Annotated in this window: 113 protein-coding genes (2 of these 113 only partly in view); 79 read left to right on the plus strand and 34 right to left on the minus strand. The window is 67.2% G+C overall.

The window, feature by feature from the left end; translation table 11 throughout:
- The 3 genes from carA to pyrF form a co-directional block, all read left to right on the plus strand.
- On the plus strand, positions 1 to 719 hold the 3' portion of the coding sequence (carA, locus tag C1A30_RS19635) for a glutamine-hydrolyzing carbamoyl-phosphate synthase small subunit (protein ID WP_101949807.1). Its footprint begins 403 nt before the window's first position; the window shows 719 of its 1,122 coding nt (coding positions 404–1,122); the start codon falls outside the window, past its left edge; it ends in the stop codon at positions 717 to 719.
- An 85-nt stretch (positions 720 to 804) separates the two neighbouring features.
- Positions 805 to 4,143, plus strand: coding sequence for a carbamoyl-phosphate synthase large subunit (carB, locus tag C1A30_RS19640; RefSeq protein WP_101949808.1), 3,339 nt, complete (start codon positions 805 to 807; stop codon positions 4,141 to 4,143).
- Positions 4,140 to 4,955, plus strand: a complete 816-nt coding sequence (gene pyrF / locus C1A30_RS19645) for an orotidine-5'-phosphate decarboxylase (protein WP_101949809.1) — start codon at positions 4,140 to 4,142, stop codon at positions 4,953 to 4,955. Before carB ends, pyrF begins: the two co-directional genes overlap by 4 nt.
- On the opposite strand, the gene C1A30_RS36525 is transcribed toward pyrF, so the two are convergent.
- On the minus strand, positions 4,925 to 5,143 hold the full coding sequence (locus C1A30_RS36525) for a DUF4345 family protein (protein WP_160112771.1): 219 nt from the start codon (positions 5,141 to 5,143) through the stop codon (positions 4,925 to 4,927). The two genes, pyrF and C1A30_RS36525, sit on opposite strands and share 31 nt — an antisense overlap.
- Between C1A30_RS36525 and C1A30_RS35810 the strand changes: the two genes are divergently transcribed.
- The 6 genes from C1A30_RS35810 to metK all read left to right on the plus strand — a co-directional run bounded on the left by C1A30_RS35810 (position 5,067) and on the right by metK (position 9,747).
- On the plus strand, positions 5,067 to 5,297 hold the full coding sequence (locus C1A30_RS35810) for a hypothetical protein (protein WP_200828389.1): 231 nt from the start codon (positions 5,067 to 5,069) through the stop codon (positions 5,295 to 5,297). The genes C1A30_RS36525 and C1A30_RS35810 overlap by 77 nt on opposite strands.
- Before the next feature lie 526 nt (positions 5,298 to 5,823).
- The gene (mihF, locus tag C1A30_RS19655) at positions 5,824 to 6,147 is read left to right on the plus strand and encodes an integration host factor, actinobacterial type (RefSeq protein ID WP_067811067.1); all 324 of its coding nucleotides are present in this window, start codon (positions 5,824 to 5,826) and stop codon (positions 6,145 to 6,147) included.
- 60 nt (positions 6,148 to 6,207) lie between these two features.
- Entirely contained in the window at positions 6,208 to 6,798 is a 591-nt protein-coding gene (gene gmk, locus C1A30_RS19660) for a guanylate kinase (RefSeq protein WP_101949811.1), read from the plus strand.
- A gap of 20 nt (positions 6,799 to 6,818) precedes the next feature.
- The gene (gene rpoZ / locus C1A30_RS19665; RefSeq protein ID WP_067811352.1) at positions 6,819 to 7,136 is read left to right on the plus strand and encodes a DNA-directed RNA polymerase subunit omega; all 318 of its coding nucleotides are present in this window, start codon (positions 6,819 to 6,821) and stop codon (positions 7,134 to 7,136) included.
- A 13-nt stretch (positions 7,137 to 7,149) separates the two neighbouring features.
- Positions 7,150 to 8,403 carry a bifunctional phosphopantothenoylcysteine decarboxylase/phosphopantothenate--cysteine ligase CoaBC gene (coaBC, locus tag C1A30_RS19670; RefSeq protein ID WP_101949812.1) on the plus strand — a complete coding sequence of 418 codons (1,254 nt, stop codon included), beginning with the start codon at positions 7,150 to 7,152 and terminating at the stop codon, positions 8,401 to 8,403.
- A 135-nt stretch (positions 8,404 to 8,538) separates the two neighbouring features.
- Positions 8,539 to 9,747, plus strand: coding sequence for a methionine adenosyltransferase (gene metK / locus C1A30_RS19675; RefSeq protein ID WP_101949813.1), 1,209 nt, complete (start codon positions 8,539 to 8,541; stop codon positions 9,745 to 9,747).
- Positions 9,748 to 9,798: 51 nt separating this feature from the next.
- Here the strand turns inward: metK and C1A30_RS19680 are convergent, their stop codons facing one another.
- Together C1A30_RS19680 and C1A30_RS19685 are read right to left on the minus strand one after the other, a co-directional pair.
- A complete protein-coding gene (locus tag C1A30_RS19680; RefSeq protein ID WP_101949814.1) occupies positions 9,799 to 11,283 on the minus strand; it encodes an NAD(P)/FAD-dependent oxidoreductase in 1,485 nt (494 codons plus the stop codon).
- A gap of 36 nt (positions 11,284 to 11,319) precedes the next feature.
- A complete protein-coding gene (locus C1A30_RS19685; protein ID WP_101949815.1) occupies positions 11,320 to 11,961 on the minus strand; it encodes an HD domain-containing protein in 642 nt (213 codons plus the stop codon).
- An 84-nt stretch (positions 11,962 to 12,045) separates the two neighbouring features.
- Between C1A30_RS19685 and C1A30_RS19690 the strand changes: the two genes are divergently transcribed.
- On the plus strand, positions 12,046 to 13,014 hold the full coding sequence (locus C1A30_RS19690; protein WP_101949816.1) for a GlxA family transcriptional regulator: 969 nt from the start codon (positions 12,046 to 12,048) through the stop codon (positions 13,012 to 13,014).
- On the opposite strand, the gene C1A30_RS19695 is transcribed toward C1A30_RS19690, so the two are convergent.
- Positions 13,009 to 13,950, minus strand: coding sequence for an alpha/beta hydrolase (locus tag C1A30_RS19695; RefSeq protein WP_235010002.1), 942 nt, complete (start codon positions 13,948 to 13,950; stop codon positions 13,009 to 13,011). The genes C1A30_RS19690 and C1A30_RS19695 overlap by 6 nt on opposite strands.
- Here C1A30_RS19695 and C1A30_RS19700 point away from each other — a divergent pair.
- The 8 genes from C1A30_RS19700 to ribD are packed head-to-tail and all read left to right on the plus strand — an operon-like array spanning position 13,919 to position 23,028.
- Entirely contained in the window at positions 13,919 to 14,653 is a 735-nt protein-coding gene (locus C1A30_RS19700) for a lysoplasmalogenase (protein WP_101950330.1), read from the plus strand. The two genes, C1A30_RS19695 and C1A30_RS19700, sit on opposite strands and share 32 nt — an antisense overlap.
- Complete coding sequence (locus C1A30_RS19705) at positions 14,650 to 16,650, plus strand: primosomal protein N' (protein ID WP_101949818.1); 2,001 nt, start codon at positions 14,650 to 14,652, stop codon at positions 16,648 to 16,650. The genes C1A30_RS19700 and C1A30_RS19705 overlap by 4 nt, the downstream gene beginning before the upstream one ends.
- 37 nt (positions 16,651 to 16,687) lie before the next feature.
- Positions 16,688 to 18,490 (plus strand): DUF2207 domain-containing protein, encoded by a 1,803-nt coding sequence (locus C1A30_RS19710; protein ID WP_101949819.1) that lies wholly within the window; start codon positions 16,688 to 16,690, stop codon positions 18,488 to 18,490.
- On the plus strand, positions 18,484 to 19,020 hold the full coding sequence (locus C1A30_RS19715) for a LemA family protein (protein ID WP_101949820.1): 537 nt from the start codon (positions 18,484 to 18,486) through the stop codon (positions 19,018 to 19,020). Before C1A30_RS19710 ends, C1A30_RS19715 begins: the two co-directional genes overlap by 7 nt.
- 30 nt (positions 19,021 to 19,050) lie before the next feature.
- Positions 19,051 to 19,980, plus strand: a complete 930-nt coding sequence (fmt, locus tag C1A30_RS19720; protein ID WP_101949821.1) for a methionyl-tRNA formyltransferase — start codon at positions 19,051 to 19,053, stop codon at positions 19,978 to 19,980.
- On the plus strand, positions 19,977 to 21,347 hold the full coding sequence (locus C1A30_RS19725; RefSeq protein ID WP_101949822.1) for an RsmB/NOP family class I SAM-dependent RNA methyltransferase: 1,371 nt from the start codon (positions 19,977 to 19,979) through the stop codon (positions 21,345 to 21,347). Before fmt ends, C1A30_RS19725 begins: the two co-directional genes overlap by 4 nt.
- 5 nt (positions 21,348 to 21,352) lie before the next feature.
- Positions 21,353 to 22,027 carry a ribulose-phosphate 3-epimerase gene (gene rpe / locus C1A30_RS19730; RefSeq protein ID WP_101950331.1) on the plus strand — a complete coding sequence of 225 codons (675 nt, stop codon included), beginning with the start codon at positions 21,353 to 21,355 and terminating at the stop codon, positions 22,025 to 22,027.
- Positions 22,027 to 23,028 (plus strand): bifunctional diaminohydroxyphosphoribosylaminopyrimidine deaminase/5-amino-6-(5-phosphoribosylamino)uracil reductase RibD, encoded by a 1,002-nt coding sequence (ribD, locus tag C1A30_RS19735; RefSeq protein ID WP_101949823.1) that lies wholly within the window; start codon positions 22,027 to 22,029, stop codon positions 23,026 to 23,028. The genes rpe and ribD overlap by 1 nt, the downstream gene beginning before the upstream one ends.
- Here ribD and C1A30_RS19740 read toward each other — a convergent pair.
- From C1A30_RS19740 to C1A30_RS19750, 3 genes are read right to left on the minus strand one after another with little or no spacing between them, the layout of a single operon-like run.
- Positions 23,009 to 24,031 (minus strand): ATP-binding cassette domain-containing protein, encoded by a 1,023-nt coding sequence (locus C1A30_RS19740; protein WP_101950332.1) that lies wholly within the window; start codon positions 24,029 to 24,031, stop codon positions 23,009 to 23,011. The genes ribD and C1A30_RS19740 overlap by 20 nt on opposite strands.
- Before the next feature lie 2 nt (positions 24,032 to 24,033).
- The gene (locus C1A30_RS19745; RefSeq protein ID WP_101949824.1) at positions 24,034 to 25,083 is read right to left on the minus strand and encodes an ABC transporter permease; all 1,050 of its coding nucleotides are present in this window, start codon (positions 25,081 to 25,083) and stop codon (positions 24,034 to 24,036) included.
- 48 nt (positions 25,084 to 25,131) lie between these two features.
- Positions 25,132 to 25,695, minus strand: a complete 564-nt coding sequence (locus tag C1A30_RS19750; protein ID WP_200828311.1) for a type 1 glutamine amidotransferase domain-containing protein — start codon at positions 25,693 to 25,695, stop codon at positions 25,132 to 25,134.
- Positions 25,696 to 25,843: 148 nt separating this feature from the next.
- Here C1A30_RS19750 and C1A30_RS35815 point away from each other — a divergent pair, with 148 nt between their 5' ends.
- Positions 25,844 to 26,011, plus strand: a complete 168-nt coding sequence (locus tag C1A30_RS35815) for a hypothetical protein (RefSeq protein ID WP_200828312.1) — start codon at positions 25,844 to 25,846, stop codon at positions 26,009 to 26,011.
- Positions 26,012 to 26,015: 4 nt separating this feature from the next.
- Here the strand turns inward: C1A30_RS35815 and C1A30_RS19755 are convergent, their stop codons facing one another.
- Together C1A30_RS19755 and C1A30_RS19760 are read right to left on the minus strand one after the other, a co-directional pair.
- Positions 26,016 to 27,584: an MFS transporter gene (locus C1A30_RS19755; RefSeq protein WP_101949825.1), complete on the minus strand. Its 1,569-nt coding sequence runs from the start codon at positions 27,582 to 27,584 to the stop codon at positions 26,016 to 26,018.
- Entirely contained in the window at positions 27,584 to 28,282 is a 699-nt protein-coding gene (locus tag C1A30_RS19760) for an LppX_LprAFG lipoprotein (RefSeq protein ID WP_101949826.1), read from the minus strand. The genes C1A30_RS19755 and C1A30_RS19760 overlap by 1 nt, the downstream gene beginning before the upstream one ends.
- A gap of 118 nt (positions 28,283 to 28,400) precedes the next feature.
- Here C1A30_RS19760 and C1A30_RS19765 point away from each other — a divergent pair, with 118 nt between their 5' ends.
- Entirely contained in the window at positions 28,401 to 29,021 is a 621-nt protein-coding gene (locus C1A30_RS19765) for a riboflavin synthase (RefSeq protein WP_101949827.1), read from the plus strand.
- Positions 29,022 to 29,457: 436 nt separating this feature from the next.
- Here the strand turns inward: C1A30_RS19765 and C1A30_RS19770 are convergent, their stop codons facing one another.
- Entirely contained in the window at positions 29,458 to 29,811 is a 354-nt protein-coding gene (locus tag C1A30_RS19770) for a hypothetical protein (RefSeq protein WP_101949828.1), read from the minus strand.
- 64 nt (positions 29,812 to 29,875) lie between these two features.
- Here C1A30_RS19770 and C1A30_RS19775 point away from each other — a divergent pair, with 64 nt between their 5' ends.
- The 4 genes from C1A30_RS19775 to C1A30_RS19790 all read left to right on the plus strand — a co-directional run bounded on the left by C1A30_RS19775 (position 29,876) and on the right by C1A30_RS19790 (position 34,046).
- Positions 29,876 to 31,789, plus strand: a complete 1,914-nt coding sequence (locus C1A30_RS19775; protein ID WP_101949829.1) for an Ig-like domain-containing protein — start codon at positions 29,876 to 29,878, stop codon at positions 31,787 to 31,789.
- Between the two features lie 63 nt (positions 31,790 to 31,852).
- Positions 31,853 to 33,124 (plus strand): bifunctional 3,4-dihydroxy-2-butanone-4-phosphate synthase/GTP cyclohydrolase II, encoded by a 1,272-nt coding sequence (locus tag C1A30_RS19780; RefSeq protein WP_067810322.1) that lies wholly within the window; start codon positions 31,853 to 31,855, stop codon positions 33,122 to 33,124.
- The gene (ribH, locus tag C1A30_RS19785) at positions 33,121 to 33,594 is read left to right on the plus strand and encodes a 6,7-dimethyl-8-ribityllumazine synthase (protein ID WP_101949830.1); all 474 of its coding nucleotides are present in this window, start codon (positions 33,121 to 33,123) and stop codon (positions 33,592 to 33,594) included. Before C1A30_RS19780 ends, ribH begins: the two co-directional genes overlap by 4 nt.
- Positions 33,591 to 34,046: a PH domain-containing protein gene (locus tag C1A30_RS19790; RefSeq protein WP_101949831.1), complete on the plus strand. Its 456-nt coding sequence runs from the start codon at positions 33,591 to 33,593 to the stop codon at positions 34,044 to 34,046. The genes ribH and C1A30_RS19790 overlap by 4 nt, the downstream gene beginning before the upstream one ends.
- Here the strand turns inward: C1A30_RS19790 and C1A30_RS19795 are convergent.
- On the minus strand, positions 34,033 to 34,500 hold the full coding sequence (locus C1A30_RS19795; RefSeq protein ID WP_101950334.1) for a GNAT family N-acetyltransferase: 468 nt from the start codon (positions 34,498 to 34,500) through the stop codon (positions 34,033 to 34,035). The genes C1A30_RS19790 and C1A30_RS19795 overlap by 14 nt on opposite strands.
- A gap of 5 nt (positions 34,501 to 34,505) precedes the next feature.
- Positions 34,506 to 36,395 carry a gamma-glutamyltransferase family protein gene (locus tag C1A30_RS19800; RefSeq protein WP_101949832.1) on the minus strand — a complete coding sequence of 630 codons (1,890 nt, stop codon included), beginning with the start codon at positions 36,393 to 36,395 and terminating at the stop codon, positions 34,506 to 34,508.
- Between the two features lie 35 nt (positions 36,396 to 36,430).
- Between C1A30_RS19800 and uvrC the strand changes: the two genes are divergently transcribed.
- The 8 genes from uvrC (at position 36,431) to secG (ending at position 44,771) form a co-directional block, all read left to right on the plus strand.
- The gene (gene uvrC, locus C1A30_RS19805; protein ID WP_101949833.1) at positions 36,431 to 38,413 is read left to right on the plus strand and encodes an excinuclease ABC subunit UvrC; all 1,983 of its coding nucleotides are present in this window, start codon (positions 36,431 to 36,433) and stop codon (positions 38,411 to 38,413) included.
- A gap of 8 nt (positions 38,414 to 38,421) precedes the next feature.
- A complete protein-coding gene (rapZ, locus tag C1A30_RS19810; protein ID WP_369974164.1) occupies positions 38,422 to 39,327 on the plus strand; it encodes an RNase adapter RapZ in 906 nt (301 codons plus the stop codon).
- A 25-nt stretch (positions 39,328 to 39,352) separates the two neighbouring features.
- Entirely contained in the window at positions 39,353 to 40,378 is a 1,026-nt protein-coding gene (gene yvcK / locus C1A30_RS19815) for a uridine diphosphate-N-acetylglucosamine-binding protein YvcK (RefSeq protein ID WP_101949835.1), read from the plus strand.
- Positions 40,375 to 41,352 carry a DNA-binding protein WhiA gene (gene whiA, locus C1A30_RS19820; RefSeq protein ID WP_082965347.1) on the plus strand — a complete coding sequence of 326 codons (978 nt, stop codon included), beginning with the start codon at positions 40,375 to 40,377 and terminating at the stop codon, positions 41,350 to 41,352. The genes yvcK and whiA overlap by 4 nt, the downstream gene beginning before the upstream one ends.
- 118 nt (positions 41,353 to 41,470) lie before the next feature.
- The gene (gene gap, locus C1A30_RS19825) at positions 41,471 to 42,493 is read left to right on the plus strand and encodes a type I glyceraldehyde-3-phosphate dehydrogenase (RefSeq protein ID WP_101949836.1); all 1,023 of its coding nucleotides are present in this window, start codon (positions 41,471 to 41,473) and stop codon (positions 42,491 to 42,493) included.
- Between the two features lie 4 nt (positions 42,494 to 42,497).
- Positions 42,498 to 43,712, plus strand: coding sequence for a phosphoglycerate kinase (pgk, locus tag C1A30_RS19830; protein WP_101949837.1), 1,215 nt, complete (start codon positions 42,498 to 42,500; stop codon positions 43,710 to 43,712).
- Positions 43,713 to 43,720: 8 nt separating this feature from the next.
- Positions 43,721 to 44,506 (plus strand): triose-phosphate isomerase, encoded by a 786-nt coding sequence (tpiA, locus tag C1A30_RS19835; RefSeq protein ID WP_101949838.1) that lies wholly within the window; start codon positions 43,721 to 43,723, stop codon positions 44,504 to 44,506.
- Positions 44,507 to 44,537: 31 nt separating this feature from the next.
- A complete protein-coding gene (gene secG, locus C1A30_RS19840; RefSeq protein WP_067810341.1) occupies positions 44,538 to 44,771 on the plus strand; it encodes a preprotein translocase subunit SecG in 234 nt (77 codons plus the stop codon).
- Positions 44,772 to 44,786: 15 nt separating this feature from the next.
- On the opposite strand, the gene C1A30_RS19845 is transcribed toward secG, so the two are convergent.
- Entirely contained in the window at positions 44,787 to 45,035 is a 249-nt protein-coding gene (locus C1A30_RS19845) for a hypothetical protein (RefSeq protein ID WP_101949839.1), read from the minus strand.
- A gap of 120 nt (positions 45,036 to 45,155) precedes the next feature.
- Here C1A30_RS19845 and C1A30_RS19850 point away from each other — a divergent pair, with 120 nt between their 5' ends.
- The 4 genes from C1A30_RS19850 to C1A30_RS19865 are packed head-to-tail and all read left to right on the plus strand — an operon-like array spanning position 45,156 to position 50,225.
- A complete protein-coding gene (locus C1A30_RS19850; protein WP_235010104.1) occupies positions 45,156 to 45,752 on the plus strand; it encodes an MspA family porin in 597 nt (198 codons plus the stop codon).
- Positions 45,749 to 46,096 (plus strand): hypothetical protein, encoded by a 348-nt coding sequence (locus C1A30_RS35405; protein ID WP_142392632.1) that lies wholly within the window; start codon positions 45,749 to 45,751, stop codon positions 46,094 to 46,096. The genes C1A30_RS19850 and C1A30_RS35405 overlap by 4 nt, the downstream gene beginning before the upstream one ends.
- 44 nt (positions 46,097 to 46,140) lie before the next feature.
- A complete protein-coding gene (gene ppc / locus C1A30_RS19860) occupies positions 46,141 to 48,936 on the plus strand; it encodes a phosphoenolpyruvate carboxylase (RefSeq protein ID WP_101949842.1) in 2,796 nt (931 codons plus the stop codon).
- Positions 48,937 to 48,947: 11 nt separating this feature from the next.
- Positions 48,948 to 50,225, plus strand: coding sequence for an amidohydrolase family protein (locus tag C1A30_RS19865; protein ID WP_101949843.1), 1,278 nt, complete (start codon positions 48,948 to 48,950; stop codon positions 50,223 to 50,225).
- On the opposite strand, the gene C1A30_RS19870 is transcribed toward C1A30_RS19865, so the two are convergent.
- The 6 genes from C1A30_RS19870 to tkt form a co-directional block, all read right to left on the minus strand.
- On the minus strand, positions 50,194 to 50,565 hold the full coding sequence (locus tag C1A30_RS19870; RefSeq protein WP_101949844.1) for an ATPase: 372 nt from the start codon (positions 50,563 to 50,565) through the stop codon (positions 50,194 to 50,196). The genes C1A30_RS19865 and C1A30_RS19870 overlap by 32 nt on opposite strands.
- Positions 50,566 to 50,660: 95 nt before the next feature.
- Positions 50,661 to 51,401, minus strand: coding sequence for a 6-phosphogluconolactonase (pgl, locus tag C1A30_RS19875; protein WP_101949845.1), 741 nt, complete (start codon positions 51,399 to 51,401; stop codon positions 50,661 to 50,663).
- Positions 51,398 to 52,309, minus strand: a complete 912-nt coding sequence (gene opcA / locus C1A30_RS19880) for a glucose-6-phosphate dehydrogenase assembly protein OpcA (RefSeq protein ID WP_101949846.1) — start codon at positions 52,307 to 52,309, stop codon at positions 51,398 to 51,400. The genes pgl and opcA overlap by 4 nt, the downstream gene beginning before the upstream one ends.
- On the minus strand, positions 52,310 to 53,836 hold the full coding sequence (gene zwf / locus C1A30_RS19885) for a glucose-6-phosphate dehydrogenase (RefSeq protein WP_101949847.1): 1,527 nt from the start codon (positions 53,834 to 53,836) through the stop codon (positions 52,310 to 52,312).
- Entirely contained in the window at positions 53,833 to 54,954 is a 1,122-nt protein-coding gene (gene tal / locus C1A30_RS19890) for a transaldolase (RefSeq protein WP_200828379.1), read from the minus strand. The genes zwf and tal overlap by 4 nt, the downstream gene beginning before the upstream one ends.
- A 12-nt stretch (positions 54,955 to 54,966) precedes the next feature.
- Positions 54,967 to 57,057, minus strand: coding sequence for a transketolase (gene tkt / locus C1A30_RS19895; RefSeq protein WP_101949849.1), 2,091 nt, complete (start codon positions 57,055 to 57,057; stop codon positions 54,967 to 54,969).
- Between the two features lie 176 nt (positions 57,058 to 57,233).
- Between tkt and C1A30_RS19900 the strand changes: the two genes are divergently transcribed.
- On the plus strand, positions 57,234 to 58,166 hold the full coding sequence (locus C1A30_RS19900; protein ID WP_101949850.1) for a heme o synthase: 933 nt from the start codon (positions 57,234 to 57,236) through the stop codon (positions 58,164 to 58,166).
- Here the strand turns inward: C1A30_RS19900 and C1A30_RS19905 are convergent.
- Positions 58,155 to 59,126 carry a quinone oxidoreductase gene (locus C1A30_RS19905; RefSeq protein ID WP_101949851.1) on the minus strand — a complete coding sequence of 324 codons (972 nt, stop codon included), beginning with the start codon at positions 59,124 to 59,126 and terminating at the stop codon, positions 58,155 to 58,157. The genes C1A30_RS19900 and C1A30_RS19905 overlap by 12 nt on opposite strands.
- 18 nt (positions 59,127 to 59,144) lie before the next feature.
- Between C1A30_RS19905 and C1A30_RS19910 the strand changes: the two genes are divergently transcribed.
- Positions 59,145 to 60,083 (plus strand): RimK family alpha-L-glutamate ligase, encoded by a 939-nt coding sequence (locus tag C1A30_RS19910; protein WP_101950336.1) that lies wholly within the window; start codon positions 59,145 to 59,147, stop codon positions 60,081 to 60,083.
- On the opposite strand, the gene C1A30_RS19915 is transcribed toward C1A30_RS19910, so the two are convergent.
- From C1A30_RS19915 to mptB, 4 genes are all read right to left on the minus strand, one after another.
- On the minus strand, positions 60,033 to 60,944 hold the full coding sequence (locus C1A30_RS19915; protein ID WP_101950335.1) for a heme A synthase: 912 nt from the start codon (positions 60,942 to 60,944) through the stop codon (positions 60,033 to 60,035). The genes C1A30_RS19910 and C1A30_RS19915 overlap by 51 nt on opposite strands.
- A gap of 173 nt (positions 60,945 to 61,117) precedes the next feature.
- Entirely contained in the window at positions 61,118 to 61,891 is a 774-nt protein-coding gene (locus C1A30_RS19920) for an ABC transporter permease (protein WP_101949852.1), read from the minus strand.
- A complete protein-coding gene (locus tag C1A30_RS19925; RefSeq protein WP_200828380.1) occupies positions 61,888 to 62,802 on the minus strand; it encodes an ABC transporter ATP-binding protein in 915 nt (304 codons plus the stop codon). Before C1A30_RS19925 ends, C1A30_RS19920 begins: the two co-directional genes overlap by 4 nt.
- A gap of 47 nt (positions 62,803 to 62,849) precedes the next feature.
- Positions 62,850 to 64,562, minus strand: a complete 1,713-nt coding sequence (gene mptB / locus C1A30_RS19930) for a polyprenol phosphomannose-dependent alpha 1,6 mannosyltransferase MptB (RefSeq protein ID WP_101949854.1) — start codon at positions 64,560 to 64,562, stop codon at positions 62,850 to 62,852.
- A gap of 24 nt (positions 64,563 to 64,586) precedes the next feature.
- Between mptB and C1A30_RS19935 the strand changes: the two genes are divergently transcribed.
- From C1A30_RS19935 to C1A30_RS19970, 8 genes are read left to right on the plus strand one after another with little or no spacing between them, the layout of a single operon-like run.
- Positions 64,587 to 65,402 (plus strand): metalloregulator ArsR/SmtB family transcription factor, encoded by an 816-nt coding sequence (locus C1A30_RS19935; protein ID WP_101949855.1) that lies wholly within the window; start codon positions 64,587 to 64,589, stop codon positions 65,400 to 65,402.
- A complete protein-coding gene (sufB, locus tag C1A30_RS19940) occupies positions 65,399 to 66,844 on the plus strand; it encodes a Fe-S cluster assembly protein SufB (RefSeq protein ID WP_101949856.1) in 1,446 nt (481 codons plus the stop codon). Before C1A30_RS19935 ends, sufB begins: the two co-directional genes overlap by 4 nt.
- A 57-nt stretch (positions 66,845 to 66,901) precedes the next feature.
- Positions 66,902 to 68,074 (plus strand): Fe-S cluster assembly protein SufD, encoded by a 1,173-nt coding sequence (gene sufD, locus C1A30_RS19945; RefSeq protein WP_369974140.1) that lies wholly within the window; start codon positions 66,902 to 66,904, stop codon positions 68,072 to 68,074.
- Complete coding sequence (gene sufC, locus C1A30_RS19950) at positions 68,071 to 68,838, plus strand: Fe-S cluster assembly ATPase SufC (RefSeq protein WP_101949857.1); 768 nt, start codon at positions 68,071 to 68,073, stop codon at positions 68,836 to 68,838. Before sufD ends, sufC begins: the two co-directional genes overlap by 4 nt.
- A 2-nt stretch (positions 68,839 to 68,840) precedes the next feature.
- A complete protein-coding gene (locus C1A30_RS19955) occupies positions 68,841 to 70,076 on the plus strand; it encodes a cysteine desulfurase (RefSeq protein WP_101949858.1) in 1,236 nt (411 codons plus the stop codon).
- A complete protein-coding gene (gene sufU, locus C1A30_RS19960) occupies positions 70,073 to 70,531 on the plus strand; it encodes a Fe-S cluster assembly sulfur transfer protein SufU (RefSeq protein ID WP_101949859.1) in 459 nt (152 codons plus the stop codon). Before C1A30_RS19955 ends, sufU begins: the two co-directional genes overlap by 4 nt.
- Positions 70,528 to 70,875, plus strand: coding sequence for a metal-sulfur cluster assembly factor (locus C1A30_RS19965; protein ID WP_067810395.1), 348 nt, complete (start codon positions 70,528 to 70,530; stop codon positions 70,873 to 70,875). Before sufU ends, C1A30_RS19965 begins: the two co-directional genes overlap by 4 nt.
- Before the next feature lie 28 nt (positions 70,876 to 70,903).
- Positions 70,904 to 71,482 (plus strand): hypothetical protein, encoded by a 579-nt coding sequence (locus C1A30_RS19970; RefSeq protein WP_101949860.1) that lies wholly within the window; start codon positions 70,904 to 70,906, stop codon positions 71,480 to 71,482.
- Here the strand turns inward: C1A30_RS19970 and C1A30_RS19975 are convergent.
- Positions 71,439 to 72,101 (minus strand): DUF5666 domain-containing protein, encoded by a 663-nt coding sequence (locus C1A30_RS19975; RefSeq protein WP_142392633.1) that lies wholly within the window; start codon positions 72,099 to 72,101, stop codon positions 71,439 to 71,441. The two genes, C1A30_RS19970 and C1A30_RS19975, sit on opposite strands and share 44 nt — an antisense overlap.
- Before the next feature lie 119 nt (positions 72,102 to 72,220).
- Between C1A30_RS19975 and C1A30_RS19985 the strand changes: the two genes are divergently transcribed.
- The 8 genes from C1A30_RS19985 to C1A30_RS20020 all read left to right on the plus strand — a co-directional run bounded on the left by C1A30_RS19985 (position 72,221) and on the right by C1A30_RS20020 (position 77,975).
- Entirely contained in the window at positions 72,221 to 73,099 is an 879-nt protein-coding gene (locus tag C1A30_RS19985) for a bifunctional helix-turn-helix transcriptional regulator/GNAT family N-acetyltransferase (RefSeq protein ID WP_200828313.1), read from the plus strand.
- 30 nt (positions 73,100 to 73,129) lie between these two features.
- On the plus strand, positions 73,130 to 73,756 hold the full coding sequence (locus C1A30_RS19990) for a hypothetical protein (protein ID WP_101949863.1): 627 nt from the start codon (positions 73,130 to 73,132) through the stop codon (positions 73,754 to 73,756).
- 7 nt (positions 73,757 to 73,763) lie between these two features.
- Positions 73,764 to 74,396 (plus strand): RNA polymerase sigma factor, encoded by a 633-nt coding sequence (locus tag C1A30_RS19995; protein ID WP_101949864.1) that lies wholly within the window; start codon positions 73,764 to 73,766, stop codon positions 74,394 to 74,396.
- Complete coding sequence (locus tag C1A30_RS20000; RefSeq protein WP_235010005.1) at positions 74,393 to 74,635, plus strand: anti-sigma factor; 243 nt, start codon at positions 74,393 to 74,395, stop codon at positions 74,633 to 74,635. Before C1A30_RS19995 ends, C1A30_RS20000 begins: the two co-directional genes overlap by 4 nt.
- Before the next feature lie 69 nt (positions 74,636 to 74,704).
- Complete coding sequence (trxA, locus tag C1A30_RS20005) at positions 74,705 to 75,070, plus strand: thioredoxin (protein ID WP_101949866.1); 366 nt, start codon at positions 74,705 to 74,707, stop codon at positions 75,068 to 75,070.
- Positions 75,071 to 75,096: 26 nt separating this feature from the next.
- Complete coding sequence (locus C1A30_RS20010) at positions 75,097 to 75,906, plus strand: enoyl-CoA hydratase (RefSeq protein ID WP_101949867.1); 810 nt, start codon at positions 75,097 to 75,099, stop codon at positions 75,904 to 75,906.
- 139 nt (positions 75,907 to 76,045) lie between these two features.
- The gene (locus C1A30_RS20015; protein ID WP_101949868.1) at positions 76,046 to 77,674 is read left to right on the plus strand and encodes an ABC-F family ATP-binding cassette domain-containing protein; all 1,629 of its coding nucleotides are present in this window, start codon (positions 76,046 to 76,048) and stop codon (positions 77,672 to 77,674) included.
- Positions 77,675 to 77,780: 106 nt separating this feature from the next.
- A complete protein-coding gene (locus tag C1A30_RS20020) occupies positions 77,781 to 77,975 on the plus strand; it encodes a helix-turn-helix domain-containing protein (protein ID WP_067810781.1) in 195 nt (64 codons plus the stop codon).
- Here the strand turns inward: C1A30_RS20020 and C1A30_RS20025 are convergent.
- Positions 77,972 to 78,538 carry a TetR/AcrR family transcriptional regulator gene (locus C1A30_RS20025; protein WP_101949869.1) on the minus strand — a complete coding sequence of 189 codons (567 nt, stop codon included), beginning with the start codon at positions 78,536 to 78,538 and terminating at the stop codon, positions 77,972 to 77,974. The two genes, C1A30_RS20020 and C1A30_RS20025, sit on opposite strands and share 4 nt — an antisense overlap.
- Before the next feature lie 8 nt (positions 78,539 to 78,546).
- Positions 78,547 to 81,366: an aconitate hydratase AcnA gene (gene acnA / locus C1A30_RS20030; RefSeq protein ID WP_101949870.1), complete on the minus strand. Its 2,820-nt coding sequence runs from the start codon at positions 81,364 to 81,366 to the stop codon at positions 78,547 to 78,549.
- 160 nt (positions 81,367 to 81,526) lie between these two features.
- Here acnA and C1A30_RS20035 point away from each other — a divergent pair, with 160 nt between their 5' ends.
- The 11 genes from C1A30_RS20035 (at position 81,527) to C1A30_RS20085 (ending at position 93,014) form a co-directional block, all read left to right on the plus strand.
- Entirely contained in the window at positions 81,527 to 82,087 is a 561-nt protein-coding gene (locus tag C1A30_RS20035) for a DUF6676 family protein (protein ID WP_200828314.1), read from the plus strand.
- Positions 82,088 to 82,320: 233 nt separating this feature from the next.
- Positions 82,321 to 83,706 (plus strand): NlpC/P60 family peptidoglycan endopeptidase RipA, encoded by a 1,386-nt coding sequence (gene ripA, locus C1A30_RS20040; RefSeq protein WP_101949871.1) that lies wholly within the window; start codon positions 82,321 to 82,323, stop codon positions 83,704 to 83,706.
- On the plus strand, positions 83,700 to 84,398 hold the full coding sequence (gene ripB, locus C1A30_RS20045; protein WP_142392634.1) for an NlpC/P60 family peptidoglycan endopeptidase RipB: 699 nt from the start codon (positions 83,700 to 83,702) through the stop codon (positions 84,396 to 84,398). The genes ripA and ripB overlap by 7 nt, the downstream gene beginning before the upstream one ends.
- 174 nt (positions 84,399 to 84,572) lie before the next feature.
- Complete coding sequence (locus tag C1A30_RS20050; protein ID WP_101950341.1) at positions 84,573 to 85,721, plus strand: MoxR family ATPase; 1,149 nt, start codon at positions 84,573 to 84,575, stop codon at positions 85,719 to 85,721.
- Positions 85,718 to 86,665: a DUF58 domain-containing protein gene (locus tag C1A30_RS20055; RefSeq protein WP_101949872.1), complete on the plus strand. Its 948-nt coding sequence runs from the start codon at positions 85,718 to 85,720 to the stop codon at positions 86,663 to 86,665. Before C1A30_RS20050 ends, C1A30_RS20055 begins: the two co-directional genes overlap by 4 nt.
- 23 nt (positions 86,666 to 86,688) lie before the next feature.
- On the plus strand, positions 86,689 to 87,696 hold the full coding sequence (locus C1A30_RS20060; RefSeq protein WP_101949873.1) for a VWA domain-containing protein: 1,008 nt from the start codon (positions 86,689 to 86,691) through the stop codon (positions 87,694 to 87,696).
- Positions 87,697 to 87,701: 5 nt separating this feature from the next.
- Positions 87,702 to 88,709 (plus strand): VWA domain-containing protein, encoded by a 1,008-nt coding sequence (locus tag C1A30_RS20065; RefSeq protein WP_101949874.1) that lies wholly within the window; start codon positions 87,702 to 87,704, stop codon positions 88,707 to 88,709.
- A 47-nt stretch (positions 88,710 to 88,756) separates the two neighbouring features.
- Positions 88,757 to 89,473: a 3-oxoacyl-ACP reductase FabG1 gene (gene fabG1, locus C1A30_RS20070; protein ID WP_101949875.1), complete on the plus strand. Its 717-nt coding sequence runs from the start codon at positions 88,757 to 88,759 to the stop codon at positions 89,471 to 89,473.
- Positions 89,474 to 89,488: 15 nt separating this feature from the next.
- On the plus strand, positions 89,489 to 90,298 hold the full coding sequence (inhA, locus tag C1A30_RS20075; RefSeq protein ID WP_101949876.1) for an NADH-dependent enoyl-ACP reductase InhA: 810 nt from the start codon (positions 89,489 to 89,491) through the stop codon (positions 90,296 to 90,298).
- Positions 90,299 to 91,291 carry a ferrochelatase gene (locus tag C1A30_RS20080; protein ID WP_101949877.1) on the plus strand — a complete coding sequence of 331 codons (993 nt, stop codon included), beginning with the start codon at positions 90,299 to 90,301 and terminating at the stop codon, positions 91,289 to 91,291.
- Between the two features lie 361 nt (positions 91,292 to 91,652).
- The gene (locus C1A30_RS20085; RefSeq protein WP_101949878.1) at positions 91,653 to 93,014 is read left to right on the plus strand and encodes a hypothetical protein; all 1,362 of its coding nucleotides are present in this window, start codon (positions 91,653 to 91,655) and stop codon (positions 93,012 to 93,014) included.
- 2 nt (positions 93,015 to 93,016) lie between these two features.
- Here the strand turns inward: C1A30_RS20085 and C1A30_RS20090 are convergent, their stop codons facing one another.
- A complete protein-coding gene (locus C1A30_RS20090) occupies positions 93,017 to 93,859 on the minus strand; it encodes a hypothetical protein (protein WP_101949879.1) in 843 nt (280 codons plus the stop codon).
- A 59-nt stretch (positions 93,860 to 93,918) separates the two neighbouring features.
- Between C1A30_RS20090 and C1A30_RS20095 the strand changes: the two genes are divergently transcribed.
- Both C1A30_RS20095 and C1A30_RS20100 read left to right on the plus strand, forming a co-directional pair.
- A complete protein-coding gene (locus tag C1A30_RS20095; RefSeq protein WP_101949880.1) occupies positions 93,919 to 94,350 on the plus strand; it encodes an NfeD family protein in 432 nt (143 codons plus the stop codon).
- A 33-nt stretch (positions 94,351 to 94,383) separates the two neighbouring features.
- A complete protein-coding gene (locus C1A30_RS20100) occupies positions 94,384 to 95,589 on the plus strand; it encodes an SPFH domain-containing protein (protein WP_101949881.1) in 1,206 nt (401 codons plus the stop codon).
- On the opposite strand, the gene C1A30_RS20105 is transcribed toward C1A30_RS20100, so the two are convergent.
- Positions 95,499 to 96,299 (minus strand): TVP38/TMEM64 family protein, encoded by an 801-nt coding sequence (locus C1A30_RS20105; protein WP_235010007.1) that lies wholly within the window; start codon positions 96,297 to 96,299, stop codon positions 95,499 to 95,501. The two genes, C1A30_RS20100 and C1A30_RS20105, sit on opposite strands and share 91 nt — an antisense overlap.
- A 100-nt stretch (positions 96,300 to 96,399) precedes the next feature.
- Between C1A30_RS20105 and mutA the strand changes: the two genes are divergently transcribed.
- The 4 genes from mutA to C1A30_RS20125 are packed head-to-tail and all read left to right on the plus strand — an operon-like array spanning position 96,400 to position 102,774.
- Positions 96,400 to 98,196 (plus strand): methylmalonyl-CoA mutase small subunit, encoded by a 1,797-nt coding sequence (gene mutA, locus C1A30_RS20110; RefSeq protein WP_101949882.1) that lies wholly within the window; start codon positions 96,400 to 96,402, stop codon positions 98,194 to 98,196.
- A 1-nt stretch (position 98,197) separates the two neighbouring features.
- Complete coding sequence (scpA, locus tag C1A30_RS20115) at positions 98,198 to 100,456, plus strand: methylmalonyl-CoA mutase (RefSeq protein ID WP_101949883.1); 2,259 nt, start codon at positions 98,198 to 98,200, stop codon at positions 100,454 to 100,456.
- A complete protein-coding gene (gene meaB, locus C1A30_RS20120) occupies positions 100,457 to 101,452 on the plus strand; it encodes a methylmalonyl Co-A mutase-associated GTPase MeaB (RefSeq protein WP_101949884.1) in 996 nt (331 codons plus the stop codon).
- A 50-nt stretch (positions 101,453 to 101,502) separates the two neighbouring features.
- The gene (locus C1A30_RS20125) at positions 101,503 to 102,774 is read left to right on the plus strand and encodes a serine hydrolase domain-containing protein (RefSeq protein ID WP_101949885.1); all 1,272 of its coding nucleotides are present in this window, start codon (positions 101,503 to 101,505) and stop codon (positions 102,772 to 102,774) included.
- Here C1A30_RS20125 and C1A30_RS20130 read toward each other — a convergent pair.
- Entirely contained in the window at positions 102,771 to 103,505 is a 735-nt protein-coding gene (locus C1A30_RS20130; protein WP_101949886.1) for a hypothetical protein, read from the minus strand. The two genes, C1A30_RS20125 and C1A30_RS20130, sit on opposite strands and share 4 nt — an antisense overlap.
- 51 nt (positions 103,506 to 103,556) lie before the next feature.
- On the minus strand, positions 103,557 to 103,922 hold the full coding sequence (locus C1A30_RS20135; protein ID WP_067810446.1) for a DNA-binding protein: 366 nt from the start codon (positions 103,920 to 103,922) through the stop codon (positions 103,557 to 103,559).
- Positions 103,923 to 104,058: 136 nt separating this feature from the next.
- On the opposite strand from C1A30_RS20135, the gene C1A30_RS20140 reads away from it, so the two are divergent.
- The gene (locus C1A30_RS20140) at positions 104,059 to 104,703 is read left to right on the plus strand and encodes a hypothetical protein (protein WP_101949887.1); all 645 of its coding nucleotides are present in this window, start codon (positions 104,059 to 104,061) and stop codon (positions 104,701 to 104,703) included.
- A 5-nt stretch (positions 104,704 to 104,708) separates the two neighbouring features.
- Here C1A30_RS20140 and C1A30_RS20145 read toward each other — a convergent pair whose 3' ends face one another.
- On the minus strand, positions 104,709 to 104,921 hold the full coding sequence (locus C1A30_RS20145) for a dodecin (RefSeq protein ID WP_101949888.1): 213 nt from the start codon (positions 104,919 to 104,921) through the stop codon (positions 104,709 to 104,711).
- Between the two features lie 31 nt (positions 104,922 to 104,952).
- On the opposite strand from C1A30_RS20145, the gene C1A30_RS20150 reads away from it, so the two are divergent.
- Positions 104,953 to 106,056 carry a zinc-binding dehydrogenase gene (locus tag C1A30_RS20150; RefSeq protein WP_101949889.1) on the plus strand — a complete coding sequence of 368 codons (1,104 nt, stop codon included), beginning with the start codon at positions 104,953 to 104,955 and terminating at the stop codon, positions 106,054 to 106,056.
- The gene (locus C1A30_RS20155) at positions 106,053 to 106,622 is read left to right on the plus strand and encodes a carboxymuconolactone decarboxylase family protein (RefSeq protein ID WP_101949890.1); all 570 of its coding nucleotides are present in this window, start codon (positions 106,053 to 106,055) and stop codon (positions 106,620 to 106,622) included. Before C1A30_RS20150 ends, C1A30_RS20155 begins: the two co-directional genes overlap by 4 nt.
- Here C1A30_RS20155 and C1A30_RS20160 read toward each other — a convergent pair.
- Positions 106,604 to 107,041, minus strand: a complete 438-nt coding sequence (locus C1A30_RS20160) for a PaaI family thioesterase (RefSeq protein WP_101949891.1) — start codon at positions 107,039 to 107,041, stop codon at positions 106,604 to 106,606. The two genes, C1A30_RS20155 and C1A30_RS20160, sit on opposite strands and share 19 nt — an antisense overlap.
- 64 nt (positions 107,042 to 107,105) lie before the next feature.
- Here C1A30_RS20160 and C1A30_RS20165 point away from each other — a divergent pair, with 64 nt between their 5' ends.
- The 4 genes from C1A30_RS20165 to ileS all read left to right on the plus strand — a co-directional run bounded on the left by C1A30_RS20165 (position 107,106) and on the right by ileS (position 112,590).
- Positions 107,106 to 107,570 carry a DUF4334 domain-containing protein gene (locus tag C1A30_RS20165; protein WP_101949892.1) on the plus strand — a complete coding sequence of 155 codons (465 nt, stop codon included), beginning with the start codon at positions 107,106 to 107,108 and terminating at the stop codon, positions 107,568 to 107,570.
- Positions 107,570 to 108,637 (plus strand): NAD(P)-dependent alcohol dehydrogenase, encoded by a 1,068-nt coding sequence (locus C1A30_RS20170; protein WP_101949893.1) that lies wholly within the window; start codon positions 107,570 to 107,572, stop codon positions 108,635 to 108,637. Before C1A30_RS20165 ends, C1A30_RS20170 begins: the two co-directional genes overlap by 1 nt.
- A 5-nt stretch (positions 108,638 to 108,642) precedes the next feature.
- Complete coding sequence (locus tag C1A30_RS20175) at positions 108,643 to 109,248, plus strand: TetR family transcriptional regulator (protein ID WP_101949894.1); 606 nt, start codon at positions 108,643 to 108,645, stop codon at positions 109,246 to 109,248.
- A 231-nt stretch (positions 109,249 to 109,479) separates the two neighbouring features.
- The gene (gene ileS, locus C1A30_RS20180; protein WP_101949895.1) at positions 109,480 to 112,590 is read left to right on the plus strand and encodes an isoleucine--tRNA ligase; all 3,111 of its coding nucleotides are present in this window, start codon (positions 109,480 to 109,482) and stop codon (positions 112,588 to 112,590) included.
- Between the two features lie 76 nt (positions 112,591 to 112,666).
- On the opposite strand, the gene C1A30_RS20185 is transcribed toward ileS, so the two are convergent.
- Entirely contained in the window at positions 112,667 to 112,873 is a 207-nt protein-coding gene (locus tag C1A30_RS20185) for an RNA-binding S4 domain-containing protein (protein WP_067810464.1), read from the minus strand.
- Positions 112,874 to 112,918: 45 nt separating this feature from the next.
- On the opposite strand from C1A30_RS20185, the gene C1A30_RS20190 reads away from it, so the two are divergent.
- A protein-coding gene (locus tag C1A30_RS20190; protein WP_200828381.1) for a DNA polymerase IV crosses the window boundary here: on the plus strand, positions 112,919 to 113,627 show its 5' portion. It continues 644 nt past the right edge of the window; only the first 709 of its 1,353 coding nucleotides appear in the window; its start codon is at positions 112,919 to 112,921; the stop codon falls past the right edge of the window.

Genomic DNA, 113,627 nt, shown 5'->3' on the forward strand with positions numbered 1-113,627 from the left:
TCTCCGGCGATGCCCTCGCCGACCCCGACGAACTGCTGACCAGGGTCCGCAGCCAGCCGTCGATGCTCGGCGCCAACCTCGCGGGCGAGGTGAGCACCGACTCGATGTACACGGTGGAACCCCAAGGGCCACACCGGTTCACCGTCGCCGCGATCGACCTGGGCATCAAGACCAACACACCGCGCAACTTCGCCATGCGGGGCATCCGCAGCCATGTGCTGTCGTCGACGGTGGACTTCGAGCAGATCGCCGACCTCAAGCCCGACGGTGTGTTCCTGTCCAACGGCCCCGGTGACCCGGCGACCGCCGACCACATCGTGGGTGTCACGCGCGAGGTGCTCGGCGCAGGCATCCCGCTGTTCGGCATCTGCTTCGGCAACCAGATCCTTGGCAGGGCACTGGGCCGGTCGACCTACAAGATGGTGTTCGGCCACCGCGGCATCAACGTGCCGGTCATCGACCACGCCACCGGTCGGGTCGCGGTGACGGCGCAGAACCACGGATTCGCGCTCGAAGGCGAGGCGGGGGAGCGGTTCGACACCCCGTTCGGGGCCGCCGAGGTCAGCCACACGTGCGCCAACGACGGCGTCGTCGAAGGGATCAAACTCGTTGACGGACACGCCTTTTCGGTGCAGTACCACCCCGAGGCGGCCGCTGGCCCGCACGATGCGAACTACCTGTTCGACCAATTCGTCGACCTGATGGCGGAAGGCAAGTGATGTTCGTGGCGAGCGACCGCTGTTGTACAGAAATCCGCGGCGTGTCGCGTGCACACACGGTCGCTCGCGGGGACGGGGGCCACTAGTGCCGAGGCGGACAGACCTCAACCACGTGCTGGTGATCGGCTCTGGGCCGATCGTCATCGGGCAGGCCTGCGAGTTCGACTACTCCGGCACCCAGGCGTGCCGGGTGCTGCGTGCCGAGGGCCTGCAGGTCAGCTTGGTCAACTCCAACCCGGCGACCATCATGACCGACCCGGAGTTCGCCGACCACACCTACGTCGAACCGATCACGCCCGCATTCGTCGAACGTGTGATCGCGCAACAGGCCGAGCGCGGCAACAAGATCGACGCGCTGCTGGCCACGCTCGGCGGGCAGACCGCGCTGAACACCGCCGTCGCGCTGTACGAGAACGGGGTGCTGGAGCGCTACAACGTCGAGTTGATCGGCGCGGACTTCGAAGCCATCCAGCGCGGCGAGGACCGGCAGCGGTTCAAAGACATCGTCGCCAAGGTCGGCGGCGAATCCGCCCGCTCGCGGGTGTGCTTCACCATGGACGAGGTCCGCGAGACGGTCGCCGAACTCGGGTTGCCGGTCGTCGTCCGCCCGTCGTTCACGATGGGTGGCCTGGGGTCGGGCATGGCGTACTCCGCCGACGACGTCGACCGGATGGCCGGTGACGGACTGGCCGCCTCACCGAGCGCCAACGTTCTGATCGAGGAATCGATCTACGGCTGGAAGGAATTCGAGCTCGAGCTGATGCGCGACGGCCACGACAACGTGGTCGTCGTGTGCTCGATCGAGAACGTCGACCCGATGGGGGTGCACACCGGCGACTCGGTGACGGTGGCGCCCGCGATGACGCTGACCGACCGGGAATACCAGACGATGCGCGACCTGGGCATCGCGATCCTGCGCGAGGTCGGCGTCGACACCGGCGGCTGCAACATCCAGTTCGCGGTCAATCCCGCCGACGGTCGACTGATCGTCATCGAGATGAACCCGCGGGTGTCGCGGTCCAGCGCGCTGGCGTCCAAGGCCACCGGCTTCCCGATCGCCAAGATCGCCGCCAAACTCGCGATCGGATACACCCTCGACGAGATCCTCAACGACATCACCAAGGAGACCCCGGCCTGCTTCGAGCCCACGCTGGACTACGTCGTGGTCAAGGCGCCGCGGTTCGCCTTCGAGAAGTTCCCCGGCGCCGACCCGACGTTGACCACCACGATGAAGTCGGTCGGTGAGGCGATGTCGTTGGGACGCAACTTCATCGAGGCGCTGGGCAAGGTGATGCGCTCGCTGGAGACCAGTCGCGCCGGGTTCTGGACCGCACCCGACCCCGACCTGTCCGTCGACGACCTGCTGAAGCGTCTCAAGACGCCCACCGACGGTCGGCTGTACGACATCGAGCAGGCGCTGCGCTTGGGCGCGACGGTGGAACAGGTGGCCTCGGCGTCCGGTGTCGACCCCTGGTTCGTCGAGCAGATCGCCGGGCTGGTGGCGCTGCGCGCCGAGTTGTCGGACGCGCCGGTACTCGACGAGGCACTGGTGCGGCGCGCCAAGCACTACGGACTGTCCGACCGCCAGATCGCCGCGCTGCGACCGGAATTGGCGGGCGAGGTCGGCGTGCGGGCGTTGCGTCAGCGGCTGGGCATCCACCCCGTCTTCAAGACCGTCGACACGTGTGCGGCCGAATTCGAGGCCAAGACGCCCTACCACTACAGCAGCTACGAACTCGACCCCGCCGCCGAAACCGAGGTCGCCCCGCAGGCCGAGAAGCCGAAGGTGCTCATCCTCGGCTCCGGGCCGAACCGGATCGGCCAGGGCATCGAGTTCGACTACAGCTGTGTGCACGCGGCGACGACGTTGAGCCAGGCCGGTTTCGAGACCGTGATGATCAACTGCAACCCCGAGACGGTGTCCACCGACTACGACACCGCCGACCGGCTGTACTTCGAACCGCTCACCTTCGAGGACGTGCTGGAGATCTACTACGCCGAATCCGCCTCGGGCGAGGGTGGTCCCGGCGTCGTCGGCGTGATAGTGCAACTCGGCGGGCAGACCCCACTCGGGCTGGCCGAACGCCTCGAGCAGGCGGGTGTGCCGATCGTCGGCACCAGCCCCAAGGCCATCGACCTGGCCGAGGACCGCGGTGCGTTCGGCGAAGTGCTGACCAACGCGGGACTGCCCGCGCCGCGGTTCGGCACGGCGATCAGCTTCGAACAGGCGCGGCGCATCGCGGCCGACATCGGCTACCCGGTGCTGGTGCGGCCGTCCTACGTGCTGGGCGGGCGGGGCATGGAGATCGTCTACGACGAGGAAACCCTGCAGCGCTACATCACCCGCGCCACCCAGTTGTCGCCCGAGCATCCGGTGCTCGTCGACCGGTTCCTCGAAGACGCCATCGAGATCGACGTCGACGCGCTCTGCGACGGCACCGAGGTGTACATCGGCGGCATCATGGAGCACATCGAGGAAGCCGGCATCCACTCCGGCGACTCGGCGTGTGCGCTGCCGCCGGTCACCCTTGGCCGCAGCGACATCGAGCAGGTGCGGCGCGCCACCGAGGCGATCGCGCACGGCATCGGCGTGGTCGGCCTGCTCAACGTGCAGTACGCGCTGAAGGACGACGTGCTCTACGTGCTGGAGGCGAATCCGCGCGCCAGTAGGACGGTGCCGTTCGTGTCCAAGGCCACCGCGGTGCCGCTGGCCAAGGCCTGCGCGCGCGTGATGCTGGGCACCAGCATCGCGCAGTTGCGCGACGAGGGCATCCTGGCCAAGACCGGCGACGGCGCCACCACCGCCCGCAACGCTCCGGTCGCGGTGAAGGAAGCGGTACTGCCGTTCAACAGGTTCCGCAAGACCGACGGTGCGCAGGTCGATTCGCTGCTCGGCCCGGAGATGAAGTCGACCGGCGAGGTGATGGGCATCGACCACGACTTCGGCAGCGCGTTCGCCAAGAGCCAGACCGCCGCCTACGGTTCGCTGCCCGCCAACGGCACCGTGTTCGTGTCGGTTGCCAACCGCGACAAACGCTCGCTGGTGTTCCCGGTGAAGCGCCTGGCCGATCTCGGGTTCCGCGTGCTGGCCACCGAGGGCACCGCAGAGATGTTGCGCCGCAACGGCATTCCCTGCGACGAGGTGCGCAAGCATTTCCAGGAGCCGGGTGAGGGCAGGCCCGCAAGCTCCGCGGTCGACCTGATCAGGGCCGGCGAGGTGGACATGGTGATCAACACGCCGTACGGCAACTCCGGACCGCGCATCGACGGCTACGAGATCCGCTCGGCGGCGGTGGCGATGAACATTCCGTGTGTCACCACGGTGCAGGGCGCGTCCGCGGCCGTGCAGGGTATCGAGGCGGGTATCCGCGGTGACATCGGCGTGATGTCGCTGCAGGAGTTGCACAGCGCGTTGGGGTCATGACCGGTTTCGGGGCGCGGTTGGCCGACGCGGTGTCGCGGCGCGGACCGCTGTGCCCCGGCATCGATCCGCACAAGGAACTGCTGCGCGCGTGGGGGTTGCCGGTCGACAGCGACGGCCTGGCCCGGTTCTGCGACATCTGCGTGGCGGCGTTCGCCGACTTCGCGATCGTCAAACCGCAGGTCGCGTTTTTCGAGGCGTTCGGCGCCAAGGGGTTCGCCGTGCTGGAGCGCACCATCGGCGCGCTGCAGTCGTCAGGCGTGCTGGTGCTGGCCGACGCCAAACGCGGCGACATCGGATCGACGATGGCGGCGTACGCCGACGCGTGGGCCGGCGACTCGCCGCTGGCCGCCGACGCGGTCACCGCATCGCCCTACCTCGGGTTCGGGTCGCTGCAACCGCTGCTCGACACCGCCGAGGCCCACGGTCGCGGGGTGTTCGTGCTCGCCGCGACGTCCAATCCCGAGGGTGCGGCCATTCAGCAGGCCAAGACCGACGACGGCACCGTCGCACAGTCGATCGTCGACTCCGCGGCCGCGGTCAACCGCGCGGCGTCGCAACCCGGTTCCGTCGGCGTCGTCGTGGGCGCCACGCTGGCCGAACCGCCCGACCTCAGCGCACTCGGCGGGCCCGTCCTGGTGCCCGGCGTCGGTGCCCAGGGAGGACGACCCGAAGCGCTCGGCGGCTTCGGCGGGACCGCACGCGGCCAGTTGCTCCCCGCAGTGTCACGCGACGTGCTGCGCGCAGGGCCGGAGGTCGCTGCGTTGCGGTCGGCCGCGGAACGTTACCGTGACGCGGTCGCATACCTGGCGTAACGCCCTCTGCGGCAACGTGTTTCAGCGCGCCGACCTGCCTGGCCGCGACCACCATAGAACGGATGCCTGGGACCGTCGACGGCCAACGCGATCAACCGTCCGATGCCCCCGATGAAGAATGCCGCCGCCACCAGGTTGATCAGCGCACGGTTGCGCGCGACGTCGCGCGCACCACAGCAGCGCGTCACCGAAACAGAAAAACAAGGCGGCGAAGAACCGGTCCTCACCCGCCATCGTCGGGTTCACCGCCACGCTGCCGAAGTTCGCGCGCGGGCCCACCGCGAAGTGGGCGAGCGAATGGGGGCCACGACGATGCCGAACAGCCTGCTCGTCGGTGAGTAGGTTGCCTAACGTCGTCTACTACGCACTGTAGTTGTGCTGTCGGCGGGCGCCAAGGGCCCGCGACGGCCCAATTCGGATAACTTCTGTCACATCCGGCGCAGGAGTCACAGCGATGTTATTTGCATCGCGAAAAGTTCGCGGTCGGTCACCTGTCAACCGACCGGCTGCGACACGCCCGACGCACCATGACCAGGGAAAATTTTATTTTTCTTGGCGGCCCGATCCCGCATCGCGCCCTCCCTCACACCGGGCCCTGATCTGTGATGGGCGACACAATTCGCGAAAACCATTGATATGCAGGCTTTTCCGCCGATTGTCCGGAAAACGCCGAGGCGCGGCCCTCGCGAATCGCCGAGGCCCGCGACACGCACGCGCGCTCTACACGCTGGGCTTTTAACCCGGTAACCAGGGGGTGGCGTTCGCTTTCGTCAGATTGCGTGGGTACGGTCGTGCTCGCTGGCTGGTTCTAGGAGGTTTCTAGGTCAGCCGAGACAAAACAGATGATGGTGACGAGACGGAGGAACCCGTGGCCCTTCCCCAGTTGACCGACGAACAGCGCGCGGCAGCGTTGGAGAAGGCTGCTGCCGCACGTCGAGCACGTGCCGAACTCAAGGATCGGCTCAAGCGCGGCGGCACCAACCTCAAGCAGGTGCTCAAGGACGCCGAGACCGACGAGGTCTTGGGCAAGATGAAGGTTTCTGCGCTCCTGGAGGCGTTGCCCAAGGTCGGCAAGGTCAAGGCGCAGGAAATCATGACCGAACTCGAGATCGCCCCGACCCGCCGTCTGCGCGGCCTGGGCGACCGTCAGCGCAAGGCGCTGCTGGAGAAGTTCGACTTCACCAGCGACTAGTGAACTCCGGCCGGGGGGTCGGACAGCGATGAGCGCTCGCGCGAAGAGCAGAATCCTGCGATGAGCCGAGTTGTGGTGCTGTCCGGCCCGTCTGCCGTCGGGAAGTCCACGGTTGTCCGCTGCCTGCGGAAACGGGTTCCCGACCTGCACTTCTCCGTGTCCGTGACTACCAGGGCGCCCCGCCCGGGTGAGGTCGACGGCGTCGACTACACGTTCGTTACCGCCGAACAGTTCCAGCATCTGATCGCCGACGGCGCGCTGTTGGAGTGGGCGGAGATCCACGGCGGCTTGCACAGATCCGGTACACCGGCCGCGCCCATCCGGGAGGCGACCAAGGCCGGACGGCCGGTGCTGATCGAAGTCGACCTCGCGGGCGCTCGCGCCGTGAAGAAAGCGATGCCCGAGGTCGTCACGGTGTTTCTGGCCCCGCCCAGCTGGGAGGAGCTGAAGAGCCGGTTGTCGGGACGGGGCACCGAATCCGCCGAGGTGATGGCGCGCAGGCTCGACACCGCGAGGGCCGAATTGGCCGCGCAGGGTGACTTCGACGAAGTCGTGGTGAACAGCGAATTGGAATCCGCCTGCGACGAATTGGTATCCTTGCTGGTGGGCAACAAGCCGGGTACGGCGCAGTCGAGCCCGAGAGCCACCTAAACCCCCAGGAGATTTTCTACGTGAGCACCCCGCACGCCGACACGCCGCTGGCCGCTGTGGACGACCTCGACCCGTCCGCCGCCAGCGCGTACGACACGCCGTTGGGCATCACCAACCCGCCCATCGACGAGCTGCTGTCCCGGGCGTCGAGCAAGTATGCGCTGGTCATCTACGCCGCGAAGCGTGCTCGCCAGATCAACGACTACTACAACCAACTCGGCGACGGCATCCTCGAGTACGTCGGTCCGCTGGTCGAGCCGGGCCTTCAGGAAAAGCCGCTGTCGATCGCGATGCGCGAGATCCACGAGGATCTGCTCGAGCACACCGAGGGCGAGTAGCTAAGGCTCTGCGGTGAGCGACCGCAAGCGGATCATCGTCGGCGTCGCCGGTGGCATCGCCGCTTACAAGGCGGCGACAGTCGTCCGTCAACTCACCGAAGCGGGCCATTCCGTCCGCGTCGTGCCGACCGAGTCTGCGCTGCGCTTCATCGGCGCCGCGACGTTCGAGGCCCTGTCCGGTAATCCTGTGCACACCGGCGTGTGGGACGACGTCCACGAGGTGCCGCATGTCCGGTACGGCCAGGAGGCCGACCTGGTGGTGGTCGCCCCCGCCACCGCTGATCTGCTGGCCCGCGCGGTCGCGGGCCGCGCCGACGACCTGCTGACCGCGACGCTGCTGACCGCGCGATGTCCGGTGATGTTCGCGCCCGCCATGCACACCGAGATGTGGTTCCACCCGGCCACCGTCGACAACGTCGCGACGTTACGACATAGGGGCGCAATCGTTCTCGAGCCCGCCTCGGGTCGGCTCACCGGAGCCGACACCGGTGCGGGCCGGCTGCCGGAGGCCGAGGAGATCACCACGCTCGCAGGCCTTCTGCTGGAACGCGGCGATGCGCTGCCCTACGACCTGGCCGGCGTCAAAGTGCTCGTCAGCGCCGGAGGCACCCGCGAAACAATCGACCCGGTGCGCTTCATCGGCAACCGCAGTTCGGGCAAGCAGGGTTACGCGATGGCGCGGGTGATGGCGCAGCGCGGCGCGGACGTCACCCTGATCGCCGGTAACACCGCGGGGCTGATCGACCCGGCCGGCGTCGAGGTCGTCCACATCGGCTCCGCGGCCCAGCTCAAAGACGCCGTCTCCAAACACGCCCCCGACGCGCACGTCCTGGTGATGGCGGCCGCGGTCGCCGACTTCCGGCCCACCAACGTGCAAACCAGCAAGATCAAGAAATCCGCCGATCCGAATGCGGCCGCGCCGGTCATCGAACTGACCCGCACCGATGACGTGCTCGCCGGTGCCGTGCGGGCGCGCGCGGACGGCCAACTGCCCAATATGCGGGCCATCGTGGGGTTCGCTGCGGAAACCGGTGACGCGAACGGAGATGTGCTCTTCCACGCCCGCTCGAAATTGAAACGCAAAGGCTGCGATTTGCTCGTGGTCAATGCCGTCGGTGAGAATCGGGCGTTCGAAGTCGACAACAACGACGGATGGCTGCTCGCATCGGACGGGACCGAATCGGCACTGGAGCACGGTTCGAAAACTCTGATGGCCAGCCGTATTGTGGACGCGATCGTGGCCTTCCTGCGCGGAAACGGCGGGTAGCGGCGGGCGGCTGCGGGTGAGGCCAACGCAGGCATCAGGCTGCAGCTAAGGGTTGCGCGAGCGGGAGGCGCACGCTTGGCTGCACCGAGGCAGGCATATAATTCGATTGACTAAGTTTCGGAAAGGGTTCGAACCGTGAGCGATGCTCGGCTGTTTACCAGTGAGTCGGTAACCGAGGGCCACCCCGACAAGATCTGTGACGCCATCAGCGACTCGGTGCTGGACGCGTTGCTCGCGGACGACCCGAAGTCCCGCGTCGCCGTGGAGACCCTTGTCACCACCGGCCAGGTCCATGTCGTCGGCGAGGTGACCACCCAGGCGAAAGAGGCGTTCGCCGATATCACCAACACCGTGCGCGCGCGCATCCTCGAGATCGGCTACGACTCCTCGGAGAAGGGCTTCGACGGCGAGACGTGCGGTGTGAACATCGGCATCGGCAAGCAGTCGCCGGATATCGCGCAGGGTGTCGACACCGCCCACGAGACCCGCGTCGAGGGCGCGGGCGACCCGCTGGACGCCCAGGGTGCCGGCGATCAGGGCCTGATGTTCGGCTACGCGATCAAGGACACCCCCGAGTTGATGCCGCTGCCGATCGCGCTGGCGCACCGCCTGTCGCGGCGGCTCACCGAGGTGCGTAAGAGCGGCGTGCTGGATTACCTGCGTCCCGACGGCAAGACCCAGGTCACCGTGCAGTACGACGGCACCACCCCGGTCCGGCTGGACACCGTCGTGCTGTCGACGCAGCACGCCGCGGGCATCGACCTGGACGCCACCCTGACCCCGGACATCCGGGAGAAGGTCGTCAACACCGTGCTGGCGGACCTGAACCACGACACCATGGACACCTCCGACTTCCGGCTGCTGGTCAACCCGACCGGCAAGTTCGTGCTCGGCGGCCCCATGGGCGACGCCGGCCTGACCGGCCGCAAGATCATCGTCGACACCTACGGCGGCTGGGCCCGCCACGGCGGCGGCGCCTTCTCCGGCAAGGATCCGTCAAAGGTGGACCGTTCCGCCGCCTACGCGATGCGCTGGGTGGCAAAAAACGTCGTCGCAGCGGGCCTGGCCGAGCGGGTCGAGGTGCAGGTCGCCTACGCGATCGGCAAGGCCGCCCCGGTCGGGTTGTTCGTCGAGACCTTCGGCAGCGAGACGGTCGACCCGGCCCGCATCGAGAAGGCCATCACGTCGGTGTTCGACCTGCGTCCCGGCGCGATCGTCCGCGACTTGGATCTGCTGCGGCCGATCTACGCGCAGACCGCCGCCTACGGCCACTTCGGCCGCACCGACGTCGAACTGCCGTGGGAGCAGCTCAACAAGGTCGACGAGCTCAAGGCCTCCGTCTAGGGATTTGTGTGCGTCGACGAGCGGTGAGCGCTCCAAAACGCACCCAAATCGCTAGGAACTGAAGGCGTAATCGTCGAGCGGGAAGCGGCGGCTGCGGACGTACGTCTCGATCGTGCTGGCCGGCCGCAGCGGCACGTCGCCGTTCTTGTCGAAGTAGTAGCTGTTGGCGTTCTGGCAGCTGTCCTGCCAGAAGATCTGCCGGTGCCGCTTGCGCATCATCTCGGCGAAGTACCGGTCGTTGGCCTCCTGCTTCACCTCGACGCGGCTGGCGCGGCGGCGTCGCGCCTGCTTCAGGCAGCGGACGATGTGGTGTGTCTGAGTCTCGATCAGCGCGAAGTAGGAGTTCCCGACATAGCCGTACGGTCCGAAGACGGTGAAGAAGTTCGGGAAGCCGGGCACGCTGACGCCCTCGTAGGCCTGCAGGCGGTGCTCGGCCCAGTGGCGGCTCCACGATCGGCCGCCTGAACCGCTGACCGGATACGTCGGCATCTCGTCGGTGTCCATCGTCTTGAACCCGGTCGCGAGGATCAGCACGTCCACGTCGCGGGTTTCGCCGTCCGTGGTGGCCACCCCCGAACCGGTGATCTTGTCGATCGGCTCGGTGACCAACTCGACGTTGTCGCGGTTGTAGGTCGACAAATAGGTGTTGTGGAACCCGGGCCGCTTGCAGCCGACGGCGTAGCGCGGGGTGAGCTTGTCGCGCACCTCCGGGTCCTTGACCTGTTTGCGCAGATACGACTTGCCGACCTGCGTCATGTTCTTGGCCATCGGGTTGAGGGTGAAGTACTGGGCGGGCAACGTGAAGGTCAGTTCGACGTAGGCCTGGCTGAGCAGCCGCTGCACCGTGTGGCCGCCCGGCAGTCGCATCAACCGCCGGATCGTCGGCGACAGCGGCATGTCGGCTTTCGGGAAGCACCAGATCGGGGTGCGCTGAAAGACATAGAGCTGCTTGACAATTGGCGCAATCTCGGGAATGACCTGGACCGCTGAGGCCCCGGTGCCGATGATCGCGACGCGCTTACCGGTCAGGTCCTGCTCATGGTCCCAGCGCGCGGTGTGCATCGTGACGCCTGCGAACGAGTCGACGCCGTCGATGTCGGGAAGATTCGGCGTGATGAGCACCCCGCACGCGTTGACCAGGAACCGCGCCGTGACCGTCTCGCCGGTGTCGAGTTCGACTCGCCACACGCTGGCGTCGTCGTCGAACACGGCGCCGGTCACCTTGGTGTTGAACCGGATTTTCGGCCGCAGGCGGTATTTGTCGACGCAGTGCTCGGCGTAGGCCTTCAGTTCCCGCCCTGGCGCGTACGTCCGCGTCCAGTCCGCGCTCTTCTCGAATGAGAACTGATACGAGAAGGACGGAATGTCAACGGCGATACCGGGATACGTGTTCCAGTGCCAGGTGCCGCCGGGCCCATCACCTGCCTCGACGATCACGTAGTCGCCGAGGCCCGCTCTGTCCAGCTTGATGGCGGTGCCGATGCCGGAGAATCCGGCACCGACGATGACGGTGTCGTACTGGGGCGTAGCGGGCATACACCGAATGTAAACCCGCGGCGCGCTTTCCCGGTCCTACTCCGGCCAGCTGTTCGTCAGAATGATGTTGACGAAGTCCTCGCGGACGAAACTCGGGTCGAAATGCGCCAGCACGTCGTCGTTGACGGTGCCGAACGTCGAGAACGGCCGGTGCTTCATGCCCTCGTTGAAGGCCTGCAGGATGCTGCGCTTGAAATCCGGTCGCGGGTGCGCAGCGGTCACGGCGTCGCGTTCTTCGGCTGACAGATCGTCGCGGCCGATGCCGAGAACGTCGGTCTCGACGCCCGCGGTGACCAGCGCGATCTCCGGGTCGAGGAACTCCGGGATACCCGGCGTCGTGTGCAGCGCGATGGACAGCCACACCTTGCGCACCGTCGCGTCGTCATAGCCGTGGTCACGTAGGAACTTCTCGGCGGCGTTGGCGCCGTCCACCTCGAACCGTCCCATCGAATCGCGGTAGCCCTCCGTCAGGCCGATGTCGTGGAACATCGCGCCGACGTAGAGCAGTTCGAGGTCGGGGTCCAGGCCGCGGCGCCTGCCCTGCAGCGCGCCGAACAGGAACACCCGCCGCGAGTGGTTGTACAGCAGGTCGTTCTCGGTGTCCCGGATGTATGCGGTGGTGTCTCGTACGAGTTGGGTGTCTGGTATCGCGATGCCCGCGATTGTCTGTGTAGTCATGGCATCAGTGTTGGTCCGCGTCGCCCCGCCCCGGCACTGTCCGCTGTGCCATTTTTCCCACAGAAAGCGACATAGGGTGGGGGCATGCCAACTGATCGACTCGTCGTGTTCGTGGTGTTCGACGGCATGAAACTGCTCGATGTGGCCGGGCCCGCGGAGGTGTTCGCGGAGGCGAACCGGTTCGGCGCCTCGTACGAGGTGGTGATGGCGTCGGTCGACGGCAGCGACGCGGTCACCTCCGTCGGCACCCGGTTGGCCGTGTCGACGTCGATTGCCGCGGTCGAAAAGGCCGACACCGTAGTGGTTTCGGGCGGCGACGATCTGGTCGGCCGACCCATCGACCCGCAACTGGTCGCCGCGGTGAAGGCGCTGTGCCCGCGCACCCGCCGGATGGCGTCCATCTGCACCGGGTCGTTCATCCTGGCGCAGGCGGGCCTGCTCGACGGGCGCCGCGCCACCACCCATTGGCGGCAGACCGGCCTGCTGTCGCGGGCGTACCCGAAGATCACCGTGGAACCGGACGCGATCTTCGTGCGCGACGGCGACATCTACACCTCGGCCGGGGTGTCGGCGGGCATCGACCTGGCGCTGGCACTGGTCGAAGACGACCACGGCGCCGACCTCGTCCGCGAGGTGGCCCGCTCGTTGGTGGTGTACCTGAAACGGGCAGGCGGGCAGTCGCAGTTCTCCGCGCTCGTCGAATCCCGGCCGCCGGAGCGCTCGCAGTTGCGCGCGGTCACCGAGGCGATCGCCGCCGACCCCGGCGCCAATCACACCGTGAAAACCCTTGCCGCGCAAGCAGCTTTGAGCACCCGCCAGCTGACCCGGTTGTTTCAGACCGAACTCGGCACCACGCCTGCCCGTTATGTCGAGATGATCCGGATCGATGCTGCGCGCTCGGCGCTCGACGCCGGTCGTTCGGTGACCGATTCCGCCCGGTTGGCGGGCTTCGGCAGCGCCGAGACGCTGCGCCGGGTGTTCGTCAGCCAGCTCGGCATCTCACCGAAGGCCTACCGCGACAGGTTCAAATCCACCGGCGCGATCGCGTCATGACGCGTGTAACGCCTTGCGTAACGCCGCGAGTCCGCGCTCTGCGGCGGCCGTGGCGGCGGGCACGACGCCCGCATAGCCGAGATAGCCGTGGATCAAGGTCTCGGCGTTGTGCAGTTGGACCGGCACACCGGCCGCGGTGAGCAGTTCGGCGTAGCGGGCGCCGTCGTCGCGCAGCGGGTCATGCCCTGCGACGGCGATGTAGGCAGGCGGGAGTTCGGTCAGGTCCTCGGCCCGTCCAGGAGCCAGCGTCGCCGGCATCTCGGAAAGGTCCAAATCGCCTACGTACCAACGCCCGAACCCGCCGACCGACGCTCGGTCGAGCAGCGGCGCATCCGCGTTCTCGGCGAACGACGGCAGCGAGGTGTCCCACGTGGTGGCTGGATACCACAGCAGCTGGAAACGAATCGGCGGCCCGCCCGCATCGCGCGCGAGAAGCGCGACCACCGCGGCGAGGTTACCGCCCGCGGAGTCGCCCGCCACCGCCATCCGGTCAGGGTCGGCGCCCAGTTGATCCGCGTTCGCCGCCACCCATTGCGTTGCGGCCCAAGAATCTTCGACCGCGGCCGGGTACGGGTGCTCAGGGGCGAGCCGGTACTCCACCGACACCACCACCGCGTCGGCGCCGACCGCATGACTGCGCGCATCCCCGTCGTAGCTGTCGAGGTCTCCGACGCACCATCCGCCGCCGTGCAGGAAGACGACCACCGGCAGCGTCTCCTGCGTTGTCGGCGGCCGGTAGATCCGGATCCGGATGGGCCCCGCGGGCCCCTCGATGGTGCGGTCCTCGGTGTGCACCTCCGGATGCACCTGGCGGCGCGGCAGGTCGCGGAACCGCTGCCTCGCGGCCTCGACGCCGCCGTCGGTTGTCAACTGAAACGGAACGGCCTTTAGTACCTTCAGCAGGATGGCGTCGACCGCGGGCTTGGCAACGGACACGGGGACACCGTACGCACATCCGCGGACGCGGATCCTGTGGGTGGCCGCCGTGATCGTCGGCGCCTGTTACGGCGTTTTCCTGATCGCCACGGCCCTGCGGCTGCCCCATGGCGCCGAACTCACCGGCCAGTTCCTGCTGCAGCCCGCGGTCAAGGCGCTGACGGCGGTCCTGCTTGCAGCCGCGGCGCTGACCCACCCGATCCAGCGTGAGCGACGCTGGCTGGTCGCGGCGCTGCTGTTCTCAGCCGCCGGGGACTTCCTGCTGGCGATGCCGTGGTGGGCGCCGTCGTTCGTGCTCGGCCTTGCCGCGTTCCTGATCGCGCACCTGTGCTTCCTGGCGGCCCTGATCCCGCTGGTCGCGCGCTCTCGGCGGCGACTGGCCGCCGCGGCAGTCATGGTGGCCGCCTGCGTCGCGCTGCTGGTGTGGTTCTGGCCCCGACTGCTCGCCGAGGGGATGGCCGTTCCCGTCACGGTGTACATCGCTGTGCTCGGCGCGATGGTGTGTGCGGCGCTGCTGGCCCGGCTGCCGACGCCGTGGACCGCGCTTGGCGCGGTGTGCTTCGCGGTGTCCGACGGCATGATCGGCATCGGCAAGTTCGTCCTTGCACCAACAAACACAGAGGCACTCGCCGTGCCGATCTGGTGGGCGTATGCCGCGTCGATCGTGCTCATCACGGCCGGCTTCTTCTTCGGCCGCAAGTGACCACCACCCGACACCCGGCCGAGCACGAGCCCATCGCCCGTGTGCTGCCCATGTTGACGGTGCCGCATCTGGACCGCGAATTCGACTACCTGGTGTCGGCCGAGCAGTCCGACGACGCGCAGCCAGGGGTACGCGTCCGAGTCCGCTTCCACGGCAGACTCGTTGACGCGTTCGTCCTTGAAAGACGCTCGGACACAGACCATGTCGGCAAGCTGGGTTGGCTGGACCGTGTCGTGTCGGCTGAGCGGGTGCTGACGCCGGAGGTGCGCCGCCTCGTCGACGCCGTCGCGGCGCGATACGCCGGCACCCGCGCCGACGTGTTGCGACTGGCGGTGCCGCCGCGGCACGCAGCGGTCGAGAAGCAGTCGGCACCCGAACTCGCGCCGCTGGCGGTCAAACCGGTCGACACCGCCGCGTGGTCCGAATACGGACGCGGCGAACAGTTCCTCGGCGCTCTCGGTGACGGCCGCGCCGCGCGCGCGGTCTGGCAGGCGCTGCCGGGGGAGAGGTGGACCGACCGGCTTGCCGAAGCGGCCGCGGTGACGGTGAGTTCCGGCCGCGGCGTGCTGGCCGTGGTGCCCGACCAACGCGATGTGGATGCGTTGTCCGCCAGCGTAATTCGGCTGATCGACGAGGAGCGGGTGGCCGCGCTGTCTGCCGGTCTCGGACCGGCCCAGCGCTACCGCCGGTGGCTGTCGGTGCTGCGCGGCGGGGCGCGCATGGTGATCGGGACCCGCAGCGCCGTGTTCGCGCCCGTCGCCGACCTCGGCCTGGTGATGGTGTGGGACGACGGCGACGACACTCTCTCCGAACCGCGCGCGCCCTACCCACACGCGCGTGAGGTGGCGATGCTGCGTGCCCATCAACTGCGGTGCGCGGCGTTGATCGGCGGCTACGCCCGCACCGCCGAATCGCAAGCGCTGGTGCGCAGTCGGTGGGCGCACGACCTGGTGGCCCCGCGCGCCGTCGTGCGCGCGCGTTCGCCGCGCGTGGTGGCACTCGACGACAGCGGCCACGAGCAGGAGCGTGATCCCGCGGCCCGCACCGCCCGGGTGCCGTCGCTGGCGTTGCGTGCGGCCCGCACCGCACTGGAGGCCGGGCGTCCGGTGCTCGTCCAGGTGCCGCGGCGCGGCTACGTGCCCGCGCTGGCGTGTGCGCGGTGCCGCACCGTGGCCCGCTGCAGGCATTGCACCGGTCCGCTGTCGCTGCCGGATCGCGACACCGCGGGCGCGGTGTGCCGCTGGTGTGGCCGCGCGGACCGGGCGTTGCGTTGTGCCCGCTGCGGATCCGACGCTGTCCGCGCGGTGGTCATCGGCACCAGGCGCACCGCAGAGGAACTCGGCAGGGCGTTCGCGGGCACACCGGTGATCACCTCGGGCGGTGAGGCGATGGTGGCGACGGTCGCCGAAGAGCCCGCGGTGGTCGTCGCGACGCCAGGCGCCGAACCGGTGGCCGCGGGCGGCTACGGGGCGGCGCTGCTGCTGGACGCGTGGGCGCTGCTGGGGCGTCAGGATCTGCGGGCCGCCGAGGACACGTTGCGGCGCTGGATGGCCGCCGCGGCGCTGGTCCGCCCGCGCGGCGACGGCGGCACCGTCGCGGTGGTGGCCGAGTCGGCGATCCCGACCGTGCAGTCGCTGATCCGGTGGGATCCGGTGGGGCACGCCGACGCCGAACTCGACGCGCGCGCCGAGGTCGGTCTGCCGCCGGCCGTGCACATCGCCGCGGTCGACGGCACCCCGGCGGCCGTGAACGCTCTCATCGACGCCGCGGACCTGCCCGAGGGCGCGCAACTGCTCGGGCCCGTCGACCTGCCCGCGGGCGCACGCAGGCCGCCCGGTGTCACCGCCGAAAGCCCGGTGAGCCGGATGCTGGTGCGGGTGCCCCGCGACGGCGGGCTGGCGCTCGCGGCCGCGCTGCGACGGGCAACCGGGGTGCTCAGCGCGCGACACGACCAACAGCCAACGCGTGTGCAAATCGACCCGTTGCACATAGGGTAGTTCCGACGCGGCGACTCGCGCCGACGAGGAGGTGGCCATGGGGCGGCTGTTCAAGTGGCTGATCCCGTTGGCGCTCATCACCTTTGGACTGCTGTGGCCGTTGGTGTTCAACGGCGGCTCCGAAGCATCCGACGTCTCAGATCCTGTGGTGTTCAGCAACTACCGGGCCGACTTCGTCGTCAACCGCGACGGCGAACTCGACGCCGTTGAGACGATCACCGCCGAATTCCCAAGCGGACGCCACGGCATCTTCCGGTACTGGGACGTCTCGAATCCGAACAGTCCGCGGGTGCGGCAGACGCCGGAGATCACCTCGATCCTGCTCGACGGAGAACCGGCGTCGTACCAAATGCTCTGGGAGGACGCCGAACGCTTCCGAGTGGCCAAGATCGGCGATCCCGACAACTACCTCAGCTACGGCACCCACGTGTTCGAGATCCGGTACCGCATCCCCGGTGTGCTCGATCCCGGAACCACCGGCGCCGACAAGACGTTCGCCACGAGCGTCGGTGCACAGTCGACGTCGCCGTCGGTGTTCTTCTGGAATGTCATCGCGCCATCGTGGAACAACGAGATCGAGAACGTCGACGTCACCGTGACGTTGCCCGGCGATGTCGGCCGCGCCCAATGTTCGGTGGGCTACGGCGTCGGCCGCACGTGCGACCTCAGCGTCGAAGGCGACACCGTCAAGGTAACCGCGCAAACCCTCAAACCCCGCACGCCGGTCACCCTGCGCGCCGGCGTCGACGTGCCGACACCGCCGCGGATCAGCCTGCCGTGGTCCTACACGTGGGACCGCATCCTGGGCCAGTCGGTCAGTGGAGTCGTCTGGATGCTCGGCCTGACAGCGGTTTTCGGTCTTGGCGCGCTGCTGTGGTACCGCACCACGGTCGAACCGTCGCCCGGGTTCCCGTTGCAGTACGCGCCGCCGGCGGGCCTCGGGCCGGTGCAGACCGAATACATCCGCACCGAGTCCGTCCCCAAGAACGGACTCACCGCGACGCTGTTCTACCTCGCCGAGCGCGGGCTGATCGAACTGAAGCAGGTCAACGAGAAGCAGTGGAACATCCGAAGTCTCGCCGAGCGCAGCGCGTGGGCCGATGTCGATCCGGTCAGCGTCGCGGTCGGGTCCGCGCTGCGGGTGATGAACAAGGGCGGCGAATTCGAGGCCAAGCACACCGTCAAATCCGGTCAGCGGCTCAGCAAGGCCAAAACCGACATGGCCGCCGGGGTCAAGAAGTGGGCCTTCGACGAGGGGCTGATGGTCAAGCGCAAGAAGGAGATGTGGGTGCGCGCCGCCAACGCGGTCGCGTTCCTGCTGATGATCTGCGGATTCTTCCGCTGGGGCTTCCCGACTACCATGTGGGCGCTGCCGTTCGCCGCGTTCTTCCTGCTGTCGCTCGGGGCGTGGGCGGACGGCGTCGGCACCCGACGTACCGAGACCGGCCGCGAATTGTGGTCGCGGGCAGGCGGGTTCCATCGGATGCTGGCCACCGACTCCGCCGAGACGCGATTCGACTTCGGCGCCCGCAAGGACTTGTACACCGCGTACGTGCCGTTCGCCGTCGCGGCGGGCGTGGCGGCGCTGTGGGCCAAGAAATACGAAACCACGATGGGAGCGCCTGCACCGCAACCGGATTGGTACAACTCGTCATCGAGCACCTCAACCGGCTTCATGGGGGGTTCCGGCGGTGCGAGTTTCGACAGCTTCGAGTCGGCGTTGTCGTCGTCGATCGGCGCGTACACCGCGTCGCAGTCGTCGTCGTCATCCGGCGGCGGAAGCAGTAGCAGCGGTGGCGGTGGCGGCGGTGGTGGCGGCGGAGGAGGCGGCTCGTGGTGAGGTTCCTGCTGATTCTCGTGCTGGTGGTGGCGGTACTGGCGCTGATCGGATTCGTGGTGGGCTACAACAAGATCCGGGCCGCCGACGTCCGCGTCGCCGAGGCGCTTTCCGGTATCGACGTCGAGCTGACACGGCGCGCGTCGCTGATTCCCAGCCTGGTGCACACCGTCGAGACGTTCGCCGCCCACGAGAAGGGCATCCTTGACCACGTCACCAATGCGCGCGCGGCGCTGACCTCGGCGACCACCGGGAAATCGGTGGCGCAGCGCAGCGCGGCGGAGCGGGAGCTCGATAACGCGCTGGCCCCGGTGCTCGCGCTCGGGCAGGCCTATCCGCAGCTGAACTCGTCGAACAACTTCCTGAACTTGCAGGACAATCTCGCCGACACCGAAGACAAATTGGCCTTCGCGCGGCAGTACTACAACGACGCGGTGGCCACACTGAACCGGCTGATCACCACCATCCCGTGGATGTTCGTCGCGCCGTTGGCCGGGGTGTCGGAGCGGGAGTACTACCAGACGCCTCGCTAGCCGCCGGGTAGCGCTCCCTACACTGGCGCGATGCGCATCGTCTTCGCGGGCACCCCCGACCCGGCGCTCCCGTCGCTGCGCCGGCTGATCGAGTCGCCACGTCACGAGGTGGTCGCGGTGCTGACTCGGCCCGACGCCGCGAAGGGCAGGCACGGTAAGCCGACACCGTCGCCGGTGGCGCAGTTGGCGGCCGAACACGGCATCCCGGTGCTGCGCCCGACGCGGCCCAATTCGGAGGAGTTCGTCGCGGAGCTCACCGAGTTGGCGCCGGACGCCTGCGGTGTGGTCGCCTACGGCGCGCTGCTGTCCGAGCCGCTGCTGGCGGTGCCGACACACGGTTGGGTGAACCTGCACTTCTCGCTGCTGCCCGCGTGGCGTGGCGCCGCACCCGTGCAGGCGGCGATCGCCGCCGGAGACACCGTTACGGGCGCGACGACGTTCCAGATCGAACTCGCGCTCGACTCTGGTCCGGTCTACGGCGTGGTGACCGAGACGGTGCGGCCCACCGACACCGCAGGCGATCTGCTGGAGCGGCTGTCCATTTCGGGAGCGGCGCTGTTGGAAAGGACGCTCGACGGCATCGCCGACGGATCGCTGACACCGGTGCCTCAACCGGCGGATGGGGTCACCATCGCACCCAAGGTCACCGTCGACGACGCCCGGATCCGATGGGAGCTGCCGGCACACGTGGTCGATCGCCGGATCCGGGCCGTCACCCCGAATCCCGGCGCATGGACGGTGATCGGCGATCTGCGCGTCAAGGTGGGTCCGGTCACCGTCGAGGACACTCCAGAAACCTTGCCGCCTGGCACTATCCGCGTCGAGCGCAACGGCGTGCAGGTCGGCACCGGATCGCAGCCGGTGAGACTCGGGCAGATCCAGCCGCCGGGCAAGAAGATGATGCATGCGGCTGACTGGGCCCGCGGCGCCCGCCTCGACGAAACGACCCGGGCCCAATGACCAAGCCCCGCAACACACGCCCGCCGCGGCGTAAACCGCTCGATCCGGCCCGCCGCGCCGCGTTCGACGTGCTGCGCGCGGTGTCCGACCGCGACGCCTACGCCAACCTCGCGCTGCCCGCGATGCTGCGCGACCGGGGCATCACCGGCCGCGACGCCGCGTTCGCCACCGAACTCACCTACGGCACCTGTCGCACCCGCGGCCTGCTCGACGCGATCATCGCCAAGGCCGCTGATCGACCGCCGGAGAAGATCGACCCGGTCTTGCTGGACCTGTTGCGGCTCGGCGCCTACCAACTGCTGCGCACCAGGGTGGAACAGCACGCCGCCGTGTCCACCACCGTCGAACAGGCCGGTATCGAATTCGACTCGGCGCGAGCAGGTTTCGTCAACGGTGTGCTGCGCACCATCGCTAGGCGCGACGAGCAGTCGTGGGTAGCCGAGCTCGCCCCGCCCGCGGCCGGTGACCCGGTGGGCCATGCGGCGTTCGTGCACGCGCATCCTCGCTGGGTCGCGCAGGCGTTCGCCGACGCACTCGGTGCGTCCGCAGCTGAGCTGGACGCGCTGTTGAGCAGTGACGACGACCGGCCCGCCGTGCACCTGGCCGCGCGGCCGGGTGTGCTGACCGCCGACGAGTTGGCCGCGCAGGTCGACGGTACGGTCGGGCGCTACTCGCCGTATGCCGTCTACCTGTCCGGTGGCGACCCGGGCCGGCTGGACCCGGTCCGCGACGGCGCCGCGCTGGTGCAGGACGAGGGCAGCCAACTGGTGGCCCGAGCGCTGACCCTCGCCGAACTGGACGGCCCGGACACCGGGCGCTGGCTGGACCTGTGCTCGGGTCCCGGCGGCAAGACGGCGCTGCTGGCGGCGCTCGGTGGCGACGCCAGGGTGACGGCGGTCGAACCCGCGGCCAGGCGCGCCGACATGGTCGAGGAGAACACCCGCGGCCTTCCGGTCGAGGTGCTGCGCGTCGACGGCCGCGATCCGGGGCTCGAACCGGGCTTCGACCGGGTGCTCGTCGACGCGCCCTGCACGGGGCTGGGTGCCCTGCGACGTCGGCCCGAAGCCCGCTGGCGGCGCCAACCGGCCGACGTGCCTGCACTGGCCCGGCTGCAACGTGAGCTGCTGGCCTCGGCGATCCGGCTGACCCGGCCGGGCGGTGTGGTGCTGTACGCGACGTGTTCGCCGCATCTGGCCGAAACGGCGGGCGTCGTCGCGGACGCCCTGCGCCGCCACAACGTCACCGCTGTGGACACCCGGCCGCTGTTCGCACCCGTCGACAACCTCGGCGACGGTCCCTATGTACAGCTCTGGCCGCACCGGCACGGCACCGACGCGATGTTCGCAGCTGCCCTCTTAGTAGGGTGAACTCCATGGCTGGACCCCTCATCGCGCCGTCGATTCTGGCCGCCGACTTCGCCGAACTCGGTGCCGAAGCCGAGGCGGTGACCGGTGCCGACTGGCTGCACGTCGACGTGATGGACAACCACTTCGTGCCCAACCTGACCATCGGGCTTCCCGTTGTCGAGGCGCTGCTCAAGCGCACCGACATCCCGATGGACTGCCACCTGATGATCGAGAACCCGGACAGATGGGCGCCGCCGTACGCCGAAGCGGGCGCCTACAACGTCACCTTCCACGCCGAGGCCACCGACAATCCGGTCGCGGTGGCCAAAGACATCCGCGCCGCGGGTGCCAAGGCGGGCCTTTCGGTCAAACCCGGCACACCCATCGATCCCTATCTGGAGATCCTGCCGCACTTCGACACGTTGCTGATCATGTCGGTGGAACCGGGCTTCGGCGGGCAGAAGTTCATCCCCGAGGTGCTGCCGAAGGTGGGCATCGTGCGCAGGCTCGTCGACTCCGGTGAGTTGACGATCCTGGTCGAGATCGACGGCGGAATCAACGCCGACACCATCGAAGAGGCGGCCGTGGCCGGGGTGGACTGCTTCGTCGCGGGGTCGGCCGTCTACAGCGCAGAGGATCCCGCCGCCGCAGTGCAATCGCTGCGCAGGCAGGCCGCCGCCGCGTCCAAGCACTTGCGGTGATGGACCTCGACGCGGCCATGCGGCTGGCGGTCGAGCACGCCGACCGCGTCAAGGGCAGCACCTATCCCAATCCGCCTGTCGGCGCGGTCATCCTGGACCACGACGGGGAGATCGCCGGTGTCGGCGCCACGCAACCGCCGGGTGGCCCGCACGCCGAGGTGATGGCGTTGCGCAGGGCGGGGCAGCGGGCCGTCGGCGGGACCGCGGTGGTGACGCTGGAGCCGTGCAATCACTTCGGCAGGACCCCGCCGTGTGTGGATGCCCTTGTCGCCGCGGGTGTCTCGCGGGTGGTCTATGCCGTCGCCGATCCGAACCCGCAGGCGGCAGGCGGCGCGACGCGCCTGGCCGAGTCCGGCGTCAGCGTCGAGGCGGGGGGGCTTACGGAAGTGGTGGCGGGCGGTCCGCTTCGGGAGTGGCTGCACAAACAGCGCACCGGGCTGCCGCATGTCACATGGAAATTCGCCACCAGCGTCGACGGACGCAGCGCCGCCGCGGGCGGCACCAGCCAATGGATCACCAGTGAGGCGGCGCGGGCCGACGTGCACCGCCGCCGCGCCGCAGCGGACGCGATCGTCGTCGGCACCGGAACGGTGTTCGTCGACGACCCGGTGCTGACCGCGCGGCTGCCCGACGGTTCGCTGGCTGAGCGCCAGCCGCTGCGGGTGGTCGTCGGGGAGCGTGAGATCTCCTCGGAGGCACGGGTTCTCAACGACGACTCGCGGACGATGGTGATCCGCACCCGCGATCCGCACGAGGTGATCAAGGCGTTGTCGGATCGCACCGACGTGATTCTGGAGGGCGGGCCGACCCTGGCGGGTGCATTCCTGCGGAACGGCGCGATCGACCGGATCATCGCCTACGTGGCGCCGATCCTGTTGGGTGGTCCCATCACCGCCGTCGACGATGTCGGTGTGCTGTCGATCGCGCACGCGCAGCGCTGGCGGTTCGACGGGATCGAGCCGATCGGGCCGGATCTGCTGCTCAGTCTGATTCCTGCGTAGGCGCTTCGAGATCGTCGGCGTCCAGCGGGCGGTGTTCGATCAGGTCGCGCACACCGCCCGTGCCGAGTCGCTCACGGAACGCCTGCACCGTGTAGCCGATCACCGTTGCCTTGCAGCGTGCACGCGCGGTGGCGTTACGGGGCAGGTGGAACAGCGGGCCGATCTCGCCGAAGTAGTCGCCCTTCGTCACCACCTTCAGCAATTCCTCACCGCCGCCTGGTAATTCGCGCACGATCTCGAGCTCACCGCTGGACACCACGTAGATCAGGTCGCCCATCGTGCCCTGTTCGAACAGCACGTCGCCCTCGGCGAGTTCGACGGTGTCGGGCGGCCGGTCCATCGAGATGAAATCCGGTACGAGGTCGACGACGCGATCGGCAAGGGGCAGGATCCGGCTGTCGTGGGTGGCGACCACCACCATCCGGTCGCCCGATGCGAGTTCGCGGATGAGCCGCAGCACCTCCTCGACCTGAATGAAGTCGAGGTGTGCGGTGGGCTCGTCGGCCAGGATCAGCGGCGGATCGAGGGCGATCGCGCGGGCGACCGCGACGCGTTGCTGCTGCCCGCCACTGAGGTCGCCGGGCCGATGCGACATGCGGTCCTGCAGACCGACCCGCGACAGCAGTTGTTCGGCCTTCTTGAATGCGGCGCGACGCGACATGCCCGCCGCCAGCATCGGGATCATCACGTTCTCCGCGGCGGTCAGACTCGGCACGAGGTTGAACGCCTGGAACACAATGCCGACGGTCTCCCGGCGGTAGGTCGACAGGCCGCGGGCATCCAGGGAGGTGACGTCGACGTCGCCGAATTTGATGGCGCCGCCGCTGGGCCGGAGGATGCCGCCGAGGCAGGACAACAACGTCGTCTTCCCGCAACCGCTTGGCCCCATCAGGATCACCAGTGAGCCGGCGGCCACGTCAAGGTCGAACCCGTCGATCGGGCGGACTTTGTCTGTGCCGCTCGGGTACTCGACCACCAGGTTCTGAACGCTGAGATCGCCCACGGTCACGGGCCCCCGAACGCGACGGCGGGGTCCACCGACACCGCGCGCTGCAATCCGCTGCCGCTGGCGATCAATCCGATCACGACGGCGATGATCGGCAGAGCGACGTACGCGGCGGCGGGCACGATGACCTTCATCGGGAAAAGCGGTCCCAGCGCCAGTGACAGCAAGGCGCCGACGAGTGCGGCGAGTAGCGCGATCACCACCGCCTGCAGCGCGAGTCCGCCCGCGATGTTGAGCGTCGGCACGCCAATTGCCTTGAACACCGCGAAGTCTCGGAGCCGCTCGAGCGCCGAGAGGTAGATGACCGATCCGACGACGAGCGCCGCGACGATCCACAGCATGATCGCGACGATGGTGATCGAGTTCACCGCGACCTTCAACGGACGCAGCAGATCGGCGATGGCGCCGTCGCGATCGATGGTGTGATAGCCGGGCGGCACCTCGGTCATGTTCCCGCGCACACCGATCGAGGCCACCAGCGGTTCCCCGCCGTACACCAACCGCTGTGCGCCCGCCGTGGTGAGGAACACGTTCGGCAGGTTGGCAAGCGCCGTCGAGTTGTCCACGATGCCAACGATACGCAGTGTGCGGGAAGCGATTTCGATGTCGTCACCGACAGCGCGACCGAGCGTGCTGGACACCGCGACCTCGTCGGGGGTCGAGGCGGCACGACCCTCCGACACCGCGGGCATCCCCGGACCACGTTCGGGTGCGCCGAAGATGTCGACGTTCCGTGTGGTGTCACCGATGGTCGCGGTGCCCCCGGCATAAACCAGCGGCGCCGCCGCGGACACGCCGGGAGCAGTCGCGATGCGCCGCAACTCCACCGGCGCGAACGGGGTGGCACCGACGAACGGGCCCGAGGCGCCCTCCTTGACCACGAATTGATCCACGCCCAGCGAGTCCACGGTCTGCTCGGCTTCCACCCGGAATCCGTTCGCCAGGCCGGTCAAGACGAGCGTCATCGCGAAGATGATGCTCGTGGAAAGGATCGCGATGACGAAGCGCCGCTTACGCCACTGCATGTCGCGCAGAGCGGCGATCAGCATGTCCGCGAGATTACCGACGCCACGAGGCCTGTGGGTCGGGTTTTACGGTTATGCCTGCTGTTGGGCGAAAGCCCCGACCAGCGTGTTGCAGAACGCGGGCAGGTCATCGGGCTTCCGACTGGACACCAACGTGTTTGGCCCGCGCGAGCATTCGACCACCTCGTCGTCGACCCAGTTGGCGCCCGCGTTGCGCAGATCGGTCTGCACACTCGGCCACGACGTGATCGTCCTGCCGCGCACGACATCCGCTTCGATCAGCGTCCACGGGCCGTGGCAGATCACCGCGACCGGCTTGCCCGCATCGAAGAAGCTCTTCGCGAATGCGACCGCCGCCTTGTTGGTTCGCAGGAAGTCGGGATTGGCCACACCGCCAGGCAGCACCAGCGCGTCATAGTCGGCGGCGGCGACACCGTCGGCCGCCTTGTCCGCCTCGAAGGTGTCCGCGGGGGTGAGGTGGTTGAACGCCTGGATCTTGCCGACTTCCGTCGAGACCAATTCAGGGCTGCCGCCGGCCTCCTTGACCGCTTTCCACGGTTCGGTCAGTTCGACCTGCTCCACGCCCTCGGGGGCCACCAAGAACGCAATCGTCTTGCCATTCAGTGAACTTGCCATGAATTCTCTCCCGTCCGATTGTCGTCTCCGGCACGCTTACCCGGCGCGGCGAGCAATCAATCAGGGCGCGGCGATCGGTACACTGGTACCAAAGCGCTTTCACCGACGAGAGTTGCCGCCTGGTGAGCACTAACAAAGGACGACGAGCATGACTGCATTGCAGGACTGGCTCAATGCCCGACCGGTAGACCCGAAAACCCTCAAGACGTTGGTCTGCGACGCGTTGCGGAACCTGACCACCGATGAGCCGGCAAAGACAGAAAAGCCAGAAACCCGCGAACCCCAGCTGATCCGCCGGGGCCTGGAACGCTGCTGAGCGCCTAGGGGGCCCGGTGCTTGCCCGCCGGCTCCGCCTCGACGGTGGGCTCTGATTCGTCGGCGTGTTCACGTCGGCCGCTGATCAACAGGCCGAGCAGCGCGCCGACCACGCAGACCAGGGCCGTGATGCCGAAGATCTCGCCGTACTGCATGACGTAGGCCGTGCGGACGCGGGCCGCCTGCGCGGCCAGCCGCTCGACCAGGTTGTTACCAGTGCCAGCGGGCAAACTGGCCAGGATCTGGTTGAACCGGTACAGGCCCCAGGCGCTCAGGGCCGCGATCCCGATCAGCATGCCGATCATCCTGGCCACCACCACCGCAGCCGAGGCGATGCCGTGCTGCGCGGCGGGCACCACCCGCAGGGTCGCCGACGTCAGCGGCCCGATCACCAAGCCGAGGCCGAGGCCCGCGATGGCCAGGTCGGTGTCCAGCACGGGCACGCTGAACAGCCCGAGGTCGTGCCGGGCGGCCAGCAGGTCCACCGGCCACTTCGAAATCAGCCAGTAGCCGCCCGCCGCGATCATCAGGCCGACGAAGGCCACGATCCGGTCGCCGATCTTGGTGGCGATCCAACCGCCGAGCAGCGCGCCGATCGGCAGCGCGATCAGGAACCGCAGCAGCAGCGCAGCGGCCCCGTTCTTGTCAAGGCCGAGCACGCCCTGCCCGAACAGTTCGACGTTGACCAGCGTCACCATCAGGGCCGCGCCCGCGGCGAGCGAGGCGCCCAAGGCGCACAGGAAGGGCCGGAAGTGCACGCCGGCGGGTTCGATTAGCCGGGTGCGGGCGAACTTCTCCCACACGAAGAACGCCACGCACGCGATCAGCGCGCCGATCAGCAGGGGCAGGCCGTAACTCGGCAGCACCTGCTTACCGTCGGGCGCCGGGTTGTACAGCCCCCAGGTGGCCAGGCCCAGAGTGATGGCCAGCAGCACGCCGCCGGTCACGTCGACCTTCTCCGGGTGCTCGGACTTCTCCTTCGACGGCAGGCTGAAGTGGATCATCACCATCGCGATCACCACCAGCGGCACGTTGATCCAGAACACGTCCCGCCAGGTGTTGAGCGCCCACACCACCGCGACGCCGTACAGCGGACCCAGCACGCTGCCGAGTTCCTGGGCGGCGCCCACCCCGCCCAGCACTGCCGCGCGGTTGCGGGCCGCCCACAGATCGGCGGCCAGCGCCAGCGTCACCGGCAGCAGCGCACCACTGGCGACGCCCTGGATCGCGCGCCCGATGATCAGCTGCAGCAGATCATTCGACAGCGCGGTGACCACCGAGCCGATCGCGAACATGGCCAGGCTGACCTGCAGGACGAACTTGCGGCCGAACCGGTCGGATGCCCGGCCGAGCAGCGGCATGGCCGCGATGTAACCGAGCAGATACCAGGTGACGATAGGCGTGACGCGCTGGATCTGATTGATCCCGATCCCGACGTCTCTCATGATGTCGGTCATGATCGTGACCACGACATAGGTGTCCAGCGCACCCAGCAGCACTGCCAGGCTGCCAGCGCTGATCGCGACCCCGCGGCTGGATGTCGCCGGCTGAACGGCTCCTGGCGACGAGCCCATCAGACCGCAGGCTTGGTGACGGTCACCGGCTTGCCCCAGTCACTGCACGTCATCGTGATGCTGTTGTTGGGCGACACTTCGAGCTTGACCTGCATCAGTTCGTGGTTGCCGTCCTCGCGGATCCACGCGGTGCCCGGGACAGGGCCCGTCACCTTGAGCTGCGGCGCGACCTTGTTGACGGCGTCGGCGCTCACGGTCCCGGTGATGCGGACGGTGTCGGTGCCGTTGATGTTCTCGCGGCCATCGGCTTTGGGGTCCGAGAAGTTGGCCAGGATGTTGCCGAAACCGACGTCGGGGTTCAGCAGCGCCGACACGTCGTAGATGTCGGCGGCCGGGCCGAAGTCCTGGAAGCTGCCTTTGGTGATCGCGCCGAACAGATTGCCGTCGGCCACCACGAAGTCGACGCCCTCGAGGCGCTGTCCCAAGAAGATGATGTTGGCGGTGCCCTGCGCGGCGACGGCGGGTTTGGTGGTCAGATCACCTTCCAGCGTTTCGATCGGCAGATCCTGGATCTGGCCCTGCACGGACAGCTTCAGGTGGACGCTCGTCTGCGCCTTCGTCGTCTCGCTGGACTGCTTGAGCAGGGTGGCCGCGTCAGGCAGTGCTTTCGACGAACCCTGAGAGTTCGAGGAGCACCCTGCGATCAGGGCGACGGCGGCAAAAAGGGCGGCGAAGATCGCCAAGAGGCGCGTCTGCATGACTGCATCGTAGAGGGTGCGCTCACACCGACGTGTCGCGCGTACTCCCGGCCGAAGGGCAATCGTGGCTTCCGAACTGGACTTTCGACACCGGTGTGCGGCTGGTTACTCTGGCCCGGTGTTCACCGGAATCGTCGAAGAACTGGGCGAGGTCGTAGCCAAGGAAGAACTCGGCGACTCGGCCCGGTTGGTCATCCGCGGGCCTGTCGTGACGGCCGACGCAGGGCACGGCGATTCGATCGCGGTCAACGGCGTCTGTCTGACCGTGGTCGAAGTGTTGCCCGACGGCGTCTTCAGCGCCGACGTGATGGGTGAAACGCTGAACCGGTCGAGCCTGCGCGGTGTCGGCGTGGGCAGCCATGTGAACCTCGAGCGGGCCGCTGCGGTCAACAGCCGCCTTGGCGGGCACATCGTGCAGGGCCATGTCGACGGGACGGGGCACGTGATCGCGCGGACCCCGTCGGAACATTGGGAAGTCATTCGAATTGCGTTGCCCACGGGGTTGTCTCGATACGTCGTCGAGAAGGGGTCGATCACGGTCGACGGGGTGTCGCTGACGGTTTCCGGTCTGGGCCATGACTGGTTCGAGGTGTCGTTGATCCCGACGACGCTGCAACTCACCACTCTCGGCAGCGCCGAGGTCGGCACCCGCGTCAATCTCGAGGTCGACATCATCGCCAAGTACGTGGAGCGGCTGCTGGGTTCCTCCGACGACGACAGCGGCGCCGGCAACGCCTGACAGCCGCTTTACAGCTTCGTCCAGCTCGCGATCGCCGCTGTCAAACAAGCGCATGCTTCGATGAGCTTTGCGACCCATACACCATTAGCCGACGCGCGGAAGTAGATTTGCCTCAACGCACCGGCGTGTCGCCTTGGCGCTGGTGTTCGCCCAGCTCATAGCCGTGAAATCTAGGGCCGGCAGCCTACGTCCGACACGGTCGTATGGTTTGCGAAAGATCCTTGCCAGTTATTGACGCCCATGTTAAGTTTCGCCGCAGTTAATTTGAAAATTCATGTACCGGCCTCCGGGCCCATGAAGCCGTCACTCGGGGGAGTCGGGAGCATGTCATGTCGGCAGCTAAGCGTGGCAAGCATGCGAAGCGGCCCGAGAGGGCCGGTCGCGCGAGCCGACTAGCGGTCGCTGTAGGTCTCGGGATCGCGGTGGCCACCACAGGTCACGGCGTCGCGTCTGCCGCCACAGGTGAGAACTCGACCTCAGGGTCGCCGGACACCGACGGCGGATCGAAGGCGAACGCCACGACCGACTCGGGCACAACGACGTCCGGTGCAACGGGCACCTCCGGCGCCACCACCGCGGGCACGGAACCGGAGCACCCGACCACGTCGACGTCGACGACGACGTCCACCTCGACGACCACGACCTCGTCGGGATCACAGACCACGACCACCACGACCTCCGGCGATGGTCCGACATCGTCGGTCAGTGCCTCCGGTGGTTCCGGTACCACGGTCTCGCACGAGAACTCGCCCACGCCCACACCGACACCGACCGCCATCGAACCGACCACGGAGAAACCCAAGCCGCAGGAACACGACCAAACACCCTCGGAGACAACGACTCCGACGCCTGACGTGACGCCAGCGACCGATGACAAGCAGAAGTCGTCGACGTCGGCAGCGCAGGCGGTGGTAGAGGAGAAGGCCGCGGTCACCGAGCCCGAAACCGGCGAAACCGTCACGGCCGCGGCACAAACCGCTGAGCAGAAGACCACGCAGACCGCGGTGGCGCCCCTCGCGCGGACGACGGCGGCGACCACACCGGCCACCCCGCCGACGTTCGGGCTTCCGACGGTGACCCTGCCGCCGTATCCCACCATCCCCGGCGTATCACCGACGCGGGTGGCGGTGGCCGTCGTCGTCGTGCTGGGGCGTGCGCTGCAGACCGCGCTGTCGGGACCCATCCCTAATCCGATCGCGATCCCGATCTACATGGTGCTGGTCGCGGCGTATCAGCGCCTCACCGAGATCGCGCTGAACCATGTCCCGGTCGTCACGCAACCGACTCCGGCACTTCAGGTTCCGGTGCTGGGCACCATCACGGGCACGCTCGTCGCGACCGATCCGGACGGTGATCCGCTGACGTTCACCTACACACAGCCCACCAACGGCGGCCTGGTCGTCGTGACGAACGTGCCGCTGACCAACCAGTACACCTACGTCTACACCCCGCCGCTGCTCGGCGGCGGCGGGCCGAACTCGTTCACCATCACCTTCGACGACACCGGCGTCGGGGACCACTTCTACGCACCGAACGGACACACCACCTCGTACACAGTCAATCTCGACGTGCCGACCGCGACGGTCGGCACGCGAGACAGCATCGGGGTGGTGCGCGGCGGCTTCGCGGGCGGCAGTGTCGACGGGCGGACCTACAGCCTCGCCAACGGCAACACCGCGGGCGCGACCGCCACGTCGGCGTTCACCACGCTCGGCGGCATCGTCAGCCTCAACACGACGACAGGCGACTGGACCTATGTCCCGGCGGTGTCCGGTCACAACATCCTCGGAATCCCGGACAACACAGACACTTTCGTGGTGACCGTCGACGACGGGGTGCACGGCGCCGTCCAGACGACGGTGTCGGTCGGCGCGGACCTCGGCATCGCGGTGACAGGGGCGACCACGAACACCGCCAACGGCGCCTACAGCGGTTCGTTGAACATCCCCGTCGGCGACAACGGGTTGCTGACCTACTCGGTGGGCACCGGACCGTCATCGAAGGGCAGCGTGTTCGTCACGTCCACGGGCGGCTTCATCTACACGCCGACGCCGCAGGCGCGCCACGCCGCAGCGGCCGCCAACGCCACCGCCGCCGACAAGACGGACACGTTCACCATCAAGGGCACCGACGCCAACGGCAGGTCGATCACCGTCGCGACCGTGTCGGTGAACATCCTGTCCGCCAACAGCGCACCGGCCGGCGGCACCGCGACCTTCCCCGCCGCCAACGCCAACGGCGTCATCACCGGCTCGGTGACAGGCATCACCGACGACGATGACGACACGCTGACATACACCGGCACGGCCGGTAAGGGGACCGTCACCTTCGACGGCACCACTTTCACGTACACCCCGACGTTGGACGCCAGGCACGCGGCAGCCGCCGACAATGCCAGCACCGCCACCAAGCAGGACACCATCACCATCACCGTCGACGACGGACACGGCGGCACGGCGACATTCAGCAGCGGTGCGTTCAACATCACCCCGCAGAACACCGCGCCGACCTACACCAGCGTCACCAAGTCCAGCGGTGGCCTGCTGGGCCTGACCAAGACGTGGACCGTCAACGGCATGACCGACGCCGACAGCGACACGCTGACGCTGGCCGTCACCTCCCTGCCGTCGGGCGGACTGCTGAACCTGCCGGTGATCCTCGGCAACACGGTGACCCTTGTGAGCCTGCTCACCGAGAGCGGCAAGACCTTCGTGGTCACCATGTCCGACGGGCACGGCGGCAACGTGCCGATCACCTTGACGATCTAGCGCCAAAGGCCAGGTCAGGGGAGCGGCAATAACTATCCAACCGGTGTGGTTCATACTGTTGTGATGACGAGGCTGGACTCCGTGGAGAGGGCGGTTGCCGACATCGCTGCGGGCAAGGCCGTTGTCGTCATCGACGACGAGGACCGGGAGAACGAGGGAGACCTCATTTTCGCCGCCGAGAAGGCCACTCCCGAGCTCGTCGCGTTCATGGTCCGCTACACCTCCGGCTACCTCTGTGTGCCGCTGGACGGCGAGATCTGCGACCGGCTCGGGCTGTTGCCGATGTACGCGGTCAACCAGGACAAGCACGGCACCGCATACACCGTGACCGTCGACGCGAAAACCGGTGTGGGAACAGGTATTTCGGCTTCTGACCGTGCCACCACCATGCGGTTGCTCGCCGATCCGTCAAGCGCCGCCGAGGATTTCACCAAACCGGGCCACGTCGTGCCGTTGCGGGCCAAGGACGGCGGGGTGTTACGCCGCCCCGGCCACACTGAGGCCGCCGTCGACCTGGCCCGGCTGGCGGGGCTGCAGCCCGCAGGGGCGATCTGCGAAATCGTCAGCCAGAAGGACGAAGGCGCGATGGCGCAGACCGACGAGCTGCGGATCTTCGCCGACGAACACGATCTGGCGCTGATTTCGATCGCCGACTTGATCGAATGGCGGCGCAAACACGAAAAGCACATCGAACGCGTCGCCGAGGCCCGCATCCCGACCCGGCACGGTGAATTCCGCGCCGTCGGCTACACCTCCATCTACGAAGATGTCGAGCATGTGGCGCTGGTCCGCGGCGACATCGCCGGACCGCACGGCGACGGGCACGACGTCCTGGTCCGCGTGCACTCCGAGTGCCTGACCGGCGACGTGTTCGGTTCGCGTCGCTGCGACTGCGGGCCGCAACTGGATGCCGCGCTGGCGATGGTGGCCCGCGAGGGCCGCGGGGTGGTGCTGTACATGCGCGGCCACGAGGGCCGCGGCATCGGTCTGATGCACAAGCTGCAGGCCTACCAGTTGCAGGACGCGGGCGAGGACACCGTCGACGCCAATCTGAAGCTGGGACTGCCCGCCGACGCCCGCGACTACGGCATCGGCGCGCAGATCCTGGTCGACCTCGGCGTGCGGTCTATGCGGCTGCTGACCAACAATCCCGCCAAGCGCGTCGGCCTCGACGGTTACGGGCTGCACATCATCGAGCGGGTGCCGCTGCCGGTGCGCGCCAACGCCGAGAACATCCGCTACCTGATGACCAAACGCGACCGGATGGGTCATGACCTGACCGGGCTCGACGACTACGACGAAGCGGTGCCCGGCGAGTTCGGCGGAGCGCTATGAGCGGTACCGGCGTTCCCGATCTTCCGGATCTGGACGCATCTGGCATAACGCTGGCCATCGTCGCCAGCACATGGCACGAGACCATCTGCGATGCGCTCCTGGAGGGCGCCCGAAAGGTGGCCGCCAACGCAGGCATCGACAACCCCACCATCGTGCGGGTGCTCGGCGCGATCGAGATCCCTGTGGTGGCACAGGCGTTGGCCGCCCAACACGACGCGGTGGTGGCACTCGGCGTGGTGATCCGCGGCGAGACACCGCATTTCGACTACGTCTGCGACGCGGTCACCCAGGGGCTGACCCGGGTGTCGCTGGATGCGTCGACCCCGGTGGCCAACGGCGTGCTGACGACGAACACCGAGCAGCAGGCCCTCGACCGGGCCGGTCTGCCCGACTCGGCTGAGGACAAGGGCGCGCAGGCCGCGGCCGCGGCGCTGTCGACGGCGCTGACCCTGCGTGAACTGAGGTCATGAGTCAAGACTGGGACGTCGAGATACGGCCCCATCTGACACCGTATTTCGCGTACGGGGCGGCCGCGTTGATCGTCATCGCCCATGTCGCCGTCGGCGCGTTGCTCAAGATCGCCTCAACTGGCGTGATCTTCCGGACCGCGGACCAGGTGGCCATCGCGCTGCTCGGCGTCGTGATCGCGGGCGCGGTGCTGTTGTTCGCGCGGCCGCGGTTACGTGTCGGCTCGGCAGGCGTCGCGGTGCGAAACTTGATCGGTTACAAGCTCATTCCGTGGTCGGACGTGGTCGACGTCTCGTTCCCGCGCGGGGCGCGGTGGGCCAGGGTCGACCTGCCGGATGACGAGTACGTCCCGGTGATGGCGATCCAGGCCGTCGACAGGGAGCGTGCCGTCGACGCCATGGACACGGTGCGGGAGTTGCTGGCCCGCTACCGGCCCGACATCAGCTCACGCTGAGCGACATCGCGACTTCGCCGCGGTCGCTTGGGTTTTCGCCATTCTCCAGGGTGAATCCCAGACCCTCGTAGACACCACGGGCCACCGCGTTGTCATGCGCCACCCGCAGGGTGACGCTGCGTGCCCCGCGGTCGCGGGCCCACTGAACCGCCGCAGCCACCAGTGGGCTTGCCAGACCCTGACCGCGGACCGCCGGGTCGAGCCACAGGGAATACAGGTACACGGTGTCCGCGCTCTCCAGTTGCGCGCCGATCAACCCGACGGGACGGTCACCGATCATCACGGCGAACTGCGCGTGCTCGCGCAGCCTGCGACGCCACTGCGCGGCGGTGAACGCCGACTCCTGCCGGAACTGCGGATCGTCCTCGCCCAGAGAATCGCTCAACGCCCGCAACCGCACCCCCGCGAACACCCGCCAGTCCGACTCCGTCAGCCTGCCGACGCGGGCCGCCACACTTGTCACCGGGTGTCGCCCATGACCAGGCCCTCGCGACGCGGGTCCGCGCCGCCGATCCAGCCCGGATCGTCCCGTGAGATCGCCGACAGGCCGCTGGACTGGTCGGCGATGTCGACCTGGTGACCGAGTCGGCGCAGCCCGACCACCAACGGGTCGTGGTCGCCGTTGTCGGCGGTGTCGATGGCGGGATGTTCACCGCCGACGTTCGTCTTGGGTGAGTTCGCCGCTCCGAAGTCCACCGCCGACACGGCCTGCTGCGGATCCAGAGCCCAATCGATCATCCCCACAAGCGTTTTCACCACGAACTGGATGATCACCGAACCGCCCGGCGAGCCCAGCACCGCGTACAGCGCCCGCTTGCCGCCGGGCTGGCCCGCCCCGTCGAACACGAGCGTGGGCGCCATCGAACTGCGTGGCCGCTTACCGGGCTCGACCCGGTTGGCCACCGGCACCCCGTCCTTGTCCGGCTCGGCGGAGAAGTCGGTGAGCTGATTGTTGAGGATGAATCCGTCCACCATGTGGAACGAGCCGAAGGCCGACTCCACGGTCGTGGTGAGCGCCGCGGCGTTGCCCTGCGCGTCGACGATGCTGATCTGGCTGGTGCCGTGTTCGGGCGTCGGCGGCGCCGGTGGTGTGGGCGGCCCGAATTCACCCGGCTTCGCGGTGCCCATGGTGCGTTGCGTGGAGATCAGCGCCGCCCGGCCCGCGAGGTAGTCGCTGCCGAGCAGGGTGTCGGGCGAACCGCCGGGCAACGGCACGAAATCGGTGTCGGCGACGTACTTGTCGCGATCGGCGTAGGCCAGCCGCTCGGCTTCTGAGACGAGGTGAACGCCCAGCACCGTCGGTTTGCCGCCGTTGAGGTCGACGTCGGTGGGCTTGTGATCGGCCATCGAGAAATGTTCGAGCATGCCGAGCGTCGCCGCCACCGCAATGCCGCCCGAGGACGGCGGGGGCATGCCGCAGATCTCCTTGCCGCGGTAGGGCGTGCACAACGGCTCGCGTCGTTTGGCGACGTAACCGGCCAGATCCTCGCGCGTCATCAGACTGGGCGTCCGTCCACCGCTGGTATCCGTGGCCGCGGCCACGATGTCGCGCGCGATGTCACCGGTGTAGAACGACTGCGGATCGGATGCGATGACGCCCAACGTTTTTGAGTACGCGGGATTGGTCAACTTCGTGCCCGACGCCTTCGGGGAGCCGTCGTCGGTGAGGAAATACGCCGACGCGTTCGGGTCGCCCTTCAGCTGCGGAGCGGCGTCGGCGATCGCGGCGGCCAACCGCGGGCTGATGTCGAAACCGTCGTCGGCCATTGTCACCGCCGGGCTGAACAGATCGCGCCACGCCGTCTTGCCGTGTTCGGCGTGCACATCCTGCAGCAGTCGCAGAATGCCCGGTACGCCGATGGACCGGCCGGATGCGCGGGCGTCGGGTTTGGGCTCGGTCCGGTCGAAATCCGAGATCCAGCGCAGATAGTTCTCGGTGGCCGCTCTGGGCGCCGCCTCGCGTCCGTCGTAGGCCTGCACCGAGCCGGCGGCGGCGTCGTAGTACAGCAGGAAGCCCCCGCCGCCGACACCGGAGGACTGCGGCTCGACGAGGCCCAGCACCGCCTGGGCGGTGACGAGTGCGTCGGCGGCGGTACCGCCCTTGTTCAGCACCTCGCAGGCGGCCTGGGTGGCCAGCGGGTTGGCCGTCACCACCGCGAAATGGGACGTCCGTACCGCCGTCATGTCCTTGCGGTAGCCGGTGGCCACCTCCTGCGTCCCGTTGGCGACGATCGAGCAGGGGCCTGCCGACGTGGGTGGGGACGCGTTCTCCTCAGCGGCACAACCGGCAAGGACCAAGATCACAACTGCGAGCGGCGCCATGATCCGCATCACTAGACGGTAGTTCATCAAGGCCCCGCGACAACGGCAGTAACCTGGAATCCGTGCCCGATCCAGCGACGTACCGACCTGCCCCCGGGTCGATACCCGTCGAGCCGGGCGTCTACCGGTTCCGGGATCCGCACGGCCGGGTGATCTACGTCGGCAAGGCCAAGAGCCTGCGCAGCAGGCTGAACTCCTATTTCGTCGACATCGCGGGCCTGGCGCCGCGCACCCGGCAGATGGTGATGGCCGCGGGCAGCGTCGAGTGGACGGTGGTCACCACCGAAGTCGAGGCGCTGCAGCTCGAATACAACTGGATCAAGGAATTCGATCCGCGGTTCAACATCCGCTACCGCGACGACAAGTCCTATCCGGTGCTGGCGGTGACCCTCAACGAGGAGTACCCGCGGCTGATGGTGTATCGCGGCGCGCGTCGCAAGGGCGTGCGCTACTTCGGGCCGTACTCCCATGCGTGGGCCATCCGCGAGACGCTCGACCTGTTGACGCGGGTCTTTCCGGCGCGCACCTGCTCCGCGGGAGTGTTCAAGCGGCACAGGCAAATCGGGCGCCCATGCCTGCTCGGCTACATCGACAAGTGCTCGGCGCCGTGCATCGAACGGGTGACCGCCGACGAGCATCGGCAGATCGTGAACGACTTCTGCGATTTCCTCGCGGGCAAGACCGACCGGTTGGCACGCGACATGGAACAGCAGATGAACGCCGCCGCCGCGGAACTGGACTTCGAGCGCGCCGCCCGGTTGCGCGACAACATCTCCGCGCTGAAGCGGGCGCTGGAGAAGCAGGCCGTGGTGTTCGGCGACGGCACCGACGCCGATGTGGTGGCGTTCGCCGACGACGAACTCGAAGCGGCGGTCCAGGTTTTCCACGTACGCGGCGGCCGGGTCAGAGGCCAGCGCGGGTGGATCGTCGAAAAGTCAGGGGAGCCAAACGGATCCGGTGAGAGCCAGCTCGTCGAGCAGTTCCTCACACAGTTCTACGGCGATCAGGCCGAACTCGACGGCGCCGCCGATGAATCGCTCAACCCGGTGCCGCGACAGGTGCTGGTGCCGTGCCTGCCGGACAACGCCGACGAACTGGCCACCTGGCTGTCGCAACTGCGCGGCTCACGGGTGTCGCTGCGGGTCGCGCAGCGCGGGGACAAACGAGCCCTCGCCGATACCGTGAAACGCAACGCCCAGGACGCGTTGAACCAGCACAAGCTCAAGCGGGCAGGCGATTTCACCGCGAGAACCGCTGCGCTGCAAAGCATCCAGGACGCGCTGGGGCTGGCCGAGGCGCCGCTGCGCATCGAATGCGTCGACATCAGCCACGTGATGGGCACCGACGTGGTGGCGTCGCTGGTGGTGTTCGAGGACGGGCTGCCACGAAAGTCGGACTACCGCCACTACGCGATCCGGGAGGCCGCGGGCGAAGGCCGATCCGACGACGTGGCTTCTATCGCGGAGGTGACGCGGCGGCGGTTCTACCGACACCTGCACGACACCCAGCATCCGACAGAGCTTGCCCCGGAAGGTAAATCGCGCAAGTTCGCCTATCCGCCCAACCTCTACGTGGTCGACGGCGGCGCACCACAGGTGAACGCCGCGCAGGCGGTGCTCGACGATCTCGGGGTGTCGGACGTCGCGGTCATCGGGCTGGCGAAACGGCTGGAGGAAGTCTGGGTGCCGTCGGAGCCCGACCCCGTCATCATGCCCCGCAACAGCGAGGGGCTGTACCTGTTGCAGCGGGTACGTGACGAAGCACACCGGTTCGCCATCGCCTACCACCGCAGCAAGCGTTCGAAGCGGATGACGGCCTCCGCCCTCGACTCCGTGCGCGGACTGGGAGAGCATCGGCGCAAGGCGTTGGTCACCCATTTCGGCTCGCTGGCCAGGCTCAAACAGGCAACCGTCGAGGAGATCACCGCGGTGCCAGGGATCGGCGTGGCAACAGCCAAGGCGGTGTTGGAGGCGCTCGGTGGACCGCCCGATTCCGAAGCGCCGGACCCGGTTATCGGCAATGATCAGACCAGAGCATCGGGATGACAGAACACATGCAAGAGGAACTGCGCGGCGGCGCGGCCGAGGACAGGGCCGAATCCGGCATCGACGTGGTGCTTGTCACGGGACTGTCCGGCGCAGGGCGGGGCACCGCGGCGAAGGTACTCGAGGATCTCGGGTGGTATGTCGCAGACAATCTACCGCCGGAGTTGATCGCGCAGATGGTCGAACTCGGCCTGGCGGCGGGGTCGCGCATCACGCAACTGGCGGTCGTGATGGATGTCCGGTCGCGTGGGTTCACCGGCGATCTTGACTGGGTGCGAAACGACCTCGCCACCCGCAACATCTCGCCGCGGGTGCTGTTCCTGGAGGCGTCCGACGACATCCTGGTGCGCCGCTACGAGCAGAACCGGCGCAGTCATCCGTTGCAGGGCAATCAGACTCTGGCCGAGGGCATCGCAGCGGAGCGGCAGATGCTCGCGCCGCTGCGCGCGGTGGCGGATCTGGTGATCGACACGTCGACGCTGTCGGTGCCTGCGCTGCGGGAGAGCATCGAGCGCGCCTTCGGCGGCGAAACCGTAGCGCAGACCAGCGTCACCGTCGAGTCGTTCGGGTACAAATACGGGCTGCCGATGGACGCCGACACCGTGATGGACGTCCGGTTCCTGCCGAACCCGCACTGGGTCGACGAACTGCGACCGCATACGGGGCAGCATTCCGCCGTGCGCGACTACGTGCTCGGGCAACCGGGCGCCGCGGAGTTCCTCGACACCTACCATCAACTGCTCGACGTGGTGATCGAAGGCTATCGCCGGGAAGGGAAGCGCTACATGACCGTTGCCATCGGCTGCACCGGCGGCAAACACCGCAGTGTCGCGATGGCCGAGGCGCTGGCCGCCAAACTTCAGGACGACGAGCTCACGGTGCGGGTGTTGCACCGGGATCTGGGCCGCGAGTGAGTTTCCCCGCACGCGAGGAGGACAAATGAGTCCCCGCATTGTGGCGCTCGGTGGCGGGCATGGGCTCTATGCCACGCTGTCCGCCGCGCGCAGGCTCACCCCGCATGTCACGGCGATCGTCACCGTCGCCGACGACGGCGGTTCGTCGGGCCGGTTGCGCAGCGAGCTGGAGGTGGTGCCGCCGGGCGACCTGCGAATGGCGTTGGCGGCGTTGGCATCTGACACGCCGCACGGCCGCCTGTGGGCCACCATCATCCAGCACCGGTTCGGCGGCAGCGGCGCGCTGGCCGGGCATCCCATCGGCAACCTGATCTTGGCGGGGCTCAACGAGGTGCTGGCCGACCCGGTGGCCGCACTCGACGAGCTGGGCCGCGTACTCGGTCTCAAGGGTCGGGTGTTGCCGATGTGCCCGATGGGGCTGGGGATCGAGGCGGACGTCTCCGGGCTCGAGTCCGATCCGCGGATGTTCCGGGTGATCCGCGGCCAGGTGGCGATCGCGACGACCGTCGGGCAGGTGCGACGGGTGCGGTTGCTGCCCGCCGATCCGCCTGCCACCCGGCAGGCCGTCGACGCGATCATGGCGGCCGATCTGGTGGTGCTCGGACCCGGTTCGTGGTTCACCAGTGTGATCCCGCATGTGCTCGTGCCGCAGTTGGCTGCCGCGCTGCAGGCGACGACCGCCCGCCGGGCGCTGGTGTTGAACCTGGTCGCAGAGCCGGGGGAGACCGCGGGCTTCTCCGTCGAACGGCATATTCACGTGCTTGCTCAGCACGCGCCGGGTTTCTCGGTGCACGACATCATCGTCGATTCCAGCCGCGTGCCCAGTGAACGTGAGCGTGAACAATTGCGTCGCACGGCGCGGATTTTGAAGGCCGAAGTCGAGTTTGCTGACGTGTCCAGACCTGGTACACCTTTACATGACCCGGCGAGGTTGGCCGCGGCTCTGGAAGGGGTACGTGTCCGCGGCATGGTGCCGACTCGCGACGTTCAGGAGCCGACCATGCCCACACCGACAGTGAATGGACCGAGAGGTGACGATCCGTGGCGATGACGGCCGAGGTCAAGGACGAGCTGAGCCGTCTGGTAGTCAATTCGGTGAGCGCCCGCCGCGCTGAGGTGGCGTCGCTGCTGCGGTTCGCGGGCGGCTTGCACATCGTGTCCGGACGCGTGGTGGTGGAGGCCGAGGTGGATCTCGGCATCATCGCGCGGCGGCTGCGCAAGGACATCTACGACCTGTACGGGTACAACGCTGTGGTGCACGTGCTGTCGGCCAGCGGCATCCGCAAGAGCACCCGCTACGTGGTCCGGGTGGCCAAGGACGGCGAAGCGTTGGCGCGGCAGACCGGGCTGCTGGACCTGCGCGGCAGGCCGGTGCGGGGACTACCGGCGCAGGTGGTCGGCGGCAGCGTCGCCGACGCCGAAGCAGCTTGGCGCGGAGCGTTTTTGGCCCACGGGTCGTTGACGGAACCGGGCCGGTCGTCGGCGCTCGAGGTGAGTTGCCCCGGGCCGGAGGCGGCGCTGGCGTTGGTCGGCGCGGCCCGCAGGCTCGGCGTGAGCGCCAAGGCGCGTGAGGTGCGGGGCAGCGACCGCGTGGTGGTCCGCGACGGGGAAGCGATAGGTGCGTTGCTGACCCGGATGGGCGCACAGGACACCAGGCTGACGTGGGAGGAGCGTCGGATGCGCCGCGAGGTGCGCGCGACGGCCAACCGGCTGGCCAATTTCGACGACGCCAATCTGCGGCGGTCGGCGCGGGCCGCGGTGGCCGCGGCGGCGCGGGTGGAGCGGGCGCTGGAAATCCTCGGCGACACTGTGCCGGACCATTTGGCCGCCGCGGGCAAGCTGCGCGTCGAGCACCGGCAGGCGTCGCTGGAGGAGTTGGGCCGCCTCGCCGACCCGCCGATGACGAAAGACGCTGTCGCCGGCCGTATTCGGCGGTTGCTGTCGATGGCCGACCGCAAGGCCAAGCAGGACGGCATCCCCGACACCGAGTCGGCCGTCACGCCGGATCTGCTCGAGGACGCCTAGCTTTCGCGCTCCAGTGGGAAGTTGATGCCACTCGGCGAGCACTGACCAGGCCGCGCGTGGCGTTTATCACACCACTAGGCTGGTCACGAGCGATAAGGCGACTAAGAGGAGACACAAAGTGACCATCCGGGTCGGCGTAAACGGCTTCGGCCGCATCGGACGCAATTTCTATCGGGCCCTGGCAGCGCAGAAGGCGGAGGGCAAGAGCACCGACATCGAGGTCATCGCCGTCAACGACCTCACCGACAACGCCACGCTGGCGCACCTGCTGCGATTCGACTCGATCCTGGGCCGCTACCCCGAGGACGTCAGCCTCGAGGGTGAGGACACCATCGTCGTGGGCAGCACCAAGATCAAGGCGCTCGAGGTCAAGGAAGGCCCCGCCGCGCTGCCATGGGGCGACCTGGGCGTCGACGTGGTCGTCGAGTCCACCGGCATCTTCACCAACGCCGCAAAGGCCAAGGGCCACCTGGACGCGGGCGCCAAGAAGGTGGTCATCTCCGCGCCGGCCACCGACGAGGACATCACGATCGTGCTCGGCGTCAACGACGACAAGTACGACGGCAGCCAGAACATCATCTCCAACGCGTCGTGCACCACGAACTGCCTCGGCCCGCTGGCCAAGGTCCTCAACGACGAGTTCGGCATCGTCAAGGGCCTGATGACCACCATCCACGCCTACACGCAGGACCAGAACCTGCAGGACGGCCCGCACAAGGATCTGCGCCGCGCCCGCGCCGCCGCGATCAACATCGTGCCGACCTCGACCGGCGCCGCCAAGGCCATCGGGCTGGTGCTGCCGGAGTTGAAGGGCAAGCTCGACGGTTACGCCCTTCGGGTGCCGATCCCAACGGGTTCGGTGACCGACCTGACCGCTGAGCTGTCGAAGTCGGCCAGCGTCGAGGACATCAACAACGCGTTCAAGGCCGCCGCTGACGGTCCCCTCAAGGGCATCCTGAAGTACTACGACGCCCCGATCGTCTCCAGCGACATCGTCACCGACCCGCACAGCTCGCTGTACGACGCGGGGCTGACCAAGGTGATCGACAACCAGGCCAAGGTGGTGTCCTGGTACGACAACGAGTGGGGCTACTCCAACCGCCTCGTCGATCTGGTCGCGCTGGTCGGCAAGTCCCTGTAACCCAGTGACTATCAAGACACTCGACGACCTACTCGCAGAAGGGGTTTCGGGTCGGGGTGTGCTGGTGCGCTCCGACCTGAACGTCCCTCTCGACGAGCAGCGCAACATCACCGACCCCGGGCGTATCATCGCGTCGGTGCCGACGTTGCAGGCGCTGTCCGACGCCGGGGCCAAGGTCGTCGTCACCGCGCACCTGGGCAGGCCGAAAGGCGGGCCGGACCCCGAGTTTTCGCTCGCGCCAGTCGCAAAAGCGTTGGGGGAGAAGCTCGGTCGACACGTCCAGTTGGCCGGTGACGTGGTCGGAACCGACGCGCTCGCCCGCGCAGAGGGACTGACCGACGGCGACATCCTGCTGCTGGAGAACATTCGCTTCGACCCGCGCGAGACCAGCAAGGACGACGCGGAGCGACTCGCGCTGGCCAAGCAGTTGGTCGAACTGGTCGGTGACGACGGCGCGTTCGTGTCCGACGGCTTCGGTGTCGTGCACCGCAAGCAGGCGTCGGTCTACGACGTCGCCACCCTGCTGCCGCATTACGCGGGCACGTTGGTGGCGGCCGAGATCAAAGTGCTCGAACAGCTGACGAGGTCGACCGAACGGCCGTACGCGGTGGTGCTCGGCGGCTCCAAGGTGTCGGACAAGCTGGCGGTCATCGAGAACCTCGCGACCAAAGCTGACAGCATCGTCATCGGCGGCGGGATGTGCTTCACCTTCCTTGCCTCGCAAGGTGTTTCGGTGGGCAAGTCGCTGCTCGAAGAGGGCATGATCGACACCTGCCGCAAGCTGCTCGAAGACTACGGCGACGTGATCCATGTGCCGGTCGACATCGTCGTCGCCGACGAGTTCAAGGCCGATTCACCGTCGGAGATCGTTGCGGCCGACCGCATTCCGGACGGCAAGATGGGCCTCGACGTCGGGCCCGGCACGGTGGAGCGGTTCACCACGCTGCTGTCCAACGCGAAGACGATCTTCTGGAACGGCCCGATGGGTGTGTTCGAGTTCCCGGCGTTCGCGGCGGGCACCAAGGGCGTCGCCGAGGCGATCATCAGCGCCACCGGCAAGGGTGCGTTCAGCGTCGTCGGTGGCGGCGACTCTGCGGCCGCGGTACGCCAACTCGGCCTGCCCGAGGACGGCTTCTCGCACATTTCCACCGGCGGCGGGGCCTCGCTGGAATACCTTGAGGGCAAGACCCTGCCGGGTATCGAAGTCCTGACCGATTAGGAGATCCCGTGTCCCGTAAGCCGTTGATCGCCGGCAACTGGAAGATGAACCTCAACCACTTCGAGGCGATCGCGCTGGTGCAGAAGATCGCGTTCTCGCTGCCGGACAAGTACTTCGACAAGGTCGACGTCGCGGTGCTGCCGCCGTTCACCGACCTGCGCAGCGTGCAGACCCTCGTCGACGGCGACAAGTTGCGGCTGACCTACGGTGCGCAGGACGTGTCGCAGCACGACTCGGGCGCGTACACCGGCGAGATCAGCGGCGCCTTCCTGGCCAAGCTCGGCTGCACCTATGTGGTGGTCGGCCACTCGGAGCGGCGCACCTATCACCATGAGGACGACGCGCTGGTGGCGGCTAAGGCCGCGGCGGCGTTCCGGTACGGTCTCACGCCGATCATCTGCATGGGTGAGCAACTCGACATCCGCGAGGCCGGCAACCACGTCGAGTACTGCGTGACGCAGTTGCAGGGCTCGCTGGCGGGGCTGACCGCCGAGCAGATCGGCAACGCGGTGATCGCCTACGAGCCGGTGTGGGCGATCGGCACCGGCCGGGTGGCCAGCGCCGCCGACGCGCAGGAAGTCTGCAAGGCCATCCGCGACGAACTCGGCAAGTTGGCGTCCCCGCAGGCCGCGGCAGGTGTCCGGGTGCTCTACGGCGGCTCCGTCAACGCCAAGAACGTCGGCGAGATCGTCGCCCAGGAAGACGTGGACGGCGCCCTGGTCGGTGGGGCGTCGCTCGACGGCGAGCAGTTCGCCACGCTGTCGGCCATCGCCGCTGGTGGGCCCCTGCCCTGACCCGGGCCGAACAGCCTGTAGTCTGGCGGCCATGGAATTGGCCCTCCAGATCACGCTGATCGTGACCAGTGTGCTGGTCGTGCTCCTGGTTCTGCTGCACCGCGCCAAGGGCGGCGGTCTGTCCACCTTGTTCGGCGGTGGCGTGCAGTCCAGCCTGTCCGGGTCGACCGTCGTCGAGAAGAACCTCGACCGCCTGACGCTGTTCGTGACGGGCATCTGGCTGGTGTCGATCATCGCCGTCGCGCTGCTGATCAAATACAGCTAACTGCGGCGGTACCGGCTACAGGATGCCGCCGAGCCCGGGCAGATTGCCGAGCAACGGCAGGTCGCCGAGCAGTCCCCCGCTCACCGGGTCGTCGTCGCAGACCTGGCTGAATTGCGGCACATTCACGACCTGACCCTGATTGCCGATGGTGACGGTGTTCTTCGGACACGCCGTTGGCTCGGCGGCCGCGGTCGCCGCACCCGCCAGCGCGAGCACCACGGCGGCACCGCCCGCCAGCAACAGTCGTGAGATTGCAGTCGTCATGCGTCAAGCCTGCGCTCGGGCGCGGGTCAAGAGCAACAGTCCGATGACAGGAACCGTTCAGGACTCGACCATAGGATCGCGGCCGTGCCCAGACTTCTTCGTGCTGGCGCGGTCGGTTTCGTGCTTCTCTGCCTCGGTGACGGGGTGGCAGCGGCTGACCCGCTGCCGGTTGCCGACGTCACGCAGTCCGCAGTCACCGACGATGGCTGGCACCTGAGTGCGGCGCTGACCCGGATGACCATCAACTCCGTGCCGAACATGGCCGCCACCGCCTTCACCAGGGAGGGATTCGTCACCGGAAAAGCCGAGGCCACCATCGACGGCAACGGCAGCAGCGCAGTGAACTCCGGCACATTGGTGTTCGGTCTGCAGTTGGGCTGCCAGGTCGACCTCAGCGAGGGCGGCAGCGTCGGTGTCGACGCCGACGCGGGCATCAGCCCCGGCTTCAACGGCGGAAACCTGCTCAACGTCATCGGCCCGTACGCCGATATCGGCGGCAACGCGTCGATCAATCTGCTGCCCGGCAACATCACGAATCTCGGACTTGGCAAAAAGGAGCTCAAGGGTCGAAGCGGCGAAATCGTCGTGCACGACGCGCACGTCAAAGTGGATGGCTGCGGAGGACAGGTGGCCGTGCGGTTCTTCGCGACCGCGATGATCGACACCGACAAGTCCGACGACAGCGTGAACACCTACGGCGACATCCTCACGATATGAGTGCCGTCCGGATATGGCTTGCGGCAGCGGCGCTTTCGACCGTCGCTGGCTTCGTCCCGATCGCGATCGCGAACGCCGACTGCACCACGCCCGGTGACTTCGGAGCCGGCTCCGGATGTGCGCCTCCGTCGTCGGGATCGGGCAACGCCGAGAGTTGGCCGCCGACATCGGTGGACTGGCCGCCGCAATTGAAGTCGGACTCCGACTCCGACAGCGACGACAAGGACGCGGGGTCGAAATCGAAGACGCCGATCGTCATGCCGTACGGAGAAAAACCCCCGCCCGCGACGACGAGCACGAGTACGAGCGCGAAACCGACCCCGATCGTCGTGCCGCAGCACTAGGGCCTCGCCATGCAGCCTTGTGCGCCCCCGTCGATACTTGTCAGATGGCTGAAGGACCCGACGTCGCGCTCGCACCGATCGGTTCGGTGCGGCGCACCCAGGTTGGCCGTGAGGCCACCGAGCCGATGAGGGAGGACATCCGGCTGCTCGGCACCATCCTGGGCGACACGGTCAGGGAGCAGAACGGCGAAGAAGTGTTCGACCTCGTCGAGCGGGCCCGCGTCGAATCGTTCCGGGTGCGGCGCTCGGAAATCGACCGGGCCGAACTGGCGCGGCTGTTCGACGGCATCGACGTCCGGTTGGCCGTCCCCGTCATCCGGGCGTTCACCCACTTCGCGCTGCTGGCCAACGTTGCCGAGGACATCCACCGCGAACGCCGCAGAGCCGCTCACATCGCGGCAGGCGACCCGCCGCAGAACAGCACCCTGGCCGCCACCTACCTCAAACTCGACGCCGCCGGCCTTGATTCGGTCACGGTCGCCGAGGCGCTGACCGGAGCGTTGGTGTCGCCGGTGATCACCGCGCATCCCACCGAGACGCGACGCCGCACGGTGTTCGACGCCCAGCACCGGATCACCGAGCTGATGCGGCTGCGCCTGCACGGCCACACCGAGACCGAGGACGGCCGCGACATCAACCGCGAGTTGCGCAGACACATCTTCACGCTGTGGCAGACCGCGCTGATCCGGTTGTCGCGGTTGAAGATTCAGGACGAGATCGAAACAGGCCTGCGTTACTACCAGGCCGCGTTCCTGGACGTCATCCCGAAGGTCAACGCGGAGGTGCGGACCGCGTTACAGGCGCGCTGGCCCGACGCGCACCTGCTCGAGCAGCCGATCCTGCGGCCCGGTTCGTGGATAGGCGGTGACCGCGACGGCAATCCGAACGTGACCGCCGACGTGGTTCGGCAGGCCACCGGCAGGGCCGCCTACACCGCGCTGGAACACTACTTCAGCGAAATCACCGCGCTGGAACAGGAACTGTCGATGTCGGCGCGGTTGGTGAAGATCAGCGACGAACTCCAGGAACTGGCAGGCGACTGCGACGAGCCGGTGCGCGCCGACGAACCGTACCGTCGCGCGATGCGCGTCATCCACGGCCGACTCACCGCGACGGCGGCCGAAATCCTGGACGTCCAGCCCGAGCACGAGCTGGACCTCGGTCTCGAGCGCTATCAGACGCCCGCCGAACTGCTCGCCGACCTCGACGTCGTCGACCGGTCGTTGCGCGCCAACGGCAGCGCGGTGCTCGCCGACGATCGGCTGGCAAGGTTGCGGGAAGCGGTGCACGCCTTCGGTTTTCACCTGTCCGGTCTCGATCTGCGACAGAACTCCGACGTGCACGAGGAGGTCGTCGCCGAACTCCTGGCGTGGGCCGGTGTGCACCCCGACTACCGCTCGCTGTCCGAGCCGGACCGTGTCGAGTTGCTGGCCGCCGAATTGGCCACTCGGCGGCCGCTGACGAAAGCGGACGCAGAGCTGTCGGAGCTGGCCCGCAAGGAACTCGACATCGTCGGCGCTGCCGCCCGCGCGGTTCGCGTGTTCGGCGCTCAGGCGGTACCCAACTACATCATTTCGATGTGCCAATCGGTTTCGGACATGCTCGAGGCGGCGATCCTGCTCAAGGAGGCGGGGTTGCTCGATGTCTCGAGCGACGAGCCGTACGCCCCTGTCGGGATCGTGCCGTTGTTCGAGACGATCGACGATCTGCAGCGCGGCTCGTCGATTCTCGAAGCGGTGCTTGACCTTCCGCTGTACCGCGCGGTGGTGAACTCGCGCGGTGACAGCCAGGAAGTGATGCTCGGCTACTCCGACTCCAACAAGGACGGCGGCTACCTGGCCGCGAACTGGGCGCTGTACCGGGCCGAGTTGGATCTGGTGGAGTCCGCGCGCAAGACCGGAATTCGGTTGCGGCTGTTCCACGGTCGCGGTGGGACGGTTGGTCGTGGTGGCGGGCCGAGTTACGACGCCATCCTGGCCCAACCGCCCGGCGCGGTGAACGGGTCGCTGCGGCTGACCGAACAGGGTGAGGTGATCGCCGCGAAGTACGCCGAACCGCGGATCGCCCACCGCAACCTCGAGACGCTGTTGGCCGCGACGCTGGAGGCCACCCTGCTCGACGTCGAAGGCCTCGGCGATGCGGCCGGTCCCGCGTACGAAGTGCTGGACGACGTCGCGGCGAGGGCGCAGCGTGCCTACGCCGAACTGGTCCATGAGACACCGGGTTTCGTCGAGTACTTCAAGGCGTCGACGCCGGTCAGCGAGATCGGGTCGCTGAACATCGGCAGCAGGCCGACGTCGCGTAAGCCGACGACGTCGATCTCCGATCTGCGTGCCATCCCCTGGGTGCTGGCGTGGAGCCAGTCGCGGGTGATGCTGCCCGGCTGGTACGGCACCGGCACGGCGTTCGAGACGTGGATCGGCGAGGACGACGGTCGATTGGAAGTGTTGCAGGACCTGTATCGCCGGTGGCCGTTCTTCCGCACCGTGCTGTCGAACATGGCGCAGGTGATGTCCAAGGCCGACATGGGATTGGCGGCGCGCTACTCCGAACTCGTCGACGACGAGGCGCTGCGCAAGAGGGTGTTCGACAAGATCGTCGACGAACACGACCGCACCATCCGCATGCACAAATTGATCACCGGCCACGACGACCTGCTGGCCGACAACCCGGCGCTGGCCCGGTCGGTGTTCAACCGCTTCCCGTATCTGGAACCGCTGAATCATCTGCAGGTGGAACTGTTGCGGCGGTACCGGTCCGGAGACGACGCAGACTTGGTCAGGCGGGGCATCTTGCTGACCATGAGCGGGTTGGCCACCGCGTTGCGCAACAGCGGCTAACCTCGTCAGGCATGGGTCGGCTACTGATCAAGAATGTCCGGATCTTCGACGGTTTGACCGACCATCTCTTCGCAGGCCATGTCCTGATCGACGGGACGAAGGTCGCCGCCGTCGAGAGATCACCCATCGCGGAGGACGCGAACACCGTCGTGATCGACGGCGCCGACAGGGTGCTGATGCCTGGCATGAGCGACGCGCACGTGCACCTGATGGGGATGGCGAACACCATGTTCGACATGATGCTGGCGTCTGAGTCGCAGTTGATCGCAAGCACCCTCGCCCGCGCCAAGGACACCTTGCTGCGTGGTTTCACCACGGTTCGCGACATGGCCGGTGACACGGCAGGCATCAAGAATGTCATCGACGGCGAACCGGCGCTCGGACCGCGGATCTATCCCAGCCAGGCGGCGATCTCGCAGACCGCAGGGCACGGTGACTTCGGACTGGTTGACGACAGGCCCACCGCGCTGGGTGGCGGGGAGTCCCGAGCCGAGCAGATCGGCATGATGCGTGTCGCGGACGGCGAAACCCGCGTGCTCGCAGCGGTGCGTGAGCAGCTTCGCCGAGGTGCCTCGCAGATCAAACTGATGACGGGTGGCGGCGTGGCCTCGGCGTACGACCCCCTGTACACCTTGCAGTTCACCCCGCGAGAACTTCGCGCCGCGGTCGACGCCGCAACGGATTACGGCACCTACGTCGCCACCCACGTGTACACCGTTGCGGGAATCCACCGTGCCGTCGATGCGGGCGTGCAGTCCATCGAGCACGGCCACCTGGCCGACGAACCGACAATCGCGATGCTCGCCGAGCGCGACGTCTGGCTGTCGACCCAGCCGTTCGCCGAACACGACCACAACTTCCCCAACCCCGAGAACGCCGAGAAGAACCGCGAGATCTGCACCGGCACCGACCGGCTGTACGCCTGGGCGCGCAAGCACGGCGTCAAGACGGCGTGGGGGACCGACCTGCTCTTCGAGCCCGAACACGCGGGCAGGCAGAGCGAGATGATGACCCGGCTCGGCGACTACATGACCAACGTCGAGGCGCTGAAGATGGTGACGTCGGGTAATGCCAGCCTGTTCCGGCTTGCGGGCGAACGCGACCCGTACCAAGCGGCCAGGCTCGGCGAGATCAGCGTCGGCGCATGGGCGGACGTCCTGCTCATCGACGGTGATCCGACCACGGATCTCGGGTTGTTGTCGGATCCCGCGAAGAACATCGCCGTCGTCGTGAAGGACGGCACCGTGGTCAAGAACGTCACAGACCGGTGGACCGGCGCACCCGATTGACGACGCCGCGCACCGCGGATTCGGTCGCGGCGATCGGTGCGACGGCGGCCTCACCGAGATCGACGATGCGCTCGACGCGCGCCACGATGCCTTCCAACCGGTCGACCATCGCGAACAGCCGAGGCGCGAGTTCGTTGATCTGATTGATCGTCTCGTTGAACCGCTCGAGGGTGGCGTCAAGGGTGGCTGTCGAGTTGTTCAGGTCTACGAGCGTCTCCCCGAGGCCCTCGAGGATCGTGTCGACCTGCTCCACCGTGACATCGGCGTTGAGCGCCGCCTGGGCGAGCTTGCGGATCCTTTCGGGTCCAGTGCGCACCGGTTTGCCGCCCTTGTCTGCCATGAGGGTCATTATGACCACACCGGCGCCGCCCCGCGAGACTACGGTTTGTGACGGAAAACCCGGCGAAATTCGTCATCTTGCGTAGTCTCGGCGCGCTACGAGAGCTTGGAAGCGGCGTCCTCGTCGAGTAGCCACACCGTCTCGTCGCGGCCGACGGCACCGGCCGCGGGCACGTCCACCGGGTCGGCGCCGCCGATGGCCGCTGCCACCGCATCGGCCTTGCCTGCACCGGACACCACGAGCCAGACTTCCCGCGACCGCTGAATTGCAGGGAGCGTCAAGGTGATCCGCTGCGGCGGCGGCTTGGGGGAGTCCGGTACGCCGAGCACCAGTCGGTCGGTCTCCCGCACCGCCGCGGTATCGGGGAACAGCGAGTTGATGTGCCCCTCGGGTCCCATCCCGAGCAGGTGCACGTCGAAAACCGGTGCCGGCTCTCCGGCTTCGGCGTTCGCCGCCAGCACCTGGGCGTAGTCGGCTGCCGCGGCGTCCAGGTCGTCGCCGAACGCGGCACCGCTCGCCGCCATCGGATGCACGTTGGCGGCCGGGATGTCGATGTGGTCGAGCAGCGCCTCGCGGGCCTGCTTGTAGTTGCGCTCATCGTCGTCTTCCGGCACGAACCGGTCGTCGCCCCAGTAGAAGTGCACTCTGGACCAATCGATCTGATCGCCGTGTTCGGCCAACCGCTTCAGCAACCCGATCCCGGTGCCGCCGCCCGTCAAGACGATGGACGCCCGGCCACGGAACTGGATCACCGAGGTGATCTGCTGGGCCAGTCGGTCGCCCACCGCCGCGACGAGCGCGTCCGTGTCCGGATATCTGTGCACCGACACACTCATACGTATTGCACTTTCTCGATGCCCTGCAATGCCTCGTGGTAGATCTCGTCGGCGTCGAGCCTGCGCAGGTCCTCGGCGAGGCATTCCTTTGCCTCCCTGCGTGCCAACGGAATTCGCGCCTCCGGCCTGCTGGTGCGGGTCAGGGTTGCGGTGACGCCCGTCTGCGGCCGCCGCAGCGTGATCGTCTCGCTCTTGCGGACCAGTTCCACCTTCAGTTCGCCGACCGCGCGCTGCACCGGACCGTCGATGCGCTCGGCGAGCCAGCCCGCGAGCACGTCCAGCGAGGGTTCGTCCTTCAGGCCCGACACCAGCGCCGAGGTGATCGGCTCGTGGGGTTCCTGGTCCACTGCCGACGCCAGCAGCGCTCGCCAGTAGGTGATGCGGGCCCACGCCAGATCGGTGTCGCCCGAGGTGTAGCCCTGCAGACGACTCTTGATGGCGGCCATCGGGTCGGCGCAGTCGGTGGCATTCGTGATGCGCCGAACTGCTAACCGGCCCAACGGATCTTGAGCGGGCACGTCGGGGCCGCCAGCCGGCCACCATGCCACCACGGGGGTGTCGGGCAGCAGGAACGGGAGCACCACGCTGTTGGCGTGGTCGGCCAGTGGGCCGTGCAGGCGCAGCGACACCACCTCACCGGCACCCGCGTCCGCACCCACCCGCAATTGCGCGTCGAGTCGCGGTTCGGTGGCGTCCCGGTCACCGGGCACCACCACGATCACCCGGCACGGATGTTCGCGGCTCGCGAAGTTGGCCGCCTCGATCGAATCCTCGAGGAGGTCGTCGGAGTGCAGCGAGATCACCAGCGTGAGCACCCGGCTCAACGTGATGGCGCCACCCTCTTCACGCAGGCCGGTGATCTTCTTGTTGATGTCGTTGGTGGTCGTGTCAGGCAGGTCGACAATCATTTAAGGCCGCCTCCATTCCCTGCCCATGCGATGCATCATCTCGTCGGCTGACGCGGGGCCCCACGTGCCTGACTCATATGCATCCGGCTTGCCGTTCGACGCCCAGAAGTCGAGCACCGGATCCAATATTTCCCAGGAGAATTCGACCTCCCGGTTCACCGGGAACAGCGACGGCTCACCGAGTAGCACGTCGAGGATCAACCGCTCGTAGGCCTCGGGGGAGTCCTCGGCGAACGCCGAACCGTAGGAGAAGTCCATGTTGACGTCGCGGACCTCCATGGCACTGCCGGGCACCTTGGAGCCGAACCTGGTGGTGATGCCCTCGTCGGGCTGCACCCGGATCACCAACGCGTTCTGGCCGAGTTCCTCGGTCATCGTCTTGTCGAACGGCAGGTGCGGTGCCCGCTTGAAGATCAGCGCAATCTCAGTGACCCTGCGCCCCAAGCGTTTTCCGGTCCGGAGGAAGAACGGCACACCCGCCCAGCGACGGGTGTCGATCTCCAGCGTGATCGCCGCGTACGTCTCGGTGGTCGAGTCCTTCGAGAACCCGTCCTCCTCGAGCAGCCCCACCACCTTCTCGCTGCCCTGCCAGCCCGCCGAGTACTGGCCGCGCGCGGTGGTCTGATCGAACGGCTGCATCGGCTGGGTCGCCGACAACACCTTGATCTTCTCGGCCTGCAACTCGTGCGGGCTGAAGCTGACCGGCTCCTCCATTGCAGTCAGCGCCATCAACTGGATGAGGTGGTTCTGGATGACATCGCGGGCCGCGCCTACGCCGTCGTAATAGCCGCCGCGACCACCAAGGCCGATGTCCTCGGCCATGGTGATCTGCACGCTGTCGACGTAGTTGTTGTTCCAGATCGGCTCGTACAATTCGTTCGCGAACCGCAACGCCAGGATGTTCTGGACGGTCTCCTTGCCCAGATAGTGGTCGATGCGGAACACCGCTTCCTCGGGGAAGACGCTGTTCACCACCTCGTTGAGCTCGCGCGCGCTGGCCAGGTCGTGCCCGAACGGCTTCTCGATGACGACCCGGCTCCACCGGCCTTGCTGTGGACGTGCCAGACCTGATTGCTGCAGCTGCTCGCACACTTCCTGAAAAGCCTTGGGCGGGATGGACAAATAGAACGCGTGGTTGCCGCCCGTGCCCCGCTCGGCGTCCAGCTTGTCGAGCTGCTCGGCGAGCTTGCCGAACGACGCGGGGTCGTCGAAGTTACCCTGCACGAACCGGATACCCTCCGCCAGGCGATCCCAGACCTCCTGGCGAAACGGCGTACGGGCGTGCTGCTTCACACTTTCCAGCACGACGTCGGCGAAAGCCTCGTGGCTCCAATCCCTTCTGCCGAACCCGACCAGTGCGAACGTGGCAGGCAGTAGGCCGCGGTTCGCGAGGTCATAGATAGCAGGCATCAGCTTCTTGCGGGCGAGATCGCCTGTGACGCCGAAGATCACCACGCCGCAGGGACCAGGGATCCGCGGCATCCGCTTGTCGCGTTTGTCGCGAAGCGGATTGTGCCAATCCGTCATTTCTTGGCGGCGTCGAGCTGATCCTGCGTCGCCTCGAGCAACTCGAGCCACGACTTCTCGAACTTTTCCACGCCCTCGTCCTCGAGCAGCCTGAACACGTCCGGCAGGTCGATACCGATGCCGGCCAACTCGTCGAACAGCGCCTTGGCCGCACCGGCGGTCCCGGTCACCGTGTCGCCGGTGATGACGCCGTGATCGGCTACCGCGTCAATTGTCTTCTCCGGCATGGTGTTCACGGTGTTGGGCGCGACCAGTTCGGTCACGTACAGCGTGTCGGAATACTCCGGGTTCTTGACGCCGGTGGACGCCCACAGTGGCCGCTGCACCCGCGCGCCATCGGCCTTGAGCGCCTCATAGCGCGAGCCGCCGACGAAGACTTCTTGGTAGGCCGCGTACGCCAGTCGCGCGTTGGCCACGCCGGCCTTGCCGCGCAATGCCAACGCTTCCTCGCTGCCGATCTTCTCCAGCCGCTTGTCGATCTCGGTGTCGACGCGGGAAACGAAGAATGACGCCACGGAGTGGATCTTGGACAGGTCGTGGCCCGCTTCCTTCGCCTTTTCCAGGCCGGCCAGGTAGGCGTCCATCACGAGACGGTGCCGCTCGACGGAGAAGATCAGCGTCACGTTCACCGAAATGCCTTCTGCGATAACGGCGGTGATCGCAGGCAGACCCGCCATCGTGGCCGGGATCTTGATCAGCAGGTTCGGCCGGTCGACGATCTTCCACAGTTCGATCGCCTGCAGGATCGTCTTGTCGGTGTCGTGCGCCAGCCGCGGATCCACCTCGATGGACACCCGGCCGTCGACGCCATCGGACTGCTCGTACTGCTTGGCCAGCACGTCACACGCGTTGCGGACGTCGTCGGTGGTGACGGTGCGGATGGTGGCGTCGACGTCGGCGCCGCGCTCGGCGAGCTCTTTCACCTGGTCGTCGTAGGCGTGGCCCGCCGAAAGCGCGGCCTGGAAGATCGACGGGTTGGTGGTCACGCCGACCACGCACTTGGTGTCGATCAACTCCTGCAGGTTGCCGGTCTGCAGGCGGTCGCGGGACAGGTCGTCAAGCCATACCGAGACGCCTGCGGCGGATAGGGCTGCAAGATTGGGATTCTGAGCCATGATCGGTCCTTTTCTCTAGTTGTCCAGTGCTCGTTCCGCGGCGGCCACTACAGCTTCTGGGGTGAAGCCGAACTCGCGGAACAGCGTCTTGTCGTCGGCAGACTCGCCGTAGTGTTCGATCGAGACGATCTCGCCGGTGTCGCCGACCAGCTTGTACCAGCTCTGCGCCACTGCGGCTTCGACGGCGACGCGTGCCGACACGGCCGGGGGAAGCACGCTGTCGCGGTATTCCGCCGGCTGCGATTCGAACCATTCGACGCACGGCATCGACACCACGGTTGCGGTGATTCCCTTGTCCGCCAAGATCTTCTGTGCGGCCACCGCCAACTGCAGCTCGGACCCGGTGCCGATCAGCACCACGTCGGGGTCGTCATCAGGAGTGCCGCCGAGGACGTAGCCGCCCTTGGCCACACCGTCAGCGCTGGTGCCCTCCAACACCGGGATGCCCTGTCGGGTCAGGATCAAACCGACCGGACCGCTCTTCGCGCCGCGCGCCAGGATGGTGCGCCACGCGTAGGCCGTCTCGTTCGGGTCGCCAGGCCGCACCACCGACAGGTTCGGGATGGCCCGCAGTGCCGCCAGGTGTTCGATCGGCTGGTGGGTGGGGCCGTCCTCGCCGAGCCCGATCGAGTCATGCGTCCAGATGTAGATGGTGTCGATGTTCATCAGCGACGCCAACCGCACCGCGGGCCGCATGTAGTCGGAGAACTGCAGGAACGTGCCTCCGAACGCGCGGGTCGGTCCGTGCAGCACGATGCCGGACAGGATCGATCCCATCGCGTGCTCGCGGACGCCGAAGTGCAACACGCGGCCGTACGGATCGGCGGTGAACTCCCTGGTGGAGATCGACGGCGGGCCGAACGACTTCACGCCCTTGATGGTGGTGTTGTTGCTGCCCGCGAGATCCGCTGAGCCGCCCCACAATTCGGGCAACTTCGGGGCCACGTCGTTGAGCACCTGACCGAATGCGGCGCGGGTGGCCAGCGGTTTGGAACCCGGCTCCCAATAGGTCAGGTCGGAATCCCAGCCGTCGGGCAGCTGCTGTGCGGTCAGCCGGTCCAGCAGCGCCTTACGCTCCGGCTCACGCTGCGCCCACGCGTCGAACTCGCTCTGCCACTTCTCGTGTGCTTCCTTGCCGCGGGCCACCAGCTTGCGCGTGTGCTCGATGACCTCGTCGCTCACCTCGAACGACTTGTCCGGGTCGAAACCGAGGATCTTCTTGACCGCGGCCACTTCCTCGGCGCCGAGGTCGGCGCCGTGCGCCTTGCCGGTGTTCATCAGATTGGGCGCCGGGTAGCCGATGATCGTGCGCAGCGAGATGAACGACGGCTTGTCGGTGACGGCCTTGGCCTGCTCAATGGCCTGCTGGATGCCGACGACGTTCTCGCCGCCCTCGACCTCCTGTACGTGCCAGCCGTAGGCCCGGTAGCGGGCGGCGGTGTCCTCGCTCAGCGCGATGTCGGTGTCGTCCTCGATGGAGATCTCGTTGTGGTCGTAGAACACGATCAGGTTGCCCAGCTGTTGGGTGCCCGCCAGCGACGACGCCTCGCTGGTGACGCCCTCCTCGATGTCGCCATCCGAGGCGATCACATAGATGAAGTGGTCGAACGGGCTGGTGCCCGGGGCCGCGTCGGGGTCGAACAGGCCGCGTTCGTAGCGCGACGCCATCGCCATGCCGACCGCCGACGCCAGGCCCTGGCCCAGCGGTCCGGTGGTGATCTCAACGCCCTTGGTGTGGCGGAACTCCGGATGGCCCGGAGTCTTGCTCTTCCAGGTGCGCAACGACTCGATGTCGCCCAATTCCAGTCCGAAGCCGCCGAGGTACAGCTGGATGTACAACGTCAGGCTGGAATGTCCGGCGGACAACACGAAGCGGTCGCGGCCCAACCAGTGCACGTCGCTGGGGTCGTGGCGCATCACCCGCTGGAAGAGGGTGTATGCCAGGGGGGCCAGGCTCATCGCTGTACCGGGGTGACCGTTGCCGACCTTGTGCACCGCGTCCGCGGCCAACACTCTGACGGTGTCCACTGCCCGCGAGTCCAGCTCGGTCCAGTCGTCGGGGTGATGCGGCCGGGTCAGGGCAGAGATCTCGTCGAGAGTGGTCACGTGGCGAACTCCTTGTCGAGGGTGCGGTTCCGCTAGCTGCTTGTCTAGAAAACACCCTAGTGCGGGAGAGTCATCCGATGCAGCGGCGTGGGGGACGATTAGGAAGGCGTTTACACGCGGTCTACCATCGTCTGTAGTAGACGCCGCGTGCGGCGGCGACCCTGAGGAGTATTTGCGTGAGAATTCGCGAAGGCAGCCTTGTCGAAGGGTCGCCGAATCGAATCCGCAACAAGTTCCTCGGCTACCTTGCACTGACCAAGCCCAGGGTGATCGAGCTGCTGCTCGTCACCACGATCCCGGCGATGCTGCTGGCCCACCGCGGCTCGGTCGATCCGCTGCTGATCGCCAACACACTGTTCGGCGGGTTGCTGGCGGCCGCGGGCGCCAACACGCTGAACTGTGTCGCCGACGCCGACATTGACAAGAAGATGAAGCGGACCTCCCGTCGGCCGCTGGCCAGGGACACCGTGCCGCGCAGTCATGCGCTGGTCTTCGGGCTCGCGCTGTCGGTGGGGTCGTTCTTCTGGTTGTGGTGGACGACCAACATGCTGTCCGCGCATCTGGCGGGCGCCACCATCGCGTTCTACGTGCTGGTCTATACCCTGCTGCTGAAGCGGCGCACGTCGCAGAACGTGGTATGGGGCGGCGCCGCGGGGTGCATGCCGGTGATGATCGGCTGGTCGGCGGTCACCGGAACCATCCAGTGGCCCGCGCTGGTGATGTTCGCGATCATCTTCTTCTGGACGCCTCCCCACACCTGGGCGCTGGCCATGCGCTACAAGGAGGACTACCAGGCGGCCGGCGTGCCGATGCTGCCCGCCGTGGCCACCGAGCGGCAGGTCACCAAGCAGATCCTGGTCTACACCTGGCTGACCGTGCTGGCGACGCTGGCGCTGGCGTTGGCAACGGGCTGGCTGTACGCGTCGGTGGCCATCCTGGCGGGCGCCTGGTTCCTGGTGATGGCGCATCAGTTGTACGCCGGTGTGCGGCGCGGTGAGCCGGTGAAGCCGCTGCGGCTGTTCCTGCAATCGAACAACTATCTCGCCGTGGTGTTCCTGGCGCTCGCGGTGGATTCCGCGCTCGACCTGCCTCGGCTGTTAGGGCACTAACACCACCGATCCGACGGTCTTTCGGCCCTGCAGATCGCGGTGCGCCTGCTCGGCGTTCTCCAGCTGGTAGTGCTCGCTGACCATGATGTTGAGGGTGCCCGAGGCGATCGCATCGAGCAGTTCGCCTGCCCGCCAAGCAAATTCATCGGGCGTCCGGGTGTGGTGCACAAGCGTGGGTCTGGTCAGGAACAGCGAACCGGCGGCGTTGAGCCGCTGCGGGTCGAACGGGGGCACCGGACCGCTGGACGCGCCGAACAGCGCGACCGTGCCGCGGATCCGGCAACTGGCCAGGCTCGCCTCGAATGTGTCCGCGCCGACACCGTCGTAGACCGCGGCGACACCGCCGTCGGTCAGGTCCTTGATCGTGGCGCCGAACGCCTCGGGGTCGTCCGGATAACCGAGCACCTCGACGGCGCCCGCCTTGCGCGACAGTTCGCGCTTCTCGGGCGTCGACACCGTGGTGATCACCCGCACGGCGAGACTGGTGGCCCACTGGGTCAAGATCAGCCCGACGCCGCCTGCGCCCGCGTGTACCAGCACGGCGTCGCGCTCCTGCACCGGATACGTCGACTTGATGAGATAGTGCGCCGTCATGCCCTTCAGCAGCGACGCGGCGGCCACGTCAGCGGTGACGCCGTCGGGCACGTAAGCGCAGAAATCGGCTGGGGCGACACAATATTCGGCATATGCGCCGACGGCCTGCGCGGTGACGACGCGGTCCCCGACGCTCAATGCTGCGACGTCGTCGCCGACCTCCTCGACCGTGCCGCACACCTCGGTGCCCAGCACGAACGGCAGTTCCCGCGGATACAGCCCCGACCGGAAGTACGTGTCGATGAAGTTCACCCCGATGGCTTCGGCCTTGATCAGCACCTGACCCGGCCCGGGCGAGGGCTTGTCGGTGTCGACGTAGTTGAGCACTTCGGGTCCGCCGGTCTCGGCGACTTGGATGGCCTTCATGCTGTCTATCCTGCCAAGGTGAAGCTCGCAAAGCCCGACGTGTTCCATCCCCGCATCGTGCTGGCCGCCTGTCCGGCGTTGCCGGAGGGCGACGGCGACGACAACGGGCTGGTGGCGGCGCTGCGCCAACGCGGGCTGCACGCGCGCTGGCTGTCCTGGGACGATCCGGGCACCCTCGACGCGGATCTGGTGATCCTGCGCGCGGCGTGGGACTACATCGACCGGCTCGACGAATTCCTCCGGTGGACGCGGCAGGTGGCCAACCTGCTCAACGCGCCTGAGGTGGTGCGGTGGAACACCGACAAGCGTTACCTCGCCGACCTGGCCGGCGCAGGCGTGCCGACGGTGCCGAGCCGATTCTTCGCGCCGGGGGAGCAGGTCGCGTTGCCAACGGGCGAAGTGGTGGTCAAGCCGGCGATCGGTGCGGGTTCGGTTGGGGCGCTGCGGTTCACCGATCACGACCAGGCGCGCGCGCATGCTGCGGCCCTGCAGGCGGAGGGGCGCGACGTGCTGGTGCAGCCCTACGACCGCCGGATCAAGCACGGTGAAACGGCGTTGGTGTTCATCGGCGGCGAGCAGTCGCACGCGTTCACCAAGGGCCCGATCCTGCCGCCGCCCGGCGAGGCCCCGGTGTTCGACGAGTCGGGCACCTACGCGGAGGAGACGCTGACCCCCGCGGATCCCGACTTCGAGTTGTGGGAACTCGGGCACGCGGCGTTGGCGGCGGCGGCCGATCACCTCGGCATCACAACCGCGGAGTTCCTGTATGCGCGTGTCGATGTGATCGGGGACCGGCGTGACGCGCACGTCCTCGAGGTCGAGTTGGTCGAGCCGTCGCTGGGCTGGCGCCAGTTGGACGCGGCGACGAGGACGCGACAGCAGCGGCAGTTCGCGCTCGGCGTTGAGTCAGCCCTCGAGCGGTTGGGGCTTGGACCGCTCTCGCATCGACGCCCATAGCGCGGCGGTTGCGGCGGTGCAGGCCGCCGCGCCGAGCACGTGCACGGCCACCAGCCCGGCGGGCACACCGGTGAAGAACTGCACCGTGCCGACGAGCCCCTGTGCGACGACGAGCGCCAGCAGCACGCCCAACCGCTGCATGACGGGACGTGGCGCGTGCACGGCGAGCAGGCCGAAGCCGAGGGCGAACAGCAGCGCGAGATAGGCGACGAGCAACGACGAGTGCGCATGCACCAGCGCGGTGATCTCGATGTGCAGCCGCGGCACCGGCTGGGTGATGCTCTTGTCGCCGGCATGCGGTCCCGCGCCTGTCACCAGTGTGCCGCTGACGAGCTGGGCCGCCAGCACCACTGCGGTCAGAACGGTCAACTGCCGCAACGGCTTTGGGACGACCGGCGTCGAGACACCATCGTCGGGCTCACCGATCTTGACGTACAGCAGCACCGACAGCCACACCATCGTCATCGACGCCAGCAAGTGAATGGCGACGGTCCACCACAGCAGCCCTGTCAACACGGTGATGCCGCCGATCACGGCCTGCACCACCGTCGATGCCGGCATCAGCCACGCGTAGATCAGCACCTCGCGGCGACGGCGGGCCCGTGTCACGGCAAGCACCGCCAGCACCGCCGTCAACACCACGAGAAACGTGATCATCCGGTTGCCGAACTCGACGGCCTGATGGACGACCGCGACCTCGGCGTGCGGGACGGGGACGAAGCTGCCTGGGAAACACTGCGGCCAGGTCGGGCAGCCAAGACCCGACGCGGTCACGCGCACGATGGCGCCAGTCACCGCGATGCCGCCCTGGGTCAGGATGACGGCGGCAGCGATGATGCGCTGAACCCGCAGGCTCGGCATGGGCAGCAGGTCGACCAGTCGCAGAAATGCGCGTCGCACGCTCCGATGGTAGAGGACCGCAACTACAGCCCGTAGTAGCGGGTTGCTTCGTCGAGTGGCCAGTTGGGACACGCTCCGATGCGATTTGCGTGCGTTAACTGGCCACTGGGCGACGGCAGCGCTGATGCGCCCGGTCAGGTGAAGCGGAACCAGCGCAGCGCGCATAGCGCCGCGACCGCGCCCCACGCCGCGAGCACCGCGATCCCGAACCAGTCCACAGACAGCGTCATCGCCTGTGACAACGCTTCGGTCAGCGCTCCCGACGGCGTCAACCGGGCCACCCACTGCACGCCGTGCGGCACCATCCCGCCCTCCAGCGTCAGCGCGCCTAGTCCGGCGAAGACGAACCACAACAGGTTGGCAATCGCCAGCACGATCTCCGCCTTGAGCGTGCCGCCGAGCAACAGGCCGAGCGCCGCGAAGCCCGCGGTGCCGAGCGCGATGATCACCGCACCGAGCGCAAGGCCCAGGACGTGTGGCCGCCAACCGAGGGCAAACCCGATGACGCCCAGCAGGATTGACTGCAGAAACACCACGGTGACCACGGCCAGCGACTTGCCCGCGATGATGCCCCAGACCGGCAGCGCCGTGGCGCCCAGTCGCTTCAGCGCCCCGTAGCGCCGGTCGAACGCCACCGCGATGGCCTGTCCGGTGAACGCCGTCGAAATCACCGCCAGCGCCATGATCGCAGGCACGAACGTCGCCGCCCGGTTCGGCCCGAACGAGCCCAGCGGCAGCAGCGTCAACCCGACCAGCAGCGTGATCGGGATGAACATGGTGAGCAGCAACTGTTCGCCGTTGCGCAGCAACAGCTTGAGTTCGAGGCCGAACTGCGCGGCCAACATCTTCTGCACCGTCGCAGGTCGCGGATCAGGCGAAAACGTCCCCGGCGCAAACAGATTCGTCATGAGCGCAGCTCCCTGCCGGTCAGATCGAGGAAAACGTCCTCCAGGCTGCGCTGCTCGACGCGCATGTCGGTCGCGAGCACGTCGAGGCGTGCGCACCACGCGGTGACCGTGGCAAGCACCTGAGGATCGATGTGGCCCTCGACCAGATATTCGCCCGGCGAGGTCTCCGTCGCCTGGTAGCTTTCCGGCAGCGCCGAAATCAGCAGCGACAGGTCGAGCATCCGCGGCGCGCGGAACCGCAACTGGTTCTCGGCGCCGCTGCGCATCAACTCCGCGGGTGTACCCGTGGCCACGGCAACGCCGTGGTCGATGATCACGATCCGGTCGGCCAACTCCTCGGCCTCGGTCAGCTGATGCGTGGTCAACACCACGGTGACGCCGTCGCGACGCAGGCCGTTGATCAACTCCCACACCACGATTCGCGCGTGCGCGTCCATGCCCGCTGTCGGCTCGTCGAGAAACACCAACTCGGGCCTGCCCACCACCGCGCACGCCAGCGCCAGCCGCTGTTGTTGTCCGCCGGAGAGCCGACGGTAGGTGGTGCGGGCCGCCTCGGTCAGACCGAGGGTGTCCATCAGCCACTGCGGGTCCAGCGGGTTGGCCGCGTACGACGCGACCAGGTTCAGCATTTCGCCCGCCCTTGCCGCGGGATATCCGCCGCCGCCCTGCAGCATCACCCCGATGCGCTCACGCACCCGGGCGTTGTCGGCGAACGGGTCAAGTCCGAGGATCTCGATGCTGCCCGCGTCGGGCTTGAGGAAGCCCTCGCACATCTCCACCGTGGTGGTTTTGCCCGCGCCGTTGGGGCCGAGCAGCGCCAGCACTTCGGCGGCATTGACGTCGAGGTCGAGTTCGGAGACGGCGGTCGTCGACCCGTACCGCTTGATCACGCCGCGCAGACGCACGGGCACGGCCGACGAGCGCTCGCGCGAGGAGCCAACGGCACTGGACTCGGAGGTCACGGGGATTCAGCGTAAGCGCCCGGCTTGGCAGCCTGCGCTGCCGGTATTACAGGTTCGACGATTTGCGCTGCTGGTTCCGGCGGCCGGGGGCCCGCATCGGGTAGCTTCCGCCACGGCAGCCGGTAGTAGGTGATGCCGATCAAGATCAGCACGATCAACGTGCTGGCGATCACCGCGAGCAGGATCTGGAACAGCGTGAACCGGTCACCGTTGGCGGTCGGGCCGAAGATGCCGACCACGAGGGTGACGACGATCGTCGCGGTGCGGAACGGCGGCCGGGTGGCCCACGCGGCCAGCGGGATCACCGCCCACAGCACGTACCACGGCTGCACTACCGGGAACAGCAGCACGGTCATCCCCAGCGCAACGCCCAGTCCGCCGACCGGGTGCAGGCGACCGCGCAGCACCGCGAGCAGCAGGAACGTGACGACGATCGCGATCGTGAACACGCCGATCGCGCGGGTCAGCCCCAGCACCGCGGTGGTGTGGTCGCCGAGGCCGAGCAGGATGCCGACCTGTCCGGTGCCCAGCGCCAACAACGTCGGCAACGACATCCAACTGCGGACCACGTTGGCGGTGCCGAGAGTGAACAGCCAGCCGAAGCCCAGCCCGCTGGCCCAGCCGATCAACGCCATCACGACCACCGAGACCGCGGTCAGCGAACCGCCTGCGATCAGGAACGCTTTGACGGTGCCGCCCCAGCGGCACGCCAACGCCATCGCGACGAAACCCAGCGCCAGCAGCGACGGCAACTTCACCTGCGACGACAACGTGATCAGCACGATGCCCAGCAGCAGATTCGCCATCGGCTGCCAGCGCGCCCAGCCGTCGCGGCCATGCGGCCAGGCCAGGGGTTTGGGTAGCAGCGGGTTGACGGCGTCGATGCCGCGCAGCGCGTATTCCGTGCCTGCCAGCATCAGCCCCAGCATCAGCGCCTCGTTGTGAATGCCGGCGACCAGATGCATGATCAGCAGCGGATTCGCCGCACCCAGCCACAGCGCGCTTACCTCGGCGACGCCGCAGCGGCGAGCCAGTCGGGGCACGGCCCAGACGATCATGCCGACGCCGATCAGCACCACGATCCGGTGGCACAGCACCGCCGCGACGATATTCTCGCCCGTCAACGCCGAGATCCCCTGACCGATCCACAGGAACAGCGGCCCGTACGGCGCCGGGGTATCCCGCCACATATTCGGCACGGACAGCGTGAACACATGGTCTAGGCCGAGGCCCGGCGCGGGTCCCACGCGATACGGGTTGAGGCCCTGCAGCGAGATCTCACTCTGCGCCAGATACGAGTAGACGTCCCTGCTGTACATCGGCGGCGCGATCAACAGCGGCAGCACCCACAACAGCAACGTGCGGTCGAGTTGGCTGCGCGTCATCCGCCGGTCGCCGAGGGTGAAGCGGCCGAGCATCAGCCAGGCCAACGCCATCATCACCGCACCCGTGGTGGTCATCGTCAGCGACACCGTCTGGATGCGTGACGGCAGGTTCAGCAGTCGCACGCCGAACGTCGGATCCTGCACCACCGGCCTGGCGCCGACGCCGAGCGCGCCGATGGCCATCAACACCGTGCCGGTGGCCCCGAACAGGCGGGTCCGCCGGAACGCGATCAACTCGGCGTCGTTCAGCGGGGAGCCGACAGCGCGTTCGTCGCCGTGCCATCCGGCAATCGACGTGCTGAGGGACCGCAGGCGCCACGCCATCCCAGCAGCGTAGCCGCCACGGATATGGTTCCCGTCACCGTAAGGGGACCCTTGCTTTACCGGGTTTCGGAATTCCGTCACAATAGTGTTGTGAAATTCAGTCCGGAGGCTGGAGCCGCGAAGGCGGCGACTTCCAGCGCTGATCGCCATACCCGTGGCGCGATCGTCCAGCTGCTGCTGGAATCCGGACCCATCACCGCCGGCGAGATCGGCGACCGTCTCGGCATCTCCGCGGCAGGGGTGCGCAGGCACCTGGACGCCTTGATGGAGGCCGGCGACGCGCAGTCCAGCGCGGCGGCGGCCTGGCAGCATCACGGACGTGGCAGGCCGGCCAAACGGTACCGGCTGACGGCCGAGGGCAGGGCCAAGCTCGAGCACAGCTACGACGACCTTGCCGTGGCCGCCATCCGCCAGCTGCGCGAGCTGGGCGGCGACGACGCCGTGCGGACGTTCGCGCGCCGCCGGATCGACAGCATCTTGTCGGGAGTAACCGACGGCCCCGCCGACGTTGAAGCGAAGGCCGACAGGGTCGCGACGGCGCTGACGAAGGCAGGCTATGTGACGTCGGTGACGCCCGTCGACGGGCCGATCCACGGCATCCAGCTGTGCCAGCATCACTGCCCGGTGTCGCACGTCGCGGAGGAGTTTCCCGAGCTATGCGAGACCGAGCGGGAAGCGTTCGCCGAGATCCTCGGCACGCACGTGCAGCGGCTGGCGACCATCGTCAACGGCGACTGCGCATGCACCACCCACGTCCCGCTGACACCCGAGAAGCCAACACCGATCCGGCGCACAGCCCGCGTCGGAAAAACCACGAGCAAGCAAGGAGCGTCGACATGACGACCACCCCCGAGGTCCACAAGGTGGGCGAACCGCTCAGCCAGGACGAGGCCATCGCCTCGCTGAGCCGGTACGGCTACGGCTGGGTGGACTCCGACGAGGCGGGCGCCAGCGCGCAACGCGGGCTGTCCGAAGCGGTGGTGCGTGACATCTCGGCCAAGAAGAACGAGCCGGAATGGATGCTCGAGACCCGGCTGCGCGCGCTGCGCACGTTCGACAAGAAGCCCATGCCGCACTGGGGTTCCAACCTCGAGGGCATCGACTTCGACAACATCAAGTACTTCGTGCGTTCCACCGAAAAGCAGGCCGCGACGTGGGACGACCTGCCGGAGGACATCCGCAACACCTACGACAAGCTCGGCATCCCCGAGGCCGAGAAGCAACGCCTGGTGTCCGGCGTCGCCGCGCAGTACGAGTCCGAGGTCGTCTACCACCAGATCCGCGAGGACCTGGAGGCGCTCGGCGTGATCTTCCTCGACACCGACACCGCGCTGAAGGAACACCCGGAGATCTTCAAGCAGTACTTCGGCACCGTGATCCCGGCGGGCGACAACAAGTTCTCCGCGCTGAACACCGCGGTGTGGTCGGGTGGTTCGTTCATCTACGTGCCAAAGGGCGTGCACGTCGACATCCCGCTGCAGGCCTACTTCCGGATCAACACCGAGAACATGGGCCAGTTCGAGCGCACCCTGATCATCGTCGACGAGGACGCCTATGTGCACTACGTCGAGGGCTGCACCGCGCCGATTTACAAGAGCGACTCGCTGCACTCCGCGGTGGTCGAGATCATCGTCAAGCCCGGCGGCCGGTGCCGCTACACGACCATCCAGAACTGGTCGAACAACGTCTACAACCTCGTCACCAAGCGGGCCCGGGCCGAGGCCGGCGCCACCATGGAGTGGGTCGACGGCAACATCGGCTCCAAGGTGACCATGAAGTACCCGGCCGTGTGGATGACCGGCGAGCATGCCAAGGGCGAGGTGCTCTCGGTGGCGTTCGCCGGTGAGGGCCAGCACCAGGACACCGGCGCCAAGATGCTGCACCTTGCGCCGAACACGTCGAGCAACATCGTGTCCAAGTCGGTGGCCCGCGCGGGCGGCCGCGCGTCCTACCGCGGCCTGGTTCAGGTCAACAAGGGGGCGCACGGTTCGAAGTCCAGCGTGAAATGCGATGCGCTGCTGGTGGATACGATCAGCCGCAGCGACACCTATCCGTACGTCGATATTCGCGAGGACGACGTCACGATGGGCCACGAGGCCACCGTGTCGAAGGTCAGCGAGGATCAGCTGTTCTATCTGATGAGCCGCGGCATGACCGAGGACGAGGCGATGGCGATGGTGGTGCGCGGCTTCGTCGAGCCGATCGCCAAGGAGCTTCCGATGGAGTACGCGCTTGAGCTCAACCGGCTGATCGAGCTGCAGATGGAAGGCGCGGTCGGCTGATGGGGCGTGGGGGCACCTCCCGCGCGAAGCGCAGGGGGACGATCGACGGGAAAAATAGTGGCTGAACTGACTACAGCTGTCGAGGGAATCAACAAGGGAGAGCTGTTCACGTCGTTCGACGTCGACGCCTTCGAGGTGCCGCACGGCCGCGACGAGATCTGGCGGTTCACCCCACTGCGCAGGCTGCGCGGGCTGCACGACGGATCCGCTGTCGCCACCGGCGCCGCGACCATCGATGTGCAGACACCCGACGGCGTCCGGGTCGACACGACCACCCGCGACGACTCCCGGCTGGGCCAAGCCGGCGTACCAGCCGACCGCGTTGCGGCACAGGCGTATTCGTCGTTCGAGTCCGCGACGCTGATCGAGATCCCCAAGGACACCGTGATCCGCGACGAGATCCAGGTGACGGTCACCGGGCCGGGCGAGGACAAGGTCGCCTACGGACATCTGCAGATCCGGGTCGGCGAACTGGCCGAAGCGGTGGTCGTCGTCGACCAGCGCGGCAGCGGAACCTACGCGGACAACGTCGAATTCGTCGTCGGCGACGCCGCCCGGTTGACGGTCGTCTCGATCGCCGACTGGGCGGACGACGCGGTGTACGTCAGCACTCATCACGCCTCGCTCGGCAAGGATGCCGTGCTGCGCCACGTCGCGGTCACCCTCGGCGGTGACGTGGTCCGGTTGACGGCGCGGACGCGGTTCTGCGCGCCCGGCGGAGACGCCGAGATGCTCGGCCTGTACTTCGCCGACGACGGCCAGCACTTCGAATCGCGACTGCTGGTCGACCACGCCCAGCCGAACTGTCGCTCCCACGTCACGTACAAGGGTGCGCTGCAAGGTGATCCGGCATCGAAGAAGCCCGACGCGCACACGGTGTGGATCGGCGACGTGCTGATCCGGGCCGAGGCCACCGGGACCGACACCTTCGAGACCAACCGCAATCTCGTGCTGACCGACGGCGCGCGCGCCGACTCGGTGCCCAACCTGGAGATCGAGACCGGCGAGATCGTCGGCGCCGGACACGCCAGTGCCACCGGGCGCTTCGACGACGAGCAACTGTTCTACTTGCAGGCCCGCGGCATCCCGGAAGATCAGGCCCGCCGCCTGGTCGTGCGCGGCTTCTTCGGCGAGATCATCGCCAAGATCGCCGTGCCCGCGGTGCGCGAACGCCTCACCGAGGCAATCGAACACGAACTTGAGCTAACCGAAGGAAACACTGCGAAATGAACACACTGGAAGTCAAGGATCTGCACGTCAGCGTCGTCTCCGCTGAGGACGGCGCCGACATCCCGATCCTCAAGGGTGTCGACCTCACCGTGAAATCGGGGGAGACCCATGCGCTGATGGGGCCCAACGGATCCGGCAAGTCCACCCTGTCCTACGCGATCGCCGGGCACCCGAAATACACGGTCACCTCCGGATCGATCACGCTCGACGGCCAGAACGTGCTCGACATGACGGTGGACGAGCGCGCCCGCGCAGGCCTGTTCCTGGCCATGCAGTACCCCGTCGAGGTGCCGGGCGTTTCGATGTCGAACTTCCTGCGCACGGCGGCCACCGCGGTGCGCGGTGAAGCACCGAAGCTGCGGCACTGGGTCAAAGAGGTCAAGGCCGCGATGGAAGGCCTCGAGATCGACCCGTCGTTCTCCGAACGCAGTGTCAACGAAGGCTTTTCGGGTGGCGAGAAGAAGCGCCACGAGATCCTGCAGCTGTCACTGCTGAAGCCGAAGATCGCGATTCTCGACGAGACCGACTCCGGCCTCGACGTCGACGCGCTGCGCGTCGTCAGCGAAGGCGTCAACCGCTACGCCGAAGCGGAGCACGGCGGCGTTCTGCTGATCACGCACTACACCCGCATCCTCCGCTACATCAGGCCGCAGTTCGTGCACGTCTTCGTCGGCGGACGCATCGTCGAGTCCGGCGGTCCCGAACTGGCCGACGAGCTCGAAGAGAACGGATACGTGCGCTTCACCCAGGCGGTCGGAGCCTGACCATGACCGCTGTGGACACCGCCAGAATTCGGTCGGACTTCCCGATCCTCAAGCGGGTGATGCGCGGCGGAAGCCAGTTGGCGTACCTGGATTCCGGTGCGACGTCGCAACGGCCGACCCAGGTGCTCGACGCCGAGCGTGATTTCCTCACCACATCCAACGGTGCGGTGCACCGCGGTGCGCACCAGTTGATGGAAGAGGCCACCGACGCCTACGAGCAGGGCCGCGCCGGCATCGCGACGTTCGTCGGCGCCGAACCTGACGAACTGGTCTTCACCAAGAACGCCACCGAGGCCATCAACCTGGTCGCCTATGTGCTCGGCGACGACCGGTTCGAGCACGCGGTCGGTCCTGGCGACGTCATCGTCACCACCGAATTGGAGCACCACGCGAACCTGATCCCGTGGCAGGAACTGGCCCGTCGCACCGGCGCCACGCTGCGGTGGTACAGCGTGACCGACGACGGCCGCATCGACCTGGACTCGTTGGCGCTGGACGAACGCGTGAAAGTAGTTGCGTTCAGCCATCATTCGAACGTCACCGGCGCGGTCGCCCCAGTGGCCGAGCTGGTCGCCCGCGCCAAGGCGGTCGGCGCGCTGACGCTGCTGGACGCGTGCCAGTCGGTGCCGCACCAGCCGGTCGACTTCCACGCGCTCGAGGTTGACTTCGCCGCGTTCTCCGGCCACAAGATGCTGGGCCCCAACGGGATCGGCGTGCTGTACGGCCGCGGCGAGTTGCTCAACGCGATGCCGCCGTTCATCACCGGCGGTTCGATGATCGAGACGGTCACGATGGAGCAGACCACCTACGCGCCTGCGCCGCAACGGTTCGAGGCGGGCACCCCGATGACGTCGCAGGTGGTCGGATTGGCCGCTGCGGCCCGGTATCTGCAGGACATCGGGATGGCAGCCGTCGAGGCCCACGAGAACGAGTTGGTGGCCGCCGCGCTGGCCGGGTTGTCCGGTATCGACGGCGTACGCATCATCGGCCCCACCGTCCTCGAAAACCGGGGTTCGCCAGTGTCTTTCGTGCTCGACGGCGTGCACGCCCACGACGTCGGCCAGGTGCTCGACGACGACGGGGTGGCGGTGCGCGTGGGGCATCACTGCGCATGGCCGCTGCATCGCCGGTTCGGCATCGCCGCGACCGCGCGCGCCTCGTTCGCCGTCTACAACACGCTCGACGAGGTGGACCGGCTGGTGGCCGGCGTGCAGCGGGCCGTGGAGTTCTTCGCGTGAGGCTGGAGCAGATCTACCAGGAAGTGATCCTGGATCACTACAAGCACCCGCATCACCGCGGGTTGCGGGAACCGTTCGGCGCCGAGTCCTATCAGGTGAACCCGACCTGCGGTGACGAGGTCAGGCTGCGGGTGGCGCTCAGCGCCGACGGCGAACGGATCGACGACGTGTCCTACGACGGCCAGGGCTGCTCGATCAGCCAGGCTTCGACGTCCGTGCTCACCGATCAGGTGATCGGCCAGAGCGTCGGGGACGCCCTGGCGACCGTCGCGGCGTTCACCGAGATGGTGTCCTCGCGCGGCACGGTCGAGGGCGACGAGGACGTGATCGGAGACGGCATCGCATTCGCCGGTGTCGCGAAGTACCCAGCGCGGGTGAAATGCGCGCTGCTGGGGTGGATGGCTTTCAAGGATGCGCTTTCGCAGGCATCGGAAGGATTTCAGGAGGCAGGATGAGCGACACCGCAGTGCCCAACGACGAACTGCTCGCCGACCTCGAGGAGGCGATGCGCGATGTCGTCGACCCGGAACTCGGCATCAACGTCGTCGATCTGGGCCTCGTGTACGACCTGAACGTCGAGAAGGGCGAGCAGGGCAACGTCGCGTTGATCGACATGACGCTGACGTCGGCAGCCTGTCCGCTGACGGATGTCATCGAGGATCAGTCGCGGACGGCGCTCGTGGGCGCCGGACTCGTTGACGAGATCCGGATCAACTGGGTGTGGAATCCGCCGTGGGGGCCGGACAAGATCACCGAGGACGGCCGCGAACAGTTGCGGGCGTTGGGATTCACCGTCTAGCAACCGCCGCGTGGGTCACAATCGACCCATGGTCACGGTGCCCGCGTTCGTCTGGCGAGGCGGTTTCGCACGCCGCGCGGTGATCCTCGGCGGTGGCACCGGCATCGTGTTGGCGGTCCTCGCGTGGCTCGACTCGGGAATGCTGTTGTCCGCGGCCATCGTGCTGGTCGTCATCGGGCTGCTCTACGGCGTCTGGCTGCCCCGCCGAATGGCACGGTATTGGCCTGGAGCACAACAACTTTCCGGTGACGACCGGGTGCGGGTAGCGCGTACCGTCCGCAGTGGCGACCAGATCGACGACCCCCGGCTGGCGCAGCCGGTCATCGACTACAACGCGGGAATGCACAACGCGGCAGAGCAACTGCGGCCGTTCCGCTGGGTGGTACCATTCGTTCTCGTGGTCGGGGTGGCGACCACGGCCTGGGATGCCGTCTACGGTTCGTGGGGCAACCTGATCGCGTCGGTCATTTACCTGGTGGCGCTGTTGTTCGAGTGCTTCTGGTGGCCCAAGCGCCGCGACCAATTGCTCGCCAACGGCGACCGGGCCTCAGCGGCCGCCGAGGTCATCCTCGCGAACCAGGGCACGAACCCTTCAGCGCAGGCCTGACCGCGATCCACGCTGCCTGCAGCGCCCCGCCGGCGTCCTTCGTGCCCGTGGCGGACAGGCACTCACCCTGGCTGATCGCCTGTGCATCGGCGGCAAGCCGCCTGCCGTATCGGGTCTTGTCGGTGAGCGACACCGACGTCTGCGCCGCGGTACCGCTCGCCGCGATCGTGAACATGTTGGGGTTGACAGTGCCCACCGCGCCCGCGATCTGCCGATCGCCGCGCGGGCCCGGGCACTGGCCGTTCGACGACGGAACGATCTGCACCGCCGCAGCGGTCACCGTTCCGCTACCGGCGTTGCTGTCGCGGGACGGGCGGACGATGACACACGTGCCGGCGGCGACGTCGGACAACTGTGCGCGGGCGAACGACCAGATCTTGGTGGAGCTGGTGAAATCGACTGTCGCGCTTCCATTTTTCTGGGTGAGCGCGATGGTGTTGCCGGACAACGACGCAACCAGACCCGCGACGTGATCTCTGGCCTTCGGCGGCGCGGCCGAGGTGGGGGTCGACGCGGACGACGAGGTGCCGGAGGCCGCCGGTGTCCCGGTTGTCGACGAACCGCAGGCGGCAACGGACAACGCCACGGCGGCGGCGAGGGCGCAGAGGGGTAATCGCATGGTTGACACGATTGACGGCCCGTCTGGTGCCGACCTCGGCGGCGGATGGGAAAAGCCTGTGGGCGGCGGGTGGGAAAAATTCGTGGTCATCAGCCTGATCTCTGACTAAAGTCAGAGAAGTGACGGCGGACATGGTCGCGCAAGTGAGGCGGTTCAATCGCACCGTCACCCAGCGGGTCGGGGTGCTCAACGAGAACTTCCTGGCCAGTGATCGGTCGTTGGGTCAGAACCGGCTGTTGTGGGAAATCGGCGTCGACGGGTGTGACGTCCGATCGCTGCGGGGACGCCTCGACCTCGACTCCGGCTACGTCAGCAGACTGCTGCGCGCGTTGGAGACGGCGGGCCACGTCGTCGTCGAGCCCAGCCCGTCCGACGGCCGCGTCCGGATCGCCCGACTCACCGAAGCCGGGCACCGCGAACTGGCCGCGCTGGACCGGCGCTCCGACGACGCGGCGGCAGCCATCCTGCAACCGCTCAACGACCGGCAACGCGCCAAACTCGTCTCGGCCATGGCGGAAGTCGAGCGTCTGCTGATCGCCTCCACGGTCGAGGTGTGCGAATGCGACCCACGCCACCGCGACGCGCGGCACTGCCTGCAGACTTACTACGGCGAGCTCGCCGTCCGGTTCACCGACGGGTACGACCCGGCCGTCAGCCCGGTTGCCGATACCGAAATGACCCCGCCCGCAGGGCTTTTGCTCGTTGCCTCGTTGCACGGTGAGCCCGTCGGCTGCGGCGCGCTGATCTTTCACCCCGACGCCGTGGGCATGGTGAAGCGGATGTGGGTGGCCCCCGCCGTCCGCGGACTCGGACTGGGCCGCAGGCTTCTCCACGAGCTGGAGAACCGGGCACGCGCCGCGGGTGTCCGGTTGATGCGTCTGGAGACCCGTGACGAGCTGCCCGAAGCCATCCAGATGTACGAGACATCCGGGTACCGGGAGGTCGAGCCGTTCAACGACGAACCGTACGCGCATCACTGGTTCGAGAAGCCGGTGTAACGCTCGCCGGATTCTGGTAACTCAGTTCATGTGAACTCTGCCGAGGTCTACGTGGGCACCCGCCGCCAATTGCGTGGCGTGGCCGAGAGCCTGATCGCGGGACCTCAATACCGCGCCGCGGGCACCATCCGGCTGGCGGTGCGTCCCGACGGCTTTGCGGGGGTTGCTGTGCCGCTGTCCGTGCGCGGCACCCAGCTCGTCTGGCCCAACGGTGCGGCCAACCTCACCGGCCGCGTCGATGAGTTGGCCAAGGCCGCCGATGTCACCGCCGGACCACCGGAGGGCGCGTACGAGATTGTCGACCCGCTGCCCGCCGACACCCTGCTCGACATCGACGCCGCGGCGGCCGACTGGGTCTACCGGAGTCACTACGCGGGCGGGCACGCGATCAAGAACGTGTTGCCAGAGGCGCATCCGGTGCTGTGGCCCGAGCACTTCGACGTCGCCGCCACCGACGACGAGGTGAACTACGGCGTGTCCGCGGGTGACGATTACCACCGCACCCCCTACGCGTACGTCGGGCCGTGGACGCAGCGCAGCGGTGCGTTCTGGAACGCGCCGTTCGGGGCCGTCCTCCCGCTCGATCCCGCGCACGACGTCGACACGCTCGCATCGGCCATCGCCGCCTTCTTCCGCCGCGGCCAAGAGCACTTGTGACGCGACCATGAGCTCAGCCGTCGACGAGACCACCCTGATCACCGCGCTGCGGGCCGGCGACGAGACCGCGTTCGTGCGGCTGGTGGACCAGCACACGCCTGCCTTGTTGCGGGTCGCCCGCGGATATGTGCCCAGCCGGGAGATCGCCGAAGAGGTGGTCCAGGAGACGTGGATCGCGCTACTGAAGGGGATCGACAACTTCGAAGGCCGATCCTCCTTGCGCACGTGGCTTTTCACGGTGTTGATCAACATCGCCAAGGCGCGCGGGGTGCGGGAGCGCCGCGATGCCGATGCGGCGGTGGCCGCATTCAGCGGCGGCACGGTCGACCCGGCCCGCTTCCGCGACGCCGACGATGCCTACCCCGGGCACTGGAAACAGGGCCGTGAGCCTGCGCCGTTCCCGGAGACGCCGGAAGGCTCCCTGCTCGGCAACGAACTCGTCGACGTGGCACGGCGTGAACTCGACAAGCTGCCGGACCGGCAGAGGATCGTGGTGACCTTGCGCGACATGCTCGGATTGGACTCCGGCGAGGTGTGTGAACTGCTCGACATCAGCATGGCCAACCAACGGGTGCTGCTGCACCGCGGCAGGGCCGCGGTCAGACAGGTGCTCGAGGACTATTTGAAGGACGCCTCATGACAGGCCGCGACGCAATGGATTGCAACGAACTGGTCGAGTTGGTCACTGCCTACCTCGACGGATCTCTCGACCCGGAGACCCGCGCGCGATTCGACATGCATCTGCACGACTGCGATGGCTGCGACAACTATCTTCAGCAGTTTCGCGAAACCGTACGCACCGTCGGCAGGATCTCCGACGACCAGCTCGACCCGGCCTTTCGCAGCCGGCTGCTCGATGCGTTCAAGGACTTCCGCTGATCGGTGCCGAGCGGTTTCTGCCGCCCATATCGTGGGAACATCCTGATTTACCCCAGCGTTAGGAACATCGTGGCTACGCGAGACATCACCGCCGAACAGTTCAACGACACCATCAACGACAACGAAATCGTGCTGGTGGATTTCTGGGCATCGTGGTGTGGCCCATGTCGGGCGTTCGCGCCGACCTTCGCGGCGTCGTCGGAGGACCACCCCGACGTCGTGTATGCGAAGGTGGACACCGAGGCCGAGCAGCAGTTGGCTGCCGCCGCCGACATCCGTTCCATCCCGACGCTGATGGCGTTCAAGAAGGGCAAGCTGGTGTTCAACCAGCCCGGCGCGCTTCCGCCCGCCGCGCTCGAGGAATTGGTGCAGCGGGTCAAGGAGTTCGACATTGACGCCGCGATCGCGGCGCAGGACAACGGCGAAGCAAAGTAGCTGCGTGCACGCGATAGCGTGCACGGGTGAACTTTGTCCTAGTAGATAAGCCGCGGCCGCACGTCGCGCTGGTGACGCTGAACCGGCCAGAGCGAATGAACTCGATGGCGTTCGACGTCATGGTTCCGCTCAGGAAAGTGCTCGACGAGCTGACCTACGACAACGACACGCGGGTGATTGTGCTCACAGGAGCGGGCCGCGGGTTCTCGTCCGGTGCTGACCACAAGTCGGCCGGAGCCGTACCGCACATCGACGGGTTGACCCGGCCGACGTTCGCGCTGCGGTCGATGGAGGTCCTCGACGAGGTGATCCTGGCGCTGCGCAAGATGCACCAACCGGTCATCGCGGCGGTCAACGGCGCGGCGATCGGCGGCGGGCTGTGCCTGGCGCTCGCCTGCGATATCCGAATCGCAGCTTCCGGGGCATATTTCCGTGCCGCGGGCATCAACAACGGCCTGACTGCGAGCGAACTCGGGCTGTCGTATCTGCTGCCGCGGGCGATCGGGACGTCGAGGGCGTTCGAGTTGATGTTGACCGGACGTGACGTCGACGCCGAGGAGGCCGAGCGCATCGGGCTGGTGTCTAGGACGGTTCCTGACGACGAACTGCTCGACGTTTGCTACGAATTCGGCGAGCGGATCGCGGGGTTCTCGCGGCCGGGAATCGAGTTGACCAAGCGCACACTATGGAGTGGACTGGACGCCGCTAGCCTGGAAGGGCACATGCAGGCCGAAGGCCTGGGACAGCTCTTCGTCCGTTTGCTCACCGGCAACTTCGAAGAAGCGGTCGCCGCGCGCGCCGAGAACCGCGCGCCCATCTTCACCGACGACAAGTAAGTAGGGGAGTAGCAGTAGCGTGGAGCGGCGCCGATGATCCGCGCCGGCGACGATGCATCGCGAAGCGATGAGGAGGAGTGGCGCCGATGATCCGCGCCGGCGACGATGCATCGCGAAGCGATGAGGAGGAGTGGCGCCGATGATCACCGCAACGGACCTCGAGGTCCGCGCAGGCGCGCGCACGCTGCTGTCCACCGAGGGCACGGCGCTGCGGGTGCAGCCCGGTGACCGGATCGGACTTGTCGGGCGCAACGGCGCAGGCAAGACCACGACCATGCGCATCCTCGCGGGCGAAGGCGAACCGTATGCGGGCACGATCGCCCGCAGCGGGGAAATCGGCTACCTGCCACAGGATCCCAAAGAGGGCAACCTCGAGGTGTTGGCCCGGGACCGGGTGCTTTCGGCGCGCGGCCTGGACACCTTGCTGGCCGATCTGGAAAAGCAGCAGGCGCTGATGGCCGAGGTTGCCGACGACGCCACCCGGGACCGGGCGGTGCGCCGCTACGGCCAACTGGAGGAACGGTTCGCGGCACTCGGCGGCTACGCCGCCGAAAGCGAGGCGGGCCGCATCTGCGCGAGTCTCGGTCTGCCGGAACGTGTTCTGACTCAACCGCTTCGCACCCTCTCGGGTGGTCAGCGCCGTCGGGTCGAACTGTCCCGCATCCTGTTCGCGGCCAGCGACACAGGTGCGGGCTCGGCCACCACACTGTTGCTCGACGAGCCGACCAACCACCTCGACGCCGACTCGCTGGGCTGGCTGCGCGACTTCCTGCGTGGGCACACCGGCGGCCTCGTGGTGATCAGCCACAACGTCGAACTGCTCGCCGACGTCGTCAACCGGGTGTGGTTCCTCGACGCCGTCCGCGGCGAGGTCGACGTCTACAACATGGGCTGGCAGAAGTACCTCGACGCGCGGGCCACCGACGAACAACGCCGCCGCCGCGAACGCGCCAACGCCGAACGCAAAGCCTCAGCGCTGCGGGCCCAGGCCGCCAAGATGGGCGCAAAGGCTACCAAAGCCGTTGCCGCACAGAACATGCTGCGTCGCGCCGACCGGATGATGGCCGCCCTTGACGAGGAACGGGTGGCCGACAAAGTGGCCAGGATCAAGTTCCCGACCCCGGCGCCGTGTGGCCGCACGCCGTTGGTGGCGAAGGGTCTGACGAAGAACTACGGCTCGCTCGAGGTGTTCACCGGTGTCGACCTCGCGATCGACCGTGGTTCGCGCGTCGTGGTGCTCGGGCTCAACGGCGCGGGCAAAACCACGCTGTTGCGGTTGCTGGCGGGCGTCGAGACACCGGACTCCGGCGCGTTGGAACCCGGCCATGGAATGAAGATCGGCTACTTCGCGCAGGAGCACGACACGCTCGACAACATGGCGACGGTGTGGGAGAACATCCGCCATGCCGCGCCCGACACCGGTGAGCAGGATCTGCGGGGTCTGTTGGGCGCGTTCATGTTCAGCGGCGCGCAACTCGATCAACCCGCTGGCACGCTGTCCGGTGGTGAGAAGACACGGCTGGCACTTGCGGGCCTCGTCGCGTCGACCGCGAATGTGCTGCTGCTCGACGAACCGACCAACAACCTCGACCCGGCGTCGCGCGAGCAAGTGCTCGATGCGCTGCGCAGCTACGCGGGCGCGGTCGTGTTGGTGACGCACGATCCCGGCGCCGCCGAAGCGCTCGACCCGCAACGCGTTGTGTTGCTGCCGGACGGCACAGAGGACTTCTGGTCTGACGAATATCGGGATCTCATCGAACTGGCCTGAGCGCGCCGCTGGTCGAATTGCGAACCGTTTCACCAATTTCGCCCGATGTGTGTGAAGCCTTTCTACGCTGGGTATGCGTCGGGGCATCCACAGCGGGGAGATGTCGATGAAGAAAATGAACCAGTCCCGGGACGAAGTGCTGAACGAGTTGCGCAGCGCCTACGAGGGGGGTGCAAGCATTCGTTCGTTGGTGGCGACCACCGGCCGCTCGTACGGGTCGATCCACAGCATGTTGCGTGAGTCGGGCACCACGATGCGCAGTCGTGGGGGCCCCAACCATCGCAGCCGCAAGGCGAGTTAGGACGGCTGTCTTACTGACGCCTCGACGAGGTCCAGTACGGCGCTGAGCTTTTCGGGGTCGTCGCCGGAAGCGAGTCGCGCCACCAGCCCGTCCAGTACCAGGTCCAGGTACGTCTGCAGCACCGCGCTCGGCACGTCGTCGCGTAGGCGTCCCGCCTGTTTCTGTCTGCGCAGTCGCGCGTTGGTGGCGGCCGACAATTCGGCCGACCGCTCCGACCAGCCGCGGTTGAACGCCGGGTCGTTGCGCAACTTCCGCGCGATCTCCAACCGGGTGGCCAGCCAGTCGAACTGTTCGGGCGCGGCCAGCATGTCGCGCATCACCTGAATCAAACCCTCGCGGGACGCGACGTCGGCCATCCGCTCCGCGTCCTCGCGGGCCAACTCGAAGAAAAGCGTGTCCTTGTCGCGGAAGTGGTGGAAGATGGCGCCGCGCGACAGCCCGATCGTCTGCTCGAGCCGCCGCACGGTCGCCTTGTCGTAGCCGTATTCCGCGAAGCACCGCCTGGCGCCGTCGAGGATCTGGCGTCGACGCGCCGCCAGATGGTCATCGGTCACCCGGGGCATGGAAGTTCTTACGACTTCAACATGTTGCGCAGCACGTACTGCAGGATGCCGCCGTTGCGGTAGTAATCCGCCTCACCTGGCGTGTCGATGCGGACCACCGCGTCGAACTCGACCTTCGAACCGTCTTCCTTGGTGGCGGTGACGTGCACAGTCTTCGGCGTCTTGCCCTCATTGAGCGCCTCGATGCCGGTGATGTCGAACGTCTCGGTGCCGTCCAGCTTCAGCGACGCCGCCGACTCACCCTCGGGGAACTGCAACGGTATGACGCCCATGCCGATCAGGTTCGAGCGGTGGATGCGCTCGAACGACTCGGTGATGACCGCACGCACGCCCAGCAGGCTGGTGCCCTTGGCCGCCCAGTCGCGCGACGAACCGGACCCGTATTCCTTGCCGCCCAGCACCACCAGCGGAATGTCCTGCGCCGCATAGTTTTGCGCCGCGTCGTAGATGAACGCCTGCTCGCCGCCGTTGGTGAAGTCGCGGGTATAGCCGCCGGACACGTCGTCGAGCAGTTGGTTGCGCAACCTGATGTTGGCGAACGTGCCGCGGATCATCACCTCGTGGTTGCCGCGCCGCGAGCCGTAGGAGTTGTAGTCCTTCTTGTCAACGCCGTGCTCGTCGAGGTACTGAGCAGCCGGTGTGCCCGGCTTGATGCTGCCCGCCGGGGAGATGTGGTCGGTGGTCACCGAATCGCCCAGCAGCGCAAGCACCCTGGCGCCGGTGATGTCGGTCACCGGCTGCGGCTCGGCGGGCATCCCGTCGAAGTACGGAGGCTTGCGCACGTACGTCGAATCCGCTGCCCACTCGAACGTGTTGCCGCTCGGGGTCGGCAGGTTGCGCCACCGCTCGTCGCCCTTGAACACGTCGGCGTAGTTCTTGACGAACATCTCGGTATTGATTGCCGAGGCGATGGTGGCGTCGATGTCCTTCTGTGACGGCCAGATGTCCTTCAGGAACACCTCGTTGCCGTCGGTGTCTTTGCCGAGCGGCTCGGATTCGAAGTCGAAATCCATGGTGCCCGCCAGCGCGTAGGCGATCACCAGCGGAGGCGACGCGAGATAGTTCATCTTCACGTCCGGGTTGATGCGGCCCTCGAAGTTGCGGTTACCCGACAGCACCGCCGTCACCGACAGGTCCGCATCGTTGATCGCCTTGCTGATGTCCTCTGGCAGGGGGCCGGAGTTGCCGATGCAGGTTGTGCAGCCGTAGCCGACGAGGTAGAAGCCGAGCTTCTCCAGATACGGCCACAGGCCGGCCTTCTCGTAGTAGTCCGTGACGACCTGCGACCCCGGCGCCATCGTGGTCTTCACCCACGGCTTTGACGTCAGCCCCTTCTCGACTGCATTTTTAGCCAGCAGGGCGGCGCCCAGCATCACCTCGGGGTTGGAGGTGTTGGTGCACGACGTGATCGCCGCGATCACCACCGCGCCGTGATCGATGATGCAGTCGCCCCGCTCGGAGTTCTTGATCTCGACCGGCTTGCTCGGCCTGCCGTTCGAGTTGACCGCCGCGGACGGGATGACGGCGTCCTCGTCGGCGAAGGACAGCGACACGGGATCGCTGGCCGGGAAGGATTCCTCGACGGCTTCGTCGACCTTGGTGTGCTCGACGGGCAGGTTCTCCTCGACGTAATTGTGAATGTCCTTGCGGAACGCGGTCTTCGCGTCGGACAGCGCGATACGGTCCTGCGGCCGTTTCGGCCCGGCGATCGATGCCACCACGTCACCGAGATCGAGCTCGATGTACTCGGAGAACTTCGGCTCGCGCTTCGGGTCGTGCCACAGGCCCTGTTCCTTGGCGTACGCCTCCACCAACGCCAGCTGCTCGTCGCTGCGCCCGGTCATCTTCAGGTAGTCGATCGTGACCTCGTCGATCGGGAAAATCGCTGCGGTGGAGCCGAATTCGGGGCTCATGTTGCCCAGCGTGGCGCGGTTGGCCAACGGCACCTCGGCGACGCCCTCACCGTAGAACTCGACGAACTTGCCGACCACGCCGTGCTTGCGCAGCATCTCGGTGACGGTGAGTACCACGTCGGTGGCGGTGACACCGGGCCGCCGCTCGCCGGTCAGCTTGAAGCCGACGACGCGGGGGATGAGCATCGACACCGGCTGGCCGAGCATCGCGGCCTCGGCCTCGATACCGCCGACGCCCCAGCCCAGGACCCCCAGACCGTTCTCCATCGTGGTGTGGCTGTCGGTGCCGACGCAGGTGTCGGGGTAGGCGGTGATATTTCCTTGCGCGTCACCGCGTGCCATCACCACGCTGGCCAGGTATTCGATGTTGACCTGGTGCACGATGCCGGTGCCGGGAGGCACCACCTTGAAGTCGTTGAACGCGCCCTGCCCCCAGCGCAGGAACTGGTAGCGCTCACCGTTGCGCTCGTACTCGATCTCGACGTTGCGCTCGAACGCGTCGGCGCGGCCGAAGAGGTCGGCGATCACGGAGTGGTCGATCACCAGGTCCGCAGGCGCAAGCGGGTTGACCTTCTCGGGGTCGCCGCCCAACTCGCCGACGGCCTCACGCATGGTGGCCAGGTCGACGATGCATGGCACGCCGGTGAAGTCCTGCATGATCACCCGCGCGGGCGTGAACTGGATCTCGACGCTCGGGTCGGCCGACGGATCCCAATTGGCGATGGCCTCGATGTGGTCCTTGGTGATGTTGGCGCCGTCCTCGGTGCGCAGCAGATTCTCAGCGAGCACCTTGAGGCTGTAAGGAAGTTTCTCGGCACCGGGAACCGCGTCGAGGCGGTAGATCTGATAGCTCTTGTCCCCGACCTTCAATGTGTCGCGGGCCCCGAATGAATTAACCGAATCTTTGCTGCTCACATCAACTCCCGGCTCGATACCGCCGCGACGGGCTGTGTCGTCGGCGCTCACAACTCTAACAGTACGCTTGTCCTGCAACGCACCCGAGGGGTCCTCTCAGTCTCGTCCCCGAGAGCGCGTGCTGTCACCCGCATACCCACTCATCGCGTACCGTGCCCGTGTGACCGGACCGCACGTGATTCCGTTCCCGCCGACGTACATCCCGCCGCAGGTGTGCGCGACCGTGGGGAAGGACGCCTCGACGCCACCGGACGCCTGCATGGACCTCGTGCTTGCCGACGTTCGCGATGACGGTGTGAGCGCGTCGGCGACCCAGGACAAGGCCGGACTCAGCGCCGTCGTCGCCGATGCCAAACAGAAGGGCATCGACCTCAAGATCGTGGTGCTCGATCAGAGTCCGCCGATCGACACCCCGTTGCGCGATATCGCGACCGAGGTGGGCAAGGTATATCCGGGTTCGACCGTGTTGGTGATCAGCCCGGGGTGGGCGGGCACCTACAGCCCGACCTACGACCGGGTCACGCTCGAGGCGGGTCAGGACGTCGCGAAGACCCCGGATGCCGTGCAGTCGTCGAAGAATTTCGTCAGCGAGTTGACGACGCCACATTTCCCATGGACGCCATTCACCATTGTCGTCGTGCTTGCGGTGATTGCTGCGGTTGTCGGCACCCGCGCGCTGCAGGTCAAAGCGAAGCGCGCCGCTACCCGCGAGCAGGCCTGAACCCGCACATTTGTGCGATTTTTCGTCCGCCGGCAAATACAAATGTCACGGCGGGATAACGCTTAATTCAATTACAAACTTGTAATTTGTTACTAAAGTTTCCTTAGCGTCAGATGTGACGTAGCGTGCATTTGGTGGCCGATGTTGCAGTTGTGAATTGTGTGACTGCACACAGCTGCCCGCACAAGATGTGCCGACACGTTCGCGTGTGAGCCATAGGAGACACGAGCCGAATGAGACGCACCCCTCGGGTCAGCGCGGTGACGCTTGCCATCGGCATGCTGCTCACGACCCCCGGTCTCGCCGTTGCGCAACCGGGTAGTCCCGACTCCCTCGGTGCGCTCGTCGCGGCGGTCGCCAACGCCAACCAGAAGCTGCAGGAGCTCGGCGCAGCCATTCAGGCGCAACAGGAGAGCGTCAACAAGGCAATCGTCGACGTGCAGACGGCGAGGGACAACGCCGCGGCCGCCCAGCAGGAAGTCGACGCCAGCGCGCGGCGGGTTGCCGACGCCAACACCGCGATCGCGGCGGCGCAGCAGCGCTTCGACACCTTCGCTGCCGCAACGTATGTCAACGGACCGTCGAACTCATACCTGACCGCAGCCGATCCGGCGGACATGCTCAACACGGCCGCCGCAGGCCAGACCTTGTCGGCCAGCGCACAGCAGGTGATGACGAACCTGCAGCGGGCGCGCACCGAGCAGGTGAACAAGGAGTCGGCGGCGCGACTGGCCAAGCAGAACGCGGACAAGGCCGTCGCCGACGCCGAGGCCAGGCAACAGGACGCGGTGACAGCGCTGACCAATGCGCAGCAGACGTTCAAGAGTCAGCAGACGGATCTGGATCGGTTGACGGCCGAACGTGCCGCAGCCCAGGCCAAACTCGACGAGGCGCGCAACTGGTCGGCGCAGGCCGCCGGTAAACCGCCCGCCGCACCCGCCGCGGCGGCCGTCGGTGACGCGAACGCCAACTGGGATCGCGCGCCAGGCGCCCGTGCCGGCGCAGGCAACTGGGACTCGCTGTGGGATCCGACGCTGCCTGCGATTCCGAGCGCATTCGTCAGCGGCGACCCGATCGCGATCATCAACACGATCCTCGGCTACATGTCCACCTCGGCGCAGGTGACCCAGCAGATGGGGCGCAACTTCCTGCAGTCGATCGGCCTGCTGCCGACCCCGAGCGGCTACACCAACGGCGCGATCCCGCGGGTGTACGGCAGGCAGGCAACCGAATACGTGATCAACCGCGGCCTCGCGGTGCGCGGCACGCCGTACTCGTGGGGTGGCGGCAACGCCGCGGGAGCCAGCCGCGGTATCGACTCCGGCGCCAACACAGTCGGTTTCGACTGTTCCGGGTTGATGCTCTACATGTTCGCCGGTGTCGGCATCAAGCTCGACCACTACTCGGGCTCCCAATACAACGCGGGCCGTAAGGTGCCGTCCTCGCAGATGCGCCGGGGCGACATGATTTTCTACGGCCCCAACGCCAGCCAGCACGTCGCGATGTACCTGGGCGACGGCCAGATGCTCGAGGCTCCGTACACGGGGTCCGTGGTGAAGGTCTCGCCCGTGCGCACCAGCGGTATGACGCCATACGTGACCCGAATGATCGAATGGTGATTCTCCTGCGCCGCTTAACAATTGGACTATTGGTTTCCGTCGCGCTGCTGCTCGGCCTTGCGATACCCGCAGTGGCGGCCCCAGACGACGGGCAATGGGACCCGACCCTGCCGAAGATCATCAGCTCGGGTGCGCCCGGCGATCCGGTGGCGGCGGCGAACGCCGCATTCTCGGTGAGCCAGTTGGCCATTCAGACCACGCAGAACCTCGGCCAGCAGTTCCTGGCCAGCATCGGCCTCGGCGGAAGCCCCGCCACCGCGGCCATGCCTTCCGGTGGACGCGTGCGCGGCCCGCAGGCGATCGAGTACGTGATTCGCCGCGCCGGTTCGCAGATCGGTGTGCCCTACTCGTGGGGCGGCGGATCGTTGACCGGCCCCAGCGAAGGCGTGGACCAGGACGCGGGCAAGGTCGGCTACGACTGTTCGGGGCTGACCCGGTTCGCCTTCGCGGGTGTCGGCGTGCAGATCCCGAAGTATTCGGGCGACCAGTACAACACCGGCCGCCCCATCCAGCCGTCCCAGGCCAAGCGCGGCGACCTGATCTTCTACGGGCCGGGCGGCAGCCAGCACGTCGCGATCTTCCTGGGCGGCGGCAAGATGCTCGAAGCGTCCAGTGCGGCAGGCCACGTCACGATCAGCCCGGTACGCACCGCGGGTATGTCGCCCCATCTGTCCCGCATGATCGATTCCTGAGCGTGGCCTGAGTTAAACCTGAGCACTCGTGATGAATGCTTCGCGGGGCGCCGACACTTCGTCGGGCAACGTCGACGGATTCCGGACTGCCTGGAATAGTTGACGACGAGCGTGTGGCCAACTCCGGCCGACGCCGCTGCGACCAGCGTCTTAATTGATGTGGAAGGACCGTTGATGACGTCACCGAGTGGGCCACCGCAGGGCGCTGGGGGTTATTCCGGACAGGCGCCGACCCAGGCCTACAACCCCGGGACCCCCGGCACGCATGCCGCGCCGCCGACCAACGGAGGCCTGCAACAAGAGGTCCACACCCTCGAGCGCGCCATCTTCGAGGTCAAGCGGATCATCGTCGGCCAGGACCAGTTGGTCGAGCGAATGCTGGTCGGTCTGCTCGCCAAGGGGCACGTGCTGCTCGAAGGTGTGCCCGGCGTGGCGAAGACGCTGGCCGTCGAGACGTTCGCCAAGGTGGTCGGCGGCACCTTCGCCCGCATCCAGTTCACCCCGGACCTGGTGCCCACCGACATCATCGGTACCCGCATCTACCGGCAGGGCAAAGAGGAGTTCGACATCGAACTCGGTCCTGTGGTGGTCAACTTCCTGCTCGCCGACGAGATCAACCGCGCACCCGCCAAGGTGCAGTCGGCACTGCTCGAGGTGATGGCCGAGCGCAAGATCTCGATCGGCGGCAAGACCTTCCCGCTGCCCGCCCCGTTCCTGGTGATGGCCACGCAGAACCCCATCGAGCAGGAGGGTGTCTACGCGCTGCCCGAGGCCCAGCGGGACCGCTTCCTGTTCAAGCTCAACATCGACTACCCGTCGCCTGAAGAGGAGCGCGAGATCGTCTACCGGATGGGCGTCAAGCCGCCGGAGCCCAAGCAGATCCTCGCCCCCGGCGACCTGCTGCGCCTGCAGGACGTGGCGGCCAACACCTTCGTGCATCACGCGCTCGTCGACTACGTGGTGCGCATCGTCACCGCGACCCGCTCGCCGGAGAAGTTCGGCATGCCCGACGCCAAGGCGTGGATCGCCTACGGCGCCTCACCGCGTGCATCGCTCGGCATCATCGCGGCGGCCCGCGCGCTGGCGTTGGTGCGGGGCCGCGACTACGTGATCCCGCAGGACGTCGTCGAGGTCATTCCCGACGTGCTGCGCCACCGGCTCGTACTGACCTATGACGCGCTGGCTGACGAGATCTCGGCCGAGACCGTGATCAACCGGATCCTGCAGACCGTCGCGCTGCCTCAGGTGAATGCCATTCCGCAGCAAGGACATTCGGTGCCGCCGGTGATGCCCACCGCGGCGGCCGCCGCCGGTAATCGGTGACTACCTCGAGGCGAGGGGTCGATCTTCCGTCGCTCAAGCGCGGGGAGATCCGTGATCCCGCGCTGACGGCAGCTCTGCGCAAACTGGAGCTGACCGTGCGCCGCAAACTCGACGGGGTGCTACACGGCGACCACCTCGGGCTGCTGCCGGGGCCGGGCTCGGAGCCGGGGGAGTCGCGGCTGTATCAGCCCGGCGACGACGTCCGGCGGATGGACTGGTCGGTGACCGCCCGCACGACGCACCCGCACGTGCGTCAGATGATCGCGGACCGTGAGCTCGAGACATGGCTGGTGGTCGACATGTCCGCCAGCCTGGACTTCGGCACCACCGGCTGCGAGAAGCGGGATCTAGCCGTTGCGGCGGCGGCCGCGATCACGTTCCTCAACAGCGGGGGCGGCAACCGGATCGGCGCGATCATCGCCAACGGCGACTCGGTGCGCCGGGTGCCCGCGTTGTCGGGGCGCATACACGAGCAGGAACTGCTGCGCACGATCGCCACGATGCCCAAGGCGCCGCCCGGAGTGCGTGGCGACCTGGCTGCGGCCATCGACGCGCTGCGCAGGCCCGAGCGCCGCCGCGGTATGGCGGTGATCATCAGCGACTTCCTCGGCCCGATCAACTGGATGCGCCCGCTGCGGGCGATCGCCGGCAGGCACGAGGTGCTCGGCATCGAGGTCCTCGACCCGCGCGACGTCGAACTGCCGCCCGTCGGCGACGTCATCCTGCAGGACACCGAAACCGGGGTCACCCGCGAGTTCACCATCGACGAGCAACTGCGCGACGACTTCGAGAAGGCCGCGGCGGCGCATCGTGCCGAGGTCGCCCGCACACTGCGGCGCTGTGACGCGCCGCTGCTGTCGCTGCGCACCGACAGGGACTGGATCGCCGACGTCGTCCGGTTCGTGGCCAACCGCCGCCGCGGAGCGCTTGCCGGTCTGGGTTAAACCAACGAAATGACAACTGGCGCATGACATTACCGTTGCTCGGTCCGATGACGCTGTCGGGTTTCGAACACGCCTGGTTTTTCCTGTTCCTGATCGCCGTCGCCGCCATCGTCGTGTTGTACGTGCTGGTGCAGGTGGCCCGGCACCGGCGAATGCTGCGGTTTGCGAACATGGAGTTGCTGGAAAGCGTTGCGCCCAAACGGCCTTCGCGCTGGCGGCATCTGCCTGCGATCCTGTTGGTGGCCGCACTGCTGATGTTCACCGTTGCGATGGCGGGGCCGACGCACGACGTCCGGATTCCGCGCAACCGCGCGGTGGTGATGTTGGTGATCGACGTGTCGCAGTCGATGCGGGCCACCGACGTGTCCCCGAACCGGCTCGCCGCGGCGCAGGAGGCCGCCAAGCAATTCGCCGATCAACTCACGCCAGGCATCAATCTGGGGTTGATTGCGTATGCGGGCACGGCGACCGTGCTGGTGTCGCCGACAACGAACCGGGAGGCGTCGAAGGCCGCGATCGACAAGCTGCAACTGGCCGACCGCACCGCGACGGGGGAGGGCATCTTCACCGCTCTGCAGGCCATCGCCACCGTCGGCGCGGTGATCGGCGGCGGTGACGAACCGCCGCCCGCCCGCATCGTGCTGATGTCGGACGGTAAGGAGACGGTGCCGTCGAATCCGGACAACCCCAAGGGCGCCTACACCGCCGCGCGCACCGCCAAGGACCAGGGGGTGCCGATCTCGACGGTGTCGTTCGGCACGCCGTACGGCTACGTCGAGATCAACGATCAGCGCCAGCCGGTGCCGGTCGACGACGAGATGCTCAAGAAGATCGCCGAACTGTCCGGTGGCGAGGCCTACACCGCGTCGAGCCTGGAGCAACTCAAGGAGGTCTTCACCAACCTGCAGGAGCAGATCGGCTACGAAACCCGCAAGGGTGACGCGAGCGCGGGCTGGCTGCGGCTGGGCGCGCTGGTGCTGGCGCTGTCGGCGCTGGCGGCCATGCTGATCAACCGCCGACTACCCAACTGAGGCCCATGACACTTCCATTGCTCGGACCGATGACGCTGACGGGCTTCGACCACGTCTGGTACTTCCTGTTCCTGTTCGTGGTGGCCGGACTCGTCGTGCTGTACCTCGCCATGCAGCGGTCGCGGCGCAAACGGCTGCAGCAGTTCGCCAACACCGAGTTGCTGGAAAGCGTTGCACCCAAACGGCCTTCGCGCTGGCGCCATCTGGCGACGGTGCTGTTGATCGTGTCCCTGGTGTCGTTCACCATCGCGATGGCCGGGCCGACACACGACGTCAAGATTCCGCGCAACCGCGCCGTGGTGATGTTGGTGATCGACGTGTCGCAGTCGATGCGGGCCACCGACATCGAGCCGAGTCGGATGGCCGCCGCTCAGGAGGCGGCCAAGCAGTTCGTCGACCAGATGACGCCGGGCATCAACCTGGGGCTCATCTCGTATGCGGGCACGGCGACCGTGCTGGTGTCGCCGACCACCAACCGCGACGCGTCCAAGAACGCGATCGACAAGCTGCAGGTGGCCGACCGGACCGCGACCGGCGAGGCGATCTTCACCGCACTGCAGGCCATCAACACCGTCGGCGCGGTGATCGGCGGCGGTGACACGCCGCCGCCCGCTCGCATCGTGCTGATGTCCGACGGCAAGGAGACGGTGCCGTCGAACCCGGACAACCCCAAGGGCGCCTACACCGCCGCGCGGACCGCGAAGGACCAGGGCGTGGGGATCTCCACTGTCGCGTTCGGCACCCCGTACGGCTACGTCGAGATGAACGATCAGCGCACGCCCGTGCCGGTGGACGACGAGATGCTCAAGAAGATCGCCCAGCTGTCGAACGGCCAGTCCTACACCGCGGACAGCCTCGAACAGCTCAAAGAGGTCTTCACCAACCTGCAGGAGCAGATCGGCTACGAGACTCGCAAGGGCGATGCCAGCGCCGGCTGGCTGCGACTGGGCGCGTTGGTGTTGGCGCTGGCGGCGGTCGCGGCGTTGCTGATCAACCGCAGGTTGCCCAACTGACTAAGGCGATTTCTTAAGAATGTGCTCCAGGCACTAAGTTGGCCTGCATGCCCCAATTCGTGTCGCGCTCTGTTCTGGTGACCGGTGGAAACCGTGGCATCGGACTGGCCATCGCCCAGCGCCTTGCCGCCGACGGTCACAAGGTCGCGGTCACCCACCGTGGCTCCGGTGCACCCGAAGGACTGTTCGGTGTCGAGTGTGACGTCACCGACAACGCCGCCGTCGACCGCGCCTTCAAAGAGGTCGAAGAGCACCAGGGCCCGGTCGAGGTGCTGGTCTCCAACGCGGGCATCTCCAAAGACGCGTTCCTCATCCGGATGACCGAGGAGCGCTTCGAAGAGGTCATCAACGCGAACCTGACCGGTGCGTTCCGGGTGGCGCAGCGGGCATCGCGCAGCATGCAGCGCAACCGCTTCGGCCGCATCATCTTCATCGGCTCCGTGTCGGGCATGTGGGGCATCGGCAACCAGGCCAACTACGCGGCCGCCAAGGCGGGCCTGATCGGCATGGCCCGCTCGATCTCCAGGGAACTGTCGAAGGCGGGCGTCACCGCCAATGTGGTTGCGCCGGGCTACATCGACACCGAGATGACCCGTGCGCTCGACGAACGGATCCAGGCCGGTGCACTGGAGTTCATCCCTGCCAAGCGGGTCGGCACCGCCGAGGACGTCGCCGGGGCGGTCAGCTTCCTGGCGTCGGAGGACGCCGGCTACATCGCAGGCGCGGTGATCCCGGTCGACGGCGGCATGGGCATGGGCCACTAGAAAGGAAACCAGAACATGGCAGGACTTCTTGAAGGCAAGCGCATCCTCGTCACGGGGATCATCACCGACTCGTCGATCGCCTTCCACATCGCCAAGGTGGCGCAGGAGGCGGGCGCCGAATTGGTGCTCACCGGTTTCGACCGGATGAAGCTCATCCAACGCATCGCCGACCGGTTGCCGCAGAAGGCGCCGCTGCTGGAACTCGACGTGCAGAACGAGGAGCACCTCAATTCGCTCGCCGACCGGGTGCTCGAGGTGATCGGGCAGGACAACAAGCTCGACGGCGTGGTGCACTCGATCGGCTACATGCCGCAGACCGGGATGGGCATCAACCCGTTCTTCGATGCGCCGTATGCGGACGTCGCCAAGGGCATCCACATCTCCGCGTACTCCTACGCCTCACTTGCGAAAGCGCTGCTGCCCATCATGAATCCCGGCGGCGGCATCGTCGGGATGGACTTCGACCCGACCCGCGCGATGCCCGCCTACAACTGGATGACGGTGGCCAAGAGCGCGCTGGAGTCGGTGAACCGATTCGTCGCCCGGGAAGCCGGTAAGTACGGTGTGCGGTCGAATCTCGTTGCGGCCGGGCCGATCCGGACCCTGGCGATGAGCGCGATCGTCGGTGGGGCGCTCGGCGAGGAAGCCGGTGCCCAGATGCAGCTGCTCGAAGAGGGCTGGGATCAGCGCGCCCCGATCGGCTGGAACATGAAGGATCCGACGCCGGTCGCCAAGACGGTGTGCGCACTGCTGTCCGACTGGCTGCCCGCCACCACCGGCACCGTCGTCTACGCCGACGGCGGCGCCAGCACGCAGTTGCTCTAAATGGAATTCGATGCGCTTCTGCTCCTGTCCTTCGGCGGGCCGGAGGCGCCCGAACACGTGATGCCGTTCCTGGAGAACGTCACCCGCGGCCGTGGCATCCCCCGCGAACGGCTGCAATCGGTCGCCGAGCACTACCTGCACTTCGGTGGTGTATCGCCGATCAACGGCATCAACCGCGAACTGATCGCGGCGATCGAGGCCGAGATCGACCTGCCGGTGTACTTCGGCAACCGGAACTGGGAGCCCTACGTCGAGGACACGGTTGTTGCCATGCGCGACAACGGGGTTCGCCGCGCCGCCGTGTTCGCGACCTCGGCGTGGGGTGGCTACTCCAGTTGCACGCAGTACGTCGAGGACATCGCCCGAGCCAGGGCCGCGGCGGGCGACGGGGCGCCGCAACTGGTGAAGCTGCGCCAGTACTTCGACCATCCGTTGTTCGTGGAGATGTTCGCCGCGGCCATCGCGACGGCGAAGCAGACGGTGCCCGACGACGCCCGACTGGTGTTCACCGCGCATTCCATTCCGCTGGCGGCCCGAAACCGTTGTGGCGCAGACCTGTACAGCCGCCAGGTGGGCTATTCGTCGCATCTGGTGGCCACCGCTGCCGGCTACGACGACTATGACCAGGTGTGGCAGTCGCGCTCGGGCCCGCCGTCGGTGCCGTGGCTCGAACCCGACATCGGTGATCATTTGTCGGCACTGGCGGAAAGCGGCACCACGGCGGTGATCGTCTGTCCGATCGGTTTCGTCTCCGACCACATCGAGGTGGTGTGGGACCTGGACAACGAGTTGGCGCAGCAGGCCGCCGACCTCGGCATCGAGTTCGCGAGGGCGGCAACCCCGAACGCCGATCCGCGCTTCGCCCGGCTGGTCGCCGACTTGGTCGACGAGGTGGCCGCGGGCCGCGAGCCGTCGAGGGTGCCGGGGCCGGATGCGCCACCGCTACAGGGCTTTTCGGTCGACGGCGTGGTGTGCACGCCGAACTGCAGCTAGCAAATTTCAGGTAGGGCGACGGGGCGGAGCAATCGAGCGGCCGTTGCGCGCAGGCCACCGGCGATCGTAGCCACCCAGCACCGTCATCGTTTGCCAGTTTCTTGCGACGACAACAAAATCCCTCTACTTCGCTTCCTCGGCCAGCCGAGCACGATTGCGCGATGAGCGTGTCGCGTATCCGTGCTCTCGTATTTCGTGACTGGGATAGCCGAAAACAGCTAATTATTCTGCGCGTCAATTACTTGACTACGCAATTATCGATGTACACCACGCCCGGGATTGCGGCATATTTCGCCGTTCCACAGGAGGTTTTCAGCTACCTTCTGGCAGATCATCAGTTAACTTCTGCCCGGGGGTCATCATGCAACTCAGCCTCAAGCCCTACGTCACGAATGGCATCGTCATCGCTGGTGCAGCCGCCCTGGTCGCCGCACCCATCACCATTTCGCCGCCTGATATCAGCCAGCCCATTGCCGTCGCCGAGCGAACGATAGCTGTCGAGCAGAAGGCGTTGGTCAACGATTTACTCGACGCGTTCGCGCTCGTGGCAGACGCCACCGGCGAAACCATCAGCAACGCCATTTTCTTTGTCGGGGTTGAACCGAACTTCGAGGCCCGCTGGGTGCAGGCGCTGATTCATAACCCGGGATTGGCGGCCAGCATCGCGAGTGGCGTCGTCACGCTGGAACTGCTCGATCTCTTGGACATACCGTCTCCGCTGATCGGTGCACTCACGTATTTGCTGCCGGCGCAGTTGGGTCAACCCATCGCCGATGCGTACGCAGCGTTGTTCGAATTCATCGATCCGGGTCGACTGGGCGGCCTGCTGCCTGATCCGACAGCAGGCATCAACGCCATCAACTCGGCGCTGCTTTCCCCGCTCGTCGACAACTTGACCAACGGAATCGCCACTGCGTTCGACAGCGTCGGCGTATCCATATGGGGCGGCTTGGGGTTCTTGGGCGCGGCGCCGAACGCGGTGCTGAGTGTCGCGCAGTCCGCCATTGCCAACCCCGGGGATATCCCTGGACTGGCCAGCTTCCTCGCGTACAGCTTGATAAATCCGTTCTCGAACCCCGTGCCGATCGACTCGCTGTATTCGCTAGGGATCGAGCCGGTCATCGACGGCGTGATCAAGACCGCCGTGCCGCCCATCGGGAGTCTTGTCGCTGCCGTCAAGAACGGGCTCGACGGCGCGTTGACGGCCGTGCTGAACGCACTGCCTGCGCCCGTTGCCCCGTCGCCATTCGTCTCGCCATTGCGAGTGCCGGCGAATGACGTGTCGAGCACTGAGGTGGTCGACCCGGCGGACAACGCTCGCCTGGTCAACGTCACGGTCGCCGACTCCGATGCGGAGCCCGGCCTCAAGGATTCAGGCGTCAAGGATTCGGGCGACAGCGGTGATGGTGCGAAAGGCGCGGCCGCGCAACAGGACCCGTCGGAGGCAGATGATCCGGGCACCACGGTGAAGAAGGCGCCCGCTACGCGTGCCAACGGGCATGTGCGGCTCAACGTGAAAAAGGTCAACCCGCTGGTCGGCAAGCGCGACAACACGAAGGCCGTCAGTGCGGATCCGTCGAATCAAGCGGACTCCAACACGACCGACAGCGTGACCCCGGTGAAAGCGGATGCCGGCAGCCCCGACGCCGCAGGCACACCGGACAACAGCCCCGCCGGCGAGAACACCAACGAAAACGGTGACACCGGCCAGGACGCCAAATAGCGCTACTGCCAGGCTGAGTACAGGATCGCGGTGACCGCTGCCATCCGCGCCTCGCGCACCACCGAGGACAGCGGACGCAGCGCGTCGCTGGCGATCTGAACCTCCGACGACGTCTGCAACCCGATCGGGATCAGCCCGGAACTCACGGTGATGATTGCGTCGATGTGGGCGGCGTTCTCGAGCACACGCACCGCCCGCGACGGCGCATGATCGGGCACCCGATGGCCCCGATTGCTTTCGAGTACCTGCTCGACGAGACCGCGGGGATCGGCCACGTCGCTGCCCGCGGCGCGGATGGCCCCGAGCGCATCGGCGGCTGACCGCACGGCATTTCGCAGCGTGAGTTCGGCGTCACCGAGGTCGTGGTATTCGTCGGGCACTCCCGCGGACACGGAGTACACCGTCCACGACAACGACGTCGGTTCCGGTTCGTAGTCGGACTCGTCGTCGAGTTCGTCGTACTCGAATTCCGGCACCAGACCCACCGCGGTCGACGCGTCCCGCCCGATGATGACGGCCTCACCCGCTGTCACCGCATCGCGTTGGAATTGGGTGCCAGCAGGCAGTCCGCGCACGTCGCCGGGCACCGGCAACGCCACGCCGATGGCGGGTGCCGACAATCCCGTTCCCGCACTGGTGCGCACCGTCTGCAGCAGCGAAACCGCGCCAGCGTCGTTCAGATCGGGCCATGGCAAACCGGTGCGGCCTGCCGCAACGGAGTCGTAGGCCGTTACCGAATGCCTTGGTGCCCATTGCGATAACGCATCGAGCACATCGTCAGGCGCGGCTGCGCCTGCGAGCCAGGCGTTGGCCCACACAGAGAGGGAGACACTGGGGCACCACATGATGCTCGCAGTGTAGTTGTTAACCGCTCATTGAGTCGGCTACGCGCTAGGCTGACGGCATGCCCGTCCCGCTGATCTGGCTAATCGCCGCACTGGGTCTTGCCGGGGCCGAAGCGCTGACCGGCGACCTGTTTCTGCTCATGCTCGGCGGCGGTGCGCTGGCCGCGGCCGGGTCCAGTCTGATCTTCGACGACCTGTGGGTGCACGGCGCCGTTTTCCTCGTTGTCTCAGTGCTTCTGCTGGTGCTGGTGCGGCCCGCGCTGAAGCGACACTTCATGTCGGGCAAGGGGCTGCCCGAACCGGTGAAGGCACTCGAGGGCAAGAGCGCTCTCGTGCTCGACCGGGTGGCGCGCCATGAGGGCCAGGTGAAACTCGACGGCGAAATCTGGACGGCGCGCCCGTACAACCAGGACGATGTCTACGAACCCGGCGACCACGTCACCGTCGTGCACATCGACGGCGCCACCGCGGTCGTCCAAAAGGTCCTCTAGAGAACATCGGGCAAACGAGGGGAAGGAACCCGCATGGAAGGTGCCGTCGCCGGCCTCATTCTGGTCGGGGTGTTGGTGGTGTTCGCCGCCATCATCGTCGCCAAATCGATAGCGCTGATCCCGCAGGCCGAAGCCGCGGTGATCGAACGGCTGGGCCGCTACAGCAAGACCGTGTCGGGCCAACTGACACTGCTGCTGCCGTTCATCGACAAGATCCGTGCCAGGGTGGATCTGCGTGAGCGGGTGGTGTCCTTCCCGCCGCAGCCGGTGATCACCGAGGACAACCTGACGGTCAACATCGACACGGTGGTCTACTTCCAGGTCACCAACCCGCAGGCCGCGGTGTACCAGATCAGCAACTACATCGTCGGCGTCGAGCAGTTGACCACCACCACGCTGCGCAACGTGGTGGGCGGTATGACGTTGGAGCAGACGCTGACCTCACGCGACCAGATCAACGCTCAGTTGCGCGGCGTGCTCGACGAGGCAACCGGCCGTTGGGGTTTGCGTGTCGCGCGCGTCGAACTGCGCAGCATCGATCCACCCCCGTCGATCCAGGACTCGATGGAAAAGCAGATGCGCGCCGACCGCGAGAAGCGCGCGATGATCCTGACCGCCGAGGGCACCCGGGAGGCGTCGATCAAACAGGCGGAAGGCCAGAAGCAGTCGCAGATCCTCGCGGCCGAGGGCGCCAAACAAGCGGCGATCCTGGCCGCCGAGGCTGACCGCCAGTCCCGGATCCTGCGCGCCCAAGGCGAGCGCGCCGCCCAGTACCTGCAGGCGCAGGGCCAGGCCAAGGCCATCGAGAAGACGTTCGCCGCGATCAAGGCGGGCAGGCCGACGCCGGAGATGCTGGCCTATCAGTATCTGCAGACGCTGCCCCAGATGGCCAAGGGCGAGGCCAACAAGGTCTGGGTGGTGCCGAGCGACTTCGGTTCGGCGCTACAGGGTTTCACCAAGTTGCTCGGCGCGCCGGGCGAAGACGGCGTGTTCCGCTACACGCCGTCACCGATCGAGGAGAACCTGCCGAAGCCCGAGGACGATTCCGAAGAGGTGGCCGACTGGTTCTCGACGCAGACTGATCCGGCGATCGCCCAGGCCGTCGCCAAGGCCGAGGCCGAAGCGCGCACGCCCGTGGCGGGCCCTGCCTACTCGCCGTCGCCGTCGTTGAACCCGCCGCCTCCCGGCGCCACCGCGCCCGTCATCCGTGACGGCGGTGGCGGCGCGCACTCGCGGTAGTCGGCGAGGCGCTGCCGGTGGTGACGCCGGTGGGTGCGGATCTCGTAGATCAGGCCTGCGATGCCGATGCTGGCCGTGCACAGCGAAACGACGAACAGCAGCGGACTGACATTGCCGGTGAGCGCGTCGCCGAGGATGACCACCGCGGCCGTCCCCGGCAGCAGACCGACCAGGGTGGCCAGCGTGTACGGCAGCACCCGCACCGCCGACGCACCGCATGCGTAGTTGACGACCGAGAACGGCATCGCGGGGATCATCCGCATCGAGATCACAGTGGGCCAGCCACGCTCGCGAAGGCGTGCGTCGACGGATTCCACCCGGTCGTGTTTGACCAGTCGGCTCAACTGCCAACCCGCGGCGCGCACCAACAGCAAGGCGATCACCGCACTGACGGTGCTTGCCAGCACCGCCAACGGAACGCCGAGGTAGGGCCCGAAAAGCAGGCCTGCGGTCAGGGTGAACACCGTGCGCGGAAACGGAAACACCGTCACCAGGATGTGGGCGGCGAGGAAGGCCAGCGGGAACCACGGGCCGACCGACTTCGCCCAATCCCGCATCTGAAGGGCCGTCGGCAACGGAATCAGCACCGCAACTGCGATCAGAATCACAATTGCTGTGAGGATCGCGATGAACCGGCGGGGCGACACCGACGACGCCGTCGAGATCACCGCGGCACGCAGCGCGCGAAGGGTGTTGACGACGGGTTTCACGCCTTCCAAGACTACGGGCAGCGCGGCGCCGACACGCTCTCAGCGCCAGTGTGAGTTGGCCGACCAGCAGGCGATCCTGTGAGCGCGATCAATTAGCCTGATGGCCGTGCAGAAACGCGGCGTTGCGGATTCCGATATCGCGAGCTGGCGCACGGCGGTCGCCGGTGTGCTGGCCAAGAGCACCAGGCGCGACCCGGCGGATTTGCCCGCCGAGCCCGAGCGGCTGCTCGATTCGCCGACCTACGAAGGGTTTCCCGTCCGCCCGCTGTACACCTCGCTCGACGCGTTGCCGGAAGCCGCGCTGCCGGGGCAGTGGCCGTTCGTCAGGGGCGGTGACGCGCTGCGCGACGTCAAGTCCGGATGGCGGGTCGCCGAGGCGTTTCCCGCGAACGGGTCGGCCGCCGCTGACGCCAACGGCGCGGTGCTGCTGGCGCTGACCGAGGGCGTCAGCGCGCTGGTGCTACGCGTCGAGGGTGCGGCGACGCACCTCGACCGGTTGCTCGACGGGGTCTTCCTGGACCTCGTCCCTGTCGTCCTCGACGCCGGTGCCGACTACGCGGCCGCGTCGGATGCGTTGCTCGCGCTGTTGACCGACCTCGACAACGACCAGCGGTCGCGGCTGTCGGTGGATCTCGGCGCGGACCCGCTGATCGCGCCGTTGAGTGGGCGACCGGCACCCGGCGTCGCCGACGTCGTCGCGGTGGCGGGCAAGGTGACCGACTACGACGGCGGCGTGCGTGCCATCACCGTCGACGGCCCCGCGTTCCACAATCTCGGCGCAAGCGCATCGTGGGAACTCGCCGCGGCCGTCGCCGCCGCCGTCAGCTATCTGCGCCTGCTCGTCGACGGCGGGCTGGCGGCGCGAGATGCGCTGCGGCAGATCAGTTTCCGTTTCGCCGCAGACGACGACCAGTTCATGACAATCGCCAAACTGCGTGCGGCGCGGCAACTCTGGGCGCGGGTGGCCGAGGTGGTGGGGGAGTCCGACGCGGGCGCAGCGCGTCTGCATGCGGTCACGTCGCTGCCGATGATGGCGCAAAGGGATCCGTGGGTGAACATGCTGCGCACCACGGTGGCGGCGTTCTCCGCAGGCGCAGGCGGTGCGGACACCGTGCTGGTCCATCCGTTCGACGTGGCGATACCCGGCGGTTTTCCCGGCACCGCGCCGAGTTTCGCGCGGCGCATCGCCCGCAACACCCAACTACTGCTGCTCGAGGAGTCGCACATCGGCCGCGTGCTCGACCCCGCAGGCGGATCGTGGTTCGTCGAAGACCTCACCGAAAGCCTGGCCGAACAGGCGTGGAAACACTTCCAGGACATCGAGTCCCGCGGCGGCTTCGAGGCGGCCCGCGACTACGTCGTCGATCAGATCAAAGAAGTCGCCGACCGCCGCGCCGACGACATCGCCCACCGGCGCACATCGCTCACCGGCGTCAACGAATATCCGAATCTCGCGGAACCGCCACTCCCGCAAGGTGATGCCCTCGAAACAGTGGTGCGCTACGCCGCCGGGTTCGAGGCGCTGCGCAACCGGTCGGACGCCTTCCTGGAGAAGACCGGTTCACGGCCGAAGGTGTTGCTGCTGCCACTCGGCCCGCTGGCCGAGCACAACGTCCGCACCACGTTCGCGACGAACCTACTGGCGTCCGGTGGCATCGAGGCGGTCACCGAAGACACCACCGCCCAGATCGCGGTGATCTGCGGCACCGACGCCCGCTACGCGGCCGAGGCGTCCGCCGCAGTCGACGCGGCACGCAAAGCGGGGATCTCACACGTTCTGCTGGCAGGCCCGGAAAAGGCTGTGGCCGAAGCGGATTCGAAACCCGATGGCTACCTGACCGCCAAGATCGACGCGGTCAAGACGCTCTCGGACCTGCTCAGCCGATTGGGGGCATGACATGACTGCGACTACCGGCATCGGGAGTTTCGCCGACGTTCCGTTGCACGGCGAGCACAGCAGCGCACCGGCGACCGACGCTGCCGTCGCGAAAGCCGTCGAAGCCGCGGCGACCGCCCACGGTTATTCGCCCGACCAACTGGACTGGGCCACCCCGGAGGGCATCGACGTCAAGCCGGTCTACATCGGCGCCGACCGCGATGCCGTCGTCGACGCCGGCTATCCGCTGGACAGCTTCCCTGGCGCGCCGCCGTACATCCGCGGTCCCTACCCGACCATGTACGTCAACCAGCCGTGGACCATCCGGCAGTACGCCGGGTTCTCCACCGCAGCCGAGTCCAACGCGTTCTACCGGCGCAACCTCGCAGCGGGTCAGAAGGGCCTGTCGGTGGCCTTCGATCTGGCCACCCATCGCGGCTACGACTCCGACCATCCGCGCGTGCAGGGTGACGTCGGAATGGCAGGCGTGGCAATCGACTCCATCCTCGACATGCGCCAGCTGTTCGACGGCATCGACCTGTCCACGGTGTCGGTGTCGATGACCATGAACGGCGCGGTGCTGCCGATCCTGGCGCTGTACGTGGTGGCCGCCGAGGAGCAGGGGGTGCCGCCGGAGAAGCTGGCCGGGACCATCCAGAACGACATCCTCAAAGAGTTCATGGTCCGCAACACCTACATCTATCCGCCCAAGGCGTCGATGCGGATCATCTCCGACATCTTCGGCTACACCAGCGCCAAGATGCCGAAGTTCAACTCGATCTCGATCTCCGGCTATCACATTCAAGAAGCCGGTGCGACAGCCGATCTGGAGCTGGCGTACACGCTGGCCGACGGGGTCGAGTACATCAAGGCGGGCCTGGCCGCCGGCCTGGACATCGACAAGTTCGCGCCCCGGCTGTCGTTCTTCTGGGGCATCGGGATGAACTTCTTCATGGAGGTGGCCAAGCTGCGGGCGGGTCGGCTGCTGTGGAGCGAGCTGGTCGCGGAGTTCGGTCCGAAGGACGCGAAATCCCTTTCGCTGCGCACACATTCGCAAACCTCCGGCTGGTCGCTGACGGCACAGGATCCGTTCAACAACGTCGCGAGGACCTGTATCGAGGCGATGGCCGCCACCCAGGGGCACACCCAGTCGTTGCACACCAATGCGCTCGACGAGGCGCTGGCGTTGCCCACCGACTTCTCGGCCCGCATCGCACGCAACACCCAGCTGCTGCTGCAGCAGGAGTCGGGGACCACGCGGCCGATAGATCCGTGGGGCGGCTCGTACTACGTCGAGTGGCTGACCCATCAGCTGGCGCAGCGGGTGCGCGCGCACATCAAGGAAGTCAACGAACACGGCGGTATGGCGCAGGCCATCAGTGACGGCATCCCCAAGATGCGCATCGAAGAGGCCGCGGCACGCACCCAGGCGCGCATCGACTCCGGCCAGCAACCGGTGATCGGCGTCAACAAGTACCAGGTGGACGAGGACCACGAGATCGAGGTGCTCAAGGTCGAGAACAGCAGGGTGCGCGCCGAGCAGATCGCCAAGCTCGAGCAGTTGCGCGCCGACCGGGACCCGAACGCCGTCGAGGCCGCCCTCGCAGAGCTGAGCAAGGCAGCCCAGTCCGACGGTCTCCGCCGGGGCGGCTCCGAAGGGACAGGCAACCTCCTCGAACTGGCCATCAACGCGGCGCGGGCCAAGGCCACCGTCGGCGAGATTTCCGATGCACTCGAGAAGGTTTGGGGACGCCATCAGGCCGAGATCCGTACCATCGCCGGGGTTTACCGCGACGAATTGGGAGTAGGAAACATCACTCCATTTTCTAAAGCCAACGCCGTCGTCGAGAAGTTCGCCGAGGCCGACGGCCGCAGGCCCCGCATCCTGGTCGCCAAGATGGGCCAGGACGGGCACGACCGCGGGCAGAAGGTGATCGCAACAGCGTTCGCGGACATCGGGTTTGACGTCGACGTCGGCTCGCTGTTCTCCACCCCGCAGGAGGTCGCGCGGCAAGCCGCCGACAACGACGTGCACGTGGTCGGGGTGTCCTCACTGGCGGCGGGGCACCTGACGCTGGTGCCCGCGCTGCGCGACGCGCTCGCCGAAGTCGGCAGAGAAGACATCATGATCGTGGTCGGCGGTGTGATCCCGCCCGGTGACTTCGACGAGCTGTACGCCGCGGGCGCGACCGCGATCTTCCCGCCGGGCACGGTGATCGCCGATGCCGCCATCGGCCTGCTGCAGAAGCTGGCCGAGCGACTCGGCTACGACCTGAGCTAGATGGCCAGCTCGGTCGAGGACCTGGCGGCCGCCGTCCGCGCCGGCGACCGTGCCGCGCTGCCGAAGGCCATCACGCTGGTCGAGTCGACCCGGGCCGATCACCGGGCGCAGGCCCAGCAGCTGCTGCTCGAGTTGACGGGTGACGCCGACTCCGCCGAGTCCATGCATGTCGGCATCACCGGGGTGCCCGGCGTCGGCAAGTCGACCACCATCGAGGCGCTCGGCATGCATCTGATCGAGCAGGGCCATCGCGTGGCCGTGCTGGCCGTCGACCCGTCGTCGACCCGCACCGGCGGGGCGATACTCGGCGACAAGACGCGGATGGCCAAACTCGCGGTGCACCCGGACGCCTACATCCGGCCGTCGCCGACCTCCGGGACGCTCGGCGGAGTGGCCAGAGCCACCCGCGAGACGATCGTGTTACTGGAGGCCGCCGGCTTCGACGTCATCCTGGTCGAGACCGTCGGCGTCGGACAGTCCGAGGTGACGGTCGCGAACATGGTCGACACGTTCGTCTTTCTGACCCTGGCGCGCACCGGCGACCAGCTGCAGGGCATCAAGAAAGGCGTGCTCGAACTCGCCGACATCGTGGTGGTCAACAAGGCCGACGGCGAGCATGCGGCCGAAGCCAAGAAGGCGGCCCGCGAACTCGCCGGCGCCATCCGTCTCATCTATCCGCGCGAAACCCTTTGGCGTCCACCGGTCTTGACGATGAGCGCGGTGGAGGGCCGCGGTTTGACGGAGCTGTGGGACACCGTGCTCAAACATCGGCAGGTGCTCACCGAGGCGGGGGAGTTCGAGGCGCGCAGGCGTGCGCAGCGGGTGGAGTGGACCTGGTCGATGGTCCGCGACGCGGTGCTGGACCGGGTGCTGTCTCATCCCGGTGTCCGCGAGATTCGCGCCGAGGTGGAACGCAAAGTACGCGACGGCGAACTGACCCCCGCGCTTGCTGCACAACAGCTGCTCGACGCCGCTGACGTGCCGGGATCTAACTAATTGGTAACACTTCGTTTATTTGCCGGGGTTGCAGGTAAATTCAATACATTGTGACGGGTGTCAAGAACGGGGAGCGCAGCGCGGCGCTTCCGCACGGCGTACAGGGCGCGGCCGACTCGAGCTTCGCCTGCACGGTCCGCGCGTTTCGTCAGCTTTTTCCGGGTAAGCGGTTCGGTGGCGGCGCGCTGGCGGTGTACCTGCACGGTGAGCCCGTCGTCGACGTCTGGACCGGATACGCGGACCGGCGCGGCACGCAGTACTGGACCGCCGACACCGGCGCGATGGTGTGGTCGGTGACCAAGGGTCTGGCCTCGACGGTCATCCACCGGCTGGCCGACCGCGGCCTGATCGACTACGACACCCCTGTCGCCGAGTACTGGCCGGAGTTCGCCGCCAACGGCAAGAGCCACATCACCGTTCGCGACGTGATGCGCCACCGGGCCGGGCTGTCTCAGCTCAACGGCGTGAGCAAGACCGAGTTGATGGACCATCTCGCGATGGAGGCCCGCCTCGCGGCCGCGTCGGTGAACAAGGTGCTCTACGGCAAGCCCGCGTACCACGCGCTGACCTACGGCTGGCTGATGTCGGGACTTGCCCGCGCCGTCACAGGCAAGGGCATGCGGGTGCTGATCCGGGAGGAATTGGCCGAGCCGCTGAACACCGATGGGCTGCACCTGGGCCGGCCGCCCGCCGAGTCGCCGACGCGGGCTGCGCAGATCCTGGCGCCCCAGGGCACGTTCAGCAATCCGCTGTTCAACTTCGTCGCACCCCGGGTCGCCGCGCTGCAGTACTCCGGCGGCTTCGGCTCGATGTACTTCCCCGGAATGAAGGCGGTCGTGCAGGGTGACACGCCGTTCCTGGACTCCGAGATTCCCGCGGCAAACGGGGTGGCCACCGCCCGCAGCCTGGCCAAGGTGTACGGGGCGCTTGCCAACGGTGGCCGCATCGACGGCACCCACTTCCTGTCCGAGGAGCTGGCCGCCGGGTTGACCGGCAAGCCCAGTTTGCTGCCCGACCGGAACATCCTGATGCCGTTGAGCTTCCACCTCGGCTACCACTCGCTGCCGATCCCGCCGGGGCTGATGCCCGGCTTCGGACACGCCGGCCTGGCAGGCTCTGTCGGCTGGGCTGATCCGTCGTCCGGGCTGTCCTTCGGGTTCGTGCACAACCGCCTGCTCACCCGAATGGTGCTGGACCAGGCGGTGTTCGCCGGCCTGCACGCCCTGATTCGCCGCGACGCCGCACAAGCCCGCAAGCGGGGCTACCAGACCACGCCCGCGTTCGGCGCACCGTACGAGATGCCGAAGCCCGTCGCGGGTTAGTTACTGGCGCGGGTGAACCACTTGGTCTTGATCCGCCAGGACTGCGCCGACGTCAGCGCGAATCCGGCGCCGCAACCGCAGGCGAAGATCCACACCAGCGTGCCGCCCTCGATGGTCTGCAGCGGCGGCACGTAGGCGGTGACGATGCGCACGGCGCAGGCGAGGATGCCGCTGGCGGAGGCGATCAGATAGATGTTCGCGATCTTCCGCGACCGCGGGTCCTGGCGCAGGATCAGCAGTGCGCGCGCCCCGTAGGTCAGCAGATAGATCAGCATGCCGCAGAGCAACAGCCAGTACGTGTTGAGCCAGAAGTCGGTGGGGACCTCGAAGAAGTCGGGCCGGTACACGGAGGCGCCGTTGCCGAGTGAGAACGTCACCAGCAACAGCGGAATGCACAGCGTGGCGGGACGCTCGACGTACTGCTTGAACGACGTCTGCATGGCATGGTCGTCGGCGAGGCGCCCGAGCGCGTTGTAGACGACTGCGGACGCGGCGACGATGTAGGCGTCGTGGCCGATGTAGTCCTCGAGGTTCCACATGCCGGTCAGGGCGTACAACCAGTGACCGAGGGTTTCCGAGGCCAGCGGTGACATCAGGATCACCGCGATGCCTTGCAGGGCGATGTTGAGGGTCGCGGCGACTTCCCACCGGCACGACCATGTGACGCGACGGATCCACAGACTCCACGCGATACACCCGAGGGTGATCGCTATGAGTGTTGCCAGAGCCATGAGAGTTGCCTTCGTACTGAACCTGTCAGCAAAGTGTACGGCCTGTCCGTCCTAAAGAGGAGGAGCGTCCGCCCTCGGCTTCATCTCGGACAGTTTCGGCGGCCGCGTGGTCTGCTTGGTTTCCACCGCGTCCTGCACGGCCGTCATCGTGAACGGGGCCGACTCGATATAGCTCCACACCTCTTGGCGGCTCATCAAGCCGAACTGGATTTGCAGGTCGGGATAGCTGAGCGCGAACCTGTCGGCTACTCGACGCAGCTCCTCGGCATTGGGATAGTCGGCTTCTTTGATTCGCCGGTAATAGGTGCTACTGGAGATGCCGAGGGCGTCATAAATGTCTTTGGCATCGATCTCGCCGTCGAGGAGATAGTCGAGCAACGCCTTGAGCTGTCTGCCGTTCTCATCGGTCCGGGGCATTCATACACCATAAAGCGTGCATCCCGGGTTTGGGTAGCGACGTTCGCAAATCGGAGGGATTAGCCGTTATTGACACTGGCGTCACAGTTTTGGGAGGAGTCTCCCATTTTTGGGAAACGGGTGTACGGTTAGCTACATGGTTGCTCCGTATGTAGCTGATCACACCCGTGACTTGACGTATCCGGTCGACACCACGGCCTCGCCCACGTTGCGGGTCGCCGACCATGACATTGCCGAAGGGACCGCTCCGGTCCTGGACAAACTGTCCATCGCCCCGTCCGACGAGGTGACCGCGGAAGTTGACGGAGCAACCGAATGGCTGGGGGTTGCCGCCGACGAGATCTTGCTTGCCGCGCTCGGGCGGACGATTGCTCGCACCATCGGTGAGGGTGTCGTCGCCATCGACGTCACCGGCGAACGGCGTTGGCTGCTGCACGCGATCCCGCTGCTGTGCGCGTCCAACCGGCAGGCGAGCCCGACGGACATGCTGCGCGAGGTGCACCGCACGCTCAATGCGTCGCCCGCCCCGTCGGCGCAGCTGTCGTCGGAGCTCTTCCTCAACTACATCGGCGTGCTGGCCGACGGCACCGACCCGTCGTACGAGACGCCGCCCGGCCTGGGCTATGCGCTCGAATTGCGGGTCTACCGCGTCGACGGGCTGCTGCACCTGGACTGGTGGTACGACACCACCCGGTTCGACCGCTACACCATCGAAGAGCTCACCGAGCAGTTCCCGCTGGCGCTCTTCGAGATGACGTCAGACGCCGCCGCTCCGGTGTGAGGTCATCAGGCGTCTTCGAGGCGGAAGCCGACTTTCAGCGTGACCTGAAAATGCCCGATGGCGCCGTCTTCGAGATGGCCGCGTACTGACTGGACCTCGAACCAGTCCAGGCCGCGCATCGTCTCCGAGGCGCGGGATATCCCGTTGCGGATCGCCGCGTCGATACCGTCGGGCGAGCTGCCGACGATCTCGATGATTCGGTACGTGTGATCGCTCATGTCGCGACGCTACGCGGTTTAGGGTGCGGCTATGCCGAAGTCGGCGAGCGCGCGCGCCCTGGTGTTGGAGCGGCCGCACCGCCTGGTGCTTCGCGAACTGCCGCTACCCGATATCGGCGACGAGGACGCGCTGGTTCGGGTTCAGGCCTGCGGGCTGTGCGGCACCGACCACGAGGAGTACACCGGCCAGCTCGCGGGCGGCTTCGCGTTCGTCCCCGGCCACGAGACCGTCGGCATCATCGACACGATCGGGCCGCGCGCAGCGCAACGCTGGGGCGTGGCCGAGGGGGACCGGGTGGCGGTCGAGGTCTTTCAGTCGTGTCGTGACTGCAAGGCGTGCGTCGACGGACAGTATCGCCGCTGCGAACGCCACGGGCTAGCTGATATGTACGGGTTCATCCCCGTCGACCGGGCACCCGGGCTGTGGGGCGGTTACGCCGACTATCAGTACCTTGCCCCGGATTCGATGGTGCTGCCGGTCCCCGCTGGCCTCGATCCGGCGCTCGCGACCGTGTTCAACCCGCTAGGCGCTGGAATCCGTTGGGGCGCAACGATACCCGCTACGGGACCCGGCGACGTGGTCGCCGTGCTCGGGCCCGGTATCCGCGGGCTGTGCGCCGCCGCGGCGGCCAAGGAGGCGGGCGCCGAGTTCGTGATGGTGACCGGACTCGGGTCCCGGGACGCCGACCGGTTGGCGTTGGCGCCGCAGTTCGGTGCCGATCTGGTCGTCGATGTCGGCGCGAGGAATCCGGTGGCGGCTTTGCGCGCTGCGGCAGGTCGACTCGCCGACGTCGTCGTCGACGTCACCGCCAAAGCGCCCGCGGCATTCGCGCAGGCAATCGAACTCGCGCGCCCTGCGGGCACCGTCGTCGTGGCGGGAACCCGCGGATTCGACGGCGGCGCACCGGGATTCAGACCCGACATGGTGGTGCTGAAGGAGCTTCGTGTCATCGGCGCTCTCGGCGTCGACACGACCGCGTACCGGGCCGCGCTGGAACTGTTGGCGTCGGGCCGGTATCCGTTCGCACAGCTGCCGCGACGCTGCGTCGGGCTGGATGAGGCGGAAGACCTGTTGGCCACGATGGCGGGGGAGCGTGACGGTGTCCCGCCCGTACACGGGGTGGTGGTGCCTTGACCGAGGCTCGTGTTCCGCGATTGCCGATCGACGAGGCCAAGGCCGCCGCCGATGAGGCGGGCGTGCCCGACTACATGGCCGAATTGTCGATCTTCCAAGTGCTTTTGAACCATCCGACGCTCGCGCGTGCCATCAACGACCTGCTCGCGACGATGCTGTGGCACGGCAGGCTCGCGCCGCGGCTGCGGGAGTTGGTGATCATGCGGATCGGCTGGCTGACCGCCTGCGACTACGAATGGACGCAACACTGGCGGGTGGCGTGCGGGCTCGGCGTTCCCGCCGACGACCTGCTCGGCGTCCGGAATCCCGCGACGCACGCCGGCTTCGGTGCCGCCGAGCGCGCGGTGCTGGCCGCCACCGACGACGTGATCCGCGACGGCGCGGTCAGCGCGCAGACGTGGGAGGTGTGCGAGCAGGAACTCGGTGCGGATCCGGCGGTGCTGATCGAGTTGGTGACCGCGATCGGGGCATGGCGGATGATCGCCTCGGTGCTGCACAGCCTCGAGGTGCCACTGGAGGACGGGGTCGCCAGCTGGCCGCCGGACGGTCAGCCGCCGAGCCGATAGGTCTGCACGGCGTGCGCGACGACGTGGCCGTCGGCGTCGGTCGCGGTGATCTCGGTGAACGTGAGTTCCTTGGCCCGACGCACGGTGCGGCCGTGGCAGATCAGATCTGAGCGTTTCGCGGCGCCGACGTAGTTGACCGTCATCGAGATCGTGGAGGCGCGCGTGCCCTTCTCGAAGTCGTGGTTGGACCACGCCGCGGCCGCGCCGGTGGTATCGAGCGCCGCGGCGATCACCCCGCCGTGGTAGTACGTCCCGTCGTTGGTGAGGTCCTCGCGAAACGGCAGGCGGACGGTGACGTCGTCGGGTTCGTAGCGTTCGAACGCGATGCCGAGCCAACTCATGTACGGCGTTGACGGCATCAGTTCGACGATCGCCTGCCTGCGCCGTTGCTGCTGCTCCTCAGTCAATGACTCGCCCATGACCGAGCACGTTACTGGTAGGGTCCGAGTTTCCGAACCATTTGGTTTGGGAAAGGGGACGGGAGTGGACATCGACAAGGCGCGGACACGCTTCGCCGAACTGCGCACGCAGCAGCACGTGAGCACCGCCGAGTTGGACGAGATCTGGGCGGCACTCGACACGGTCCGGTCCGCCGACATCGTCGGCAGCTGGAAGGGCGACGAATTCCACACCGGACACAAGATGAATGGTCAGCTGGCCGCCGCCCGTTGGTACGGCAAGAACTTCAACTCGGTCGACGACGTCGAGCCCATCGTCTGCTACGACGACAACGGAAACCTGTTCTCCAACAACGAGTTGAGCCGCGGCGGGGCCAGCCTGTGGGACGTCGAGTTCCGCGGCGAGGTCACCGCGACGATGGTGTACGACGGCCAGCCCGTCCTCGATCACTTCAAGAAGGTCGACGACGACACGCTGATGGGCATCATGAACGGCAAGCGGCAGCGCGCCAGCGGCAACTTCCTGTACTTCCTCCTCGAACGCGCCTGATGCGGATCACGGCCGCGGTGAGTCGGTCGCCGGATTCGCCGTTCACGGTCGAAACGGTCGATCTGGACGCGCCGCGGGCAGACGAGGTACTGGTCCGGATACGCGCGACCGGGGTGTGTCACACCGACCTGTCGTCAAAGGCCAGGATCCCGGTTCCGGCCGTGCTCGGGCACGAGGGCGCCGGGGTGGTCGAGGTGGTCGGCGCCGCGGTGGCCGGACTGGCGCCCGGTGACCATGTCGTGCTCAGTTACCGCAGTTGCGGCGAATGCGGCCAATGCCGCGCAGGGCATCGGCCGTACTGTGTCCGCAGCCAGCAGCTGAATTCGTCGGGCCGCCGCGTCGACGGCTCGGCGACGTTGTCGCAGAACGGAACTGCGCTCTTCGGCGCGTTCTTCGGGCAGTCGAGTTTCGCCCAGTATGCGCTGGCGTCACCGGACAACGTCGTCGTGGTCGACCCGTCGGTCGACCTGACGCTCGCGGCTCCGCTCGGCTGCGGTTTCCAGACGGGTGCCGGCGCGGTGCTGAATGTCCTGACGCCAGAACCGGATTCCCGGCTAGTGGTGTTCGGCGCCGGCGGTGTGGGGTTGGCCGCGGTGATGGCGGCCAAGGCGATCGGCGTCGAGACCGTCGTTGCGGTCGACCCCGTCGCGTCGCGCCGCGCCAAGGCCGCCGAACTGGGCGCGAGCGGAACCGTCGACCCGGCGACCGAGGACGTGGCGGCGACGGTCCGTGGCGCCACGCACGCGCTGGACACCACTGCGCTACCGGATGTCGTCGCGACGGCGCTCAGTGTGCTGCAGGCGCGCGGAGTGCTCGCGGTGGTAGGCCTTGGCGCCCGGCACGCGAACGTCGACATGATCGATCTGATGTTGCAGGGCAAGACGATTCGCGGGTGCGTCGAGGGCGACGCGAATCCGTCGACGTTCATCCCGCGACTGCTCGACCTGCACGCCGACGGCAGATTCCCGATGCAGGCGATCGTGCGTCGCTACGACGCGCACGACATCGAGACGGCTGTCGCCGATGCGCGGTCCGGCGACGCGATCAAACCCGTCCTGGTCTGGTGAGCGCCATGAGGGCCGCCGGGCACGCGACGCGGGAGCGCATCCTGGCTGCGGCCAAAGCCGAGTTCACCCAGTACGGTTTCGCGGGCGCCCGGCTGAACCGGATCGCGTCGAACGCGCGCGCAAGCAAGGAACGGCTGTACAGCTACTTCACCAGCAAGGAACATCTGTTCGAGGCCGTCGTGGCGCAGTGGATCGAGGATGCGCCCTACCGGGTGCCGCTGACGGCCGAGGACGTAGCGGGCTACGTCGAGGCGCTGTTCGACAACTTCGTCGCCGACCCGCGAGGGGCCCGGCTGCAGCGCTGGATAGAACTCGAAGCCCCGTCGGCGTTGTCCGACGACCACCCGCTTCGGCGGCTGTTCCGGGCCAAGCTGGCCGAGGTGCGTCGCGGGCAGCGGGAAGGCCTGATCGACCCCGGCTGGCATCCGATGGACCTGTTGACGCTGCTGACCGAGATCGTGCAGTCGATGGCGGCGGGCGAGACCGTCGTCGGCGGCATCGTCGGAACAGCCAGGGCCGGCGACACGCTGGACGAACGCCGCGCCGCGACCGTGGAGGCGGCGCGGCGCCTGGTCAGCCCGGATTTGCGGCGCCCACTAGAATCGGGCTAGCGGCGTCGATCCGGCCATCACCGGGGAGCCTTCGGAAGAACAGCTGAACCAGCCAAGTAGACCCGAACGGGTGGGCCCGTCATCGCCCGCAGTTGAGCGGCGCACAGCCTTGTGCGCAAGCGGGGTGGTACCGCGGCGCTCGCGCACCGGCGCGACGTCGTCCCCGTGCCTAGGACATTTGGGCTTCCGAGGCCGGAGGCCGCCGATTGGGCATGGAGACTACGCACCACAGTGACCGCATATCCGAAGCCGACATCCGGAGCTCCGAAGTTCCCGGATCTCGAACTCGACGTTCTCGACTACTGGGAGTCCGACGACACCTTCCGCGCCAGCGTCGCGCGGCGTGAGGGCGCGCCGGAATACGTCTTCTACGACGGCCCGCCGTTCGCCAACGGCCTGCCGCACTACGGGCATCTGCTGACCGGTTATGTGAAGGACATCGTGCCGCGCTATCGCACGATGCGCGGATACAAGGTGGAGCGCCGGTTCGGGTGGGACACCCACGGCCTGCCCGCCGAACTCGAGGTGCAGCGCCAACTCGGCATCGCCGACAAAGCGCAGATCGAAGAGATGGGCATCGAGAAGTTCAACGAAGCCTGCCGCGAGTCGGTGCTCAAATACACCAACGAGTGGCGCGCCTACGTCACCCGCCAGGCCCGCTGGGTCGACTTCGACAACGACTACAAGACACTGGATCTCGGCTTCATGGAGTCGGTGATCTGGGCGTTCAAGCAGCTGTGGGACAAAGGCCTTGCCTACGAAGGCAATCGGGTGCTGCCGTACTGCTGGAACGACGAGACGCCGCTGTCCAACCACGAACTGCGGATGGACGACGACGTCTACCAGAGTCGTCAGGACCCGGCGATCACGGTCGGTTTCAAGGTCAGCGAGGGCCCACTCGAGGGCGCCTACCTGCTGATCTGGACGACGACGCCGTGGACGCTGCCGTCGAACCAGGCCGTCGCGGTGGGACCCGACGTCACCTACGTGTTGGTGGCGGGCCCCGACGACCGGCGTTACGTGCTGGCGCAGGCACGGCTTGCGGCCTATGCCCGCGAACTGGGCGAGGAACCGGAAGTGCTGGCCACCTACACCGGTCGTGATCTGCTGGAAACCCGGTACCTGCCGCCGTTCCCGTACTTCATGGACGCGCCGAACTCGTTCCGGGTGTTGGCCGCCGATTTCGTCAGCACCGAGGACGGCACCGGGATCGTGCACATGTCGCCGGCGTACGGCGAGGACGACATGGCGACCACCCAGCCCGCGGGCATCACCGCGGTCACGCCGGTCGACGCCAAGGGCCGCTTCGACAAGACCGTCCCGGACTACGCGGGCCAACACGTGTTCGACGCGAACCCGCAGATCATCCGGGACCTGAAGAACCAGGGTCGGGCGGCGGCGGCCAACGGCGCGGTGCTGTTGCGCCACGAAACCTACGAACACTCCTACCCGCACTGCTGGCGGTGCCGAAACCCGTTGATCTATCGGGCGGTGTCGTCGTGGTTCATCAAGGTCAGCGACTTCAAGGACCGGATGGTCGAACTGAACCAGGACATCACCTGGTATCCCGAGCACGTCAAGGACGGCCAGTTCGGTAAGTGGCTGTCCAATGCGCGGGACTGGTCGATCTCGCGAAACCGCTACTGGGGCAGCCCGATTCCGGTGTGGAAGTCCGACAACCCGGACTACCCGCGGATCGACGTCTACGGCAGCCTCGACGAACTGGAGCGCGACTTCGGGGTGCGGCCCGACAACCTGCACCGGCCGTACATCGATGAGCTGACCCGCCCGAATCCCGATGATCCGACCGGTCGCTCGACGATGCGGCGCATCGAGGACGTCTTCGACGTGTGGTTCGACTCGGGGTCCATGCCGTACGGGCAGGTGCACTACCCGTTCGAGAACCAGGACTGGTTCGACACGCACTTCCCCGGCGACTTCATCGTCGAGTACATCGGCCAGACCCGCGGCTGGTTCTACACACTGCACGTGCTCGCGACGGCGCTGTTCGACCGGCCCGCATTCAAAACCTGTGTGGCACACGGCATCGTGCTGGGCAACGACGGCCAGAAGATGAGCAAGTCGCTGCGCAACTACCCCGACGTGACCGAGGTGTTCGACCGCGACGGCTCCGACGCGATGCGGTGGTTCTTGATGGCCTCGCCAATCCTGCGCGGCGGCAACCTGATCGTCACCGAGCAGGGCATCCGCGAGGGTGTGCGGCAGGTGCTGCTGCCGTTGTGGAACGCGTACACGTTCCTGGCGCTGTATGCGCCGAAGAAGGGCACCTGGCGCACCGACTCGCCGCACGTGCTGGACCGCTACATCCTGGCCAAGCTCGCCGAGTTGCGCGACGACCTGACCGCGTCGCTGGACGTGTGCGACATCTTCGGCGCATGCGATCAGTTGCGGCAGTTCACCGAGGCGTTGACGAATTGGTATGTGCGACGGTCGCGTCAGCGGTTCTGGGAGGAGGACGCCGACGCGATCGACACGCTGCACACGGTGCTCGAGGTGACCGGCAGGCTGGCGGCGCCGCTGCTGCCGCTGATCACCGAGGTGATCTGGCGCGGCGTCACCGGTGAGCGGTCGGTGCACCTGACCGACTGGCCGGAGCCCGGTGTGGTGCCCGCCGACCCTGATCTGGTGGCCGATATGGACCTGGTCCGCGAGGTCGCGTCGGCGGCGTCGTCGCTGCGCAAGGCGAAGAAGCTGCGGGTACGCCTGCCGCTGCCGAAACTAACTGTGGCAGTGGACAATCCACAGCGGCTGGCACCGTTCGCGGACCTGCTTGCCGATGAGCTCAACGTCAAGGCGGTCGAGTTGACCGACGACATCGACACCTACGGGCGTTTCGAGCTGACCGTCAACGCCAAGGTGGCAGGGCCGCGGCTGGGCAAGGATGTGCAGGCCGCGATCAAGGCCGTCAAGGCGGGCGAAGCGGTGGTCAACGCCGACGGCACGTTGACGGCGGGGCCGGCCCTGCTGCAGCAACAGGAGTACAGCTCGCGGCTGGTGGCCGCCGACCCCGAGTACACCAGCGCACTGCCCGACGGCGCCGGCCTGGTGGTCCTCGACGGCACCGTGACCGAGGAGCTGGAGGCCGAAGGCTGGGCCCGCGACCTGATCCGGGAGCTGCAGGATCTGCGCAAATCGACCGGTCTCGACGTGTCGGACCGGATCCGGGTGACCATCGCGGTGCCCTCCGACCGCGAGCAGTGGGCGCGGACGCACGCCGACCTGATCGCAGGCGAGATCCTGGCGACCAGTTTCGAATTCGGCCAGCCCGCCGACGGCGCGGAGTTGGGCGGCGGCGTGCGGGTGGCGATCGCCAAGGCCTAGCCCGCCGAGTGGGAAGTTGAGCCACGCTTCGCGCCGATTTGCGTGTCTTAAGTGGCCACTCGCCGTAGCGGACCGGTCAGCCGACCCGTGCACTGCGGCCGTCGAACGACACGGTGTCGCCGGAACGAAGCTGCCTGCCCCGGCGGCGCTCGATCTCGTCGTTGACGATGACCAGCCCGTCGGCGATGACGGCCTTGGCGTCTGCCCCGCTGTCGATCAGCCCCGCCAGTTTCAGGAACTGACCCAGGCGGATCGTCTCGTCGCGAATCGGCACGTCGTGCATTCCCGTCACGCTAGCGCCCTAGCATCGGCGGTTGTGGATCGCTGGGTGCTGCACTTCGACATGGATGCGTTCTTCGCATCCGTCGAGCAGTTGACCCGGCCCACGCTGCGGGGCAGGCCGGTGCTCGTCGGCGGTCTCGGCGGGCGCGGTGTGGTGGCGGGCGCCAGCTACGAGTCGCGGGTGTACGGCGCGCGCTCGGCCATGCCGATGCACCAGGCCCGCCGCCTGGTCGGCGCCACCGCCGTCGTGCTGCCGCCGCGCGGCGTGGTCTACGGCGTGGCCAGCCGCCGCGTGTTCGAGACGGTCCGAACCCTGGTGCCGGTCCTCGAGCAGTTGTCGTTCGACGAGGCGTTCGGCGAACCCCCGGAACTTACGGGTGCGACCGCCGCCGACGTCGAGGCGTTCTGCCGACACCTGAAGACCAGAATCCGCGACGAGACCGGGCTGATCGCGTCCGTCGGCGCCGGCTCAGGCAAACAGATCGCCAAGATCGCGTCCGACCTGGCCAAGCCCGACGGCATCCGGGTGGTACGCCGCGACGAGGAAACCCTTCTGCTGCACGGCCTTCCGGTGCGCCGGCTGTGGGGTATCGGGCCGGTGGCCGAGGAGAAACTGCATCGGCTCGGCATCGAGACCATCGGCCAACTCGCCGCGCTGTCCGACGCCGAGGCCGCGAACATCCTCGGCACGGCCGTCGGTTCCGCGCTGCACCGGCTCGCGCAGGGCATCGACGACCGGCCCGTCGCCGAGAACG

The sequence above is a fragment of the Mycobacterium sp. 3519A genome, from assembly GCF_900240945.1.
GTDB lineage: Bacteria > Actinomycetota > Actinomycetes > Mycobacteriales > Mycobacteriaceae > Mycobacterium.

Excerpts from the sequence above, each read along its gene's own strand:
- C1A30_RS19870 (WP_101949844.1), bottom strand. The coding sequence starts at position 50,565 with ATGGCAGACAAGGGCGGCAAACCGGTGCGCACTGGACCCGAAAGGATC.
- C1A30_RS19935 (WP_101949855.1), top strand. The coding sequence starts at position 64,587 with ATGGTTCCCGTCACCGTAAGGGGACCCTTGCTTTACCGGGTTTCGGAA.
- sufC (WP_101949857.1), top strand. The coding sequence starts at position 68,071 with ATGAACACACTGGAAGTCAAGGATCTGCACGTCAGCGTCGTCTCCGCT.
- C1A30_RS20090 (WP_101949879.1), bottom strand. The coding sequence starts at position 93,859 with ATGTGGTGCCCCAGTGTCTCCCTCTCTGTGTGGGCCAACGCCTGGCTC.
- C1A30_RS19680 (WP_101949814.1), bottom strand. The coding sequence starts at position 11,283 with ATGCCCGCTACGCCCCAGTACGACACCGTCATCGTCGGTGCCGGATTC.
- C1A30_RS20080 (WP_101949877.1), top strand. The coding sequence starts at position 90,299 with ATGGAATTCGATGCGCTTCTGCTCCTGTCCTTCGGCGGGCCGGAGGCG.
- fabG1 (WP_101949875.1), top strand. The coding sequence starts at position 88,757 with ATGCCCCAATTCGTGTCGCGCTCTGTTCTGGTGACCGGTGGAAACCGT.
- C1A30_RS20060 (WP_101949873.1), top strand. The coding sequence starts at position 86,689 with ATGACATTACCGTTGCTCGGTCCGATGACGCTGTCGGGTTTCGAACAC.
- scpA (WP_101949883.1), top strand. The coding sequence starts at position 98,198 with ATGACTGCGACTACCGGCATCGGGAGTTTCGCCGACGTTCCGTTGCAC.
- C1A30_RS19970 (WP_101949860.1), top strand. The coding sequence starts at position 70,904 with ATGGTCACGGTGCCCGCGTTCGTCTGGCGAGGCGGTTTCGCACGCCGC.
- ripA (WP_101949871.1), top strand. The coding sequence starts at position 82,321 with ATGAGACGCACCCCTCGGGTCAGCGCGGTGACGCTTGCCATCGGCATG.
- C1A30_RS19920 (WP_101949852.1), bottom strand. The coding sequence starts at position 61,891 with ATGACGAATCTGTTTGCGCCGGGGACGTTTTCGCCTGATCCGCGACCT.
- C1A30_RS20095 (WP_101949880.1), top strand. The coding sequence starts at position 93,919 with ATGCCCGTCCCGCTGATCTGGCTAATCGCCGCACTGGGTCTTGCCGGG.
- yvcK (WP_101949835.1), top strand. The coding sequence starts at position 39,353 with ATGAGTCCCCGCATTGTGGCGCTCGGTGGCGGGCATGGGCTCTATGCC.
- C1A30_RS35405 (WP_142392632.1), top strand. The coding sequence starts at position 45,749 with ATGAGTGCCGTCCGGATATGGCTTGCGGCAGCGGCGCTTTCGACCGTC.
- C1A30_RS35815 (WP_200828312.1), top strand. The coding sequence starts at position 25,844 with ATGACTGCATTGCAGGACTGGCTCAATGCCCGACCGGTAGACCCGAAA.
- rapZ (WP_369974164.1), top strand. The coding sequence starts at position 38,422 with ATGCAAGAGGAACTGCGCGGCGGCGCGGCCGAGGACAGGGCCGAATCC.
- C1A30_RS20160 (WP_101949891.1), bottom strand. The coding sequence starts at position 107,041 with ATGGGCGAGTCATTGACTGAGGAGCAGCAGCAACGGCGCAGGCAGGCG.
- C1A30_RS20135 (WP_067810446.1), bottom strand. The coding sequence starts at position 103,922 with ATGCCCCGGACCGATGAGAACGGCAGACAGCTCAAGGCGTTGCTCGAC.
- C1A30_RS35810 (WP_200828389.1), top strand. The coding sequence starts at position 5,067 with ATGAAGAATGCCGCCGCCACCAGGTTGATCAGCGCACGGTTGCGCGCG.
- C1A30_RS19955 (WP_101949858.1), top strand. The coding sequence starts at position 68,841 with ATGACCGCTGTGGACACCGCCAGAATTCGGTCGGACTTCCCGATCCTC.
- fmt (WP_101949821.1), top strand. The coding sequence starts at position 19,051 with ATGCGCATCGTCTTCGCGGGCACCCCCGACCCGGCGCTCCCGTCGCTG.
- C1A30_RS20085 (WP_101949878.1), top strand. The coding sequence starts at position 91,653 with ATGCAACTCAGCCTCAAGCCCTACGTCACGAATGGCATCGTCATCGCT.
- C1A30_RS20145 (WP_101949888.1), bottom strand. The coding sequence starts at position 104,921 with ATGAGCGATCACACGTACCGAATCATCGAGATCGTCGGCAGCTCGCCC.
- C1A30_RS19915 (WP_101950335.1), bottom strand. The coding sequence starts at position 60,944 with ATGCCGAGCCTGCGGGTTCAGCGCATCATCGCTGCCGCCGTCATCCTG.
- ribH (WP_101949830.1), top strand. The coding sequence starts at position 33,121 with ATGAGCGGTACCGGCGTTCCCGATCTTCCGGATCTGGACGCATCTGGC.
- C1A30_RS19865 (WP_101949843.1), top strand. The coding sequence starts at position 48,948 with ATGGGTCGGCTACTGATCAAGAATGTCCGGATCTTCGACGGTTTGACC.
- C1A30_RS20050 (WP_101950341.1), top strand. The coding sequence starts at position 84,573 with ATGACGTCACCGAGTGGGCCACCGCAGGGCGCTGGGGGTTATTCCGGA.
- C1A30_RS19965 (WP_067810395.1), top strand. The coding sequence starts at position 70,528 with ATGAGCGACACCGCAGTGCCCAACGACGAACTGCTCGCCGACCTCGAG.
- C1A30_RS20185 (WP_067810464.1), bottom strand. The coding sequence starts at position 112,873 with ATGCACGACGTGCCGATTCGCGACGAGACGATCCGCCTGGGTCAGTTC.
- C1A30_RS19905 (WP_101949851.1), bottom strand. The coding sequence starts at position 59,126 with ATGAAGGCCATCCAAGTCGCCGAGACCGGCGGACCCGAAGTGCTCAAC.
- C1A30_RS19690 (WP_101949816.1), top strand. The coding sequence starts at position 12,046 with ATGCCAACTGATCGACTCGTCGTGTTCGTGGTGTTCGACGGCATGAAA.
- C1A30_RS19700 (WP_101950330.1), top strand. The coding sequence starts at position 13,919 with ATGGCGTCGACCGCGGGCTTGGCAACGGACACGGGGACACCGTACGCA.
- C1A30_RS20130 (WP_101949886.1), bottom strand. The coding sequence starts at position 103,505 with ATGGCTCTGGCAACACTCATAGCGATCACCCTCGGGTGTATCGCGTGG.
- C1A30_RS19790 (WP_101949831.1), top strand. The coding sequence starts at position 33,591 with ATGAGTCAAGACTGGGACGTCGAGATACGGCCCCATCTGACACCGTAT.
- pgl (WP_101949845.1), bottom strand. The coding sequence starts at position 51,401 with ATGAGTGTGTCGGTGCACAGATATCCGGACACGGACGCGCTCGTCGCG.
- C1A30_RS20140 (WP_101949887.1), top strand. The coding sequence starts at position 104,059 with ATGGTTGCTCCGTATGTAGCTGATCACACCCGTGACTTGACGTATCCG.
- C1A30_RS19995 (WP_101949864.1), top strand. The coding sequence starts at position 73,764 with ATGAGCTCAGCCGTCGACGAGACCACCCTGATCACCGCGCTGCGGGCC.
- C1A30_RS19845 (WP_101949839.1), bottom strand. The coding sequence starts at position 45,035 with ATGACGACTGCAATCTCACGACTGTTGCTGGCGGGCGGTGCCGCCGTG.
- C1A30_RS20025 (WP_101949869.1), bottom strand. The coding sequence starts at position 78,538 with ATGCCCCGGGTGACCGATGACCATCTGGCGGCGCGTCGACGCCAGATC.
- zwf (WP_101949847.1), bottom strand. The coding sequence starts at position 53,836 with ATGACGGATTGGCACAATCCGCTTCGCGACAAACGCGACAAGCGGATG.
- C1A30_RS20175 (WP_101949894.1), top strand. The coding sequence starts at position 108,643 with ATGAGGGCCGCCGGGCACGCGACGCGGGAGCGCATCCTGGCTGCGGCC.
- meaB (WP_101949884.1), top strand. The coding sequence starts at position 100,457 with ATGGCCAGCTCGGTCGAGGACCTGGCGGCCGCCGTCCGCGCCGGCGAC.
- rpe (WP_101950331.1), top strand. The coding sequence starts at position 21,353 with ATGGCTGGACCCCTCATCGCGCCGTCGATTCTGGCCGCCGACTTCGCC.
- gmk (WP_101949811.1), top strand. The coding sequence starts at position 6,208 with ATGAGCCGAGTTGTGGTGCTGTCCGGCCCGTCTGCCGTCGGGAAGTCC.
- C1A30_RS19755 (WP_101949825.1), bottom strand. The coding sequence starts at position 27,584 with ATGGGCTCGTCGCCAGGAGCCGTTCAGCCGGCGACATCCAGCCGCGGG.
- C1A30_RS20000 (WP_235010005.1), top strand. The coding sequence starts at position 74,393 with ATGACAGGCCGCGACGCAATGGATTGCAACGAACTGGTCGAGTTGGTC.
- opcA (WP_101949846.1), bottom strand. The coding sequence starts at position 52,309 with ATGATTGTCGACCTGCCTGACACGACCACCAACGACATCAACAAGAAG.
- pyrF (WP_101949809.1), top strand. The coding sequence starts at position 4,140 with ATGACCGGTTTCGGGGCGCGGTTGGCCGACGCGGTGTCGCGGCGCGGA.
- ripB (WP_142392634.1), top strand. The coding sequence starts at position 83,700 with ATGGTGATTCTCCTGCGCCGCTTAACAATTGGACTATTGGTTTCCGTC.
- mutA (WP_101949882.1), top strand. The coding sequence starts at position 96,400 with ATGGCCGTGCAGAAACGCGGCGTTGCGGATTCCGATATCGCGAGCTGG.
- C1A30_RS20100 (WP_101949881.1), top strand. The coding sequence starts at position 94,384 with ATGGAAGGTGCCGTCGCCGGCCTCATTCTGGTCGGGGTGTTGGTGGTG.
- C1A30_RS19685 (WP_101949815.1), bottom strand. The coding sequence starts at position 11,961 with ATGACTACACAGACAATCGCGGGCATCGCGATACCAGACACCCAACTC.
- C1A30_RS20065 (WP_101949874.1), top strand. The coding sequence starts at position 87,702 with ATGACACTTCCATTGCTCGGACCGATGACGCTGACGGGCTTCGACCAC.
- C1A30_RS20020 (WP_067810781.1), top strand. The coding sequence starts at position 77,781 with ATGAAGAAAATGAACCAGTCCCGGGACGAAGTGCTGAACGAGTTGCGC.
- sufB (WP_101949856.1), top strand. The coding sequence starts at position 65,399 with ATGACGACCACCCCCGAGGTCCACAAGGTGGGCGAACCGCTCAGCCAG.
- C1A30_RS19975 (WP_142392633.1), bottom strand. The coding sequence starts at position 72,101 with ATGCGATTACCCCTCTGCGCCCTCGCCGCCGCCGTGGCGTTGTCCGTT.
- C1A30_RS19710 (WP_101949819.1), top strand. The coding sequence starts at position 16,688 with ATGGGGCGGCTGTTCAAGTGGCTGATCCCGTTGGCGCTCATCACCTTT.
- inhA (WP_101949876.1), top strand. The coding sequence starts at position 89,489 with ATGGCAGGACTTCTTGAAGGCAAGCGCATCCTCGTCACGGGGATCATC.
- C1A30_RS19745 (WP_101949824.1), bottom strand. The coding sequence starts at position 25,083 with ATGCTGATCGCCGCTCTGCGCGACATGCAGTGGCGTAAGCGGCGCTTC.
- C1A30_RS20150 (WP_101949889.1), top strand. The coding sequence starts at position 104,953 with ATGCCGAAGTCGGCGAGCGCGCGCGCCCTGGTGTTGGAGCGGCCGCAC.
- C1A30_RS20015 (WP_101949868.1), top strand. The coding sequence starts at position 76,046 with ATGATCACCGCAACGGACCTCGAGGTCCGCGCAGGCGCGCGCACGCTG.
- ribD (WP_101949823.1), top strand. The coding sequence starts at position 22,027 with ATGGACCTCGACGCGGCCATGCGGCTGGCGGTCGAGCACGCCGACCGC.
- mptB (WP_101949854.1), bottom strand. The coding sequence starts at position 64,562 with ATGGCGTGGCGCCTGCGGTCCCTCAGCACGTCGATTGCCGGATGGCAC.
- secG (WP_067810341.1), top strand. The coding sequence starts at position 44,538 with ATGGAATTGGCCCTCCAGATCACGCTGATCGTGACCAGTGTGCTGGTC.
- C1A30_RS19750 (WP_200828311.1), bottom strand. The coding sequence starts at position 25,695 with ATGGCAAGTTCACTGAATGGCAAGACGATTGCGTTCTTGGTGGCCCCC.
- whiA (WP_082965347.1), top strand. The coding sequence starts at position 40,375 with ATGACGGCCGAGGTCAAGGACGAGCTGAGCCGTCTGGTAGTCAATTCG.
- C1A30_RS20170 (WP_101949893.1), top strand. The coding sequence starts at position 107,570 with ATGCGGATCACGGCCGCGGTGAGTCGGTCGCCGGATTCGCCGTTCACG.
- C1A30_RS19760 (WP_101949826.1), bottom strand. The coding sequence starts at position 28,282 with ATGCAGACGCGCCTCTTGGCGATCTTCGCCGCCCTTTTTGCCGCCGTC.
- C1A30_RS19780 (WP_067810322.1), top strand. The coding sequence starts at position 31,853 with ATGACGAGGCTGGACTCCGTGGAGAGGGCGGTTGCCGACATCGCTGCG.
- ppc (WP_101949842.1), top strand. The coding sequence starts at position 46,141 with ATGGCTGAAGGACCCGACGTCGCGCTCGCACCGATCGGTTCGGTGCGG.
- C1A30_RS19800 (WP_101949832.1), bottom strand. The coding sequence starts at position 36,395 with ATGAACTACCGTCTAGTGATGCGGATCATGGCGCCGCTCGCAGTTGTG.
- C1A30_RS19725 (WP_101949822.1), top strand. The coding sequence starts at position 19,977 with ATGACCAAGCCCCGCAACACACGCCCGCCGCGGCGTAAACCGCTCGAT.